Below are 113,850 nucleotides of genomic sequence, written 5' to 3' on the forward strand. Positions count from 1 at the left end.
CTCAGTCCGCCAGCGACGCTGGGCGAGAGCCAGGGCCGGAAGCCGTAATGACGCGTCCAGCCGGCATCGGCCTCGAAATAGGGGCGAAGGTCCGGCATGCCGTATTTCAGCATGGCGAGCCGGTCGACACCCATACCGAAGGCGAAGCCCTGATACTCGTCCGGATCGATGCCGCAATTGCGCAGCACATTGGGATGAACCATGCCGGAGCCGAGGATTTCCATCCAGCTGTCGCCTTCCCCGATCTCGATCGACTCCCCGACCTTGCGGTACTTCACGTCCATTTCTGCGGACGGCTCTGTGAAGGGGAAGAAGTGCGGGCGGAAGCGCGCCTCGACATTGGCGACCTCGAAGAACTCCTTCACGAAGTCGATGAGGCAGCCCTTGAGGTGGCCCATATGGATGTTCTTGTCGATGACGAGGCCTTCGACCTGGTGGAACATCGGCGTGTGGGTCGCGTCCCAGTCATTGCGGTAGACACGGCCGGGCACGATGATCCGGATCGGCGGCTTCTGGGCCTCCATCACGCGCACCTGCACCGGGCTGGTATGGGTGCGCAGCACTTTCGGCGCCGCGCCCTGTTGCGGGTGGAAGAAGAAGGTGTCGTGGGTTTCGCGCGCTGGGTGGCCTTCGGGGAAGTTCAGCGCGGTGAAATTGTGCCAGTCATCCTCGATGTCCGGCCCCTCAGCGACCGTGAAGCCCATGTCGCCGAAGATCGCCGCCATCTCCTCGAAGACCTGCATCACCGGGTGCAGCCGGCCTTCCGGCACAGCACGCGGCGGCAGCGTCATGTCGATACGCTCGGTCTGCAGGCGCTTCTCGAGCTCTGCTTCTTCGAGTTCGGCCTTGCGCGCCTCGACGGCTTCCTGGACGCGGTTGCGCAGGCCGTTGAGCTTCGGCCCCATGGTCTGGCGTTCTTCCGGGCTCATCCCGCCCAGCGTCTTCATCAGACAGGAGACACGGCCCTTCTTGCCGAGTTCCGCGACACGCACGGCATCGAGCGCGGCCAGATCCCCGGCCTGCTCGATGGCGCCAAGCGCCTCTTTCTCGATTGTTTCGATCTCAGACATGTAAAAAGCCCCGTAAGGTCAGGCCAAACGGGGCTCTTCCGCCCCGCCTTGGCGGTCGGAATAGCGGAGAAAGACGAAAAGCGAAACGCTTAAGCTGCGAGCGCGCCCTTGGCCTTCTCCACCAGGGCGCCAAAAGCTTCAGGTTCGCGCACGGCGAGGTCAGCCATCACCTTGCGGTCGACTTCGATGCCGGCCTTGGCCAGGCCATTGATGAAGCGCGAATAGGTCAGGTCCTCATCATGCGCGCGCACAGCGGCATTGATGCGCTGGATCCAGAGCGAGCGGAAGGTCCGTTTCTTCTGCTTGCGGCCGATATAGGCATACTGGCCAGCCTTCCAGACAGCAGCGTGAGCTGTGCGGAAGGTATTCTTGCGGCGGCCATAATAACCTTTGGCGGCCTTGGTGATCTTCTTGTGGCGGGCGTGTGCCGGCACTTTATTGCGTGAACGGGGCATCTGGGCCTCCTGCTAGTTCAATTCGGTTCGAGTTCGTTGTGTGCCGCAGCCTTACAGGCCGTAAGGCAGATACTTCTTGACGCGATATTCATCAGCCTTGGCCACCGGCTTGGTGCCGCGGTTCTGGCGGATGTATTTCGCATTGTGGCTGATCAGGCGGTGGCGCTTGCCGGCGACACCGTGCTTGAGCTTGCCCGTAGCCGTGAACTTGAACCGCTTCGCAGCGGCCTTCTTGGTCTTCATCTTCGGCATTTCGATCTCCTGTCGGGGCCTCGGGGACCCGCTGTCTGGTCGTTCATGAGCCTGCAGGCATGCCGTTTTCGGCCCGCATTGCTCGGAAAGATGGCGCTTATGACGGAAAGGGGCGGTGGAATCAAGAGCGTGAAGTGAGTCCGGACGCGCTGGTTCTGCCTGTCACTGCGGCACCGGCGTATGCCTCTTCAACATGCCGGCGAATACTGGTTTAATCCAGCTTGCTATTCGGGAGGTCTCACCATGCGTTCCTACTGGCGTCCCGTGCTGCTTGCCGGTCTTGTTGCTGTAGCGTGCAGCGAGCCACTGACAAGGACAGAGCAACTCGCCGAGGCCTGCTTCATGGACCAGATGGGCACGCGGGAGATGTGCAGCTGCATGGCCAGCGCCGCGAGCGAACGCCTCGACCCGGACGTGTTCGACATGTTCGTGACCATGGGCACCCACGCCCCGGACGACGACAGCGAAGAGACGCGCAAGGCTCGCGAAACGGCGGCCAATATGACACCTGAGCAGCAGCAACAGATGCGCAGCTTCATGAACGCCGCCGTCGATTTATGCGGCTTACGGATGTGAGGGACGCCGAGCGCTAGCGCGGCGCCATCACCATGGTCATCTGGCGGCCTTCGAGTTTCGGCTCGAGTTCGACCTTGGCGACCTCGTCGAACTCTTCCTTGACCTTCTGGAGCAGTTCCATGCCGAGATGCTGGTGAGCCATTTCGCGGCCGCGGAAGCGCAGCGTGACCTTCACCTTGTCACCTTCCTCGAAGAAACGCGTCATCGAACGGGTCTTCACCTCATAATCATGGGTGTCGATGTTCGGCCGCATCTTGATTTCCTTGAGCTCGGCCGACTTCTGCTTCTTCTTGGCAGCGGCTTTCTTCTTCTGCTCTTCGTAGCGGAGCTTGCCATAGTCGATGATCTTGCAGACCGGGGTTTCCTGGTTTGGAGAGACTTCGACAAGGTCAAGACCGGCTTCAGACGCCGCATCGAGCGCCGCCATGAGCGGCATAACGCCTTGTTTTTCACCGTGCTCGTCGATGAGCAGCACCTTGTCTGCCCGGATATCCCTGTTGGTGCGCGGTCCCGTGTCTCGTTTGGACGGCGGGGCCGCATGAGGTCTACGTGCTATGGCTCTTCTCCTTTTTCAGCCAAAAAACGATGCGCCAATATGCCGATTTATGGCGCAATTTTCAAGATTGTCCGCCCAGAGCGGTTTCCGGAATGACGCTCAGCATCTGCACCGCCTGCCAGACGTCGCGGACACTGAGCTGGTCCAGCGTGTCGGCCTTGCAAACAATGATGTTCGCGCCGCGCGGACATGCCTTTTCCGGATCGCTCTCACTCGTGGCAAAAAGCGCAACGCCCGGACAGCCGGAAAGTGCCGCCATATGCATGGGTCCGGTGTCGTTGCCAACAGCAAAGAGTGCTTTTTCTGCCAGGGCGACGATCTGGAAGAGGTCGGTTCGGGTCACGATGTTGCGGGCACGCGGCTCAATCCGGTTGATCTCGACGGCCAGCTCGGACTCCGCCTTCGAGCCGATAATGACCGGCGTAATCCCGGCATCGGCGACGTGCTTGGCCAGCCCGCCATACCGTTCCACCGGCCATCGCTTCGCCTCCCTGTGCGCCGACGCGCCCGGAATGAACAGGGCAAATGGCTCGTTGATCGAAAAATAGGCTGGCGTGAGAGACGGCTTCTCTCCATGGAAGCGGCGTACGAAGGACATATCCGGCATGGGCGGCCAGCCGCCCTTCACCTTGCCCGGACCGATCCCTGCGACTTTCAGCTGGTCGGCCAGCCGGTCAATGGAATGCATGTCGGAGCGCTTCGGATTGTCATGGAAAAAGGCCGAATCTTCCGCATGCCCAGACCAGAGCGGCGGGGTCGAGAATGGCAGGTTCAGCGCCTTGAAGTAATTTGCCGTGCGTCCTGAGGTCTGCAGGTCGTAAATGATATCGTACTTGGCGTTCTTGATACGCTTCAGCAATTCGCGGGTCGCCTTCACGCCCTTGGGCCGGCCGTCTGTCTCGATATGCTGGAAATAACCGGTCGCCTTGGCAAGGCCTTCATAGGGCGGCGTGGTCAGCAGTGTCATGACCGCTTTCGGGTGATGCTCGCGGATAGCGCGCATGGCTCCGAGCGCCAGGACGAAATCACCCAGCGCGCTCAGCTTTATAACGAGCACCCGCTTTGCGGTCTCGCCGGGGTTCTTTGCCAGCGCCAAACCTTACCTGTCCTCGTGCGTCTCCAGGAGCCGCTTATAAACCTCGAGCGTGGCGGCTTGAAGCCCCCGTTTGGAAAAGCGTTCCTCGACATGCTGGCGACCGGCGACGCCCATGCCCGCCCGGCCCTCCGGTCCGATCTGTACAACAGCCCGGATCGAGGCCGCGAGATCGGCCGCACTGCCCGGTTCCGCACGGGAGCCTGTCGTGCCTTCGATGACGATTTCCTTCTGGCCGCCATGGTCAGCAACGATAACAGGTTTGCCCATGGCCGACGCCTCTGCCGCCACACGGCCAAAGGCTTCCGGCCGGGTCGACGGGGCCAGCACGATATCAGAAGCCGCATAGGCCGCCGCCATATCCTCGCAATGCCCGACAATCCGCACACTGCCACCCAGACCGGCATTGATGATCCGGTCTTCAAGCTCGGCGACATAGGCATGGCGCCCCTGCGCATCACCCGCGAGAATGAGCAGCAACTTCGCGCGCTCCGCGCCGGAAAGACCGGCGAGCGCGTCGATGGCGACTTTCTGGCCTTTCCATTCGGTCAGCCGCCCCGGCAGCAGAAGTACGAGGCGTTTTTCGTCCGGCCCGATCTCCCAAGCCTTGCGCACCGCGTCCAGCCGCTCCCGGCTGATAAGGTCAGCATCGAAGACGTCGAAATCGACACCGCGTGGAATGGTCACCATCTTGTCGCGGTCGATCCCGTGAACGCTTTTGACATGCGCTGCGGTCCATTCGGAATTGGCGATGACAAGATCGCCCCGCGCCATGATGGAATTATATTTCCGCTTCAGGCCGGACACGCCGGAATAGGCGCCATGATAGGTCGTCACGAAAGGAATGCCGGTCCGCTGGGCCGCCCAGTAGGCACTCCAGGCCGGTGCCCGCGATCGGGCGTGGATCAGGTCGACGGACTTGGTCTTGATCAGACGGGCAAGCTTGCCGGCATTGCCGCGCACGGTGATGGGATTCTTTGTGCTGACCGGCAGGTGGACGTGCAGGCCGCCCAGCTTCTCGAGGTCGGCAACAAGACGCCCGCCCTCGCTCACCACGATCGGCCAGCCGCCTGCTTCGAGAATCGCCTCGGCCATTTCCAGTGTCGTGCGCTCGGCACCGCCGGCGGAGAGATCCGGAATGACCTGGAGGATGGTCTTGCCACGCAACTGGGGCAGTTCGATCGCACTCATGCGCGCTTTCTCTAGGTATTTCAACGCTACAGCCACTGGCTACTCCAGCTTCAAACGGCCCCCCTAGCCACGAAGAGGCAGTACCCTTATCCGCCTCCAGATCAAAGCCGCTAGCTTGACTAAACCTGTAAGCCGTTAGAGGCCATGGTATCATGACAACACTCTTTCTTGATTGCGCAAATGGCAGGCGCCTCGCCTATCGTAAGTCTGACGGGCAATCCGGGCTGACCTTCGTCTGGCTGTCCGGCTTCAAGTCCGACATGACGGGGACAAAAGTCATGGAGCTGGAATCCTGGGCCGAGAGTCAGGGTCACGGCTTTCTGGCGTTCGATTATTCCGGACATGGCGAATCAACTGGCGCCTTCGAGGAGGGCACGATCAGTGACTGGCGCGAGGATGCGCTGCAAGCGATTGAGCATTGCACGCGCGGGCCGCTTGTCCTTGTCGGCTCCAGCATGGGCGGCTGGATGGCCCTGCTGGCGGCCCTTGCCCTGAAAGACCGCGTCGAAGGTCTCGTCCTGATCGCCCCTGCCCCGGATTTCACCGACAAGCTGATGTGGCCGGAATTCGACGAGGAAGCGCGCGCCGAGATCATGGAGAAGGGCGTCTTCATGCGCCCGTCGGACTATGGCGACCCCTACGCCATCACGCGCACCCTGATAGAGGATGGCCGCGCCTGGAACCTGCTCGACAAGCCGATCACCTTTGATGGTCCCGTGCGCATCCTGCAGGGCCGGCTCGACCCTGACGTGCCATGGGAGCACGCCTTCCGCCTGGTCGAGGCGATGACCTCTGACGATCTTGTCTTCCAGCTGGTCAAGGATGGCGACCACCGGCTGTCGCGCCCGCAGGATATCGATCGGCTCAAGGCCACCTGTGAGAAAATCGCAGCGACCGTGCGACCCGGACAATAATTGAATTCCCGCTGTCAGCCGCGCATACTTGCCGCATGAGGCCTTCCCGGCGCACTTATTCCAGTGATGCGACAAGCTTCATAGAGAGCAACCGGCGCCGGATGCATGCCTTCTGGAAGGCGCCCGCCGTGTTCACGCTCCTGATGACAGCCGCAGCATGGATCTCATGGCTGCTCGGGTCGGGAACAGTCAGCGCGCTGCGCTTCGGCACTGTGCAGCTCTACATTCCGGTCGGTCCTGAGCGTCCGCTGATCCTGGCAGATGTTGTGGCCATGCCGGTTGGTTTCCTGCTGCACGCGCTGTTCATGGCCATGCCGGTCTTCATGGGGTGCCTGGCCTTCCTCTTCCCGATCCGGCTTGCAGACGGAAATACCTTCATATCGAGGCCGATTTTCTGGCGGATCTATGTCAGCACGCTGGGCGCGATTGCAGGGCTCTGCACATTCGTCTTCTACGCGAGGTCGGGCGAGCCGGTACAGCTTGTCCCGACCCTGGAAAACGCCCCAATGGTAGCGGTCATCGCCGTGCTTTTCGCAGCGGTTCACCTGCTGGCCGGACACATCGGCGCACGATGGCTGATCTGGTCATCGGGCCTGTTCGATGCCCGGCGGATCAAGGATTTCTAAGGCGCTAGTTCGGGCGCTGCTGGTCTTCGCCGGTCATGCCGTCCCAGAACTTCTTCACCCGGCCGAGGAAGCCTTCGCTCTCCGGATTGCAGTCAGCGCCTGAGCACTCACAGAACTCACGCAGCAGTTCCTTCTGGCGGTGCGAGAGGTTGCGCGGGGTTTCGACAATCATCTCGACATAAAGATCACCGGACTGGTTCGAGCCGCGAAGGCTCGGCATGCCCTTGCCGCGCAGACGCAGCTTGCGACCCGTCTGGGCACCTTCCGGAACAGTGACGCGCGCGCGCCCGCCATCGATTGTCGGAATTTCGATCTCGCCACCAAGCGCAGCGGTCACCATCGGCACAGGCGCCGGGCAGTAAAGGTTCGGCCCGTCGCGCTCGAAGATGTCGTGCTCGGCGACGTCGACAAAGATGTAGAGGTCGCCCTTCGGTCCGCCGCGCTGGCCGGGCTCACCCTCGCCGGATAGCCGGATGCGCATGCCGCTCTCGACGCCAGCCGGAATCTTGACCTGTAGCGTCCGGTCCTCGCGGACCTGGCCTGCGCCATGGCACGTCTTGCAAGGATTGGTGATGACCTTGCCGCGGCCGGAACAGCGCGCACAGGTGCGCTCCATCGTGAAAAAGCCCTGCGTGGCGCGGACACGGCCTGCGCCCGAACAGGTCGGACAGGTTTCGGGGCTTGTGCCCGGCTCTGCACCGGTTCCGTCACATGCACCGCACTCGACGGCAGCCGGCAGCGAAATCTCGGTATCCTTGCCGGTAAAGGCTTCCTCGAGGCTGATCTCCAGATCGTAGCGGAGGTCGTTGCCGCGCGCGGGACCATTGCGGCGGCGTCCGCCAGCAAAGCCGCCAGCGCCACCAAAGACCTGGCTGAAGATGTTCTCGAAAATGTCGCCGGGATCCATATTGCCGAACGGATTGCCGCCGGCACCGCCACCGCCATTCTCGAAGGCCGCATGACCGAAACGGTCATAGGCCGCCTTCTTCTCGGGATCGGAAAGGACCGCATAGGCCTCCCCGACTTCCTTGAACTTGGCCTCGGCTTCCTCGTCTCCGGGATTCTGGTCCGGATGGTATTTCAGCGCGAGCTTGCGATAGGCGCTCTTGAGGGCTTTCGCATCAGCATCCTGTGCGACGCCCAGAATCTCGTAATAGTCCCGTTTGCTCATGGCAGTGGTTTGGTTTCCGCTGTTTGGCAGGTTAGCTGGAAAATTGGGGAGCGCCGCCCCCGGTTGCAAGGGCGGCGCTACAGGCAGGGCTGGGGTTTATCCGGCTTTCGCGGCAGGCTTTTCACCAAGGATCATGCCAGCTACTTCCTTCGGCACGATGAGCCAGGTTTCCTGAAGCGTCTGCTCCCAGTTCTCAAGCAGCTTCTGGGCCCGCTTCGACCCGGTCCGCTCGGCATGCATCTCCAGCATCAGGTGGAACCGGCCAATATGCTCCTCGTGCATGTCGGCAAGCGTGTACCAGTCGATGGAGTCCGGGTTGGCGACGCGCTCGAAACGCTTGTCAGGATCCCAGATCCAGGCCACACCGCCGGTCATGCCGGCACCGAAATTGTCACCCACCGGGCCAAGGATCGCGACACGTCCGCCGGTCATGTACTCGCAGCCATTCGCGCCGCAGCCCTCAACGACGGCTTCCGCCCCCGAATTGCGAACGCCGAAGCGAACGCCAGCCTGCCCGGCCGCGTAGAGCCGGCCGGAGGTTGCGCCATAAAGGCAGGTATTGCCGATGATCGTGTTCTCGGAGGCTTCCAGTTGCGCATCCCGGCGCGGGCGCAGCTGGATCGTGGCCCCGGAAAGCCCCTTGCCGACATAGTCATTGGCGTCGCCAAAGACATCCAGCAGCAGGCCCTGCACCGCGAACGCCCCGAGCGACTGGCCCGCACTGCCCGCCAGGCGAACCCGCAGGCGGCCTTCCGGCAGGGCCTTCTCGCCGAACTTGCGTACGATGGACGAACTGCAACGCGCGCCTATGGACCGCTGCACATTCTGCACGTCATATTCGAGCTGCATCTTCTCGCCTCGCGTGAAGAAGGGCTCGCCGTCGCGCAGGATCTGCGCATCCAGCGTGTCCACAACTTCGGTGCGGTGGGTCGGGCGATAGACGACAGGTTTCATCGTCTCGACACGCACCAGAAGCGGGTTGAGATCGAGGTCATCGAGGTGGGAGGCCCCGCGGCTGACCTGGCTCAACAGGTCGGTCCGGCCAACCGCCTCGTCGAGCGAGGAAAGGCCGAGACTTGCCAGGATGTGGCGTACATCTTCGGCCAGGAAGGACATGAGGTTCACGACCTTCTCCGGGGAGCCGGTAAACTTCTTGCGAAGCGCTTCGTCCTGCACACACACGCCGACCGGGCAGGTGTTCGAATGGCACTGGCGCACCATGATGCAGCCCATCGCCACCAGCGAGGCGGTGCCGATGCCATACTCTTCCGCCCCCAGCATCGCCGCAATGACGATGTCGCGGCCGGTGCGCAGGCCGCCATCGGTACGAAGCGTGACCTTGTCGCGAAGATTGTTGAGCGACAGCACCTGATGGGCTTCGGCCAGGCCCATTTCCCAGGGCAGGCCGGCATACTTGATCGAGGTCTGCGGCGATGCCCCCGTCCCGCCGACACCGCCAGCAATCAGGATCACATCGGCCTTGGCCTTCGCCACACCGGCGGCAACCGTGCCGACGCCGGACTGCGCAACAAGCTTCACGCAGACACGCACATCCGGATTGATCTGCTTGAGATCGTAGATGAGCTGGGCGAGATCCTCGATGGAGTAGATATCATGGTGCGGCGGCGGCGAGATCAGCGTTACGCCGGGCGTCGCATGCCGGTTCTTCGCAATCATCTCAGTGACCTTGAAGCCAGGCAGCTGGCCGCCCTCACCGGGCTTTGCGCCCTGGGCGATCTTGATCTCCACCTCGCGGCACTCATTCAGGTATTCCGCCGTCACACCGAAGCGCCCGGAGGCGACCTGCTTGACCGCGGAGTTCATGTTGTCGCCATTCGGCAGCGGACGGTAGCGCTCGCGGATCTCGCCCCCCTCACCGGAGACAGACTTCGCGCCGATGCGGTTCATGGCGACATTCAGCGTACCATGCGCTTCCGGGCTCAGCGCGCCGAGTGACATGCCGGGCGTCACGAAGCGCTTGCGGATTTCATTGACCGACTGGACCTGTTCGAGCGGGATCGCCGTCTGCTTGTGGGTCTTGAAGTCGATCAGGTCACGCAACTGGATCGGGTGCCGGTTCGACAGCGCGTCGACATATTTCTCATAGAGCGCATAGTCACCGCGATCACACGCGGCCTGCAGCATGTGGATCAGGTTGCCGTCGAGCGCATGCGGCTCACCTGAGGCGCGCAGCTTGTAGAAGCCGCCCACCGGCAGCGAGATGACATCTTCGTCGAACGCTTTCTCATGACGCTCAACTGCATTGTCCTCGAGACCGGCAAGGCCGATGCCCGAAATGCGGCTGGTCATGCCAGGGAAATAGTCGGCCACCAGAGCGCGGGAGAGGCCAAGCGCCTCGAAATTGTAGCCGCCGCGATAGGACGAGATGACCGAGATGCCCATCTTCGACATGATCTTGAGCAGGCCCGCCTCGATCGCCTTCTTGTAGTTCTGCACATAATGGCTCACCGGCTCCTCGCCGAGCAGGCCACGGGCGTGACGGTCGGCGATGGCTTCCTGTGCGAGATAGGCGTTCACGCAGGTCGCGCCGCAGCCAACGAGCACGGCGAAATAGTGCGTATCCATACACTCCGCCGAGCGCACGGTGAGCGAGCAGAAGGTCCGGAGGCCCTGGCTCACCAGGTGCGAGTGGACGGCGCCGGTCGCGAGGATCATCGGGATGGCGACATTGTCGATCCCCTGATGCTCGTCGGTGAGAACGATGTGTTCCCGGCCAGCCCGTACCGCTTCCTCGGCTTCGGCCTGAATGCGCGCCAGTGCTTTTTTCAATGCTGACCCGTCACCCAGGACGTCTTCGAGCTTGAAGGTGCAGTCGACATGTTCGACGCCTTCACCGAGCGTCTCCATCAGCCGGTGATACATGCCGGTGGAGAGGAACGGGCTCTCGAGGACGAAGACGTTCTGCTGGGTCTCGTCGGTGGTCAGGATGTTGCCGAGGTTCTTGAACCGCGTCTTGAGCGACATCACCCGGTCTTCGCGCAGCGGATCGACCGGCGGGTTGGTCACCTGCGAGAAATTCTGCCGGAAGAAGTGCGAGAGGGGACGAGGCTCGCTCGACAGGACGGCCAGCGGGCTGTCATCGCCCATCGAGCCGATCGCCTCCTTGCCCGTCTCGGCCATGGGCGCGAGGATGAGTTCGGATGTCTCCAGCGTGAAGCCCGCCACCATCTGGCGGCGCGTCAGGCCTTCCTTGTCGTAAAGGCGCGGCTCTTCGCCCTGGATGATCTCAGCCTCCAGGTCCTTCACATTCTTCAGCCACTTGTCATACGGATGTTCGGCGGCAAGCTCGTCGATGATCTCGTCATGCTCGTAGAAGCGGCCCTCTTCGAGATTGGCCGCAATCATGCCGCCGGCGCGCACATGACCGCGGCGGACGACCTCATGGCCCGACAGCGGGCACATGCCTGTTTCGGAACCGACCGCCAGGATACCGTCCGAGGTCAGCGCATAGCGCAGCGGACGCAGGCCATTGCGGTCCAGCCCGGCAATTGCCCAGCGTCCGTCATAGGCACAGACGGCCGCCGGCCCGTCCCAGGGCTCCATGACCGAGTTACAGTAGGCATAAAGCGCCGCGTGATTGTCCGGTATGATCGAGGCACGCTTCGACCAGGCTTCAGGGATCAGCAGTGCCTTGGTCATTGGCGCCGTCCGCCCGGCCTTGCAGAGGATTTCGAAGACAGCGTCGAGCGCACCGGAATCCGACAGGCCCTTCGGCACGACCGGCTTCACGTCCTCGACATCATCCCCAAAGGCGCCCGAGACCATCTTGATCTCGTGGCTCTTCATCCAGTTGAGGTTGCCGCGCAGGGTGTTGATCTCGCCATTATGGGCGAGCATGCGGAAAGGCTGCGCCAGCTCCCAGCGCGGGAAGGTGTTGGTCGAATAGCGCTGGTGATAGATCGCGATCGGCGAAACGAAACGATCATCCTTCAGGTCAAGGAAGAAATTGTCGATGTCCTGGGCGAGGAACATGCCCTTGTAGATCAGCGATTTGTGGCTGAGCGAGCAGATATAAAAGCCCGGAATACCGGCTTCGCGGGCCTTGCGCTCGATCCGGCGGCGGCAGAGATAGAGCGCGCGCTCCAGGTCGTCAGGCGAACGTCCGCGGCTGTCACGGAACATGACCTGCTCGATTTCGGGCCGGGTATCGGCGGCCTTCTGACCGATGACACTGATGTCCACCGGGGGCTGGCGCCAGCCATAGATATAAAAGCCGAAGTGCAGGATTTCAGTCTCGACGATGGCACGGGCGGCTTCCTGCGAGCCCAGGTCGGTGCGCGGCAGGAAGATCTGGCCGACACAGATCGGGTCGTCGGTCGGGTTGTGACCGGTGCGTTCGGCCTGCTCGCGGAAGAAGTCCTGCGGCACCTCGATACGGATGCCCGCCCCGTCGCCGGTCTTGCCGTCGGCATCGACAGCGCCGCGGTGCCAGACATTCTTCAGGGCCTTGATACCCATCTCGACGATTTCGCGCTTCGGCTTGCCATCGAGCGAGGCCACGAGACCGACGCCGCAAGCATCCTTCTCATGCTCGGGATCATAGGCATGCGCCTCGATCAGCTTCTGGCGCTCGATGAGATATTTTTCGATCGTATCGGTCATGTCTTCGGGTCCCTTGAGGGAAAATCGTTCTTGTTCTGGCGCAGGCCGGCTTATTCCGCAGCGACGGGTTCGCGCTTGGCCTTGCGCTCTCGCACCTCGGCCTTCATGCGCTTGTGCATCTCCTCGGCGGCGTCGCGGCCATCCTTGATCGCCCAGACGACGAGCGAGGCTCCGCGTACGATATCGCCGGCGGCAAAGACGTTCGGGATGCTGGTTTCCATTGTGGCGAAATCGACGCGGATGGCGCCCCAGCGGTTCACCTTGAGCGCCGGATCACCAAACAGCTCCGGCAGGTCTTCCGGATCGAAGCCGAGCGCCTTGATGACCATGTCGGCCTTGATGTCGAAGGTTGCGCCCGTCTTTTCCGGCGACTGACGACCGGACGGGTCCGGCGCGCCGAGCTTCATGCGGGCGGCGCGAACGGCCTTCAGCTTGCCGGCCTTGGTATCGAGGATCGCTTCCGGTGCGGCGAGCCATTCGAACACGACGCCCTCCTCCTCGGCATTGGCGACTTCGCGCTGGGAGCCCGGCATGTTGGCCCGGTCACGGCGATAGAGGCAGGTCACCGACTTGGCACCCTCGCGCACAGCGGTCCGCACGCAATCCATGGCCGTGTCGCCGCCACCGATCACGACGACGCGCTTGCCTTCGGCATTGTGGGTGCCGTCGTCAAAGGTCGGCACTTCGTCACCCAGCCCACGGCGGTTTGAGGTTGTCAGGAAATCCAGCGCCGGCAGCACGCCCTTCGTGCCAGATCCCGGCACCATCAGGTCGCGCGCCTTGTAGACGCCTGTCGCGATCAACAGCGTGTCATGCTTGTCGCGCAGCTCGGTGAAGGTCACGTCCTCGCCGATATCGGTGTTGAACTCGAATCTGATACCGGAATCTTCCAGCCGCTTGATGCGGCGCTCGACCACGACTTTCTCGAGCTTGAAGCCCGGAATACCGTACATGAGCAGGCCGCCGCCGCGGTCATAACGGTCATAGACGGTCACCTGGTAGCCCTTGCGGCGCAGCTGCTCGGCAGCGGCAAGACCGCCCGGCCCCGCGCCAATCACGCCAGCCGACTGATCGCGCTCGCGCGGGGGTTTGACCGGCGTGACCCAGCCCTGCTCCCACGCATAATCGGTAATGTGGCGTTCGATCGCACCGATCGTCACCGTGCCGTGGCCGGATTGCTCGACCGTACAGATACCCTCGCAGAGGCGGTCCTGCGGGCAGATCCGGCCGCAAATCTCCGGCATGTTATTGGTCGCCTGCGAGACCTGATAAGCCTCTTCCATCCGGTCCTCGGCGACGAGTTTCAGCCAGTCGGGGATGTTGTTGGAAAGCGGGCAGCCTTGCTGGCAGAATGGCACGCCACACTGCGAGCAGCGCCCGGCCTGATCCTCGGCGACTTGCTGGGCATAGTCGCTGTAAATTTCATCGAAATCCTGCGTCCGCGCCTTCGCCTCGCGCTTTTCGGGCATGGCGCGGTCAATTTCTGTAAACTTCAGCATGCGGCTGGCCATGGGGACGGTCCTTGGGTCTGCAATTTTATGCCTTATTAGCCGCAGATCAGGAAAGCGCAAGGCAGAATGCGCCCCGAAATATCAAAATGATATGTATATGCGGATATTTTGGCTTATATAGCGCAAAAAGCGTTAACGTGCAAATTTAACGCATATCATATTGATATATACAAGCAGGCGTGCGTTCCCCGGCGAACCATGCCAGACAGGCGCCATCGGCAATCTAGCGTATACAGGCGAAATGTCACTTTTTCAGCTTTTGATCATCGCTGCGATCCAGGGCGTCACCGAGTGGCTGCCGATCTCATCATCCGCTCATGTGCTTCTGCTGTCGGACTCCTTCGGTGCCGGCGGGCGCGACGAACTGCTCATCAATGCCGTGTCCAATCTCGGCACGCTGGCAGCCATGCTGGTCTATTTCCGCAAGGATGTGGCGAGCGCCTTTCTGGGCGGGTTCGAGCTGGTGGCCGCCCCTGTGACGAAGAAACGCCTGTCGCCCGGGGCGAGGCTTGCCGCCTGCGTCCTCATCGCCACGCCGATCGCCCTCGTCGCCGCCCTCCTCTATGAAGGCGTCCTGCCGGAAAGCATGCAGGACGCCCTCCGCAGCGTGCCGACCGTGGCCGGGGCGACCATCGTCTTTGGCCTGCTCCTCTGGTGGGCAGACGTGAAGGGCCCGCGTACGCGCAGGGAAGAGGACATGACCTTTACCCATGCCCTGCTGATCGGCGCGACGCAGGCCATTGCCGCCATCATTCCGGGCACGAGCCGCTCCGGTATCACCATGACGGCCGCGCGCGCTTTCGGCTATGACCGCACCGAGGCGGCCCGCTTTTCCATGCTGATCGGCGCCCCCATCCTTGCGGCGGCCGGCCTGTACGGCGCCTATGGGCTCTTCACCGCAGACCCGGACGCCGGTGCGCTTCTCACCTTTCAGGACGGGATGATTGTCGCTGGCGTCGCCTTCATCACCGGTCTCGCTTCCATCTGGGGCCTGATGGCCCTTCTCAACCGGATGAGCTTCCTGCCCTTCGTGATCTACAGGCTCATCCTGGGTATCGCCCTGTTTGCAATGCTGCCTTACCTTTCCGCGAGTTAAGGATTGCGGCCACCGGAAAACGGAACTGCCTCCCGTCAGACCCGTTTGAGCCTCGTTCCAGAATGGAAAGGATCAAGGCTCATGAAACGTATTCTTCTGGCATCCGCTGCCCTCGCCCTGCCATTTGGCATGACCGCCTGCAGCTCTGCCGGCCTGACCGAAAGCGAATCCGCGGCAGTCCAGCAAACCGCCCAGCAAAGCGAAGCGATGAAGGAAGAGATCAGCGAACTGAACCGTCTGACCAGAATCTATATCGACGCTGCGGCGCTTTATAAGCAGGCGGCCGACATCCCCGACGAGAAGAACGGGCTCAAGCCGGTTCTGCTCGACCTCGCCAAGAAGCGGAACGCCCAGCGCGACCTGCTCCAGGCGCGCGTGATCACCCTTGGCGGCAATCCAGCCGAGCATGGCCAGGCCCTGGGAACAATGCACCGCTCCTTCACGGCAATGCGGACAATTGTCGACAAGGACACCGAGGTCGCGGTGGAGGAAGTCCTGCGTGGCGAACGCTACCTCCTTGAGGAGATCAACAAGGCGATGGACGCCGCCGTCACACCGGATACGCGCTCCATGCTGGCGCAGCTTCGTACCGATGCCGATGCACAGATTGCGCGGCTGGAAGCGCTGAAATGATCGCGCTGACCTGATCGCAAAAGTCACGAAAGCCCGCCTCTTCTCAAGGGGCGGGCTTTTTCAATAGTCGGGAAGGCTTGTGACAATAGACGACGCGCGCAGCCGGCCGTTCCGCCATCTCCGCACGTCGCCCTTTCCGCTTATGCGTCCCATCGCCTGCGGAAAGCCTGTTTCATGACATTGTTGTCATGAAATGTAGCAGGAAGCGGCTCGCAATGTGGTGATTTGCGGGCACGTCAAAAGCTGTGCGAAACCAGCCTGAACATACTGGAACATGAAGTGTCCGGACACGAAATCTCTGGTGTCGGGACCAGCTTTTGGTTTCTATCAGGCGGGTAAGCGGGTCTTTTGGAAAGGACCGCGACACAAGCCGGATAGAGCATGAAGAAGTCATATCACGAAAAGAAGTCAGACACGCTGGAAGTCCGCCTGCCGCATTCCAAGAAGGAAGCCTTCAAGGCCGCTTGCGAGGAAGAAGGCATAACGGTCAGCCATGCGGTCCGAACCTTCATCGATGCCTATTTGCGCCAGTCGCGGGAAATGAAGCTGAAACGCATCGCAAAGGAGCTTTCCATGACCCTTGTCCGCAACCCTCTGAAGATCACCGGCGGGCTCGCCGCCGCGACGGCCGCCCTCGGGACGGCGTTGGTCCTGGCCCTGCCAAGCGCAGCCGATGACAGCAATGTCCAGCCGATCAAGCCACCGGTTCCGCAGTATCCGATCGAACTCGCCCAACAGGGCATCAGCTCCAAATGCAAGGCAACCTTTGATGTCTCGAAAGAAGGTTTTGTCGAGACCGGTATTGAGGTCGAGTGCGCGCATCCGGGCTTCGTCGAGGCAACGCGGACCGCTATCGAGACATTACGCTTCGAACCGAAAATGGAGGACGGCCAACCCGTCCGGCGGACCGGCGTCGTCTATCCGATTGAATACCTCGTCACGCCGGACACGGAAAATGTGTCCGGGCCCGAGCCTTCATAATAGGGGTATCAGCGGGGCGGGCGCCGGGGCCTTTAGGCTCAGGCCTCGCCCTTCTGGTGGAACTCGCCATAGGCGCGGAAGGGCCAGAGATAGGACGGTACGATCGACTCCACGCTCTCGATGTCATCGACACCGAGATCCTTAAGCGTCAGCGCATCGTCGGCCACGACATTGTCGGTCTTCAGCATCTCGACCTGATCGCCGGTGATCGGCGGGTCACCGAGGAAACCCCATGACAGTGGCGGGACCCGCCACAACGCGCCAAAGGTCAGCCCCAGCGGTTTTGCGACGAAGAACGGCAAGGGCATCGCATAGCGCTTCTTGTCGATCGTCTCGCTGATGTAGTCATAAAGCTCGCGGAACTCATAAACGCGCGGGCCGCCGAGCTCGAACGTCTTGCCTTCAACGTCATCACGATTGACCGCATGGGCGATCGCATCGGCGACATCGCCAGCATAAACCGGCTGCAGCTTCGTCTTGCCGCCGCCAATCGCGGGCAGGAAGGGAAAGATGTTCGCCATCGGGCTGGAGGCCATGGCAGCGAACTTGTTGAAGAACTCGTCTTCCGGCCCGAACACGATAGACGGACGAAGGATGACCGCTTCGGGGAACGCCTTGCGCACGCCTTCTTCAGCCTCGGCCTTTGTGCGCGCATAGTCGGAGCCGGAGTCCTCGTCTGCGCCAATCGCTGAAATCTGGACGAGGCGCTTCACCCCGGCCTTCTTTGCGGCTTCCGCGACATTGATCGCGCCTTCGCGCTGGGAGGCTTCGAAGCTTTGCGGGCCCTTCTCGAACAGGATGCCGACCAGGTTCACAACCGCATCAGCGCCTTCCACAGCGCGCTCCACCGACATGCGGTTGCGGATATTGGCCTGGGCGAGATCAACCCATCCGGGCGGGCCTGCCAGTTTCACGTCACCCGAAACATGGGGCTTGCGTACCGCAACACGCACACGCCAGCCATCGCGAACCAGCGCGCGGGCCGCATAGCGTCCGATAAAACCGGAGCCGCCGAAAACAGTAACCAGACCTTTGGACATGAAGTCTCTACCTCGCTTGCAGGAGCCAAGCATGAATCATCTCGGCGCCTTTCATCACGCCTTTGCCGGCTTGTCCATGCGGCGAATGGCAAAACCCGGCCGGCCCGCGCAGCCCGGTTACCGAGAGGGCCAGGCAGCCCAAATCCAATGCAAGCGAGTAATTGCGTATTCACGCAAAGACGGTAAGTCGTTTGGCCATGAACAATATCACGCTGCACAAGGGCGACCTGCCCGCCGGGGTCGATCTCGGAAACGAAATCGCCGTCGATACCGAAGCCATGGGCCTCAATCCGTTCCGCGATGCGCTCTGCGTGGTGCAGCTGTCCTCCGGTGACGGCACCGCCCATGTCGTGCAGCTCGGCCGGGATTTCGACTGTCCGAACCTGAAGACGGTGCTGGCTGATGACAGCCGGCTGAAGATCTTCCACTTCGCCCGCTTCGATATCGCGATGATGAAGCACTGGCTCGGCATTGAATGTGCGCCCGTCTGGTGCACCAAGATCGCCTCGAAGCTGTGCCGCACCTATACCGACCGCCACGGCCTGAAGGATGTCTCGCGCGAAATCGCCGGGGTCGACATGTCAAAGGCGCAGCAATCCTCCGACTGGGGCGCCGAAACGCTGAGCGATGCACAGCTCCAGTATTGCGCGAGCGATGTCTTGCACCTGCACAAGATCAAGGCGGGTCTCGAAGCCATGCTCGAACGTGAAGGCCGGCTTGACCTTGCCCAGGCCTGCTTCGACTTCCTGCCCGTGCGCGCCCGTCTCGACCTTGAGGGCTGGCCTGACACAGACATCTTCGCCCATAGCTGAGACAGCCAGATTCCTGCCGCATTTGGTCACGGAAAGATCATGCGGATCGCGCTATCATTATTGGGCTATCATCCCTAAATTCATATTATGGATGTTTCCGCAGAAACCGAAAAGGCCCTGAGCTTGTGGGAGCCACGCCGCCAGATGACTCTGGAGCAGGCGCGCCATCGCTCATCCATGGTCTCCTTTCTGCGCCTTGCCTTTACAGCCGGCGCGGCGATTTCTGCCGGCATCATGATTGGTCACCTGACCGCGAACGCGGTCTCTGCCTCACCGAGTTCAATTGAGCGTCTGACCGGCGACCAGGTCGTCACCATGGTCAATCCACGCTTTACCGGCCGTGACGTGGCCGGCCGCGCCTTCGTGATCACCGCCGACACCGCGCAGCGGCGCATGGGGGGCGGAGAGAAGATCGACCTGAAAAATCCCGAGCTGATCAGCGAGGACGGCACACGCGTAGCCGCACCGGCCGGCCTGTATAATCAGGACGACCAGACCCTCGACCTCTATGAGGATGTCGAGGTGGAGAGCGCCAAGGGCTATACGTTCCGTTCGACCTCGGCAAAAATGTTTATCCAGGAAGGCCGGGTCGAAGGCATCGACCCCCTGAGCGGGTCAGGCCCCCTTGGCGATGTCCGCTCCGACACGTATGAGATTGTTGATGAAGGTGACCGCGTGCTGCTTAGTGGGCGCGTGGAGATGACCATCGTACCCGGCGAACAGGCCGAAGATGACGCCGGCGCCGACGAAGACACCGGCAATGAGGAGCGTGGTGGTGAAGAATAGAGTTTGGATGGCCGCAGCCGCCATCAGTATGGTCGCCAGCGCGACCGCGACAGCCCAGGTCTCCGGTGAAGGCGGCCCCATCCGGGTGAATGCCGACCGAAGCGAAGTGATCGAACGCCAGCGCCAGGTGGTGCTCATCGACAATGTCGACATCATGCAGGGCGAAGCCCGTCTTCGTGCTAACCGCGTGACCATCAATTATTCCGGCACAGGCCAGACCCAGACTAGCGGCCTGGGGGGCTTTGGCGACATTTCCAGCATGGAAGCCGTCGGCGAGGTCTACTACGTGACGCCTGATATCAAGGCGACCGGCGACCGCGGCGTCTACAATGCCAATACCGATACGATTACGCTGACCGGCAATGTCGTGCTGATCCGCGGCGAGGATGTCGCAACCGGCGAAAAGCTCGTCATGGAGCTTGAGGCCGGCCGTACCATCCTTGATGGCGGCAGTGGCCAGGTCCAGATGAACATCAATCCGAACCGGGACCAGAGCGGCCCTTCGGCGGGCAATGAGTCAAATTAAGCGTGCCAGCCTAAGCGGATTTTAAGTCTATTGCCCTAGGAACGCGTCTGGGCAGCGCAAACCGCGCGGAGCGGGAGGACCACAGGTATGACGGACACGGCCAATGGCCTTGTAGCAACCGGACTGGCCAAGTCATTTGGCAAGCGTCAGGTTGTGAAAGACGTCTCCCTGTCTCTCCAGCGCGGTGAGGTTGTTGGACTGCTGGGCCCGAACGGGGCCGGCAAGACGACATGCTTCTACATGATCATGGGGCTCATCGGGGCCGATGCCGGGACCATCACGATTGATGGCGCCGACGTCACCGCCCTTCCCATGTACCAGCGTGCCCGACTGGGTGTCGGTTATCTTCCGCAGGAGGCCTCGATTTTTCGGGGCATGAGCGTGGAGGAGAACATCCTGGCCGTGGTCGAACTTGTCGAAAAGGACAAGACGGCGCGGCAGGCTGAAGTCGATGCCCTTCTGGACGAGTTGCACATCACGCACCTGCGCAAGCAGTCTGCAACCTCTCTGTCCGGTGGTGAACGCCGCCGTGTCGAGATTGCCCGTGCGCTCGCCTCCAGACCGAGTTTTATGCTTCTGGACGAACCGTTTACCGGTATCGACCCCCTCGCCGTGTCGGATATTTCCGATCTGGTTGGTTATCTGAAAAAGCGCGGACTAGGCGTGCTGATCACGGATCACCAGGTGCGAGAGACACTCCAGATCGTTGATCGGGCATCCATCATCTATGATGGCGGCGTCCTCTTTGAGGGTGTGCCGGACGATGTCCTGACCAACGAGGATGTGCGCAGGGTCTATCTCGGCGAGCGGTTTGCTGCGTAGAGTCTGATGGCCATTTCACAACGTCTCGATATGCGCCAGGGAACGTCCCTGGTGATGACCCCACAGTTGCAGCAGGCGATCAAGCTGCTGCAGCTCTCAAACGCCGAGCTGGCCGAGTTCATCGAGGCCGAGATCGAACGCAATCCACTGCTGGAACGCGCCGAGGCCGGTGAACGGGACGAGTATTCGCCCGAAGCGGTCGAGGCCCCCGCAAAACGCGAAGAGCTGACGCTCGATGACAATTCCGCGCTCAATGAGGCGCGCGATGATATGGATGCATCTCGCGACGACCTCTATGAGAGCGGCACCAATTCCGATACCGGCCAGACGGCTGACCAGATGTCCGGCCCGTCGGCCAAGACCGACTGGTCCCAGGCCGGCTCCGGCGGCAGCTTCTCCGGCGAGGATTATGACTTCGAAGGCAGTGTTTCGAGCGAGAAATCGCTGCATGAACACCTTCACGACCAGCTGGCCATGTCCGGCCTTTCGCAAGCCGACCAGATGATCGGTGCCCGCCTTGTCGATGAAACGGATGATGCCGGTTACTGCAAGGTGGATCTCGACGAGCTCGCCGGGACGCTCGGCGCCGACCCCGCGAATGTCGAGGCCGTGCTTTCCGTCTGCCAGGGCTTCGAACCGACAGGCGTCATGGCGCGGGACGTCCAGGAATGCCTAGCCCTGCAGCTCAGGGACCAGAACCGCTTCGATCCGGCCATGGAAGCGCTGATCGCAAATCTCGACCTCGTCGCCAAGCACGATATCAAGGGGCTTTGCGACGTCTGCGGCGTCGACAAGGAAGACGTTCGCGACATGATCATGGAGCTTCGCCAGCTCACGCCGCGCCCCGGTTCAGCCTTTTCTGGCGGGACAACAATCGCGGTGGTGCCCGATGTCTTCGTGCGCGAGATGCCAAACGGCATGTTTGCCGTCGAGCTCAATTCCGACACGCTGCCCAAGGTGCTGATGGACAAGGCCTACTATGCCGAAGTCTCGACCCTGCCGATGCGCGAGAAGGAAAAGGAATTCATCACCGACTGCGCGCAGAACGCCTCCTGGCTGATCAAGTCGCTCGACCAGCGCGCGCGTACCATTCTCAAAGTGTCGAGTGAGATCGTGCGCCAGCAGGACGCCTTCTTCGCGCACGGCGTGGCGCATCTTCGTCCGCTTAACCTCAAGCAGGTGGCAGACGCGATCCAGATGCACGAGTCCACCGTCAGCCGCGTCACGTCCAACAAGTACATGGGCACGCCGCGCGGCCTGTTCGAGCTGAAATACTTCTTCTCGGCTGCCATTCCGGGCACGGCCGGCGGCGATGCGCATTCGGCCGAAGCTGTGCGCTATCGCATCAAACAGCTGGTCGATGACGAAGGGCAGAACGTGCTGTCTGACGATCAGATTGTGGAAATTCTGACCGAGTTTGGTATAGAAATCGCACGGCGCACCGTTGCCAAGTACCGCGAAAGCCTGAACATTCCTTCGAGTGTACAACGCCGCAGGCGCCTGAAAGCCAGTGCCTGAGGCCTGCTCAGGGGTTGTTGACTCAACCCCACAGCATTTTAAGGAGGCCGCGGTCTCGATTTCCCCATTCGGGGCGTTATAGTAGGACCTCGTTATCGGAGAGTTCCGTGCAGATACAGATTGCAGGACGGAAGATGGACCTTGGCGATGCCCTTCGGGAACGCATCGAGACAGGTCTGGAAGCTGCCGTCACAAAGTACTTCGACCGGGAGTTTGACGGGCATGTCACCGTCAGCCCGAATGGCCACGAAACAGAAATCGACTGCAACGTTCATTTGCCATCCGGCATTATCCTGCAGTCGACAGGCAAGGCGGATGACCCGTACGCCGCGCTCGATGATGCGCTGGCCAAGATGGAAAAACGCGTGCGCCGCTACAAGCGCCGCCTCAAGGACCATCACAAGAATGGCCGCGATCCTTTCCCGAGCGAACCGGCATCCTCCTTCGTTCTCAAATCCGCTCCGGAAGACGAAGAGCCCGAAGTACCGGGTGAAGATGGTGAAGCGCCTGTTATTGTAGCAGAATCTGCTTCTCAAATTCGCACTATGACCGTTTCTGAAGCTGTGCTCCAGCTTGAGCTTGCCGATGCTCCGGCCCTCATGTTTCGCAATGCAAAACACAAGGGGCTGAATATGGTATATCGGCGCGCAGACGGAAACATTGGCTGGGTCGACCCGGCTACAGACAGCAAATCCTCCTGACGAAATTCCTGGCAGGCCCATGGCGACTGATCTCTCAAGCCTTCTAGGCGAAGGTGTCATCCTCGATCCTGTTTCGGCAGAGAACCGCAAGCAGGCGCTCACCACGCTCGCGGGTGCGCTTGCAGAGCGTACCAAGCTCGATGCGCGCGACATCTTCGATGCCGTCATGGAGCGCGAGCGTCTGGGCTCGACCGGCGTCGGCGAAGGCGTTGCCATCCCGCATGCCCGTATCGAAAAACTGCCGCATCCGATCGGCGGGTTCGTGCGCCTGCGCGAGGGCGTCGACTTCGATGCCGTCGATGACCGCCCCTGCGACCTCATCTTCATGCTGATCGCGCCTGTCGGCTCCGGCGCTGACCATTTGCGGGCCCTCGCCCAGGTCAGCCGCACCTTGCGCCAGCCAGCCCTGCGCGAAGCGCTTCGCAAGGCCGAGACGGCGAAAGACATGCAAGCCATTCTCTGCCCGGAAGCCGCCAACGCGTCTGCCGCCTGAGGCCCCCTCTCTTCCTGAAAAGACACCGGGTTGTGACTCGCCTTCACGCGCGGGCACCCTATCCTTGCAAAAAATAGCAAGGGAGGACCTCCTATGTCCAGGACTTTGACAAGCCTCGCCGCTCTGGCACTGGCGACAACACCCGTGGCGTTTGCACATGGCAACGGCACGCATACCGCCCAGGCCGCCCAACCGGCCGAGGTAACGACCAGCGACCTCGGCAGCGGCATCTACATGCTGACAGGCCGGGGCGGCAATCTCGGCGTCCTGACCGGACCGGACGGAACATTCGTGATCGACAGCCAGTATGCCGAAATGGCGCCCGGCCTGCTCAATGCGATCAGCGAAGTTGCGGGCGATGCGGACTTACGCTTCCTGCTCAACACGCACTGGCACGGCGATCATGTCGGCGGGAATGCGCCCATGGCCGGCTCCGGCGCGACCATCGTTGCGCATGACGAGGTCCGCACCCGTCTGACCACGGATCAGGAGCTGAGCCTGCTCGGCCGCGACCGGTCAACGCCTGCCGCCGAGGAGGAAGCCTGGCCCGTCATTTCATACGCAACCGAGATGAGCCTTTACCTCAATGGCCAGACCATTCGCGTCCACCACCTGCCCGATGCGCACACGGACGGGGACTCGGCTATCTATTTCGAGGAAGCGAATGTGCTGCATACCGGCGACGTCATGTTCAATGGCAGCTTTCCTTTCGTCGACATCTCAAGCGGCGGCAGCTTCCAGGGCTATGTCGATGCGCTCCAGACGCTCTACGATCTGACGGACGAGGAAACCCGCATCATCCCCGGTCACGGCCCCGAGGCCACACGCGAGGACATCAAGGCGCTGCGTGACATGCTGGTCGATACGATGGCAGCGGTTCAGACAGAGATCGATGCCGGCAAGTCGCTGGAAGAAACGCTCGAAGCCCGCCCGCTTGAGCCATGGGTCGAGGACTGGGCCAGTGGCTTCATGACGGAAGAGATTTTCACCTCTCTGGTCTATACCGACCTCACGTCAGAGAGCTAACGCGGCCGCAGGCCGCCGCCTGTCGCGTTCCCGGTCTGCGCCGTCTCGCTGACCGGCGTGGCGACGGCGTCTGTGCTCATGGCAGGGCTTACAGCGGCGTGCCGGTCGAGAAAGGCCCGTACATCCGAGGCACTCTCATCGGCCACTTCTTCCTGCGGGATATGGCCTGCATCGGGATAGGTAATCGCGACAGCGTTCGGCAACGCGGCTTCGAAGCGCGCAGCATCACCGACAGGAATAAGATTGTCCTGCTTCCCCCAGAGGATGAGCGTCGGCACACGGATGTCAGCGAGGCGCTGTTTGCTTGCTTTCACACGTGAGTTGCTGCCTGCCATCAGGCGCAGCATAGCGTCACGGTGGCCGGGGGCGCGGGACATGGCGGTATAACGCTCGACCATGTCCTGGCTCACCAGATCCGGATTGGCGAAGGAGTCCCGCAAACCACCCTCGATCAGGCCCGACAGGTCGAGATCCTTCATCAGGATCCGCGCGAGGGGGATACGCAGCAGGCGGAAGACCAGTGGATCGTCGCCCTGATTGGCATCTGGCCAGCCTGATGCATCTACCAGGATCAGGCTTACGAGCTGGTCAGGGTGGGCCAGCGCATACTGCCAGGCAACATTGCCCCCCATTGATGAGCCAGCGAGCGAGAACTGATCGACCTTCAGCTTGCGGGTCACCGCCTCGACCGTGTCGACATAGTAATCGATCGAGACGGGATGGTCGTCGGAGACCCGCGAAAGGCCATGTCCGGGCAGATCCAGGGTGATGACGCGATAGGAATTTTCCAGCGTCTTGCGCCAGGGCTGCCAGGTATGCAGCGAGGCGGCGAAGCCGTGGACCAGCACAACGACCGGGGCGTCACGCGGGCCGGTATCGGTATAGTGAAGCTTGATATCTCCACTGACCGTCAGGAATTGGGACTCCGGAAGCGTATAGCTGCTTTCGAGCGTTTCATAGGGAATGTCGGGACGTTTGAGAGCAAACCAGCCAGCTGCCAGCACAGCGACCAGAGTGAGAATTATCGCAGCGAATTTGCGAAGCATCTGCCCTCACCGATCAACCTCAACATCGTCGTAAAACCGTCAAAAGACGGCCGTGTCAAAGGAAAGATTCAGGTCGAACAGACAGGACAGTCCGTGTCCTGACGAAGTTTGACGGCGCGCGAAACGCCGCTCAGCCCGTCAACTATGAGAACCTGGCCCGTCAGCGGCCGGCCTGCACCTGTTACAAGCTTTACGGTTTCGAGCGCCATGTGGCTCGCGATTATGCCCGTCACCGGACCGACCACGCCGACATCCTCACAGGCTTCGGCATCGGGTGGTGTTTGCGGAACGAAACACTGGTAGCACGGCAAACCAGCCTCGACACCGGAGGCAAAAACCGAAACCTGACCCGACCATCTCGTCGCCGCACCGGAGACGAGCGGGCGGCCACTCGCATGAGCGACACGGTTGAGCGCGAAGCGGGTTTCGAAATTGTCGGTTCCGTCGATCAGGATACGGCCCCAAAGCGCCTCATCCTCCGACCAGCGCCGGCGCCGGCGGACGACCTCGCAATCCGGTGCGGCAGCCTTGAGGCGGTCGGCGAGCTGGTCGACTTTTGCCCTGCCGGTATCGGCCTCGGTAAACTGGACCTGGCGCTGGAGGTTCGACCGGTCGACACTGTCGTCATCCCAGAGCTCGATCCGTCCGACACCCGCCGCGGCAAGATACATCGCACACGGACCGCCAAGCGCCCCGGCCCCGACAATCGAAACAGAGGCAGATACCAGCCGCTGAACGCCCGGCCCGCCGATCTCTTTCAGCAGGATATGGCGGGAATGGCGGTGAAGCTGTTCAGGGGTCAGGGCCATGGTCTCGCTTAGCAGGGCGGATGCGGTTAAGGCTACAGGCAATGAGCGACTCGGTTCCTTCCAACGTGCCTGACACAATCTATTCCGCGCCCGCCGAATGGGTGGCCAACGGCGCGGGCGCGCAGGGCAACCTGTTCCTGACCGGACGCGCCGGAACCGGCAAGACGACCATGCTTCGCCGCTTCCTCGCCGAGGCCGGCGAGAACACGGTGGTTCTTGCCCCGACCGGCGTCGCGGCAATGAATGCCGGCGGACAGACCATTCACTCCTTCTTCAAGCTGCCGCCGCGCCTGATCGAACCGCCAGACATCAAACGGCTGCGCGGGGTGCGCCTGATCAAGGCGATCGACACGATGATCATCGACGAGATTTCGATGGTCCGCTCAGACATGCTCGACGCCATCGACAAGAGCCTGCGGCTCAATCGGGGGTCGAAGCGGCCATTCGGTGGTGTACGGATGATCCTCTCGGGCGATCTCCACCAGCTGCCGCCCGTGGCGCGCGGCAATGAGGCGGAAATCCTGAACGAGCGCTATGGCGGGCATTACTTCTTCAACGCGCCCGGCTTCAAGGAAGCCGAGTTCGCCCTGCTTGCGCTGAAACATGTCTTCCGTCAGGCCGAGCCGCGCTTCCTCGCCCTGCTCGGCGCGATGCGTCAGGGCCGCCTGACCCCGCCGGACGAACGGCTGCTGCAGACCCTGGTCTCACAGCGCACCGCCGTCGAGGCGAGCGCAACGCATGTCGTGCTGACGCCGAACAACGCCAATGCCTTCCGCATCAACCAGGCCCGCCTCGAAGAACTTCCGGGCAAACCGCACACGCTCGAGGCCCGCGTTCAGGGCGACTTTGATGAGAAATCCTACCCCACCGAAGCCGACCTCGAACTGAAGGAAGGCGCGCGGGTGATGCTGATCAAGAATGATCCGGAAGGTCGCTGGGTGAACGGGTCGCTCGCCACCGTGGACGGCTTCAAGGGCGACAATGTCATGGTCGAACTGGACGGCCATCTCTACGAGATCGAGCCGGCGGCCTGGGAAAAATACAAATACGAGCTCGACCAGGAAACCAAGAAGGTGTCACGCGAAGTGGTCGGCACGTTCAAACAGGTGCCGTTGCGGCTCGCCTATGCGGTGACGATCCATAAGGCGCAGGGCCTGACGCTGGACAAGGTGTTCATCGACTTTGACCGGGGGATGTTCGCACACGGACAGGCCTATGTGGCCTTTTCGCGCGCACGCTCACTGGAAGGGCTGGAAATCTCGCGCGCCTTGCGGCCGCGTGACATGGTGATCGACCGCAGTGCCTTCGCCTTCGGCAAGCTGGAAACGATAGAGGATACCGACGCCTATCTGCTGGCGCGCTTCGCCAAGGACGAAAACATGCTGCTCTAGGCGCTCAAGCCTCAAGCCAGACGGCGGATCTCGTCGCGTAGCCGCTCGTCCTTGTCGGTCGCGATGGCCTCAAGCACACGCACGCGTTCACCCAAGCGCTCGACCTCGCCGCGCATGCGGTCCAGTTCGGCCTCGGTTTCCCGATCAGTTTCCCGATCGCCCCGCGCCTTGATCCAGTTGTTGACCACTCCGGCGCCGACAGCAATCAGCACGATGAAGACGACCATTGTGAACGGGCTATTGATCTCGAACATTGGACCCTCAAATTATTATCGTAATTCGATAATACGTTATCGCCGCGTGAATTACAAGGAATTTCGGGACTAGCGCCCCGTTGAGCCGAAACCGCCTTCGCCACGCATCGTTTCCGGCAGGCTGTCAACGGTTTCCCAGGCGATCCGCGTGACCGGCGCGAGCACCATCTGTCCGATCCGTTCACCGCGCGCGATGGTGAAGGCGTCGCTGCCGTGATTGATCAGGATGACCTTGAGTTCGCCGCGATAGTCGCTGTCGATCGTGCCCGGCGTGTTGAGACAGGTGATGCCGTGCTTGGCCGCGAGGCCCGAGCGCGGACGCATCTGGATTTCATAGCCATCCGGAATAGCGACGCTGAGGCCGGTCGGCACCATCGTCCGCTCGCCCGGCTTCAGGGTCACAGGCTCCGTCTCTGGAACGGCCGCGCGCACGTCCATGCCGGCAGCCCCTTCCGTCTCATAGGCAGGCAGCGGGAGCCCATCGAAATGGGCGAGGGTTTTCACGGCAACGGCAACGTCTGTCATGGGACGTCAATGCGCGGGAGTCGGCGCGGTCTGTCAACTCGGCATAGCCGGTCTGACGCCTATATGGCCTGGCTCTCCACAGCGATTTGCGGCCGAGGCGTCATGCCCAGATCCGCCTTCGCGGCACCCTCGCCTATGGTGGCAGGTTTCGCGGCAGGCTCTGCGGCGGCTTCGGCGCGCTGGCTGCCAATGGCCGACAGGCCGAGCAGGATGGCGGCGATGGCTACAAAGTATCCAATGATGAGTCGCATCGGCTTCAGTCCGGTCTTGTGTGAGGCTGGAAGTTTGATCCCGACTTCCAAACAAAGTGTTCAAGCCAACAAACAAGATCGATGGGGCGAAGTTCCGGCGAGGATATGTCATCCGCCGGACCTGACTGTGATTTGCCGCTTACTCGGCGGCCATCTGATCGCGCCCCGGATCACCCAGCTTGTCGGCGATCCGTTCCGCCAGCTGGCGGGCGACAGACAGCTTGTCCATACGCGGCCAGTGCTCGATCGTCTCCTTGGTGACGAGCGCGACTTCATTATGTGCGCCGCCCATAACATCGCCGGAGACGTCATTCGCAACGATCCAGTCACAGCCCTTGCGCTTCATCTTGGCGCGCGCCAGCGATTCCACATCATGGGTTTCAGCGGCAAAGCCGATGACGAGCCCCGGACGGTTTTTCCGCTTTTTCGAGAGCGTGGCGAGAATGTCCGGGTTTTCCGACAGCGTCAGGGACGGCAGGGTCTGGCCCTCATCCTTGAGCTTGAGTTTCTTGGCGGAGGAGATGGCCGGGCGCCAGTCGGCCACGGCGGCGACGGAGATGAACACATCGGCCGGCAGCGCGGCTTCGCAGGCCTTGAGCATGTCGCGCGCAGTCTCGACGGGAACGAAGTCCACGCCACGCGGCGGTGCCAGCGCGACAGGCCCGGACACCAGCGTCACGCGGGCGCCCAGCGCAGCAAGCGCCCCGGCAATCGCATAACCCTGTTTCCCGGAAGAATGGTTGGAGAGAAAGCGGACCGGGTCGAGCGGTTCGCGCGTCGGACCGGCCGTGACGAGCACATGGTGGCCTTCCAGGGGCCGTGGGCCTGTCAGCCGGTCGAGCTGGTTTTCGATCGCGTTGGCAATGGCGAGCACTTCGGGCAGACGTCCGGGGCCGAATTCACCGCAGGCCATGGCGCCTTCATCGGGGTCCATGACGGTGACGCCGTCACCACGAAGGGTGGCGACATTGCGTTTCGTGGCGGCGTGCTCCCACATCCGGACATTCATGGCCGGCACCATCAGGACCGGCTTGTCGGTCGCCATCAGCGTGGTCGAGGCGAGGTCATTGGCATGCCCATTGGCCGCCTTGGCCATGAGGTCAGCCGTTGCCGGGCAGACCACGACAAGGTCTGCCGAGCGCGAAAGCTGGATGTGGCCCATCTCGGCTTCGTCATCGAGGCTGAACAGGTCGGTAAAACATTTCTCGCCCGACAGGGCAGAGACAGAAAGCGGCGTCACGAATTCCGCGCCGGCTTTCGTCAGGATGCACCGGCTGCCAATTCCACGGCGCGCGAGCTCGCGGATCAGTTCCAGCGACTTGTAGGCGGCAATGCCACCGCCGATGATCAGGAGGATGCGTTTGCTGCTCATACGACCCTAAATAGGCTTCTTGCGCCTTCTCTTACACAGAAAGTGTTTAGAAATCGACGACACGACCCCGTGAACCGCAGCTAAAAGAGCGAACCGGGCGTAGCGACTTGCAGTCGCCACGCCCGGCTCTTCGCAGGACCCCCAGTCCCCTGGCGCCCATTACCGACGCCGGGAGCCTACGATGACGTGTGGCTGTCTGCCTGTCCGGATCTCATGAAAGTCCATGAGGGCCGGGAGACCCGATCGGTAGACAGCAATATCAACAGCCTGCTTCTCGCAAGACGCATGCCGGGACGCGGCACCATAACCGGCGCGGCTGCCACAGGCGCGGCGCGCGGCTGTTTGAATTCTACGGTGGAGGTCGTCGAGACGCGCACCATAAACCGGCTGAAGGTCACTGTAGCAGACCGCATAGTGCGTCCCACCCTTGCCCCCATCAGCAATCCGCTCGACGGGCCGCGCGCAACGTCCTTTCTGGACACGGCTCACGAGGACACGCTCTGCGGCCTGACCCCGTCCGCCCGCAAGCTCTGAGGCAGTCATCGCTGACCCGCAGCCCGCAAAGATCGTAACACCCTGGCTGGACATGGACTGGGCACACGGACGGGCCGGCCCGGCGCGCCCATCACGAAAGACGCGGACGCCGCTGACATTCATCGCTGCCGGTTGAGCGGCGCGCTGTATCTTGCTTCCAGCCGCCCGGACGACCCTTGGTGCGGCACCCCCTGTCCCACCCAGAAGCGGATCAGACCTAGACGACCTGTCCCGTTCCGAAACATGGGTCTGCGAGCGTGTATAACTGTCGACATGGCTATAGCCATACGCCCCCGCACGCAGAGGGCGTGGCTGGTCCGTCCCCTCAGCCAGCGCAGGTGCGACCATCGCCGGAAGGGCGAAAAGGGTCAGCACGACAGCGAACAATCTCATGAGCGGGGACTCCGGAACGCGGGTCGCGTCCTATGGTTAGCAGACGGTTAAGCTAACAGGCCTTTGCCAATCCGTGGAGTCGTTTCTTGTCTCAGGCGAACTGAACAGCGGTCAGCCCTGCAATCGCTGCAAGGACAACGGTCAGGCCGAACCATGCCCACCAGGGCGGCTGATTCCGGGGAGGTTTCGGAGTGTCATGATAGCCGGGCTCCAGACTTGCCTCGAACCGGTCCATCACTTCCGGCAGCCGTTTCAGCCGGTCGGCGACCTCAAGGATGTTCTTCGCCGCAAGCTTCGCGGCTCCCGCAGGACCGAAATTTTCCGCGATCCAGGTTTTGACGATGGGCTCGGAGGCTTTCCAGATATCGTGTTTGGGATCGATGGTGCGCGCGACGCCCTCGACCTGAACCATGGTCTTTTGCAGGAGGACCAGTTCGGGACGGAGGTGCATGCCGAAGGTCCGCGTATAGTCCAGCAGCTGCAACAGGATGCGTCCCATATAGACATCCTCGGCCGGCTTGCCGTGGATCGGTTCCCCAACGGAGCGCAGCGCTTGCGCGAATTCGCCCACTGACTGGGTTGCCGGCACATAGCCCGCCTCGAAATGCACTTCGGCGATGCGCTGGTAATCCCGGCGGATAAAGCCCCAGAGGATTTCCGCCAGGAAGCGACGCTGCTCCATGCCGATCCGCCCGATCAGGCCGAAATCGACCAGGGCAACGCGGTTGTCCGGCGTGATGAGGATGTTCCCCTCATGCATGTCAGCGTGGAAGACGCCATGACCGATGGCGTGGGTCAGGAAGCCGCGCGTAATGGACGTCGCCAGTTCTACCCGATCGAGGCCGGGCTGTTCGAGCGCCTTCGGGTCCGTGAGCGGAATGCCGTCGATCCAGTCGGTCGTCAGCACACGCTGGGCGGTGCGGTCCCAGTCCACGGACGGGACGACGAACCATTCATCCTTGTCCGACATGGATTTGATCTGGTCGCCCCCACCAGCTTCCAGGCGCAGGTCGAGCTCCTTCATCATCGCATCGGCGACGGTGTTGGTGAAGGCGACCGGTTCGAGACGGCGGCTTTCGACCATGGCGCGCTCAATGGTGCGCGCGGCGCGTTTCATGGCGCGCAACTCCTGTGAGATCAGGCGCTCCACGCCCGGGCGCAGGATCTTGACGGCCTTCATGCCCTCAGGCGTTTCGAGCTTGTGCACCTGCGCGACCGATGCCGCAGCAACCGGCTCGCCAAGGCCGGTAAAAAGCCTATCGGCTTCAGCCTTGCCAAACTCGGTTTCCAGCGTCTTGCGGGCGTCCTCCATCGGGAAAGGCGGCAGCTTGTCTTTCAGGCGGGAAAGGTCGGTGGCCACTTCGGTGCCGAAGACGTCCGGCCGTGTGGCGAGGAACTGACCCAGCTTGATATAGGCAGGCCCCAGCTTCTCGAGCGCGGTGGCCAGGCGTTCCCCAGGACGGCCTTTCGCCCGGCCGCCAAACAGCCGAAGCGTTCGCCCGGCAAGGCGCGCAGGCACCGGCAGGCGTGTCTGATACTCGCCGGGCAGGATCACATCATGACGCACAAGCGCCGTGCCAGCCCGCATCAGGCGCCCATAATCAGCCATCGCCTTCAGCACCAGCAGTCTCCCGTCATCCCCGCAACTCCGTTCATGCTGCCCATCCGAAATGAAGGGCAGCAATCCCGCCAGAGAAATTGGTGATGGAAACGCTGGAGAAACCGGCGCTCTCGACCTCTTCCCGGAACGCTTCCTGTTCCGGGAATTTTCTTATCGACTCAACGAGATACTGATAGCTCTCGCGGTCTGAAGCGACGAGTTCGCCCATCCGCGGAATGACGTTGAAACTGTAGGTATCATAGAGCTTCTGCAGCATCGGCACGGTCATGTGGCTGAATTCGAGAACGGCGAGCCGCCCACCGGGTCGCAGCACACGGCGAAACTCGGAAAGCGCGGCGTTACGGTCGGCCACGTTGCGGATGCCGAAAGCGATCGTGACCGCGTCGAACGACCGGTCCTCGAAAGGAAGTGCCTGGGCGTCGCCACAGACCCATCCGATCCGGCCCTCATAGGCCGCCATGTCGGCGCGCGCGCGCCCGGCATCGAGCATGGCATCGTTGATATCGCAGACAACAGCGCTGGCCTGGCCGGGCTTGCCCCGGCGGCGCGCAGCCTTGTCGGCGCGGTCGATGAAGGCTTTTGCAAGGTCCCCCGTGCCGCCAGCGACATCGATCAGCCGCTCGCCGGGCTGCGGATTGAGCTTGGCAATCGTGTCATGCTTCCAGAGGCGGTGGACACCCGCCGACATGAGGTCATTCATCACGTCATAGCGGCTCGCGACCGAGCGGAACACGCCCTTGACACGGCTCACCTTTTCCTCTGGCGAAACCTCTTCGAAGCCGAAGCTGACCGTCTTTGCTGTATCTGTCTCATTTGTCATGCGCGGGGACCATAGTGGCATGAATTTCTAAACGCTATATGCGGTGACCATGCCTGAATTGCCTGAAGTCGAGACAGTTCGCCGCGGCCTTGCGCCGGTGATGGAGGGACGCACCATCGTGTCGGTCGTCCTGAACCGGCCGGACCTGCGCTTTCCCCTGCCGTCACGCTTTGCCGAACGGGTCGGCGGTACGCGGATCACCCGCCTGTCACGGCGGGCGAAATTCCTTGTCGCGGAGCTCTCCTCAGGCGACGCGCTGATCATGCACCTCGGCATGTCCGGACGGTTCACGATCACGGATGGCACCCGGCCCGGCGATTTTCATCACGAGATCCCGCCTGATCCGAAGCACGATCATATCATCTTCCATATCGAGGGTGGGCAGGTCGTCACCTATAATGATCCGCGCCGTTTCGGTTTCATGGAGCTCTGGCCGCTGCAGCAGATGGAGCAGTATCCGCGCCTGGCGGGCTACGGCCCCGAACCGCTGTCGAATGAATTCTCGCATGCCTGGCTGAACGAGGCCCTGAAGGACAAGAAGGCGCCGATAAAGGCCGCCCTGCTCGACCAGCGCATGATTGCGGGCCTCGGCAACATCTATGTCTGCGAGGCGCTCTACCGCGCCGGGATCAGCCCGCGACGGCGCGCGTCAACGGTGCCCGGCCAGCGGGCAGCGAAGCTGGCTGTTTCCATCAATGACGTAATCCGGGAAGCGATCGCGGCCGGCGGCTCATCCATCTCCGACTTCAAGGCCGCGACCGGCGAACTCGGCTACTTCCAGCACACCTTCTCCGTCTATGACCGCGAGGGTGAGCCCTGCCGCAAATGCGGCGCCCCGATCAGACGCATCGTCCAGTCGGGGCGCTCGAGCTTCTATTGCGGCGCCTGTCAGCGCTAGGCGTCAGCCATTGCCCCAGAGGCGTTGCCACCAGGGTTTCTTCTCTTTCGGCTCCAGGTCGATATTGATCGAGGCTTCCGAGTAGCCGCCAGCGGCCATCTTGTCCTTGATCTCGTCCTCGTCCCAGCCCGTCAGCTTTGCGAGGTTCTCCGCTTCCTGGTCCCAGCGATCGACAAGATCGTCGGCATAGTCGCGCGCTGCCTCACACTCGTTGAAGTCGCCCCGCCACGGATGACGCAGGACATAGCGGCCCTGATAGTTGTCGCGATCACCGGTGACCTGGAAGGTCAGGTCCTGCGGGAAGGTCTTGCCGTCATAGCGAAGATGCAGGCGCGTCACGAAGACATCGACCGGCTGCGGGCCGGGGCGGAAGCCCGGGCGGGGCTCCGGTTGCTGGCCATCCTCATCAAGCCACATAACCCCCAGCTCGCGCAGCTGTGAGCGCGACAGCGGCTCGGCGGCGCACGGGTCACACCAGCTCATGTCCCAGGCATATTCCATGAAGACAGCCTTGCCGTTTTCCTTCTCGACCTGGTGGGCAAACATGTCCTTGTAGAACTCGCCAAACTCATCCTTCACAAAGATCGGCACATCCATGTCGGAGGGGAGTTTGACCGTCTTGTAATTGGTCGTCTCGACGCGGCCCTTGCGGGTCATCGCGAAGACGAACAGCTCCTGCTTTCCTTCCGCATTCACAGTGCCGAGACGGATCGGCAGCATGAAATCCTCATCTTCGTAGGCGACCTGGATCGGCCGCAGGAATCCGGCGCCGTCATGGCGTTCGAGGTTCACCTTTGCGACGAAGAATTTCATGCCCTGCTTCAGGTAAGAGCCGACCACCTCCTCGGCCCCATCCGGAATGCGATAGCCATTCTGGTTGAGCCAGCTGATCAGGCCATCCGACTCCTCCGCCGACAGGATGAGGATGTCATATTCACCGACCTCGTATTCGGCTTCGATGGTAACACCCAGGTCCTCGGCCTCTTCCATCGCCATGTCATCGATGGCGCCCCCCGCCTCCGGCGCCGCCATGGCGACGGCGTCGCGATACCGGTAAACGTCACACGGATTTTCGTCGTGATACTCGACAAGGCGCGGCGCGGTGTATTCGTCGAGATGCTCGATCAGGCCGGGATCGGCGACATTGATCTGCTCTCGCTCCGGCACATCCACAACCGGGATGACCATCGCAAATTCCGACGGCTCGCCGCGATAGTCAGACGCCATCGTGATGACGGTCCGCTCATCGTCGCGGACCAGCGCCACCTTGGACGCGTCATTGAAAAGATCGGTATCGGCCTTGGCGACGAAGAAGCCGCAAAAGGCCTGCGCCGGGGCGCTAAGGCTGAGCGAGGCCAGCCCCAGCGCTGCGCCTCCCAGGATATGTCTGAGTTTCATGTGTGCGTCCCTCCTTGGACTTTGAGTGCGTGCCCCACTGGAACCGGCTTGCGGGAATGAGCCGGTCGAGAACAGGTGTCAGGATCGAAAGCGCAGCCAGCGCCATCAGTGGCGCGGCGCGAACATTCGGCCCGATGATGAACCACGCCGTCAGGCTGGCGACACTGGCCGCGAAGATCAGCCGGCCGGCGCGCGAATCCGGTGTCGAGCGCGGGTCGGTGATCATGAAGAAGGTGAAGACCAGCAGCGTGCCGGAGGACAGCTGGTGCATGGGGATCGCCATTGGATCACCGAGCCAGAGGGCACGGCCAAACAGGATCGCGGCAAATGTCCCGATGAAGCCGAGCGCAATGTCGAGCCGCTTCGCACTGGACAGCACCAGCGCCGCGAGCGCCAACGCCCAGCCGGCAATCAGCGGGGCCTGTCCCCACTGTCCCGGCGAGACCCAGACATCGCGTCCGAAGACGAGGCACATCACAACGATGCCGATACAGGCCGGATTGAAGATGTGCTTGCCCTTGTAGCGCACGGCGAATTTCAGGCCGATGGCGATGATGCCCGCGGCAAACCACATCCATGGGTCGACCGCCCGCATCAGGATCGAAAGAGAGAGCGAGGTGATCGCCGCCGACTTCCACTCAAACCGGGTGCGTACGATCAGGCTGCCGAGCGCCTGCGCTGTCATTGCACCGCTGAAGGCTGAAATGAGGTGCATCGGCCGGGCGCCGAAATCAGTCGTGTAAACCGAGATCAGAAACAGCCCTGACAGGGCCAGGATCTGCCAGTGGCGGGCGTCGCGATTGACCGCGCGTACGCCCTCGAATGTTGCGTCCCTCACATTCATGCACGTCAGACAATACACCAAAAGCGGGGAAAATGCGGCGCCGATTTGAAAATCGATACGGGCAGCCTAAGCGGCGCCTCGGGGGTTGGAGGTCTCTTGCGATTGGGCTAGGCGAATGTCCCACACCGAATTCGCCCGAGGCCCGCCCATGTCCGCCAGTTTTCTTCCGCAGGAAGACGCCGTTCGCAGCGTCGCTATCGAGGTCTTCGAAACCGAGATGGCCGGCATGCGTGATCTCGTCACCAGCCTGAGCGAGCCGGGCGCACCGCTATCGAAGGCGATGCGTGAGAGTGTGAACCTGTGCGGCAATGTTCGTGGCCGGGTGATCGTGACCGGCATGGGCAAGTCCGGCCATGTCGCGCGCAAGATCGCAGCGACACTGGCGTCCACCGGCACCAAGGCGAGTTATGTCCACCCGGCAGAAGCCAGCCATGGTGACCTCGGCATGATCTCTTCGGATGATGTCGTGCTGGCTCTGTCCAACTCCGGCGAGACTGCGGAGCTTGGTGACATTCTAGGCTATGCGGGGCGCTTCGGTATCCCGCTGATCGCGATGACCGCCAATGCGGAGTCCACGCTCGCGCGGGCTGGCGACGTGCAGCTGATCATCCCGAGATCTGCCGAAGCCTGCCTTGTCACACAGGCGCCGACCACATCCACAACGCTCATGATGGCGCTTGGGGATGCCCTCGCCGTGGCAATCCTGCGGGCACGCGGCTTCACCGCCGACGACTTCCACACGTTCCACCCCGGCGGCAAGCTCGGCGCCTCGCTGAAGCGGGTGACGGACCTGATGCACCATACCGACATGCCGCTGTGCGGCCCGGAGGCCTCGGTCGAAGACGCAGTCAGCATCATCACGACGTCAGGCTTTGGTTGTGTCGGTGTGGTCGAGGAGGATGGCCGTCTTACCGGCATGGTCACCGATGGGGACCTTCGCCGTCACTTCAACGAACCGCTGGACGAGAAATCCGTCACCAGCGTCATGACGGAAAACCCGCGCACGGTGCCGCATGATGCGCTGGCGGCTGAAGCGCTCTCGATGATGAGTTCGCATCGCATTACCGCGCTCTTCATTGTCGATGATGCCGGCAAGCCGCTCGGCCTGCTGCACGTCCATGACTGTCTGGATAGCGGTGTTATCTAGGCGGAAGCCTCAGCGAGCTTCTTTACCGACTGGGCATCTGCCATGGGACAGTTGATCCGGTGCCCACCGGCCTCGACCACAATCATATCCTCGAGCCCCTCTACGGAAATCGGCGCCCCTTCTGACCGGATATAGCAATTGCGGCACCCGACCGCGGTCACCGGCCCCATGAGAACATTGCCCTGGGCATCCTTACTGGAAATTTCCCACAACGCCCGGAAATCGCCTACATCGCTCCAGCCCATATCGACGGGGACGGCCATGACCGGCTTGAACTGTTCCATAATGGCATAGTCGACGGAAATGCCCGGGCACGCCGCGAAGGCGGCGGCTTCAAGGCGGATTTCATCGCCTTCGCCCGTGGCCCCTGCAATCGCTTTTTCCACGCCTGACAGCACCTCGGGCGCATGGGTGCGAAACGCGTCGACCATGGTCCCCGCGCGAAACAGGAATATCCCTGCATTCCAGAGATAATGGCCCGCTTTCAGATAGGCGTTGGCGGTGTCGAGGTTCGGCTTTTCGACGAACTGGCGCGCCGGGAGGATGGGCGCATCGCCCGGTTCGGCGTCGATATAACCATAGCCTGTCGCTGGATGATCCGGCTCAATGCCGAATGTCACGATACTGCCGTCCCGGGCAGCCTGCAGGCCTGTCGCGATTGCGTCGACAAAGCGCTCGGGGTGGCGGATGGCGTGATCGGCCGGCATGATGAGCAGAAGGTCGTCAGGATCTGCGATCAGGCTCGCAGCGGCGACAGCCGGCGCAGAATTGCGCCCCAGCGGCTCAAGGATCAGGCGCGCATTTGGAACTTCCGCCCGGATCAGGTCACGGTGGCGTTCATTGCCGACCACAGTGCAATCGGCAAATGCCAGCCTGTCATCGACCGCCTGCACCCGAGCCGCCGTTTCACCGAGCATGGAGGACTGACCTTCCAGGGTCAGGAACTGTTTCGGACGCTCAGCCGTCGAGAGCGGCCACAGGCGCGAGCCGACCCCACCGCACAGGATTACCGGCGTGACTGTCACAGGTTGAACCATCTTTTCCCCTTATCACTGAGCGCGATGCAATGCCCAGTGACAGCCAAGAAAAAAACATACCAGAATGCGAGTTTTCTATCCGAGCGCCCGTTCGTAGATGCGCTCATAGTCTTCCTGGCTCGCCGGTTTGGCATTGCCGCGGTGCGCCAGATCAGCCAGCGCATATTCGACAACACCCGGTCCATCGGACGCTTCAAGGCCGATTTCCTTCAGCGTGTGCGGGATGCCGATACTCTCGTTCAGTTTCGAGATCGCATCGGCCAGGTCGGCGCCTTCCTTCAGACCCATGGCAAACCGCAGGCGTTCATACTTCCGCTCGGCAGCACCTTCATTGAAGCGCAGCAGGTGGGGCAGGAAGATCGCATTCAGGGTGCCGTGGTGAAGCTTCTTCTCGTGCAGGCGGCCCGCCGCGTGCGACAGGGCGTGAACACTGCCGAGGCCCTTCACGAAGGCAAGCGCACCTTCATAGGACGCCATCATCATGTGCCAGCGCGCTTCCGGGTCGGAGCCGTCCTCGACAGCACGCTTCAGCCAGCCATCGCCGACCGCCCGTGTCAGGCCGTCATAGCCGATCCCTTCGGCAGGCGGATTGGAAACGGGGACGAGAACGGCCTCGATGCAGTGGGTGACCGCATCCATGCCGGTCGCCGCCGTCATCATCTTCGGCAGGCCGAATGTCAGGTCCGGATCACAGATGGCGACCGGGGGAATAAGGTTCGGCGAAGCGAAGGTTTCCTTGCGGCCATTATTCATCGTGGTGATCATGCCGAGGGACACTTCAGAGCCGGTGCCCGCCGTGGTCGGGATAGCGATCAGCGGCGGCAGTTTCTTGATATGCTTCGACCCACCTGACATGGCCGCATATTTCTCGAGCGGGCCTTCATGGCTTGCGAGCAGGCCGACCGCCTTGGACAGGTCCATGCTGGAGCCGCCGCCAAGCGCGATGATGCCATCGGCGCCTGCGCTCTTGTAAAGATCCGTGACCTTGATCGCCTGGTCTTCGGTCGGGTTGGCAACCGTCTCTGCAAAGACGCCGGCAGGCTCAGCACCGAGGGCTTCGAGGATCGTCTCGAGGATGCCGGCGCTCTTGATCCCCGGATCGGTGATAATGAAGGGTTTCGACACGCCCTGGCCGCGCAGCACGCCTGGCAGCTTCTGGATCGCACCATGGTCGAAGATGCAGGTGTTCATGAAGGTCATTACAGGCATGACGGTCTCGCTCTTTTGTCAGGCTAATCAACTAGCACTGGTAGGATGTTGAGGGCGGTGTGCGCAAGCCGGGCCCACGCGTCAATATGACCTTGAGCTTGGGAGCGCTATCCGTTTGTGTGGCCTCCGCTCCAATACGTCATCGCATATGAGGCAATTCATCATGGCATCTTCCCTCAGGATCGGCCTTCTCGGCGCAGCGCGAATTACGCCCAAGGCGGTGTGTGAGCCTGCCCATGTGGTTGGTCGCTGCTCACTGCGGGGCGTCGCCGCCCGCGACAAGCAACGCGCGAGCCTGTTTGCCGAGGAGCATGGCATTGAGGAGGTCTTCGACAGTTATGAAAGCCTGATCGAGAGCGACGAGATCGACCTCATCTACAACCCACTGCCCATCAACCGGCATGCCGAGTGGACCATCCGCGCACTTGAAGCCGGCAAGCATGTGCTCTGCGAAAAGCCCTTCGCGATGAATGTGGAAGAGGCAAAGGCGATGCTCGCCGCCGCCCGAAAAAGCGGCAAGCGTGTGATCGAAGCTTTCCACTATCGCTATCACCCGGCTTTTGCCGCGTGCATGGACTGGGTCGGCTCTGGCCGGATTGGGGAGGTCAGGCGTGTCGATGCAGACTTCTCAGTCCAGATTCGTGACAGCGATGACGAAATCCGCCAGCTCCCCGATACCGGGGGCGGGGCAATGATGGATCTTGGCTGCTATCCGCTAAGCTGGGCGCTGAACCTGTTCGGAGACAATCTGGAATTTGTCGACTCCAGGGCCGAACTGACCGCTCGCGGTGTCGATGAAAGCATGCAGTCCCGTCTCCAGCATGACAGCGGCGCGTTCGTTCACCTGACGACCAGCATGGCACAGGGCACTGCTTTCAAGGCCGAGATGACGATTGCCGGCTCTGACGGGCTGATCCATTTCATCAATCCCCTTGCGCCTCATCTGGGCGCAAGCCTGAGCCTCATCACGGCCGATGGCGAGGAGACAGACCAGTGGGGGCCAATCAGCCCGATTTCCACTTACACCTGGCAGCTCGCCGCCCTTGTCGAGGCCCTCGAAACAGGGGCCGCGCTGCCGACCGAAGGCGAGATCATCCTGCCTCAGCAAAAGATGCTCGACGACATCTATGAAGATGCCGGGCTTCGCGGCCTTCGCTACCGCTGACTGGTGCTGCCTGTTGACTTGGCCCGGTCCGTCGGGCCCGATACCGGCTGGAAATTCTTCAACGACAACAGGACATGCCCGTGAGCGACCCCATCCTTTCCGTCAGAGACCTGAAGATCGATTTCGACACGCCTGACGGGACAGTGAACGCCGTAAAGGGGACGAGCTTTGACGTGGCACCGGGCGAATGCCTCGGCATTGTGGGGGAATCCGGGTCGGGCAAAAGTCAGTCGGCGCTCGCCGCCATGGGGCTGATCGCCGATAACGGGACGGTCTCCGGCTCGATCCAGTTTGCAGGCCAGGAGATGGTCGGCGCCAAGGCCTCTACGCTTCGCAAGGTGCGCGGGGCACAGATGTCGATGATCTTCCAGGACCCGCTCACCTCGCTGACCCCGCACATGACGGTCGGGGCGCAGATGCGCGAAGTGCTGGCCCTGCACCGCGACCTGAAAGGCGAAGCCGCCACGAAGAAATGCGTCGACTGGCTGGAACAGGTGCGCATTCCGGAAGCCCGCCGCCGGCTCGACCAGTTCCCGCATGAGCTTTCCGGCGGCATGCGCCAGCGTGTCATGGTCGCCATTGCCATGCTGTGCGACCCGAAACTGCTGCTTGCCGATGAGCCGACAACCGCACTCGATGTCACCGTCCAGGCGCAGGTGCTGGACCTGATGTACGACCTCCAGAAGGACACCAATACCGGCATCGTCCTGATCACGCATGATATGGGTGTGGTCGCACGCATGTGTGACCGCGTGGTCGTGATGAAGGATGGCGAGATCGTCGAGACCGGCACCAGCGACTCGATCTTCTACGAGCCGAAGCACGAATACACGCAGATGCTGCTCAACGCCGTGCCGCGCATCGACCAGCCCAACCGCGAAGGCCGTCCGATGCTCGGCCCCCCGCCGGAAGCCTCGGTCGAGCCCCTGATCCGGGCGGAAGACGTGAAGGTGCAGTTCCCGGTCAATGTCGGCGGCGGCCTGTTCGGCAGGACGAAAATGCTGCGCGCCGTCGATGGCGTGTCCTTTGACCTGCGCCCGGGTGAAACGCTCGGCGTTGTCGGCGAGTCCGGCTGCGGCAAGTCCACGCTCGCCCGCGCCGTTCTGAAACTGGTGCCGCAGTCAGCCGGCAGTGTCTCCTATATGGGCCGCGACATCACCCATGCCGACCGCAAGGAAATGAACGGCCTGCGTGATGACCTCCAGATCGTTTTCCAGGACCCGCTCGCCTCGCTCGATCCGCGCATGACCATTGGCCAATCGATTGCCGAGCCGCTGACCGTGCACAAGCCGGAGATCGGAAAAGCCGAGCGCGAGAAGATGGTGCGCGACTTCCTGCCCCGTGTCGGCCTCTCCCCGGGCCTCGTCAACCGCTACCCGCACGAGCTGTCGGGCGGCCAGAACCAGCGCGTCGGTATCGCGCGTGCGATGATCCTGCGGCCCAAACTCCTCATCTGCGACGAGGCGGTCTCCGCACTCGACGTCTCGGTACAGGCGCAGGTCGTCGACTTGCTGATCGACCTCCAGAAGGAGTTCGGCCTCGCCATGATCTTCATCAGCCATGACCTTTCGGTGGTGCGCGAGATCAGCCACCGCGTGATGGTTCTCTATCTCGGCAAGGTCGTCGAAGTGGCCGACCGGACCGCGATCTATGAAGATGCGCGCCATCCCTACACCAAGGCGCTCATTTCCGCTGTGCCGACGCCGGACCCGGAGTTCGAGCGCGGCAAGGAACGCATCAAGCTGCGCGGCGACCTGCCCTCTCCGCTCGACCGCCGCTCACCGCTGCGCTTCATGAAATCTGTGATCGTGGATGACCCGGATGCCGAGCAATACAATCCGCAGCTGATCGAGGTCGCCCCTGGCCATCTCGTCGCCGAGCATGACCCGTATGAGAGCGTCGAAGGGCTTTACGCGAAGAAGACCGAGGCGGCTTAACCGTTCACCGTCTCGTGGATCGTCTTCAGCGTCCTCAGCAGCGGCTCGGCCGACTCCAGCGGCAGGCAGCTTGGACCATCGCAAAGCGCCTTGTCCGGGTCGGGGTGGAATTCGAGGAAGACGCCGTCGGCCCCGGCCGCAATCGCTGACTTCGCGATGATGGCCACGCCTTCGCGCCGCCCGCCGGTCGAACCGCCGGCTGTGCGCGGATCGGCGCCGGGCAGCTGGACGGCATGGGTCGCATCGATGGTCACCGGTACGCCGAGATCCTTCATCGCCTGAATGCCCAGCATGTCGACGACGAGATTGTTGTAACCGAAGCTCGCGCCACGTTCGCAGAGAATGGTCGGGTTCTTCGGGCCGGTCACTTCACCGACCTTGGAGATGATGTTCTTGCAGTCCCACGGCGCGAGGAACTGCGCCTTCTTCACATGCAGCCAGCCATCGCGCGCCTTCACGGCTTTCGCGCCAGCGACAACGAGATCGGTCTGGCGGCAGAGGAAGGCCGGAACCTGGATGATCTCCGCCACTTCAGCGACCGGCTCGGCCTGATCTTCGGTGTGGTAGTCGGTGATCACCGGGACATCGAATGCGGCCTTCACCTCGGAGAGGATCTTCAGCCCCTCTTCCAGCCCCGGTCCGCGGTAGGAGGTGATCGAGGAGCGGTTCGCCTTGTCGAAACTCGCCTTGAAGACATAGGGCAGGCCCAGCCGCTCGCAGACGCCCTTCAGGTGCTCGCCGATACGCATGGCGAGGTCACGGTTTTCCAGCACATTCATGCCGGCCATGACGGTCATCGGATGGCCGTCACCAATGGAAATATTGTGCGAAGCAAGCGTGAGACTCGACATGGGTGAAATCCTGTTTCCTGTGGGCTCGCGAATAGACAAGAGCGCGCTCAGCAGCAAGGGCACAAGCGCCGCTTGCTCTCAGCTGCGCGCCTCAATAGGGTGCGCCGCGACCAGCCTGGGACCCTGCCTCATGAGTGAAAGCCTGCCAATCAACCTCGACGATGTCCGTGATGCCGCGCGCATCATTGAAGGTCAGGTCGAACGTACCCCGATGCGCAAGTCCAAAACGCTGTCGGAGATTACGGGCGCGGAGATCTGGATCAAGTTCGAGAACCAGCAGTTCACCGCCGCCTTCAAGGAACGTGGCGCGCTGAACAAGCTCTCGCGCCTGACGGATGAGGAGAAGGCGGTTGGCGTCATCGCGGCTTCGGCTGGAAACCACTCGCAGGGCGTAGCCTATCATGGCCGCCGCCTCGGCATCCCGGTTACCATCTGCATGCCCGTCACGACACCGTTCAACAAGGTCGAGCATACGCGCGCCTTCGGCGCCCGCGTGCTGCTGGAAGGCAATACATTCGACGAGGCGAAAGCCTATGCCGAAACCGTGCGCCAGCGCGAAGGACTGACCTTCATCCATCCCTTCGACGATCCGCACATCATGGCCGGACAGGGCACCGCTGCGCTTGAAATGTTCGAGGACGGCCCGGAGCTCGACGTCCTGGTCGTGCCGATTGGTGGCGGCGGGCTGATCTCCGGCTGCGCCACGGTCGCCAAGGCGCTGAAGCCGGACATCCGTGTCGTCGGCGTGCAGGCCGCGATGTATCCGAGCATGTTCGCCGCCATCCAGGGCCGCGAGGCCAAGACTGGCGGGGCCTCCATCGCCGAAGGCATTTCGGTGAAACAGCCAGGCGAGCTGACGCAGAAGGTCGTCCGTGCGCTGGTCGACGAGATCGTGCTGGTCGAGGAAGAGCACCTCGAACGCGCCATCACCCTGTTTGCCGATGTCGAAAAGACGATTGCGGAAGGCGCCGGGGCTGCCGGACTTGCGGCCCTGCTCGCGCACCCGTCGAAGTTTGCCGGCAAACGTGTCGGGCTGGTGCTCTGTGGCGGCAATATCGATACCCGCCTGCTCGCCTCGGTGCTGACCCGCGCGCTGGTGCGCGAGAAGCGCCTGTCGAACATCCGTATCATCGGCGATGACCGCCCGGGCCTGCTGGCGCTGGTCTCAAAGATCATCGGCGACAACGGCGCCAACATCATGGAAGTCGCGCACAATCGCATCGCGCTCGACGTACCTGCCAAGGGCGCAGAGTTCGACATCCTTATGGAAACGCGCGACGCCCAGCACACGCAGGAAATCATCGACGCGCTGGCCCAGGCGGGCTATCCGCCGAGACGCAACTGATCATCCCCAGGACGAGGATATTCTCCCATGTTCAGAACGATCGCCTTCTCCGCCCTCGCCATCGGCCTTGCCGCCTGTAGCGGTGGGACATCTTCGACGGATTTCGACAGCTTCTTCCCCTGGGACCCGGACCGCGCGGACGTGCAGGAAACCGATAGCGGCCTGCAATATGTCGTCGTCGAGGAAGGGCCGGAGGACGGCACGTCGCCGAAAATCGATTCCACCGTTCAGGTCATGTATGAAGGCCGGCTGACCGACGGCACGACCTTTGACGGCACGTTCGAGGACGGTCAGCCAGCCATCTTCGGTGTCGGCCAGGTCATCCCCGGCTGGACGCAGGGCCTGCAACTGATGTCTGAAGGCGACGAATATGTCTTCTACATCCCCTCCGAGCTCGGCTACGGCCAGAATCCGCGCCCCGGCGGCAAGATCAAGCCCGGCGACGACCTGATCTTCCGCGTACAGCTGCAGGAGGTTTTCGAACCGAAGCCGGCTGACGAGGAAGCCTGGAACACCTACGTGCCGTGGGACTCCTCCAAGGAAGACGTCCAGAAAACCGATTCCGGGCTCGAATATGTCGTTCTGGAAAGCGGCGACGGCACCGGCAACAGCCCGACGCCGAGCGATACGGTCGTGGTCTTCTATGAAGGCCGCATGGCCGAGACAGGCGAGGTCTTCGACAGCGCCTTTCAGCGCGGCCAGCCGCTGATGATTCAGCCAGCCCAGGTGATCCCGGGCTGGAAGGAAGCGCTTTCCATGATGAAACCCGGCGACCGCTGGCTGGTCCACATTCCGTCCGAGCTCGGTTATGGCGAGCGCGGACACCCGGCCGGCATTCCGCCAAACGCCGACCTCAATTTCGAGGTCGAGCTGGTCGACGTCCTGAAGACGAAGTAGGTCCGCGCGCCGCCCTCAAGGGGAAGCCGACATGTCCCAATCGACATCCGAGAGGCCGCCGGGGTCTGAGCCGGACAAGCCGCTTATTGTCGACCTGGACGGCACGCTGATCCGCAATGAGCTGCCGCCCGAACTCTTCGTCCTGATCGCCCGGTGGAAGCCCTGGCTGCTGCCCTTGGCCGTGTTCAGGATGCTGCGCTCACGCCCGCAAACGAAAGCCTGGATGGTCTCGAAGATCGGCCATCATATCGACCCGGAGCACCTGCCCTATGACCCGGATGTGCTGGCGTTGATCGAAGACCATTGCGCTAATGGCGGCAAGGCCGAACTGGTCTCCGGCTCTGATCATGTTCTCGTGGAACGCATCGCCAGCCATATCGGGACATTCGTTTCCGCACAGGGGAGCTACGGAACAACCAATCTCGTCTCCGCGCAGAAGGCGTCTTACCTTACCGAGCGCCATCCCGAAGGGTTCCACTATGTCGGCAATTCCGGGCAGGATATCAAAGTCTGGCGCGCGGCTGCGGCCGGTTACGGAATACGCGCGCCGTCCGCGGCCTATGACCTGACGCATGAGGATGGAGCGGCCATCGTCGAGATGACGGTGCACAAGAGCCGGTCGCTGGCGCCCCTGGTCGAACAGCTGCGCCTGCATCACTGGGCGGCGAACCTGCTTGTTTTTGCGGTGCCCATTTTCCTTGCGCCGCAGCTTGGCACTGCCGACTGGCTGCTGCTGCTCCAGGCTTTCCTATGCTTCTGCATGATGGCGAGCGGCACCTATCTTCTGGACGATCTGTTCGCCATTCCGGACAACCGCGCCGATCCTGCAAGACGTCACCGGCCACTCGCCTCGGGCCGGCTGAGCGTGACCAGGGCGGCAGGCATAATGGGCCTCTTCATGATCGGCTCCATCCTCTGGGCGACACAGCTTGGCCTGGCCTTCATGCTGGTGCTGTTGGCCTATCTAATCACGTCCATCGCCTATTCCCTCCACCTGAAACGCATCGCCGGCTTCAATATCGTTATTCCGGCTGTCAGCTTGTGCCTACGCGTGATCGCTGGTGCGGCGGTCGTCGGAGCCCTGCCTGCAGTCTGAGACACAACGGAGTCGCTCAGTCAGAGCGCGCGATCTTCTCGAGATAGGTCCCGTAATTGGATGACTTCAGCGCCTTGGCCTGCCTGAGCAGCTGCTCCCGCGAAATATATCCCAGCCGGTAGCCGATTTCCTCAAGGCAGGCGATTTTCATGCCCTGGCGCTCTTCGATGGAGGCGATGAACTGGGCGGCCTCCAGCAAGGAGTCATGTGTGCCCGCATCAAGCCATGCAAAGCCCCGGCCCATCAGATTGGCCTCGAGTTGTCCCTCTTCGAGATACATCCTGTTGATGTCGGTGATTTCAAGCTCGCCGCGCGCAGACGGGGTTAGCTGACGCGCCTTTTCCGGGGCTGTGGAGTCGTAGAAATAAAGCCCGGTCACGGCAAAATCGGATTTCGGCTTGCTGGGCTTTTCCTCAATCGAGAGGACACAATTGGCTGCATCCAGCTCTACCACACCATACTGGCGCGGATCAGCAACCTGGTAGCAGAATATCTGCCCGCCGCTTGTGAACCTTGACGCTTCGGCCAGGATTTCCGGAAGTCCGTGGCCGTAAAATATGTTGTCACCAAGAACCAGGGCGCAGGGACCACCATCGAGGAATTCCTCCCCGATAATCAGCGCTTCGGCGATACCGCGCGGCTTTTCCTGCTCGGCATAGCTGATGGACACCCCAAATTCCGAACCGTCACCAAGGAGCTTCTCGAAGGCTTTCCGGTCATCGGGCTTCGTCAGGATCAGGAACTCGCGGATCCCCGCCAGCATCAGAACACTGATCGGATAATAGATCAGCGGCTTGTCATATATCGGCATCAGCTGCTTGGAGACACTGCGCGTGAGGGGATACAGGCGCGATCCATTTCCACCTGCCAGTACGATACCTTTCATTGGCCGCCTCGCTGCATCAGGCCGAGCCGTCCGCCGGCGCGTCCCTCGGAGGCCAGCCTGCTCAACCAGTCTTCCTGACCGAGATACCAGGTCACCGTGCGCGCCAGCCCCTGTTTGAGGTCGGAGGCGGGCGCCCACCCCAGCTCCCGGCTGATCTTCGAATGATCGATCGCATAGCGACGGTCATGACCAGGACGATCTGCCACCATCTCTATCAGGCGGCGGCCCTCGCCAGGGTCGCGCCCAAGGTTTTCATCGACCAGGTCGCAAACCGTGCGGGCAAGATCTAGATTTGTCATGGTGGCATCCCCGCCAATACAGTACGTCTCACCGGGTTGCCCGCCCTGCGCCACCTTCAGCAGGGCGTCGGCATGATCCTCCACGAACAGCCAGTCACGAACCTGCTGCCCGTCGCCATAAACAGGAATGCTCTCCCGGCGCAGGGCTTTCATGATGATGGTCGGGATGAACTTTTCCGGGAATTGCCACGGGCCATAATTGTTCGAGCAGTTCGTAATGATCGCGGGGAAATCATAGGTGTGCTGCCATGCCCGCACCAGCATGTCGGCAGAAGCTTTTGACGCCGAGTAGGGCGAATTCGGCTGGTAGGGCGAACTCTCCTTGAAAGCGCCTTCCGCAATCGACCCGAAAACCTCGTCCGTCGATATCTGGATGAACCGGAAATCGGGTCCAGTCATCGCCTCACGCTGCGCAGAGCGGCAGATATCAAGCAGCGCGTGAACGCCATTGATATTGGTCTGCACGAAGGCCAGGGAGTCGTCGATGGACCGGTCGACATGCGTCTCCGCCGCAAGGTTGAAGAGCCGGTCTGGCCGGAAGTCGGCGACGGCGCGTTTCATGGCATCCCGGTCGCAGATATCGGCCTTCAGAAAGCTGTAACTGGAAGAGCCATCGACATCGGCAAGGCTGTCCCGATTGGCCGCATAGGTCAGCTTGTCGACGTTCAGGACCGAGTGGCCCTGCGCGATGGCGCGGCGAATGAGCGCTGACCCGATGAAGCCGGCACCGCCGGTGATGAGAAGTCTCATTGCTCTACCCTACCGTGAGCCTGCCCCGAGGACCGGCCCAGCGTTACGCTCGCAGTTCAGCGCCTGACCGTTCCAGCACAGACACAGTGGCCTAGCCTTTTGCAACACCTCCGGGCAAGGGAATTTATGCGCAGGAGAGAGGCCCGACCTGCGATGAAAGGGACGCACCCGCCCTCCCGGTCAGAGGCAAGATTGACGAGGTGCTCCGCTCAGGTCATCAAGCCGCATGACAATCCTGAATGTCGAAACCTTCGCGATCCCCGGCCCGGCCCTGATAACGGTTGCGGCCCATGGAGACGACCGGGGATGGTTCAGCGAAAGCTGGAACGCCCAAGACTGGCGCGATGCGGGACTTCCTCATATCGACTGGGTGCAGGACAACAAGGCGTTCTCGGCCGCTCCCGGGACAACGAGAGGGCTGCACTTCCAGACCCCACCGCATGCGCAGGCCAAGCTGGTGGACGTCCTGCGCGGAGAAATCTTCGATGCCATCGTGGATTTGCGCGCCGGCTCGCCGACCTTCGGGCGGGCGATAACCGTGCGGCTTTCGGCCCAGGCCCATTCCCTGCTGTATGTTCCGGTCGGCTTCGCGCATGGCTATCAGACCCTCAGCACCAACACCCTCGTCGCCTACAAGGTGTCCGATCACTACGCCCCGGAATGCGAGGGCGGCCTCCTGTGGTGCGACGTCTCCCTCGGCATCGAATGGCCCCGGCCCGATGATGTCGTAATGTCTGGCCGTGACTTCACCTGGCCCGGCCTCGCCGAGCTGGATACACCCTTCGCATACCAGGCATGAGCGGGGCCGGCAGCATACTCGTTACCGGCGGCAGTGGCCGGCTCGGACAAGCCCTGGCCCGCCAGGGCTGCACGGCGCTCAGCCGTGCCCGTATGGATATCACCCAGCCTGAACAGCTTGCCGCCGTATTCGATGATTTTCGCCCGGCCGCGGTCATTAATGCGGCGGCCTATACCGCCGTCGATGCCGCCGAGGAGAACGAGGCCGCTGCGCGCGCGATCAACGCCGATGGCGCCGGTCATATTGCGGCTTGTTGCGCGGCAGCCGGCATTCCGCTCATCCACATTTCCACCGACATGGTCTTCTCGACAGGCGATCCTGACCACCCCCTGGACGAGGCCGCCAGGCCGTCCCCCAACTCGGTTTATGGCGCCACCAAGCTTGAAGGGGAGCTTGCCGTTCAGGCGGCAGGGGGCCGCCATGTGATTGCACGGGTGAGCTGGCTGTTCGATAGGACAGGGACGAGCTTCATCAGCAAGATGCTTGAGATTGCGGCAGACAGGCCTGTGCTCAAGGTCGTCACTGATGAGACAGGCCGTCCGACCGATACCGATGCCCTCGCGGCGCACCTGGTCCAGCTTGCCCGACACCTGATCGAGGCGATCGAAACCCCGTCCCTGCTCCATCTTGGGCCAGGCCCGGCCGCAAGCCGCTTCGACTGGGCCAGGCGGGTATTCGAGACCTCTGCTCGCGCTGGCGGTCCCCGCCCAGAGCTGGAGCCCGTAACGGGCGAGACCTTCCAGACAGCCGCCGAAAGGCCAAGGGGGGTCGTGCTGGACGTCCGTCGCGGAGATGCCCTGCTCGGCCCTCTTCCAGACTGGCAGGCCTCAAGCGACGAAGCTGTACGCGCCCACCTCGCTGGTCCTCCCTCTGCGCCCAAAGGGAGCCGGTAGCGCCGCATTGCCCCGAGGCCGGCGCGTCCCAACTCTTTTTCATTGCAGTGCCCCCTCATTATCTTCCAGAAGGAACACATGTCAGCGGAAATTCTCGAAACGATCGATACGGGCGCCATTCTTGGTGAGGGCGTCGTCTGGAATGCTCAGACACAGACCGTCTGGTGGACAGACATACAGGCCCGCCGGCTTTACGCCCTGACATGGCCCGGGCTTGCGCTGACCATGTATGAGACGCCCGAACGCCTTTGTTCGTTCGGGTTCATCGAGGGCGATGACGACCGGATCGTGGCTGCGTTCGAGACCGGATTTGCACTGTTCTCGCCGCACACGGGTGACGTGTCCTGGCTCGACAAGCCCGCGCAGCTGACCCGCGGCCGGCGCCTTAATGACGGGCGCATCGGACCGGATGGCCGCTTCTGGGCCGGATCGATGATTGAAAAGCCCGATGCTGGATTGTCGACAGATGATACGGGTTTCTATTGCCTCGATACCGACGGCAAGGCGCGCCTGGAGCAGCCAGGTCTCGAAATCTCGAACGGCCTCTGCTGGAGCCCGGACGGAACGCGCGTCTACTTCTCAGACTCACCTGCCGGTGAAATCTACACAGCGGCCTATAATGGCCAGGATGGCCGGTTCGGCCCACGCAAACCGTTTGCGACCGTAAAGGGTGGCGGCCCCGACGGCGCCATCACCGACACGGACGGCCATGTCTGGAGCGCGATCTGGGGCGGCAACCGGCTGACCCGATTTTCGCCGGAGGGCGATATCAGCCTCGATCTCGAGCTGCCTGTCCCGCAGCCCACCTGTCCGGTGTTTGGAGGCGAGGACCTCGACCTGATCTTCGTGACCACGGCGACCGAAGGGTTGAGCGACGACACGCTTGAAGCATCCCCGGTCTCGGGCCGCCTGATTATTCTTGAGGCGCCAGAGGGGGTCACCGGGTTGCCGGGTTATCGTTACAGAATGGACCGCTAGACCCGCAGGTCGGCGCTCTCATAGTTCTCGAGGAACCATTCATAGGTCGACTTCAGGCCGTCGCTCAGGCTGATTTTTGGACGCCAGCCCATCTCCGCCAGCTTGTCGCCACTCATCAGCTTGCGCGGCGTGCCATCCGGCTTCGTGGTGTCCCGGGTGACGTCGCCATCAAGGCCAACAGCCTGCATGACCAGTTCGGCGAGTTCGGCGATCGTCACATCCGTGCCTGACCCGACATTGACGTGCTGGTTGCCGCAATAGTTCTTCAGCAGGAAGACGAGCGCGTCGGCGCAGTCATCGACATGAAGGAACTCCCGTCGCGGCTCGCCTGATCCCCAGATCTCGATCCCTGACCGCCCGGCCATCTTGGCATCGTGCGCCTTGCGCATGAGCGCCGGAATGACGTGGGAATTCTCAAGGTGAAAATTATCCCCCGGTCCGTACAGATTTGTCGGCATGGCGGAAATATAATCGACCCCATACTGCCGACGATACGCTTCGCAAAGCTTCAGCCCGGCGATCTTGGCGATGGCATACCACTCATTCGTCGGCTCAAGCGGCCCCGTGAGCAGCGCATCCTCCGGAATGGGCTGCGGGGCCATCTTCGGATAGATGCAGGATGAGCCGAGGAAGAGGAGCTTCTCGACATCTGCGCGGAAGGCGGCCTCGATGACATTGGTCTCGATGACGAGATTTTCATACAGGAAATCGGCTGGATAGGTGTCATTGGCGACAATCCCGCCCACCTTGGCAGCGGCCAGCACCACTGCATCGGGCTCGCGGTCTGCCATCCATGCGCGCACGCCAGACTGGTCGAGCAGATTAAGCTCCTGCCGGGACGCCGTCAGGATTTCGCAATCTTCGCGCTCAAGACGGCGGACGACGCCCGCTCCGACCATGCCGCGGTGACCGGCAACGAAGACGCGCTTGCCCTTTGGGTCGAATTCAGTAGTTGTGCTCGTCTCAGCCATCAGGCCGTCCAGTCCTTTCGCCAGTCTTCCCGGCTAACCGTCTTGAGGTCGGCAGCAACCATTTCCTTTACAAGGTCCGGAAAGGCTGTGCTGTGTTTCCAGCCGAGCTTCTCGTGCGCCTTCGAGGGATCACCGATGAGAAGATCGACTTCTGTCGGGCGGAAATAGCGCGGATCAATCCGGACGAGCGCCTCACCGGTCTCGGCATCCTTGCCGACCTCATCGACGCCTTCGCCTTCCCATTCGATGGTCTTGCCGGTTTCGGCAAAGGCAAGCTCGACAAATTCCCGCACCGAATGGGTCTCGCCGGTCGCGAGAACCCAGTCATCGGCGGTGTCGTGCTGGACGATGCGCCACATGCCTTCGACATAGTCGCGCGCATGACCCCAGTCACGCTTGGCATCCAGGTTACCGAGATAGAGGGTTTGCTGCAGGCCGAACTGGATCGCGGCCACGGCGCGGGTGATCTTACGCGTCACGAAGGTTTCACCGCGGGTCGGCCCCTCATGGTTGAAGAGAATGCCGTTGGAGGCGTGTATACCGTAGGCCTCGCGGTAGTTCACCGTAATCCAGTAGGCATATAGCTTCGCGGCCGCATAGGGAGACCGCGGATAGAAAGGCGTCTTTTCCGACTGGGGAACTTCCTGGACCTTGCCATAGAGCTCCGAGGTAGAAGCCTGGTAGAAGCGGACCTTCTCCTCAAGGCCAAGTATACGGATCGCCTCAAGGATACGCAGTGCACCGACCGCATCGGCGTTGGCGGTATATTCCGGGGTTTCGAAACTGACCTGCACATGGCTCTGGGCGGCCAGATTATAGATCTCGTCCGGCTGGGTCTCCTGCACCAGACGAATGAGATTCGTCGAATCCGTGAGATCGCCATAATGCATGAAGAACTTCGTATTGTGCTCATGCGGATCAGCGTAGAGAGGATCGACACGCTGGGTATTGAAAGACGAAGAGCGGCGCTTCACGCCGTGAACTTCATAGCCCTTTTCAAGCAGGAGTTTCGCCAGATACGCGCCGTCCTGACCGGTGACGCCGGTGATCAGAGCTTTTTTCGACATGCTTGCTTTTGCCTTTCTTGGTCATTGACGCCTCGCGGGCGACACACTGCCCGTCAATAAATCCCATCCATTACATGGCAACCGGCATAAGCATATTGATTGCGTCGGACCAGTTCTCTAAGCGTCAAGGGAGCAAGGGAGAATACAAACGAATGCCCCATCACATGGGAAATCACCCGGATCGGCCTCCGGGAGGAAGAGTATGCATTTTTTTGTCTCCGAGCCCTATTATAGAGCACATGGTCACCTCTAAGGAATTTTTCCGGCACCCAATCACCTGCTCACGTCAATCAGAAATATTGTTTTGAGTTGAAGCAAGCTGTGGGGAAGCAGTTTTTTTGGCCTGTAAAATCGATAACGTGAGAGTGTTCCGATGAGAGTTGTTCTTTATCCAGCCCTGTCGAAAGCTAAGGACTTCAACGATCAGTACTTTCGCGCTCTCTGGTATTTAGCTCCGTTTGCGGATCAAATCAGCTCGATTGATATGCCGACAACCCAGGCTCGCAAACCCGGCAAGCCTCCCAACTATCTCGATAGTTCTCTCAAAAGCCTCGAAGGCACTCTTACCGTCAACACCCCCGTAGCAAAGACGGCCGAAGACCTTGAGGCACTGGTTGAGGCGAGTGACCTGATCATCGCCTGGTCCGTGGATAGCAAGAAGCCGTTTGCTCGCATTCCCGGGTCGAAGGGCAAGAAAATTGCCTGGACCGACCAGAATAACTTTCAGTATGGGGCCTCGCTCTATCTGAAAATCGCTGAAAATTTTCCAGAGTTCATGGACGAGAGCCTGAAGCGCTCACGCCGGATATTCCGGGACATCCATTCGCGCTGCGCAAACCAGAAAGGATACTTGTTCGGCACCGGACCTAATCTCAGTCAGGCGAATAATTTCGATTTTTCGGACGGCACGCCGATCGCCTGTAACAGCATGGTCCGCAATCACCAGCTGATGGACCGCCTCACCCCCCCGCTCATCGTCGTGGGGGATCCCATTTTCCATGCAGGTCCCTCAAGCTATGCCGCCGCGTTTCGTAACGATCTGATCCGAGCACTGGACAAATATGACAGTCATCTCGTTGTGCCGATGCGTGACTATCATATCTACCGCACGCACCTGCCCGAACGTTTTGCTAACAAGATCTGTGCGATTCCCTTCGCCGATGGCGACACGCCAAACCTGAACCTGGTTTCAGAGTTTCAGGTAACGACTACGGCGAATATCCTGACGCTTTTTCTGCTGCCGCTGGCCGCCACACTATTCGAAGAGATAAGCATTGCCGGCTGCGACGGACGCCCTGTTGATCAGAACACATATTTCTGGGGCCACGACAAGGCTTCACAGATCAATGAAGAGATGAGCCGGATCCAGCTTGCGCATCCTGCTTTCTTCAATGTCGATTACGACGACTATTATTCCACTCACTGCAAGACGCTCGAAACATGGCTCTCCGCCATGGAAGAGCGCGGGAAAGCAATCAAGAACATGACAAGCTCCTATATTCCTGCCCTGAGCAAACGAGGACCGGATGCGGCCGAAGACCAAAAGCAAAAATCCCGTGGCCGCAAGAAGCCTCTGATCTCAATTGTCATGCCCGTTCATAACGGCGAGAAGCACCTGGAAAGTGCGATCAAATCAGTCCGTACGCAGGATATTGATGACTGGGAACTGTTGGTCATCAACGATGGATCTACCGATTCCAGCGTTGATATCGTTAAGCGCCTCGCCGAGGAAGATTCAAGAATCAAGTTAACGACGGTGGAACAGGGGGGCGTCTCACGCGCACGTAACAAGGGGCTCGAACTTGCCGAGGGCAGCTACATCGGCTTTGTGGACGCCGATGACCTGCTGGACCCGCGATCCCTCAAAGCGCGGCTCGATGTTCTCCAGTCCGGCACTGGCACGCAAATGGTTCACGGCTGGGTGGATGTTGTCGGCAACGACGGCAAGAGCATGAACCTTGGGGTCGGAACAAAATCCGACATCTGCTTCTTCGACGCCTGGCGCAATCCTGCACATCTCAATACCGTTACGGGAGAAGCCAAGCTTCTCAAGCAGTTTCGATTCAATGAAAAGGTTGCGCATGGAGAAGACTGGCTCTTCCTTGGGCAAATTTTGCGCTCCGGCGTGACTTCAAGATTTGTTCCGGATGGCGGCGCTCGCTGGCGCTTCTGGGGTAGTTCCTCAACCTCGAAGGATCTCTCCTCTCACTTTGAAAGCCTGCAAACTGTTATCGACTGGCTGACAACACCGATAAACGACGATGCAATTCCACGGCAGTACAGAAACGGCCTGATTGGCAAGACATCACAGGACCTTGAGGCTGCAGCCAAACGTTCTGTGTTCATTTCCAAACTGCTTGAAGGCGACACCGATTTCTGCCGTAGCGTCATCGAAGATGTTGCTCTCTCCACGAAAAATGAAGAATTCGGCCGCATCAAATGGCTTCGGACTATCGAGTTTGCGGCAGCACGGAAGTTTTCGACCCCTCCTTCTAAATTGAAGGCCACCGGCAGGGACCTTCGCGACAGAATTCTCGATGCATCGAAAAGCCTTGATCTGCGCCGGCAGATTCCCCAGCTCGGAGCTGTCCTGTCCGAGGTTTTCGGTGAGCAGCTGCCGCAGACCTCAACAGTGGATGTTCCGGCCGCTGACGAGGCTACCCTGAAGGACATCCGCGACGCGGAAATCAAGAAGCTTCCGAAATATCTGAGAATGGGCATCTTCCTGCCAACTGACAGGGTTTCGCTGGAGGAACAGATCCGCGGAATTCATAAGATAGCCAACATCTACGACTCGGGCGAAATTGATACTCACCGAAGCCTGTTGAAAGACTTGCGTAACGGCCGCAAACGCAAACGCTGTTTCATTATCGGTAATGGCCCCAGCCTTAAGAAGACTGACCTCAGCCCCCTGAAGAACGAGGACACATTCGTCACCAATGGCTTCTTCCTGAAGATGCCGGAGCTCGACTGGACCCCCACATATTATGTGGTTGAGGATCACCTTGTGGCCGAAGACCGCAAAAAGGAAATCAACAACCTCCACGGGCCGACAAAGCTGTTTCCCGCCTATCTTCGGTACTGCCTCAATCCCGATAAAGACACGATCTTCTTCAATCACCGTCCCCGTGTCAGTTTTCCTGACGGTTTCGACTTCTCGTTTGATGCCGATGACCATACCTTCGCTGGCGGTACCGTAACGTTCACCTGCATGGAGCTGGCTGCCTTTCTCGGCTATGAGGAGATTTACCTCATCGGGGTCGATGCAAGCTACGCCATTCCTAAGGATGCAACCGCTTCCGGTCCGGGGCGTGTAAAAGAACTCGACATGAAGTCGGACGATCCCAACCACTTCCATCCGGACTATTTCGGCAAAGGCAAGCGTTGGCACGAACCCAATGTCGATGTCATGCTGAAAGCCTATGAAGAAGCGAGGGCACGCTGCGACGAGCGCGGCCAGATCATCGTCAATGCAACAATCGGAGGGAAGCTCGAAGTCTTTCCGCGAACGGATTATGAGAGCCTGTTCGATCCCGGATTTAACCTACCGAAGACCCTCGTTATTGATCTGACACGAATAGGGGATCCAAGTGCGACGGGCGCATTGAAGGCAGAGTTGCTTGGTGACTGTCCCAAGAACAGGATTCTTCAGCTACACGGTGGGCCGTTCAATACCATAGGCGTGTATCCGGGCAATCAGAAACCAGCGCTTAATAATCCTCTGGTGTATGGCTATTCCGAGCTAGAACAGGTGGTCCGCGCATTTGCGCCAGATGTCATCCTGTACCGACCGACTCCCAATACACCAGCCCTGCACGATGCAGCGAAGCACATCCTTAACATGACAGGGCTCCCGCTCGTGACATGGATCATGGACGATTGGCCCACTGCGTATCTCGAAGACGATCTGGCAAAAGGCAGGCAACTGCTTTCCGATTTCCAGAAGCTGGCGCGCGATTCTGCGTATTGCCTGTCTATTTCTGATTACATGTCGGAAGCTTTTGAGGAGCGCTACGGCGTTCCTTTCATCCCGGTTGCCAACGGCGTGAGGCCCGAAGACTGGGAGCCCGCGACCAAGAAGGCACCGGAAGATCCGGTTATTGTGAGATATGCTGGTTCGCTCGCGGAGAACATGACGCTGTCGACGCTGCTGATGATTGCAGAAGCTATCGAGGGCATGGTTCGCGAAGGTAAGAAAATCAGCTTCGAGATTAAAACGCGGCAAGTTTGGTATAACCGGGTGGAACCACTGTTTCGCCACCTGAAGCATACAGACTTCATCGTAGGTGATTTGCCGATCGAGGATTATCGCAACTGGCTAAGTGGTGCTGACATTACGGTCATTGGCTATAATTTCGACGACAAATCAAAGCGTTACATCCAATATTCACTTGCAAACAAGCTTCCGGAGTGCCTCGCATCTGGAGCAACCTTGCTGGCTGTCGGCCCTGACGATGTCGCCACAATCAAAAAAGTCCGGGAAACCGGGGTGGGGGTTGTCGTCGATCAAAACGATCCAAATGCGATCACGAAGACAATCGACGAACTTGCAGCTTCGCCTGAGCGTCGATACGCATTGGCAACGAAAGCTCAAGAATTAGCTTTTACCTCATTCAACCTGAATTCGACGCGGAAGAAACTCGTGAATGTACTCCTGAAATCGAAGAAGCTGTCCGAAGCCGCCAAGCTGACATATCCGCGCTCGGCCGGCGCACATGTCGATGAAACCGAGGTGGTTTCACGCATGCTGTCCGACCGGAAGGGCCCCGGCCACGTCATGATCGATGTCGGTGCGCACTTTGGCACGTCCGCACGCTATTTCGCGAGTCTCGGCTGGACCGTTCACTGCTTTGAACCTGATCCCGAAAACCGGAAAAAACTGGTCGAACGCGTTGGCAAGATGGACAATGTTTCCATCGACACACGCGGCGTGAGCGACAAGAAGGAAACAGGTGTTTCGTTCTTCACCTCTCCAGAGAGCACCGGCATTAGCGGACTTTCCGCATTTCGTGACACGCACCAGGAGAGTGCCAAGGTCGATTTGACCACAACGGCCGAAATCATCCGTGAACGCAATTTGAAACACATCGACTTCCTGAAGATTGATGTCGAGGGCTTCGACTTCTCGGTGCTGAAGGGTGTGCCGTGGAATACTCTGAAACCCGACGTGGTCGAGTGTGAATTCGAGGATGCCAAGACTGTTCCCCTCGGCCACACATGGAAGGATATCGCCAATTATCTTCGTGCACGCGGTTACCATGTCTATGTGAGCGAGTGGCACCCGATTATCCGGTACGGAATTCCGCATGACTGGAGCCGGGTCTACAAGTATCCGGGACCAAGCATGGATAGCAGTGCATGGGGCAATTTCCTAGCTTTCCGGGAAGACCCCGGATATGACGCCGTCTCCAATGCGTTCAACGCCCTGCTGAAATTTAGGCAAAAAAGCAAACCTGAAATGCTGAAAAAAACTCCCAACAAGCCTGCTCTGCCTGTGGTCAAGGCCCCAGCCCCCTCCTCTACAGCTCCACAACCAAGTGGTATGCTTCAGCGTCGCTTGGCTGGTATTCGCCGTTTTGCAGGGGTCGCCGCCACGCATTTCTGGGCGCGCAAATCATGGACGCTTCCACTCGCGGGTGTCGTCATGCTCGCTTTCCTTCTTACTTTCCTGCCACCGTTTGCTGCAGCAGGCTCGGTGTGGCGCTTGACGCTTCTGTTCGGACTCATCTCGATCGGCCTGCTTTACGTCACCTTCAGGACTTTTTCCGCTCTTACCGCCCTACGCCAGGAACTTCAGGCCCTGCAGACCCAGTCCCAGAATCCTGCTGCGCTTAAACTCCAGCAACACCGTATAGACAGTCTCGGACGGTCGGTTTCCAAGATTGAGCCTCTTGTGGGAGATATCGCGGATATCAAGTCGCGTATCGGGCGGTTAAACGCTACCAGCGGCCATGCAGACAGTCTGACCCGCCGACTGGGTGAGGAGTTCTCGGACTACGCGAAATCTACCGAGCACGCCCTCGAAAGCATTCAGGTGCAACTGAAGGCCACTGATGAACGTGCGTCCCAGGTGGGCAAGTTGAAAACCTTGATCGACCAGAAGGGCGAATTCATTTCGCAACTTCAAACACGGGTGAATGCCGTGGAGGCGGCCGACTATACGGCCCAAATTTCGGAATTGAGAAATGCCCATGCCGAGCTGGAGGATTCCAAGGCCAAGCTGAGCGCCGCGCTTGATGAGCTCAGGATGTCTTATGACAAACTGGATTCCATGCTGGACGATTTCAGTACTAAAACCAGCGAGAAACTCGGCCAGCTCTCTGACAGGGGCGATCAGACGCGAGAAAAGCTCGATCAGCTCAGTCAGTGGGAAGATGAGGCCGAAAAGACGCTGGCCGGACTGACGGAAGGGGCCCAGCAAACCGGAACAAAACTGGCTAACCTGATTGAGACTGACAAAGAGACCCGGGAAACGATTGCAAGCCTGAGCAAATGGAAACAGTTCAACAACGCTGCCTGGTTCCAGCACTTCAATCGCGAACTAGGTCCCGATCACATCCAGATATTCGAGAAGGATTGGCCGAAACGGCTTTCCATACCGATCTCGAAAGCCAGTCTCGGCTACATGGCTGCCAAGGCCTGTGACGTGGAAAAGCAGCTGGACGGACGGCTTGCCACCTCGATCGAAGACATCCTCCTGCGGACCCTGGTCGCGCGCTCGATAAAAGGCAAATCCGCAAAAATCCTCGAAATCGGGACATTGTTTGGTACGGGTGCTGCCATCATGTTTGATGCCATGGTCAATCACTTTGACCATGTTCACTTCACACTGCTGGATCCGCTGGAAGGCTATTACAATGCCAGTCAGGCTGACATCTTGACCGGGCAACCCGTAGACGAGCGGACACTCCGCCGCAACCTCCAGCGCGTTGGAATGACCGACGACAACTTTAACCTGATCAAGACACTGAGCACGCAACCGGAAGCACTCGAGGAAGCTGCCAAGGAGCAGTATGATCTGCTCGTGATCGACGGTGATCACTCCTATGCCGGTGTGAAAACCGACTTCGAGAACTATGCGCATCTCGTGAAGCTGGGCGGCTACATCATCTTCGACGACTATAACTCCAAGGACTGGCCAGACGTTCAGGAATATGTCGACAATGAACTCGCCGACAGCGCCTTCATTTCGCGCGTGGGCGCAAGCTGGCGGACCTGCGTTTACCGTGTTGTGAAGGCACCTGCCACGACAACGCGCCGCCGCAAATCGACCACGCCTGCCCGGAAAGCTGCGGAGAAGTCGAGCACAAAAGCCGCGGCAGGCAGCCAAGGCTGAGCCGGCACCTAGCCGCTAATTGAAGATCGGCTCAACGGCCTGGCGGATTGCCAGGCCGTTCGCTTTTTCGGCTATCCGAAGCGGCGTCAGATCGAAGTCGGTCTTGCCCGACGCGATCAAGCCAGCAAAGTGGCTGTAAAGCCGCTCATACTCAAGCTGGTGACCCGATCTCTCAGGACCGCCATTCAGTGAAAGCACCGCCCCTCCCTGCGAGAGAGCGAGTGTAGTGCCAACCTCATCTTCAAGATCCAGTGTCCACGTTTCTTCCTGCTCCCCCCGAAAATCGAACGAAACGTCTATGCTCGCCGTCCCCGTGTGGAGCATCATGTCGACGGCAATCGGAGTCCGTGAATTCTCAGGCACCTGATAAGTCGCCCTTTGGACCTCGTAGCTTCCCGGCAGCAGGCGGCTGAGAATGGACAGCGCATTGATCCCTGGGTCGAAGACACCAAATCCGCCGTCCTCCCATAGCCAGGCTTGGCCCGGATGCCATTTCCTCACATCCTCATGCCAGACGATACGTCCGGAGACGATATCGCGCTGATGCGCCCAGGCTGCGGCCTCATCGACCATCGGCGCAAAGCGCGAATGCCAGCTGGCGTAAGCCACGCATCCGGCCTGGCGCGCAGCCTCTTCAATGCGCAACGCCGTCGCAACATCGGTCGCAGGCGGTTTTTCGAGCATAACCGCACAGCCTGCTTCAAACGCCATTTCTGCGACCTCCGTCCTCACCGAAGGGGGCGTACAGATTGTAACGGCATCGATGTGACCGCCAGCGTTCAGTGCCTCCTTCAGGCTGGCATGAACTGGTACGCCAAACTCCGGCTGGGGCCGGGTCGAGACAAGATAGGCCAACTCGAACTGATCAGACGCCCTGATCACGGGAATATGCTGGTCGCGCGCGATCTTGCCCACGCCCACTAGCGCAACCTTCAATGGCGCTTGCATCAGGCTGAAACCTTCGCGGAGAAAATTACGGTCAACGCGCGCAAGCCAACCTCACCCGCCGTTTGCAACATCATGCAGAGGTTCGTTCAGCCCTTGCTGCCTGCTGATCAACTTCCATCTGTGCGGAACAGTAACGGCGCCCCAGGTCGGGTGCGAAGGAGGCGTGATCACGACGTCCGGATTGGGTTCCCTGTAAACATGCTCTGGCCCATCGAGAATGGTCATCATTGATTTCAGTACTCCCGGGTTCATCACCCCCCCATCAACCTCCAGCAGAAGCTCGACCATTTCGCCCTTTTTCACGGTAAAGGCATCCGAGGTTATCTGTGTAGACAGTCCGGTAAGATATTGGGCGCTCGTGTTCCAGACAGGTATCCCGACAATTAAGGAACGCACGTCGATCAGACTGCGGAACGCAACACGCAGTCTCAGAGGCGATTCAAAGCCAATACGTTCCACCGGCTCCCCTTTTTCGTTCACCCATTGATGAACGACATCCTCCACCGCAGTATCGTTTGTGAATGTCGGCCCCATGACAGAGGCCAGCCTATCAGCGGGATCGCTCGTAGGCACGCTGGAATCCAGCGTTTCATAAACTTCGATCGCCTTGTCCGGCAGGCCCGTGAAGTGAACCTTTCCCTTGTGCATGACGATCACCTGGTCGCAAAAATTCCGGATGTCCCCCATTGAATGCGAGACAAAGACAAATGCGCTTCGGCTTCGCATTTCCCTGATCTTCGCGAGGCATTTCTGCCGAAAGCGGAAGTCACCGACTGCCAGCACTTCATCAATCAACAGCACGTCCGGCGATACGATCGCCATGATCGCGAAAGCGAGCCGCATCTGCATACCGGAGGAGTAAGTCGCCAGCGGCGCATCCAGAGCGTGCTCGAGCTCGGAAAACGCGATGATCTCATCAAGATGCCGCCTGGTTTCCGCCCGGCTGAAACCAAGCGCAGCAGCCCGGAGAAAGATGTTCTCAAGCCCCGAAGCCGACGTCTGGAATCCTGCGCTCAGATCGATCATTGAGGCCGAAGATCCGCGCACCCGTATTTCGCCCGCATCCGGCAGGATCTGACCGGCAAGCATGCGAAGAAGCGTCGTCTTGCCTGACCCGTTGAGACCAATGATCCCAATCGCCTCACCTCGCCTCAACTCGAATGAAACGTCATTGACAGCCCAGAATTCTGTCGCCCGCAGATTATCCTTTTTAGGAGCCGACATGTTGAAGAAAGCACGCCTCGCCGCCTGGCTCAGACGGCGGCGGATGGCCGAGCGCCGGCGTGCGTAGAGCTTGCCAACCGCTTTTGCCTCCAGGACGATATCAGGCCGGGTGTCTGGCGTCTTGTCGCTCATACAACACCCCGGATGCGGTGTTCCATGACATAGAAAAACCGGATCCCGATCAGGCACAGAAGAACACTAACACCGGACCAGGCAAAGAGAGCTGCAGGAAATGGATACTCACCCCGAAAAAGCCCATCTCGGGCTGCGTTAAGGAACACGCAGAACGGGTTGGCGACCTCCAGTACCGACAGAGGGCCCATCGCCGCTACAGGAAAGATGACCCCGCTGAGGAACAGCCCGTACTGAAGGATGATCGTCACCAGGCGCTGGGTGTCTGTGTAAACGATGTTTACGATCGAAAGCAGCAGGCCGAGCGATATGCAGAAAACCAGCGACGCGGCAATGCTCAGCATCAGCCAGCCGATGTGAATGTTCGGCCAGGCCCGATAGCCGATGACAAGTGCGATGATCACGCAGAAACGTACGAGCGTATCGAATGTGAGCTGGGCAAAGGAAGATGCGATTGCGGCCGAGAGAGGAAGCGACGTTTTCATGGCGCTCGCCGCCTTGGTCTGAACGACAGAAATCGGCCGGGTTATGAGTCCTGTAAACAGGTACCAGAGCATCACGTTGAAACCAATGAAGACCGCCGGAGGCAGGCCCTCATAGGAAGGAAATACACGTATGCTGACCAGGAAGAAATAGACCGTGATCGGCACGAGGGGCAGAACGATGTTCCAGAAGACCCCCAAGACAGTTCCCCGATAGGAGCTTTTAAAGTCGTTCGCGAAGAGCGTGGTGATGTGCGACCGGAATTGATACAGCTCCGATGCAAGCTCCCGGATCGCCTTGAACGGACCGGTATGGAACCGGGTTTCTGGGACGTATACACGTTGGACCGGCGCAGTCTTGCTGTCTGTGTTTGCCGATGTGTCTGCCATAAAAGAATCCGGTCTACCAACGCGCTACATCACTGACGTATCTTAACAGTTAGCTGCCGAACCAGCACGGAAGTGTCAACGCAGGTTCTTCATTGTCTCGGGCCAGCTTTGCAATTGACCTTTGTAATTTCAGACCACACACAATCCCGATGCTATTCAGGTCAAGATCCTCCGCCAGCAACAGGTCCGCAAGGGCGGCAAGCGCCCGCCCCCTTGCCCTGCTCGGAAACGGCCCAAGCATGCGCGACTTCGATTTCGCGCGGCTTTCAGGCATTGATTCAGTCGGCATGAACGCAGCCTACCGGTATTGGAAACGCATAGACTGGCGGCCGACGCATTATGTCTGCCTCGATGATGCGCTGATCGACACTCATCACGCCGCCATCGCAGACCTCATCAAGGAAAGCCGCATCGAAAGCTTTTTCCTGTCCGGCAGGATACTCGAATACGATCGGGAACTCGCAAGACACGAAAAACTACGTTTCCTCGACGAATTCGTGCCTCATTGGCATTCCATTCGCGGCAAGGCCTATGGTCTGGACTTCCACGACGAGGCGGCCTTCCGTACGAGCGAACCCAACCTGCTGACCACGGGCGCCTACGCAGCCCGCTATGCAGTCCTGCTCGGGTATGAGACGATTGGCTTGTTCGGAATAGACCTGCGCTATGCGGCCATTGACGAGGCCACGCCGCTCGAAGGCGCCCGCCTCAGGATGAGCCGGACGCCCAAGACGAATCCCAATTATTTTTTTGACGACTATCAGCAGGAAGGCGACCTGTTCCACGTCCCGAATCCGGAGGCTCACGAGCGCGACCTGCACCTGGAAGCCTTCCGCGCACTGAGAGATGACTTTGCGGACCAGTCGATGCCGGCACGCATCTTCAATACCAATGCCAAGTCCCGTCTGTCTGCAGAATGCATATTTCCTTACTGTCCCGCCCAACAGTTTCTGAATGAGCCGGCCATCACGTCCGTTATCATTCCTGTTACCGAAGCCGAGATTGACCAGCTCATGACCAACCTGGACATCTGGTCCCAACCCTCCGGGGCGCCTTGGCTCGGGCCGGCGCCGAAATCGCCTCCAGCCCTGGTATTCGTATTCAACAATCAGCGCGCCGCAGATAACGAAAACAGGATTCGGGAAAAGCTGGAGTCGCATCCTCACCTGCGTGCCGGGTTTGGCAGTCTGCGCTTCATCAATCTCGCTCTCGCGGGAGACGCTGACCTCTATGAGCGCTCCAACCAGGCAATACCGGGCGCCCAGGGTCTGCGCGCCGGACCCAACAATCTGTTTTTCGGCGCCATGGAGGCGGTTGCTGATCTTTCTGGTCACTCAATCTACCTGGAAACCGATTGTGTTCCGATCCGCGCTGACTGGCTTGGCGCAGCCAACAGGCTTCTCGAAAGTCCTGCAAAGCCGTGGATTTCCGGATCGATCTATCTCGGTCACGAAGCGCTGGGTTCCACAGAGACGCGCCATATCAACGGCAATGCTGTCTACGCCTCAGGCGATCCTGATTTTCAGGAGTTCATGAACCGGGTCTGGAAGCCTCATATGGCCGCGATGCTTGGGGAACGCCCCGAACTGCCCTTCGATTGCGCCGTTGAAGACCTGTTCCAGCGCGCCCGGTCTCAACTGGGAGAGGCCGATCCGGCATGGCAGAGTGTCCGCTGGATCGCACACCGCATGCAGTACAGCCTGTTCATTGCCAATCTTGCCGGGGAGGCCGTTGCGGGAAGTGATCTCGCCGCACGGATACAACAGCTGGTCGAGAGCACTCCGGAGACGCATTTCATTCATTCGAGACAGCTTGCAGACATCTTCGCTGGCCTGGAAAAGGAAGGCATCCCCCCCCGGCTTTCGAATGCACTCTTGCGCCTGCGCGGCGAGAAAGATGCTGATGGTACGCCGGCCCAGTCCCGGAGCAGGATAGACGCCAGCCAGGCGGGAGCAGGCGGCATGGTGCGGCGCCTGAAGCAGGGCCTGGGCAGGATTGGCCTTCAAAGACGCCGCTAGTTGCCCGCCCCCGCCTGAATCCCGTCACACAGCCACCGCTGTACGAATACGCCTGATTGCAGTTGAAGGGGCATAACCACTTCGGTAAGACTTCGCTGGGGCACGAACAACCCGGTAGAGGCAATTGCGATGGACCGAACAAAAGTCAGCGTCGTATTCAGAGCCCTCAATGAGGGAAAATGGTTCGATCAGGCGCTGGAAGCTTGCCGCAATCAGGACGTTGACGACGATGTGTCCATCGAACTCGTGCTCGTCGATTCCGGCTCGACGGACCGGACGATCGAGATCGCCAAACGCCATGACTGCAAAATCTACCACATCGCGAAATCCGAGTTCACGTTCGGCCGCTCTCTCAATATGGGCTGCGACGGCGCGTCGGGCGATATTCTCGTCTTCATTTCCGCCCACTGCATCCCGGTTGACCAGACCTGGCTCAGCCGGCTGATCAGCCCGCTGCGTGAGGGCAAATGCGACTATGTCTATGGCCGCCAGGTCGGGCATGCGAAAGCCACGCGCTTTTCCGAGGCCCAGGTCTTCAACCACTATTACGGCTCGGAAGACCAGCTCGAACAGGGCGGCTTCTTCTGTAACAATGCCAACTCCGCCATCCTGCGCAGCGCCTGGGAAAAGCATCGCTTCGATGAGGCCGTGACCGGGCTTGAAGACATGGTGCTGGCAAAGGCGATCGTGAATGATGGCGGCAAGGTCGGCTATGTCGCCGATGCCGGCGTGGTCCACATCCACGAGGAATCCCTCCGGCAGACCTACAAGCGCTACTATCGCGAAGCGCTGGTCATGCGCGACATCATGCCGGAAATCCACTTCAACCTGTTCGACCTGACGACCTGCCTCGTCTCAGGCATCACACACGACCTTCTGGAAGCGGCGCGCGAGAAGCGGTTCACCCGCGAATTCTCCGGCATCTTCGGCTACCGCTTCATGCAGTACTGGGGCACCTATCGCGGCCACAACGAACACCGCCAGCTGTCGCGCGCCCAGAAGGAAAGCTACTACTATCCACGCGTGAAGCTGAAGAAAGACAATCCCGGCGCCAAGCTCGTCGATCCTTCGGCGAAAAGCGAGCTTGAAGCGGGCACCGGCCGCTGATATCCGGCAGGCCCAATTTCAGGAATCCTATCAATGATCGACGGTAAACGACTGACGGCGCTCCTGCCGATGAAGGCGCATAGTGCGCGCGTAAAATCGAAGAATTTCAGGCAGATCGCTGGCAAGCCCCTCTTCCGCTGGATCCTCGATACAATGCTGGAAGTCGAGGAGATCGACCAGGTCGTCATCAACACTGACGCGCGTGAGATCCTTGCCACTGAAGGACTGAAGGATGGCGATGCCGGCGGACGCATCCTGATCCGCGACCGCAAGCCGGAACTCTGCGGGGACTTCGTGTCCATGAACCTCGTCCTCGGTGACGATGTCGCGAACGTCGAGTCGGACTATTTCCTGATGACGCATACGACCAATCCGCTGCTGCAGGCCGCAACGATCCGGGAGATGCTGACCCGTTATATGAGCGCGCTTCAGGCCGGCGAGGCGGATTCCCTCTTTACCGTCAACGAGATGCACACGCGCTTCTACACACCCGAAGGCGCACCCATAAATCATGATCCCGACAATCTTATCCGGACCCAGGACCTGCCGGCCTATATGGAAGAGAACTCGGTGAGCTATCTCTTCACGCCGGAAAGCTTTGCCGCGACCGGCGCGCGGATCGGCAAGACGCCGCTCCTCTTCCCGACACCGAAACTGCAGTCCGTTGACATCGACGAGCAGGCCGACTGGTTCATCGCCGAGTCGCTCCTGATGCGGGTTGCCGCCGGTGAAACCCTGCCAGGAGACGCCTGATGACCAAGCCAAGAGTCCTCGTCACCTGTCCGCCCATGCTCGGCCTGTTCGACGAGTTCCGCGAAGACTTCGAAGCCGCCGGCCTTGAAGGTGTGCCCGCAAAGACGACACAGATCCTCAGCGAGGACGAACTGATCCAGCAGCTCCCCGAATACGATGCCTGGATCATTGGCGACGACCCGGCCAGCCGCCGCGTGCTCGATGGCGCCAAGGGCGGCAAGCTACGCGCGGCCGTCAAATGGGGCGTCGGCGTCGACAATGTCGACTTCGCCGCTTTCCAGGATCATGACATCCCGGTCGAGAATACGCCCGGTGTCTTCGGCGGCGAGGTGGCCGATGTCGCGCTGACCTACACACTCGGCCTTGCGCGCGAGACCTATCGCATCGACCGCGAGATACGCCTCAACAATGGCTGGCCGAAACCGAGCGGCATTTCCATGACCGGACGCACGGTTGCCCTCGTCGGGTTCGGCGATATCGGGCGCCAGACGGCGAAGCGCCTTCTCGCCTGCGGCAGCAAGGTCATCGCCTATGACCCCTACTTCAAACCCGCCGACGGCATCGAGGTCGAGTCCGCCGACTGGCCGAGCCGGCTCGATGAAGCCGATTTCCTCGTCTTCACCTGCCCGCTTACCCCCGACACGCGCGGCATGTTCAACGAAGACCTCCTGTCAAAACTGAAGCCCGGCGTACGCGTCGTGAATGTTGCGCGCGGGCCTGTCATCGAGGAGGCCGCCCTCCTCAAGGGGCTTCGCGACGGGACCGTTTATTCGGCGGCCCTTGATGTGTTCGAGGTCGAGCCGCTGGCACCCGACAATCCCCTGCGCGAATTCGACCAGTGCATTTTTGGCTCCCACAACGGCTCGAATTCTGCCGATGCCGTGCGCCGGGTGAGCCGGATTGCCATCGGAAAGATCGCAGGATTTCTCGCGCCCCGTTAGGGAGAAGGAGAGGACGGAATAGTTCCGTCCGCCTGCGGCGACACACAGCCTAGGCTTTCCGTCCCTTTCAGACGGAGCGCCCCATGGACCAGTCGCCGCGACTAGCCTTTCCCTATCTGCAGCCCAACCAGGCCCAGAAACACGTCACCCTGAACGAGGCCCTGAGACGGCTCGACACGCTGACCGGTCTCGCCGTGGCGTCCAGGCAAGTTTCCCAGGAGCCCGCAGCGCCTGTCGACGGCGATGCCTACATCCTCCCCTCGGGCGCAGCGGGCGATGCCTGGAGCGTGTTTGCGGAAGGCAGTATCGCAGCCTTCCAGGATGGTTTCTGGAACGAAATCGCCCCACCGGAGGGCCTGACAGCCTGGGTCGGGGACGAAACCGACCTCTATGTCTTCACAGAGGGGGCGTGGCTGGCAGCACGCCCCCGCACCACAGACCGGCTCGGTTTCAACACCGAGGCAGGCGCGCCCAATCTCCTCGCTGTCAAAAGCGATGCGATCCTGTTCAGCCATGACGATGTCACGCCGGGCAACGGGGATATCCGGCTGACCCTCAACCGGGACGGAACAGGGAGCGTGGCGTCGGTCGTCTTCCAGACCGGCTATTCCGGCAGTGCCGAAGTGGGCCTGTTGGGGTCGGGCGATCTTGCCTTCCGCACCAGTCCCGATGGCAGCAGCTTCACGACAGGTTTTGAAGTCCGCCCGTCGGACGGGAAGGTCAGTTTCCCGGCCGGCTTTGCCGACCCACTTGGCGCGCTCGCTGCGCTCGGTCTGCGTCAGCCGGTCGGCACCATCGCTGATGATGCCGTCGCGACGCTGGACTTCGGAGGGGCTGTGTATGGTGCAGCGATCCTCGCCATACCGAATGCGACGAGTTCAGCGCCTGCCGCCTTTTTCTTTGCCCGGCTTGCGCCGAGCCCGAGTATCGAGACGCTGTTCTCCGCTGGGGCCGACTTCACCGTGGGAACCGAGACACTGACCGGCGCGAGTGGAGAGGATGGCAAGGTCAACTTTTCAGTTTCCAGCGATGGCGTGCTGACGATCGAGAACCGCCGGGGCTTCCCCATCGGCTACACGCTCTATGCCTTCCAGCGCTAAAGCCATTCAGCCTTCAGGAAGACGGGCGCCTCACCGGCGTCATGCCGAAGATTGATGTCGCAAAGCTCGGCCGGTCCAAGCGGCCGGTCGAAACGAAGCTCAACCGTCGCCCCCTTAGACGACACGGAAACCTCCCGCCCAAGTGCGCTGGCCTTGAGCGAAGGCGCAGGGCGGAGGAAGGACAGGCGCAAGCCGGACTTCGCCTCGCTCGCATAGTGCGCAAGCTTGAGGTCGGCCTCTGGCGAAAACGCGCCGTCAGCGCGGAGACCGAAAACACTCGGTCCCGACCGGCGTAGCCGCCGCACAAGAGCCCGGCGAAGCGAAGGCGGCCACAATTTGTCGGCCGCGGCATGCACCATGAAGGCTCGGAAGGTCGCCTTCTGTGCGGCCTCCGGCGCGTGCTCGGCGATGACAGCATTCAGTTCGGACCGCCGCCGCTTGTTGATGGAGGCCGTCTTGGTGTCATCGGCCCAGATCACCATGGACAGGGCATCGTCGAGGAAACCGAAACGCGTGCCGGACTTGTACATGCGGATCCACAGGTCCCAGTCCATCACATAGTGAAGGTCGCGGTTGAGCCCGCCGGCACGCTCATAGGCGGCACGCGAGAAAAAGCAGGAGGGCTGGGAAATAATGCCCGCCTGCAGCAGGCGCTCGCCCGGCGGTTCGACATTGAAATGGTAGCCGGTCATCGCACCGTCGCCATCAAGGATGACGCTGTGGCCATAGACCGCTTCCAGCCCGGGATTCGCCCCAAGATGCGCCTGTACCTTTTCCAGCGCGCCGGGCATGAGCATGTCATCGGCATTCAGCCAGCCGAGCCAGTCACCCTCGACATTCGCCCAGCCTTCCAGGATTGCGTCGGATTGCCCCCCATCCGGGCCGTGCCGGCGATAGGCGAGCCTGTCGTCATACTGGTCGGCCAGCGCTTTCACGCGCGGATCACCCGAAGCATCCAGAAATGCGATGCGCAGATCGGCCTTCTGGCAGGCGAGACTCTCAAGCGCCCAGGGCAGGAAATCATGCCAGGCCCCGACAGGAACACTTATGGCCAGTTTCATGTCGGACCCTCCGCGCGCAGCTTGCAGTCGCCGCAGCGCGGCCTCAGTTTTGTCTATGGGCTTGGGCGGGTGAATTCCAGTGTGGACTTCATCGCCTATCGACTGGACGGGAGGATCGGAGTAACTGGATTTGAAGTTGAGTTCAGAGACCGCGCTTGAAAACCCCTGCCCCCTTCGATGCCAGCATCATCATCGTCAACTATAATGGCGGTGATCTCATCCAGGCCGCGCTCGACCATCTCAAGCGCCAGCGCGTGTCCCCAACGGAAGTCCTGATCGTCGACAACAACTCCACGGACGGCTCTGCCGACCGGCTCGATCTCGATGGCCTCCCCCGGGCGCGGCTGCTGCGTATGGACGACAATCTCGGTTTTGCGAAAGCCAATAATGTGGCGGCGAAACAGGCTGTTGGCGAGTGGATCATCCTTCTCAATCCCGACACTGAACCCCAGGCCGACTGGTTGGAAAAGCTTGCTGATGCCGCCCGCCGCCATCCCGGTGTAACCTCCTTCGCCAGCGCCCAGATCGATGCCGGCGACACCAGCGTGCTCGACGGGACCGGGGACTGCTACTCGGTCTTCGGCTTTCCCTGGCGCGGCGGCTTCGGCGCCTCGAAAACCGACCTGCCGGAAGAAGGCGAATGCTTCTCGCCGTGCGGCGCAACCGCCATGATCCGCCGCGAGACCTTCCTTGATGCCGGGGGCTTCGACGAGAGCTTCTTCTGCTATTGCGAGGATGTCGATCTCGGCTACCGCCTCCGCCTCATGGGCGAGCGCTGCATCTTCGTACCAGACGCCATCGTGCGCCACCACGGCAGTGCCATTACGGGCCGGATGAGTGACTTCACTGTAAGGCTCGGCACCCGAAACCGGCTGACGACCTATCTGAAGAACACCCCGCCCCTGGCGCTGGTCCTCTCCATGCCGGGGCATGTGCTGCTGACGCTGTATCTCTATATTTCAGCGATTGGCCGCCCCCGTGCACAGTCCATCCGCCGGGGTCTCGGCGAGGCCTTTGGGCGGCTTGGCGACACGATGCGCAGCCGCAAGGCTGTCCAGAAGCAGCGCAAGCTGTCGAGCGTCGAGATTACCAAGGCGATGAGCTGGAGCCCATTCACCCTCCACCGCCGCAAACCGCACGTCTGGCCTGCCACCGAGGACCGCGAACTGGCCGGCTCAGCCGGCCCCTCCATCTCCCGGTCCTGACGGCCCGGCTCAACCGCCCAGCAAGCCGGCCGCGTCGAGACGCTCGATCACAAGATCGGCAGCAGCTTCAGGGTCAAGCCTGTCGGTTTCCAGATGGATTTCCGGCGCCTGTGGCGGCTCGTACGGGCTGTCGATGCCGGTGAAATTCTTGATCTCGCCAGCGCGGGCCTTCTTGTAGAGGCCCTTCACATCGCGGCTCTCGGCGGCTTCCAGCGACGCGTCGACAAAGACTTCCCAGAACTCCCCCTCCTCGACCATCTGACGCACGATCCGGCGCTCGGCACGGAAGGGCGAAATGAAGGAGACGAGTACGATAAGCCCGGCATCCACCATCAGCTTCGACACCTCGCCCACCCGGCGGATGTTCTCCACCCGGTCGGCATCGGTAAAGCCGAGATCATTATTGAGCCCGTGCCGCACATTGTCGCCATCCAGCGTGTAGGTATGCTTGCCCATCGCGGCGAGCCGCTTCTCGACAATGTTGGCGACCGTCGACTTGCCTGCGCCCGACAGCCCGGTGAACCACAGGATCACTGGCTTCTGGCCCTTCATAGAGGCCCGGAGCTCTTTCGACACATCCATCGCCTGACGATGAATGTTCGAGGCCCGGCGCAGGGCGAAGTTGATCAGGCCGAGACCGACCGTCTCGTTCGTCATCCGGTCGATCACGATGAACCCGCCCATGCGGCGATTGTCCTCATACGGATCGAAGGCGACCTCGCGATCGAGCGCGATGTTGACGACACCGATCTCATTCAGCTTCAGCGTCTTGCCGGCTTCATGCGCCCGCGTGTTCACGTCGATGCGGTACTTCTCTTCCGTGACCTGCATCTGGCACTCGCGCGCGCCCATCTTTATCACATAGGACCGTCCCGGCAGCATGGCGCTATCGGACATCCAGAGCATCGTCGCCTGGAACTGGTCTGAGACTTCTGCGGGCTGTTTGTCCGCACACAGAACATCGCCTCGCGACACATCGATCTCGTCTTCCAGCGTCAACGTGACCGACTGGCCCTCGACGCCCTCATCGAGATCGCCGCCCATGGCCACGACCCGCGAAACCTTGCTCGACTTGCCGGAGGGCAGCGCCCGCACCGCGTCACCGGCCTTCACGGATCCGGAGACGATCTGACCGGCAAAGCCTCGGAAATCGAGGTTCGGGCGGTTCACCCACTGCACGGGCATACGGAAGGCCTTGCCGGCATCGTCTGAGGCGATCTCGACCGTGTCGAGATACTCCATCAGCGGCGGGCCGTCATACCAGGGCGTGCGGTCGCTATTGCTGACGACATTGTCACCCGCCAGCGCGGAAACCGGGATCGCCTGAATGCTCTCGAAGCCAAAGTCGGCGGCAAAGTCGCGATACTCCGCGAGGATCCTGTCATAGGTCGCCTGATCATAATCGACGAGATCCATCTTGTTGATGCAGAGCACGACATGCCTGATGCCCAGCAGCGAGACGATGAAGCTATGGCGGCGCGTCTGGGTCAGCACGCCCTTGCGCGCATCGATCATCACAATGGCGAGGTCGGCCGTCGATGCGCCGGTCGCCATATTGCGGGTATATTGTTCATGGCCGGGCGTATCGGCGACAATGAATTTGCGCCGGTCGGTCGAGAAGAACCGATAGGCCACATCGATCGTGATGCCCTGTTCGCGCTCAGCGGCCAGCCCGTCGACCAGCAGCGCGAAATCGATTTCCTCGCCCTGCGTGCCGAACTTCTTCGATTCGTTCTTCAGTGAGGCGAGCTGGTCGTCGAAGATCATCTTCGACTCATAAAGAAGCCGACCGATCAGCGTGGACTTGCCGTCATCGACCGAGCCGCAGGTGATGAAACGCAGGAGCGACTTCTTCAGCTGGCTGTCGAGATAGGTCTCGATATCGGCGAATTGGGGGGCTGCATATCCGTCCATCAGAAATAGCCCTCCTGCTTCTTCATCTCCATCGAGGCGGGCGCATCCTTGTCGATGGCGCGGCCTTCGCGCTCGGACGTCGTGGTCCGCAGCATCTCCTCGATGATCTCGGTGATGGTTGAGGCAGACGACTCCACCGCCCCGGTCAGCGGATAGCAACCGAGTGTGCGGAAACGGACCTGCTTCATCATCGGCTCTTCACCGGGCTCCAGCGGCAGACGGTCATCATCGACCAGGACCAGAATGCCGTCGCGCTCGACCACCGGGCGTTCGGCTGCAAAATAGAGCGGCACGATGTCGATATTCTCCTGGTAGATGTACTGCCAGATGTCGAGCTCGGTCCAGTTGGAGATCGGGAAGACGCGCACGCTTTCGCCCGGCTTGATGCGGGTATTGTAGAGCGACCAGAGTTCCGGGCGCTGGTTCTTCGGATCCCAGCGGTGCTGGGCCGACCGGAAAGAGAAAATCCGTTCCTTGGCGCGCGACTTCTCCTCGTCGCGGCGCGCGCCACCAATGGCGGCATCGAACTTGTACTTGTCGAGCGCCTGCTTCAGCCCTTGTGTCTTCATCACATCGGTGTGCAGCGAGGAGCCATGCGTGAACGGGCCGATGCCCTGCTCGACGCCTTCCTGGTTGATATGAACCAGAAGATCGGTCTGCGGATCATCCTTCAGGGCATCGCGGAAGGCGATCATCTCCCGGAACTTCCAGGTCGTGTCGACATGCAGCAGCGGAAACGGGATGGGGCCCGGATAGAAAGCCTTGCGCGCCAGATGCAGGAGGACGGAGCTGTCCTTGCCGATCGAGTACATCATGACCGGGTTCTGCATGGAGGCGGCCACCTCACGCAGAATGTGAATGCTCTCGGCCTCAAGCCGGTCGAGATGGGTCAGTGTTTTCATAATCGGTCCAGGTCGGTTCGGTCGCGAAGGGGCCTAGGTAGCAAGTGCCCCGTGCCGTAACAACTTAGAGACGGTCAACTCAGACGCCGTGTTTTTCTTAACTCAGGCGCAGATACCCTCTCCGGCCCGCAGCTTCCTTACAGGCTTGACGCTCGCAGGGACAGCGCGCAGACCCGCAGGCAATGCATGGAGGCGGCGCCTTGAAAACACTCATCGTCATTCCCGCCCGGATTGGATCGACACGCTTTCCGGCCAAACCCCTGCACGAGATTGCCGGGCACTCGCTCGTGTCACGGGTCGCAGACGTTGCTACCCGCGTCGCCGCGGCCCGCACCGACACGCAGTTTGTTATCGCCACAGACGACGCGAAGATCATGGACCATGCCCGCGAGATCGGCGCCCCGGCGATGATGACGGACCCTGACCTGCCATCCGGTACCGACCGGGCGCTGGCCGCAGCAAAAGCGCAGGACAGCGCGCCTGACTTCATCCTCAATCTGCAGGGGGACGCCCCCTTTACCCCGCCCGCCTATCTCGACGCCCTTATTGATGCGGCCGGGGAAAGCACCGCCGATGTCGTGACCCCCGTTGTTCAGCTTGACTGGGCCGCGCTCGACACGATCCGCGATCAGAAGACCCGCGAACCGTTCAGCGGCACGAGCTGCATCCGGCGCGCTGACGGCATGGCGCTGTGGTTCTCGAAACAGATCATCCCGGCCATCCGCAAGGAAGAGAAACTGCGCGCTGAAAGCGCGCTCTCCCCGGTCTGGCGGCATATCGGGCTCTATGGTTTCCGCATGGTCGCGCTTGAGCGCTTCGCCAGCCTGCCGGTCGGCCATTACGAGGCGCTGGAAGGCCTTGAACAGCTGCGCTTCCTTGAGAATGGCATGAGCATCCTGACCGTGGCCGTCGAGCCGGGCGCCAATGCCATGTGGGGCATCGATACGCCGGAAGACGCCGCCTTCGCCGAGAAACTCATTGCCGAACAGGGCGATCCGATGGAGGCGCCGCGCTGATGGCTCGTGATCTTTATATCGTCCGCCACGGTAACACCTTCGACAAGGGCGATACCGTCACCCGTGTGGGCGCGCGCACCGACCTGCCGCTGTCCAGCTCAGGCAAGGAACAGGCAAACGCGCTGGCCACGCATTTCCGCGAAACGGTCGCCTTTTCTCAGGCCATTGCCGGGCCGCTGAAGCGCACGCGCCAGACCGCTGACGCGATCCTCGCGGCACAGGAGGAGCCGCCCGAACTGGAGATCGGCAATTTCCTGCGCGAGATCGATTACGGCCCGGACGAGAACCAGCCGGAAGACGCTGTCATTGCGCGCATCGGCCAGCCCGCGCTCGACGCCTGGGAGCGCGACGCCGTTCCGCCGCCCGGCTGGCGTTTCGATCCCGCAGCCATTGAAGGGCAATGGTCGAGCCTGTTCACGAAACTCGACAAGGCCGACGACACTGGCCCCGTCCTTATCGTGACAAGCAATGGCATCGCCCGGTTCGCCCTTCTCTGCGCCCTCGGCACGCGTCAGCACGAGGCTCATGACCTCAAGCTCAAGACCGGCGCCTACGGTATCCTCCAGCTCGAAGACGGCGAGGTGACGCTGAAGGACTGGAACCTGCGGCCCTGAACTCAGGCTTGCAGTTGCCGCCTTCGCCGTGAACAGCTAGGCGATGTGATCCGATTAGAGTTCCGCTTCGAGCCCCCTGATGACCTCGCTCCGTTTTGCCATCCTTGGAAAAAGCCAGCTCGCTGCCCAGCGCTGCCAGGCGATCGCCCGGCATGCGGGCTCGCAGATCGCGCGGACATGGTCGACAGATCAGGCCGCAGCCTTTGACGAGGCTGGCTGGCAGGCCGCGCTTGATCCGCAACAGGTCGATGCCGTCATTCTTGCGCTGCCGCCCAGCCTTGCGGCGGACGCGTCCATCCGGGCCCTGAAGGCCGGGATACATGTGCTGAGCGAACTGCCCGGCGGCCTGACGGTGGAAGACATCATCAACCTGCGCCAGGCCGAGCGCGAGAGCGAGGCGGTGCTGAAATTCGGCTGCTCGCTTCGCTATCATGAAAGCGTGCGCGCGGCCGCCGACCTCGTCCATGCAAATCCCTATGGCGACCTGCTGACCGCCCGCGCCGTCTATGGCCATGCCGGCTACCCGGGCGCCGACGCTCGCGAGAACGGCATCCTGCTCGGCCACGGCATCCATATGCTGGACCTGCTGCATCTCTTCTGCGGGCCCTTCGAAAGCGTGAAGGCGATGCAACCGGACGGCCCGGACAGTGGCGCCAACCTCTTCGCCATCCTGAAAGCCGGCAGCGGCACGCTCGCCCAGCTGCATGCGTCGGCGACCTCCTGGCGCCAGACCTTCCGACTCGAGCTCGGCTATGAGGACGGTTATGTCTGGCTCGACGGGCACCTGCCGGGGCTGGAACAGTACGGTCCGGAAATGCTGATCCACGCCACGCTCTCGCGCGGGCCGGACGGCACACCCCTGCCCAATCCGCATGAAACCGTGTCAGAGTTCACGCGCATCCATTTCGCCGATGAGGAACTTGGCGAGTTTGTCGATGCCATGGCCGGACACGCCCCGCTGCGTCACGGAACCAGTCACCAGGCGTTCGATGCGATGAATATCGCCCAGCGGATTTGCGCCGCAACCGAAACATGGGCATAAGCGCGCCCGTCCGGACGCTGAGATTCCAAGGAGACATGATGAGCCTGACTACCGACCAGCTAGCCCGTATCGCGCTCGACGCCGGAAAACTCATCATGGAAATCTACTCCACCGACTTCGATGTCGAGCGCAAGGACGACTCCTCGCCGGTCACCGAGGCCGATGCGAAGGCTGAACTCCTCATCCTCGACGGCCTCAAAGCCGCCGATCCCGAGCTTGATGTCATCGCCGAGGAATCGGTGTCCGCCGGCCACATCCCGGAGCATGGCAGCCGTTTCGCGCTGGTCGACCCGCTCGACGGCACGAAGGAATTCGTCAACCGGAACGGTCAGTTCACCGTCAATATCGGCATTATCGAGCACGGCAAGCCGGTCAAGGGCGTGGTCTATGCCCCGGCGCTCAACCGCCTCTTTGTGGCGGAAGGCCCTGACAAGGCGTGGCAGGCAGAGGTAAAGCCCGGCGAACCGGTGCCCGCCTCGGACGCCCGCCTGCCGCTGCATATCCGCCCCTGCCCCGAGGAAGGACTGACGGCCATTGCGTCGAAATCCCACCGCTCGCCGGAGACCAATGCCTTCCTCGACAAGTTCAAGGTCGGCGAGATCATCTCGGCGGGGTCATCGCTGAAATTCTGCCTGCTGGGCGCTGGCGAGGCCGATCTCTACCCGCGCATGGGGCGCACCATGGAATGGGACACCGCCGCCGGACAGGCCGTCGCCGAAGCCGCAGGCGCGCGCGTCCTGACAGAGGACGGCGAACCGCTGCGTTATGGCAAGCGCGAGCGCGGCTACGACAATCCGCACTTCATCGTCTATGGCGACGTGACGCCCGCCTAGTCGGCCATCGCGGCTTTTCGGGCGATTTCCTTCTTGTGCCAGTTATAGGCTGTCGCGATCACGCTATCGACGTCGGACTGGACCGGCTTCCAGCCAAGGACACGCTCCGCCTTTTCGGCTGAGGCGACCAGCGCCGGCGGATCGCCCGGGCGGCGCGGACCGATCGAACGCGGCACAGGCTTCCCGGTGACGTGCTCCACGGCCTGGACGATTTCCATCACCGTCGTGCCCGTCCCTGTGCCAAGATTGAACGCATCGGACACGCCGCCATCATCGAGATAGTCGAGCGCCTTCAGGTGCGCGTCGGCAAGGTCCATGACATGGATATAGTCGCGGATGCAGGTGCCATCGCGTGTTTCGAAATCGTCGCCGAAGACGGTCAGCTTGAAGGTGTCATTCAGCACGCCTTCGATGCACAGCGGGATGAGGTGGGTCTCCGGCTCGTGGCGCTCGCCGATCTCGCCATCCGGCGACGCGCCGGCAGCGTTAAAGTAGCGCAGCTTCACCGAGCGGATACCGTGGGCGACCTCGTAATCGTCCAGCACCTTCTCCACGAAGAGCTTCGACATGCCGTACGGGTTGATCGGGTTCTGCGGGAGATCCTCCGTCATCGGCATTTTTTCCGGCACGCCATAGGTGGCGCAGGTCGAGGAGAAGATGATCTTGTCGGTGCCGGCTTTCGCCATCGCATCGAGCAGGCGCACCGTGCCCATCGTATTGTTCTCGTAATAGAGGCCGGGCTTCTCCACCGACTCGCCGACATAGGCGAAGGCAGCAAAGTGCGCGACGGCATCGGGCTTGTGCTTTGCGAAGGCGGCATCGAGGTCGGCCGTGTTCAGCAGGTCGCCCTCGAACACCTCGCCGAACTGAGCGAAATCGCGCCAGCCGCGGGAGAAATTATCGAAGACGACGACGTTCCAGCCGGCATCCTTGAACGCTTTGCAGCAATGGCTGCCGACATAGCCGGCGCCGCCTGTAACGAGGACTGTTCTGGTCAAGGCTCGGTAATCTCCTGATCCTGATTTGAAACACGCCAGCCTGGCGGCGGCGTTCTCCCCGTCTCATGCAATAATGGTTCCGGCTCACAATGCCTAGATGCGGCAACATGCCGGGACGCCGGAAAGCATGAAAAAAGGGCGGCACCGAAGCGCCGCCCTTTCCTGTCAGATGTCAAAGTCGATCAGCTACCGCCACCAAAGGTTTTGGTTACGGAGACCTTGAATGTCCGACCAAACGGATTGTGAGTGTACGGATCATAGCTTACATCGAAGTAGGCGAGTGGCGGATCCTCATCGAAGGCATTGACCACCGACAGGCCGACATCGAGGCCGTAGTCAGACTGCCAAGTGTAGAACAGGTCCAGCGTGGTCATGCTGTCGATTTCAGACGGCCCGCCAACAAAAGCACCTGCCTGGTTCGGTGCGCCCCGTTCATCGTCATAGGAGTCGACGTGGCGAACGACACCCCGGAAATTGTGATTTCCGAGCGCGTAGTTGGCCGAGATGTTGGCCTTCCACTGCGGTAGCGAGCGCGAGAAGTTCGACCGGTTGAACTGGCCGACACGATCACCGCCCGGAATGATCGCATCCTCGATCGCGAAGTCGGCTACATCATATTCAATAATGTATGTAGCCTCTGCTCCCAACGAAAATTCGCTGGCACCGAGATCCCAGACTTGTTCGGCCCGAAGGTCGATACCGGAGGTCTGAATGTCCGGTCCGTTGGTTACGTTTGTGCTTATGCGGGCGATCTCGCCTGGCTGGTTCACACCATCATTGTTGTTATCGGTGAATGTAATCCGAGAAAGAATGCCCGCTTCCGTATCACCAGCCGCGAGCGCCGCTAGTGCGGCGTTCACGATGCTGGCCTGATCTTCAACAATGATCGGATCGGTAAAATCGAAATTGTAGTAATCGACCGATGCCGAAAAGCCGCTGTCGTTTTCATACAGGGCCCCGATGTTGAAGCTGAATGCACTTTCGGGGTTGAGGTCCGGCTTACCAAACTGATCCACCGCCTTGAACGCGGAAGCCGGAGCGACGAATTGCAGGGTCGTCACCTGACCCGACAACTGATTGAGCGTCGGGCCCTTGAACGAGGTCTGGGCCGACCCGCGCAGCGCGAAATTGTCGTTCACATCCCACTTCATAGCGACCTTCGGGTCGAAGGTCGAGCCAACTTCCCCGCCGTAATCTTCATAGCGAGTTGCGACCTGAACATTCACATCGTCGAAAAGCGGAATCTGAAGTTCGCCGAAGATGGCATAGATCGTCTGATTTTCGTCGAACGCGTTGGTGCCCGCAAGGAAGGAAAACGGCCCTGTACCGCCCGGCCCAGGATTCTGGGCGAGATCGGTTACTTCATTCGGATCAACTTCATAACCCTCACGACGAACCTGAACGCCGAGCGCGTAACCGACCGAGCCACCACCGGCCTGGACGTTGCTCTGCCCGCTGAGGCCAGCATCAAAGACCAGCAGGTCTGAGGTAACGACCGAACCAACACCATCGGTCATCCATTCCGCAAGAGCCTGCGAATTCTCGAGGCCCGCAACATAGTTCGGGTTCGCTTCGCCAGTGACAGCATTTTGCTGGATGGCGTTGGAGAATGGGTTGTAATATTCGCATTCGCCCTGCCCGGGCACAGCCCCGGCCGGGACGGCGCCGGTATTCGCGTCACCGCAGACACCAAAGCCCTGCAGGGCGATGGTCAGACCGTTGATATAGGTATCATTGGTAATTCGCTCACCTTCCGTACGGTGCCACGTGAGTGCTGTATTCCACTGCACATCATTCGAGAACTCACCGTTTAGCTCCCCCGCCAAGCGGTAGCTGTCATAGGTCCGGAAGCCTTCCTGCGCGCCACCCGTAGCAGGGAAACCGCCCCAACCAAAGGACCGGCCGATATAAAGCGCACCGAAGCCTGCTCCCATGAGAGCCGCAGCATCAGGATTATCCGCGAGGTACTGCTGATATCCCGGATGACTTGCCGCCAGGAACTGGTTTGTCAGAACCTGCGGAGGATAGGATGGCGATGTTTTCCACTCGGGAACATCCGTGTGTGCATAGAGACCCTCAAGGTGGAAATCGATATCATTTCCGAAGGTCGTATTGTACTCGGAGAAGATCTGGTAGCGTTCTTCCTCTTCAACCAGATTATCGAACTGAGTGAACTGGAAGCGGCAGGTGCCGACAACGATGCCTCCGGCATCGGTACAACCGGAATCGTTAACCTGGCCGATCGGTCCTGAGCCACTAGGCAAGTCAGGTCTCGCACCGATGATAACAAAATAGCCCGGATTGGAGAGCGAAGACCAGCCACCGACCGGGTTCTCTTCATATGGACGAATCGCCCAGTCTTTCTCGATCAGGCCGACTTCGCTGCGAAACTGGTAACCAGCGCTGGTTACCCAGTTCCAGTTGTCGCCCTGCAGGCCGTAAGCCGCCGATACGTCATATTCGCCATCGGTGCCCTCGAACGTCTCGTATTGAGCCGAAACTTCAAAGCCTTCCAGGTCATCACGTGTGATGAAGTTCACAACGCCAGCAATGGCATCAGAGCCATAAACAGCCGCTGCACCGTCCTTCAGAACTTCGATACGTCCGATCGCGGCAGATGGCAGCGTGTTGGTATCGACAAAAAGCTGCGCCTGCTCACCAATCGCATAAGGCGCGAAGACTTGGCGCTTGCCGTTGAGCAGAACCAGCGTCCGGCCCGGACCAAGGCCCCGCAGGTTGATGTTCGACGTGCCTTCCAGGCCGTTTGACGAGAACTGGTTGGTCTGGCCGTCTACACCGGTCGAAACGCCGAGATTGCGGATCAGCTCCGTGATCGACGGATCACCTTCCAGCTTGAGGTCACCAGCGGTCAGGACGTCGACCGGCAGGGCCGCGTCTTCCGGCGTACCGGCAATCGCGGAGCCCGTGACAGTCACTTTCTGCTGTCGCAGCTCTCCATCGTCTTCATTGTCTTGTGCATAAGCAGGGCCGGCAGCCGCGATAGCGATACCGGACGCGCCAAAGGCGAGTCCCTTAACGAACTTCATTGTATTCCTCCCGAGATATTTCTCATATCTGGCCAGCTTTGTTTTTGCTGGCTCGCAACCAAGCTGACTTAGTTCCATCTGGAATCAAAGATTTTTTTATGCTGCGCCGCATCAATATCCGGGGCGCGACGGCAAAGATGACGTGCCGTTGGGTCAACAGGGCGCTTTACTCGGGGGCAGGGCCTGCCGGTCTGCAGGGTCATCCGCAGCAAAAAAATAGCTCACTACATTGAAGATGTCGGGATTACCTGCCACCAGATGGAAGTGTAATGACACAGCCGCCCCCAATTCTTTCCCTCGCTGATGCCTTCGCAGACGCAGCAGAGCCCGCAAATTTTCCGGAGACCGTGTTGCGTTTTCGCAACAGTCGCTGGGCAAGCCATGTCGGACTGGACCAACTTTCCCGCGAAGAATGGATCGAGCACTTCGCCCGTTTCACGCCGCTGCCCGCAAACCTGCCGCAGCCATTGGCCATGCGCTATCACGGCCACCAGTTCGGCGTTTACAATCCCGAGCTCGGCGATGGCCGCGGCTTCCTGTTTGCGCAGCTGCAGGACGAGGACGGCCGCTGGCTCGACCTCGGCACCAAGGGCTCCGGCCAGACGAAATACTCCCGCCAGGGCGATGGCCGGCTGACGCTGAAAGGCGGCGTGCGCGAGGTGCTGGCCGCGCAATATCTGGAAGCGCATGGCGTGAAGACATCGAAACCCTTCAGCCTGATCGAGACCGGCGAGCAGCTCACCCGCGGCGACGAGCCCTCCCCGACACGCTCGGCCGTGCTCGTGCGCCTCAGCCACAGCCATATCCGTTTCGGCACCTTCCAGCGCGCCGCCTATAATGAAGACCGCGAGGCCCTTGCCCGGCTCGTGCGCCATTGCGCCGAGGTCTATTATCCCGACGTCGCCGACGAGGACATCACCGTGATGGCCCCGGCACTGCTTGAAAAGGTGACGCGCGAGACCGCCCGCATGATCGCGGGATGGATGACGATCGGCTTCGTCCATGGCGTCATGAACACGGACAATTTCAACATCACCGGCGAAAGCTTCGATTATGGCCCGTGGCGCTTCCTGCCCTATTCGGACCCGAACTTCACCGCCGCCTATTTCGACCAGCAGGGCCTCTACCGCTTTGGCCGCCAGCCGACCCAGGGCCTCTGGGCCCTGCAACAGCTTGCCGGCACCCTCACCCTGATCGCCGATGCCGAGCCGCTGACCGATGCGCTCAAGACCTTCGAGGCCGCCTACCAGCGCGCCTTTGCCCGGCATACGCTCGCCCTGTTCGGGCTCAAGGACGGGACCTCCCTGCAGGACGATCTCGTCTTCCTGCAGACGCTCTACGGCTGGATGACGGAAACCGCGGCCGCCTGGCCGCAAGTCTTTTTCGACTGGTTCGGCGGCCGGCTTTCAAAACCGCGCGCGGAGAAAAGCCCGCTCGCCTCACGTTATGAAGAAGAGAAGTTCGCCGCCGTGCGCGACGGGCTCTACGCCCGTGAGCCGGAGCGGCCCGACCGCCTCAACCACCCCTATTTCCAGCGCGAACGCCCTGTCTCCCTCTTATATGACGAGGTCGAGGCCCTGTGGGATCCGATCGCGGAAAAGGATGACTGGTCGGCCTTCGAAACGAAGCTGGACGACATCGAAGCTGCCCGCACCGCGCTCGACCTTGGCGATTCCGCTGTCTGAGGCATAATGTTCCGCTGCGACACATTTTATCGCTGCGCTGCAGCAAAATATGTGGCAAACGCGCCGAACGATCTAGTTTGAGTGCGCGTAAGACGCCCGGAGGGAATGAGTATGGATACAATGGTGAGCGAAAAACCCGCCCCCATCATGGACGACCTGATCGAGGCGATGAAGGATGCCGTGGTCAGCCTTGAAGCCTATGGCGAGGACGCCAAGGCCGCGATGAAGGAAAAGCTCGCCCCCGAAGGCAAGCCGGACCGCAAGCTGCTCGACGTCCACCAGCATTCCGCTCACGGCCTCTCCTGGGCCATCACCTATGTCGAGACGCTGCGCGAAGTCATGCATTGGGCCGAGCGCCTCGAAGCCGAAGGCAAGTTCGGCGAGATCGAGCAACTCCTCTCCCAGATCCTGTTCTCGGAATATTGCGCCCAGCTGATCGGCGGCATCCCGATGAACCAGGGCGAGATCATCCGTCCGGCCGACATGGGCGTCACCAAACAGGGCATGGCGCGCCTCTTCGAACCGGCCGTCCAGCGTTTCCTCACCGAAGGCAAGACGACCGAGGCCATGGCGGCCGCAGCCAAGCACCTGCCGGACGCGCTCGGCCGCGCAACAGTCGAAGAGACCGGGCTGGACGAAACCCTCACCATGATCCGCGACCAGTTCCGCCGCTTTGCCAGCGACCGGATCGTACCGCATGCGCATGAGTGGCACCTCGAAAACGCCTACATCCCGATGCCGGTCGTGGAAGAAATGGCCGAGCTTGGCGTCTTCGGCCTGACCATTCCGGAAGAGTTTGGCGGCCTCGGCCTCGGCAAGACGTCCATGTGCGTCGTCTCCGAGGAGCTGTCGCGCGGTTATATCGGCACCGGCTCACTCGGCACGCGCTCGGAGATTGCGGCCGAACTGATCCTGATCGGCGGCACCGATGAGCAGAAAGAAAAGTACCTGCCGGCCATCGCGTCCGGTGAGATCCTGCCAACGGCCGTCTTCACCGAACCGAACACCGGCTCCGACCTCGGCAGCCTCAAGACCCGCGCGGTCAAGGACGGCGACACCTACAAGATCACCGGCAACAAGACCTGGATCACCCACCCGGTCCGGGCCGACATGATGACCGTGCTCGCGCGCACCGATCCGGCGACGAACAATTTCTCCGGCCTGTCCATGTTCCTCGCTGAAAAGCCGCGCGGGACCGACGAAACGCCCTTCCCGGCCGATGGCATGACCGGCGGCGAGATCGAGGTGCTCGGCTATCGCGGCATGAAGGAATACGAGATCGGCTTCGACGAGTTCGAGGTCCCGGCCAAGAACCTGCTCGGCGAGACCGAGGGACAGGGCTTCCGCCACCTGATGGCGACTTTCGAGAGCGCCCGCATCCAGACGGCAGCGCGCGCTATCGGTGTGGGCCAGAACGCCTTCGAGCTCGGCCTGCGCTATGCGCTCGACCGCCAGCAATTCGGCCGCGCCATTTTCGAGTTTCCGCGCGTCGCCAACAAGCTCGTCATGATGGCCGCCGAACTCGTCGGCGTGCGCCAGCTGACCTATTACTCCGCCCGTCAGAAGGATGACGGCAAGCGCTGTGACCTCGAGGCCGGCATGGCCAAGCTGCTCGGCGCCCGCGCGGCCTGGGCCGCCGCTGACAATGCCGTGCAGATCCATGGCGGCAATGGTTTCGCGCTAGAATACCCGGTCAGCCGCGTCCTGCAGGATGCCCGCATCCTCAACATCTTCGAAGGCGCCGGCGAAATCCAGGCCATGGTCATCGCACGCAGGCTGGTGGAGAAGGGGAATTAGGAGTGCTGTTCAGCGCGAGCTTCCGCTCCAGTGACTGACAGCAGAACGCTGCTCTGTTTCTCCTCCAAGGGCATCGCTTATTAGGCGGCAAAGCCATGGTGACGGCGGTGCCATTCGAGGAAGGAGTTGTGAGGCTGATGCGCTTGTCGAGGTGGACGCAGTAGGCGTCCGCTGGGGTTAAGGATACGCTCGATGCTGTCCTTATCGTTCACCTTGGATGAAATCAGAATTTCGTCATTGTCAGCAATGCTGACGAGGCCTCTATCAAACATCCAATGAACTGTGCCGGACAGTGCGAGACCATTATTCACGACATCTCGTCCATCATACTCGATAGGGATAATGTGCGCTGCTTCCACCTCAGCTCTTCCTCCGCCATTGGTGAAATCCCATCCAGTGATCGCACACTTCTTATCGTACGCGCGAAGGACGGCTAGCCTGAAGCGGCGATCTCTGACGCGCTTGTTAGTGAGAGAAGCAATAGTTTGACGATCATGGTCGAATAAAAAGTGCGTGGCTTCGTCCGCAAACCCCGGTGCGAAGTCTTCCGTAGCTTCTTCGAAGCGCGGCAGCTCTGTCGCTTCGAATTGAGTAGCATAGGCGATAATCTTGTCAAAAGTTGCGTCGGATATGTGTCGCACCGCCTGAAGTGCAACGCCGGTGTTCGTTCCACCATCTTTTCCCGCAAGCGCAGGCTCAAGGAAATCGCCATTCATTATACGTGGCACGCCAACAGCAAAATCCTGAACCGTGGGGCGCTCTAGACTGACATAATAATGGTCTGTCTTTTGAGGATCAGGCGTGATTGCAACTAATCGGGCCGTTCCGCGATACGTACCGCGTTCACTTACGTCGACGCCGGAGTCTTTGACGGGCGTGAAGAAAACCACCCAATCCCCAAGGCTTTCCTGAACTCGACGAAGATAGCGCTTCGGAAAATGATAATATCTTCCCGGTTGATCATCGTAATCGGACGAGGTGCCTTGGACGAAAACGGCTTTGACCATGCTGGGTTTCCCACAATGCTCTTTGCGCGGACTACTGGCAGAGCCCCAGCTGGGATTAAACCAACTAAGAGTTGTAATATGCCTATCTCTTAGCCGCTACAATTTCGGTAAATCCATCCCACCCCCTCAAACCTTATGGTCCAATGCAGGCATGCTGACCCGTGAGTGGATCATTGCTGTCCTGAAGACCCTGCCTGTCTGGGCATGGCCGATCTTCTTTTGGGATGTGCTGGGCATCCTCCCCTGGTGCTCGACGAAGCCATATCCAGAGGGCACGCTGGTAACCCTTGGCGTCACCTGGTGGGGCCGGATCCAGATTACCGCCGTTTACAAGCCGGACCAGCCTGATCCCTGCGACTGGACGCGGCATGCTCCGCGTGAGCCCTGGACCGCGCTCGATCCTGACGTCATCGCCGCTGCGTTTGAGGCGTTCCGGCAGTTGGGCTGGAAGTGGGCTGTTTCTGGAACGTTTTCGGACTGTGGCCGGACCCTTCCCGGACCGGCTTTTCTGGACTCCGGCTAGCCGGTTTCTCATGCCGAATTTATCTCACCTGCCGCAGTCCGCCGGACTCAGCGGCCGCTGGTGCTGCAGGCGATGGAGACGGAGGCTGTATCGCCCGCCCGCCTTGCGCTATGGAGCCCCGCATGGACGAGAGCGACTGGAATTTCACCGAGCAACAGGCCGAGACGGTCTGGACCTGCGAGCAGCTGCGCGACACGCAGGGCGTCAAGCCGCATTCCGATATCGTGCTGGACCTGTTCTTCGTGCCCATCCAGGGCGAAGAGGCCCGGCGCGAGGCCTTCGAGAAGGCGCTGATAAGCTTTGGCTACGAGCTTGGCGAGGCTGACGATCCGGACCAGGTCGCCGCTTCCATCGGGCCGATCCCGTTTACCCCGCAGGATATCTGGCTGCATGAGGAGCGCACCACCAAGATGGCGCTGGCCCGCGGTTACAAACCCGATGGCTGGGGCTTTGCCGAGCCGGAATGAGTTTCACGGTCCGGCCTTGACTTCAGCCCGCCGGAGTCCGATGCCAAGGCCATGAGCGGAATGGCCGACGACATTGCCCACATCATCCAGCTGGCGGTGGCGCCGGTCTTCCTGATTGCGGGCATCGGCCATCTCCTCGTCGTCCTGACCAACCGGCTCGGCCGCGTCGTCGACCGCACACGGGCGCTGGAAGTCGAACTTTCCATCGAGCAACCGATGGAGACCCATCCGCGCTGGGCCAAGGAACTTGTCCTGCTCGACCGGCGCATGGCCTGGATCAACCGTGCCATCACGCTCTCGACGCTGGCCATGCTGATGGTCTGCCTTGTCATTGTGGCGCTTTTTACCGGGCAGTTGCTCTCTTTCGACCTTTCGGCCTTTGTCTCGGTCCTGTTTATCCTGGCCATGGGCGTCCTGGTTGCCGCGCTCGGCAACTTTCTCTGGGAAATCCATGTCGCCGCCGAGATGCTGAGGGTCCGCACCGACCTGCTCGAGCGCATGCAGGTCAAGCGCAAGACGCTGTTCTGAGAAGAGAAAAAGCGGCGCAGATTGCTCCGCGCTGACGCGCAAGCTGTGGTGGACAAGGAGTATGACCAGACGGCCTGTAAGCCGGGTTCTGTTCCCCCATTGCTGGGATCGGCAACCATTCCTCTGGGAGCTCCCTCGCGGGAGCCCTCACGCGACACACCCGGGGCGCAGGCTGGAAACGGCCCATGCGCGCCCCCTACTCGGTCTTGCTCCGGGCGGGGTTTACCATGCCAGGGACGTTACCGCCCCCGCGGTGGGCTCTTACCCCACCCTTTCACCCTTACCAGCCGCAAGCGGCTGGCGGTCTGCTCTCTGTGGCACTTTCCCTCGGCTCTCGCCGGGCGGGCGTTACCCGCCGCCCTGTTTCCATGGAGCCCGGACTTTCCTCCAGCGACAGGCAAGCCTGCCACCAGCGGCTGCCCGGCCGTCTGGTCAGGTCGGGGATATAATGGCGAAAGGACTGAAACGCCAGTCTGGAGACGCAAGACATGGCCGCACGAAACATCGCCCCCTGATAGGTCACCGATGCATTGCCCATGGAACCGCCGTCCCAAGACATTCGTTTCGGGCGAATGAAGTCTATCTTTCTTGCTATGGCCGCTCCGCTCGCCCTGCTCATCGCTGCCTGCTCGCCGGACGATCCAGCCCCGATACGGGACACCCTCACCGCATCTCCAGAAAATCAGGAAAAGCCAGCCAGTGCTCCATCGGACACAGATGCCGGAGAGGGCTCCGATATCACTCTCCTGCCAATCACTGGTGCCAGGATTCCAGAGATCCAGGGTGAACTCGGATGCGCCTTCACCACTAAGGCGGGTGAAACCTTGCTTGTTGCAAAAGCCGATGTCGGCGACGAGGCAAGACCAACCGCTGCCATCAACAATAGTGGCCAGGGCGCCACGCTGGCGAGCACGCAGACAGGCGGGTTCGGAACACTGGAGAAAAGCGGCGCACGTTTCGACGGGCGCGGTATGACCATAACAGTCGATACAATGGAACGGGTTGACGACGATATGACCGAAACCGTTACCCATAAGGCGCGCCTGCTGGTCCAGCATACCGATGGCAGGCAGCAGACATATGATGGCGACTGGTCCTGCGGGCCATGAGGCGTATTGCTATTCCTGCGCCCGGATGAGCGGCATCGCCCGCGTGCGGAGCAGTGCCACAAGCTCATCCTGCATGAACTTGTAATCGTCCGGAATGCTGAGCACGCAAACACGTTTGTGCGAAACGGCCTGGCGGAAATCGGCGCGCAAGCGATTGGCGTGCTTGTCTTCCATGCAGACGATCAGGTCTGCCCAGCGGATATCATCCATTGTGACTTGCCAGTCGGCATCGCGCGCGGTTCCCGCCGAGCGAGCCTCCACGCCGGCGACCGCATTGAAGACGGCCTCAGCGGTCGGGCTGCGCAGGCGGTTGCGCGAACAAACGAACAGAACCCGCAGCGGCGCGGCATCGGCCATCAACTTCTCCCATTCGCGGTTCGGCCAGATCTTGCCGATCTGGCGGGCGCGGTGAAGCTTGTTCTTGCGCCAGTAGAGCTTTTTCCAATCCTTCTCGATGCCAAGGCGTCGGAAAGATTGGGCGCGGTGGTCGGTGCGACCATCGAGTTTGCACGCAAGGGCACGCCGCTCGGCGCGCGAGGTCGGGTGAGACATGAGGTCCTCGTTGTCATTGCCTGTCGGTCAGCAGCCGCAGCAATACGAGGGCGATGTCGAAGCGGGCAGATAGGCCAGCCGCCTCGCAAAGGCAAGGTTTCTGAAAGCTGGATGCGCGAATTTCTGGTCTTGGGTGGCAGACTGATCCATGTTGGAGAGGCAACCGCTCAAGCGGGAGAGATGATTGGAACGCTGGCTCGAAAAGCTGCCGCTACCGACCGTGATCAAGGTCTGGGTCCTGCTGCCGCTTTGGCATGCGATCATGCGACTGTCGAAACCGGAAGTGCGCATCGTCTCCGGCGGGATCAGCTTCTACGCGCTATTCTCCATATTCCCACTCATCTATCTCACCCTGACCTTGCTTTTCTCGCTTCTGCCGCACGACCTTTCGGAGAGCCTGTCGGACACAATTGACCAGGTGCTGATCTCCGCTGTGGCGCCGCTCAAGCAGGCCGACCTTACAACCATTCGCGACGCAACGCCCCAGGGTCTGACTGTACGTGCCGTACTTGCCGTCCTTATTGTGTTCTATACGGCAAGTTCCGGTGCCAAGGCCGCGATCACCGGCATCCGGATGGTGGCGGGCAGTGAGAAGCGCAGCAATATCATCCGCTTCCAGGGTGTGTCGCTTCTGATGACAACGCTTCTGATCTGCCTTGTCTGGCTGCTCGGTGCCCTGCAGCTGCTCATGTCCTTCATAACCGAGCGGGAGGGGTTCATCGCATTTGAGCTCGCCGAACAGATCTCCAATCTCGCCTCACGGCTCTGGGTCGGCAAGTTTGTTGCGTGCTTCGCCTTTTTCTACCTGATCATTTCATTGTCGCTCTATGGCCGGATCAGTTCAGGGCGAGCGATGACGGCTGGTGCGGCAGCTGGGGCGCTCTCATGGTCTGCAGTGACCTGGGCCTATCACCTCTATCTCAAGGTCTCGGTCCTCGACACGTTTTACGGCGCACTGGCCTCCGTCATCCTCGGTTTCATCTGGCTGCTCGTCTCGGTGTCATCGCTCCTGCTGGGGGCAGCTCTATCGGTTGAGTGGTCAAGCCGGATCGCGGCAACAAAAGCCGATGTCGAGAGGGCCGAACAGAAGACGGCAGAAGGCGATCAGCCGGCCGAGTAAGTATCCGCCACAGCAAAAGCGATCGAGCGTGTGTCCGGATCAGCAATGCCGTCCACTCGAGCGGGGCGCCAACGTCGCTGGAACGCGGTTATTGCAGCTGGCAAATCACGCGTTTCATAACCGATGGTCGCAAGTGCGGTCTCGACCGTGCCCTGTTCGCCAGACATGGCAAGCGGCCAAAGGCCAACCCCTGACTGCGCCAGCCTGGCCCAGGGAAAATGCTCTCCCGGATCCTGTTTTCGGGCCGGAGCAATATCACTATGACCAACGATCCGCGTCTGCGGGATATTCCAGCGTTCGATGATTTCGTGACTCAGCTCTATGACAGAGTCGATCTGAGCGTTCGGGTAAGGCGGCAGGCGGCCATCCTCAAGACGCCAGTCATGACCACCATTTACGATCTCGATGCCGATCGAGCGTGAATTGAGATCCTCATCGCCCTGCCATTTCGAAACGCCCGCATGCCAGGCACGCTTCTCCTCCTCAACGAGCTGGACGATCTCTCCGCCTTCGCGGACCATGTAATGAGCAGACACCGAGGCCGCCGGGTCGCACATGCGCTCCAGGGCAGCATCGCCGGTTTGCATGCCCGTATAATGCAGGACGAGCATGTCCACGGGGTAGCGGCGGTCATCGAAATTCGGACTGGGCTGGCGGGTGACGGAGCTCATTTGGAGGCGGAAATCCTTTCCGTGATGGACGCTTCCGGCATGGCTTTATTCCCCCTCACGGCAATGACGAAGACACCGCCCAGAGAAATCGCCGCACCGAGCACGAGCCGAGCCGTAAGCGGCTCGTTTAGCAAGACGATGGATAGCACCACACCCCAGATCGGCGTCATGAGGGTGAGGGGCGACAGAAGTGAAATGTCGTACTTCTTTATGAGTGTATAGAACGCGCCGTGTCCGAACACGCTGACACCGAGAACGGCGAAGGCAGTGGCCAGCCACACCATCCAGCCGCCCTCAACGTATGAAGAAACCTGCCCCTGCTCGACCAGCAGGGAGAAAAGAATGAGCGGCGAAAAGCTGAACAGGCCGAGCCAGGCCTGGAGCTGTAGCGCGCTGATGGGCGCCATGCGTTTCATGAGAATGCCACCGGCCGATCCGACGAAGGCAGATGCAATAACGTAGAGCAGGCCGAAACTGACTGAAAAACTCTCAGGGTCAAAGGCGATGAGCACGACCCCGGCGAAGGCGAGCATGATGCCAAGGCCCCGGCGCCAGCCAACCGTCTCTCCAAGAAAGGCCATACTCATGAGCGTGGAAAAGGGCACGCCCAGCTGGCCGACAACGGAGACCGCGCTCGCCTCTGCATTCGCAAGCCCCATGAAGAGCAGCGCAAAGTGTACCCCGCCCATGCACATGGAGATCATGAAAAGCATGCCCATCTGCTTTGGAAGCGGGAACAGGAAGGGCAAGAGGACAAGCGCAATGCCGGCGAACCTGATCCCGGCAAAGAAGATCGGCGGGACACCCGCATCGGCCACAACCCATCGGGTGACGACCAGGTTCAAACCCCAGACGAAGCAGACGGCGAAAAGAAGGGCGAAGTCCCTGAACCCCATGGCGCACGGTCCTAGCAGTAAACTGACGCAGGCGTCATTGAAGAAATTCTATAAAACGCCTCAGCTGGGCCGGGACTGTTCGTACGGGCTGTCGAGCGAGAAGGTCGGGATACGCGCAGTGATTTCCTCACCACCATCACTGATCATTGTGTAGTTGCCGCCCATCATACCGGAAGGGGCTGCCAGTGGAGCGCCGGAGGAATAACGAAAAGAGGCGCCTGACTCGATCACTGGCTGCTGACCGACAACACCTTCACCATCGACGATCTGACGTCGCCCCTGGCTGTCGACAATTTCCCAGTGCCGCATGATGAGCGTCCAGGTCCGTTCCGAGGTATTCTCGATATCCACGGTGTATTGCCAGACATACTGGCCGGAGGCGGGGCGCGATTCGTCATGCAGAAAGCGTGGCTGGACGCGTATTTTCACGCCCTGCGTATCAGCTTCGTATACGGGTGGCGGCGGTCGTCCAGCCATGCCCTTTGTCTCTCCCCTGCCGGATCAGATGGCATCAAGAGCCGCGAGGATGTCCGCTTCGAGATCGCCGGCATCTTCCAGGCCCACAGAGATGCGAATCCAGCTTTCATCAAGCCCCATGGAGGCCCGCTCTTCTTCATTCAACGCACGATGGGTTGTCGATGCCGGATGGCAAGCGAGCGACTTCGTGTCACCTAAATTGTTTGAAATGTCCACAAGCTTCATGGCGTTCAGCGCGCGGAAGGCCTCCGGCCGGGCACCCTTCACCGAAAAGGCGATCAGTGTGCCGCCTTCTGACATCTGTTTCGCATGAATAGCACGGTGTGGATGGTCTTCCCGGCCGGGATAGCGAACGGCCTTCACCTTGGGATGACCCGCAATCGCATCCGCTATCCGCGCTGCATTGCGACTGGCCTGGCGTACGCGCAGGTCCAGCGTCTCAAGCCCCTTGAGCACAACCCAGGCATTGAAAGGCGACGGTGCAGGGCCAGTATGACGAATCCAGGGGTCAACATGCTCTTCAATCCAGTCAGACGGCCCGCAGATGGCCCCGGCAAGAACACGGCCCTGTCCGTCCATATGCTTGGTGGCGGAGTAGACGGAAATGTCCGCGCCAAGGTCGAGCGGCCTCTGGAGGATAGGTGTGGCGAAGACATTGTCGACGACAAGCTTCGCACCCGCCTCGTGGGCGAGCTTCGCGACAGCCTCGATATCGACGGCTTCCAGAAGAGGGTTTGAAGGCGATTCGATAAGAACGAGCTTTGTGGGCTTGGAAAGTGCCTTCTTCCAGTCGTCGAGATCTGAGCCTTGCACCAACTCAGTCTCCACGCCGTAGCGCGGCAGGATGGTCTGGCAGATCACCCGGCAGGAACCAAAAAGCGCACTCGCAGCAACAACCCTGTCCCCTTGGCTGACAGGAGCGATCATTGTCGTGGAGATCGCGCCCATACCTGAGGCCGTCACCCGGCAGGTCTCGGAACCTTCGAGCAGGGCGAGCCGGTTCTCCAGCATCCGCACAGTCGGATTGGCATAACGTGAATAGACATAGCCCTCCTCCTCACCGGCCATGCGCCGGGCCGCCTGCTCGGCACTGTCATAAGCGTAGCCGGACGTCAGAAAGAGGGCTTCGGAGGTCTCGCCGAACTGCGAACGCATGGTGCCGCCGCGAACGAGCTTCGTTGCCGGCTTCCAGTCATCTCCATCGCGCGTCGACATGGCGATCAGTCCTTCCAATCAAGAGCGCTCCGTCCTAAGCCTCTTTTCTGAAAGGGATCAAGGGATGGCTGAAGCAATACCGGGCGTCTTGCCGGATACCGAACTTGCCGCGCTATTCAAAACAGGCGCCATCCGTTCGACCGAACCGCTGGATGCAGACCAGATCCAGCCGGCGAGCCTTGATCTGCGCCTCGGCCCCGACGCTTTCCGCATTCGCGCCTCATTCCTGCCCGGGCCCAGCCGTTCGGTCGCCGATGTCCTTCAGGAGCCCGGCATCGAGCTGCACCGGATTGACCTGACTAGCCAGGGAGCCGTGCTGGAAACGGGCTGCGTTTATCTGGTTCCGCTTATGGAGTCGCTCCGGCTACCTCCAGGCATTTCCGGCCGGGCCAATCCGAAATCATCGACAGGCCGGATCGATGTCTTCACACGCCTGGTCACCAATCGCGGAAAGACGTTCGACGACATCCCGACCGGCTATTCCGGTCCGCTCTGGCTTGAGATCAGTCCACGGACCTTCTCCATCCTGGCCCGACCGGGAGACCGGCTTGCCCAGCTGCGCCTGCGCCGCGGTAAGCCTCAGAATGCCAGCGACAAGACCGTCTCCATCGACATGGAACGTGGTGAAGGGGAACCTGTCGGCTGGCGGGCCAAGCGCCACGCCCCGCTGATCGACCTACGCGCCACTGGCCGTCATGAAGTGGCAGACTTCTGGGAGCCGCTTTATCCACACAAGGGCCGACTTGTTCTCAATCCGGATGATTTTTACATTCTCGCCTCGCGCGAGACGGTTAAAGTCGCTTCCGGCAAGGCCGCCGAGATGGCGCCCATCGCGCCGGAGCTGGGTGAGTTCCGGGCCCACTATGCAGGCTTCTTCGATCCGGGGTTTGGCACAAACAAGGGCGGCTCCCGCGCGGTTCTGGAAGTTCGGTCACGCGATGTGCCCTTCATCCTCGAACACGGCCAGCCCGTAGCAAAACTTGTTTATGAAGACATGGCTGCAAAGCCGGGGTCGCTCTATGGCGGGAAGACGAGCAATTATCAGGGGCAGGGCCTGAAGCTGTCGAAGCATTTCATGGGCCCCACGGACTGAGACTGGACACTCGCGGCCAATCGCGTTCATCCTTGCGCCTGTTTAAACCTGAACAGGGGACACATGATGAAACACACTCTTTTCCTTTCCGCTGGTCTGTTGATCCTTGCGGCCTGCAACGGTGCAGGCGACGAGGGCAGCGAAAGCGCGGATACCCTTCGCGCTGACTGTCTCACCATTGCGAATGATGAGGAAGGCCAGGAGGAAATCGCCGATATTGGTACCGACGCAGAAGGCTTTTGCGACTGTGCGGAGAGCATGATCGCTGCGATGCCGCCAGAAGACCAGGAAAAGGCAAAAGCCACGATGAACAAGGTTGCCACCGGCATGACGGAAACCGGCGAGAGCACGGAAGATGTTGTCGGCAAGATGATGGGCGATGCCATGTCTCGGCCTGAGGATACCGATGCTCAGGCCACCTCTGAAGGTATTCGCCTTGTTGGACAGATGATCGACGATATCGGCGACGGTTTCGAAGACACCGGGTCCTGCCCGGCGGCGTGAGCCTGAACGGGCGATATGTTTGACTTCCCCATGGTGAGGCGCGTTTCCTCTGGCTGACACGATCGGCTTGAAGCTGGCAGCAGGAGGAAACGCCAATGACCCATGATCTCGTCATCCGCAATGGCTTCGTCGCCGACGGCACCGGGGAGCCCGGGCGCGAGGCGGATGTAGCCATTGATGCTGGCCGCATTACCGCTGTCGGAACGATATCCGGCAAGGGCAAGACCGAGATAGATGCGAAGGGCCAGCTGGTTACGCCGGGCTTTGTTGATGTCCATACCCACTATGATGGGCAAGCGACCTGGGGCGATGCGCTCACGCCATCCTCGATCCACGGTGTCACTACGGCTGTCATGGGCAACTGTGGCGTCGGCTTTGCGCCGTGCAGGCGCGAGGACCACGATCGCCTCATACGGCTGATGGAAGGCGTGGAAGACATTCCCTTCCCCGTCCTGTCCACCGGCCTTCCGTGGAACTGGGAAAGCTTCCCGGAGTATCTCGACAGCCTGTCCGACAAACACTTCGACATCGACTTCGCGGCCCAGCTTCCCCACGCCGCTCTGCGTGTCTTCGTCATGGGAGAGCGCGGCGCAAACCGGGAAGAGGCCTCGCCCGACGATATCGCGCAGATGGCGCAGCTGGCGAAACAGGCTGTCGAAGCGGGTGCGCTTGGTTTTTCCACTTCCCGCACGCTCAATCACCGCACCTCCGACGGACAACCGACCCCCACCCTGACAGCCTCCGAGGAGGAGCTGACCGGCATCGCCATGGCCCTGAAGGAAGCCGGCAAGGGGGTGCTCCAGTTCGTTTCCGATTTTGACGATCCGAAAAAGGAAGCTGCCATGCTGCGCCGGATCGTCGAAGCGTCGGGGCGCCCGCTTTCGGTTTCTTTGGCCCAGTCCGATCTTGCCCCGGACGGCTGGCGGGTCCTGCTCGGGTCGATTGAACAGGCGGTAGAGGACGGTCTGCCGATGCGGGCGCAAGTCTGCGGACGTCCGGTCGGCGTGCTACTTGGGCTGGAGCTGACCATGAACCCATTCACCGCCCATCCGGTCTATCAGGAAATCAAGGACAAACCGCTTGCTGAAAAGGTCGCTGCGCTACGCGACCCGGACTTCCGCGCCCGGCTACTTGCGAGTGAACCTGATCCGGGCAATCCTTTTGTCAAAAGCCTGCTGCGTAATTTCGGCAAGCTTTTCACCCTCGACGCCGTCCCGGACTATGAACCGGAAGCCGACCGCACCGTCGAAGCTATTGCCAAGGCACGCGGGCAGACGCCGGAAGACGTCGCCCTCGACAAGATGCTCGAAGATGAGGGTCACGGACTTCTCTACCTGCCCTTCCTCAATTACGCGCAAGGCTCTCTCGAGCCCTCCTATGAAATGCTGAAAAGTACAGCGACCATCCCCGGCCTGTCGGATGGCGGGGCGCATGTCGGCATGATCTGCGACGGCTCCTTCCCGACAAGCATGCTCACCCACTGGACGCGCGACCGTACGCGTGGGGAACGCTTTCCGGTGGAGTGGATCGTCAAACGCCAGACCGCCGACACGGCCCACTGGATGGGCTTACAGGACCGCGGCCTGATTGTGCCCGGCTACCGGGCCGATCTGAACGTCATCGATTACGACAATCTCACCCTGCACCGGCCTGAAATCCTGAGGGACCTGCCAGCCGGCGGGCGCCGCCTGATGCAGCGCGCCAGCGGCTATACGGCCACGATCGTTGCCGGCCAGGTCATCTATCGCGATGGTGGTCCGACTGGCGCAAAACCGGGCAAACTCGTGCGCGGCGCGCAACACGCTCCACAAATAGTGGGCGTAGCCGCCGAATAGGCGAAATTTCAAAGATTGGGATAAGAAGGCGGCAACAGTCTCTCGCCAACGCTCGCCTGTCAGGAGAACTGTGAGGGGAGCTCCGGATGACAGGTCAGACACTGCAAGCCATGAGCATGGCCGCTATCGTGATTGCTGCAATCGTCCTCGCACGCGCCGCTTACGTGATGGCGCTCTACAAGACGTGGACACTCCATGAGCTGTTCGGCTTCGATGACGGCGGATGGGAAACCGAGAGCATGAAGCAGAACCGCCGGGACTTCTGGCGGAACTCCTAAGCCTCTTTCACGGCCTGTTCCTCGACATCGTCGAAACGGTCTGCACCGGCGAGCTGCGGGAAGAGACGCGTCCAGGCCAGCGCCGTGACGATTGCCGCACAGCCGCCAAAGACAACCGCGCCGACCGGCCCGATCAGTCGAGCGGCCACGCCACTTTCAAACTCGCCCAGTTCATTTGATGCCGAGATAAAAATAAAGGACACAGAGGAGACCCGTCCCTTCATTTCGTCCGGTGTCGCCAGCTGGATCAACGAGGCGCGAACATAGACAGAGATCTGGTCCGCCGCCCCTGTCACAGCGAGCGCGAGAAAGGAAAGCCAGAAAGCCGTGGAAAGACCGAAGACGAGCGTCGCTGCGCCGTAGATACCGACTGCCCACATCATCCAGGGGCCCACTTTCGTTGCAAGCGGACGTGTCGCCAGGATGAAGGCGACGATGACCGCCCCCACAGCAACGGATGCCTGTAGAAGGCCAAGGCCAACCGATCCGACATACAGGATGTCGCGGGCAAAGACAGGCAAGAGCGCCTTTGCGCCGCCGAAGAAGACCACGACGAGGTCCAGCGAGATGGCCCCCAGCACAATCTTGTTCCGCCGAATGTAGACGAGCCCTTCGAACACCATCGACCAGCCGCGCGCATTGGCGAGCTTTTCATGCCGAGGGGCTTTCAGGGTGGCAAGCATGGCAACCGCGAATGCCGACAGCATGATGGCCGAAATGTAGACCGCTTCCGCGCCGCCGGCAGCGTAGAGAAGACCGCCAATTGCGGGGCCGACAATGGTCGCCGTCTGGAAACCAAGTGAGTTCCAGGCAATCGCGGTCGGCAGTTCATCGCGCGGTACGAGCTTGGGGAAAAGGGCATTGGCGGCCGCTGGCGTGAAGGCGTTCGTCATGCCCAGCGTAACCGCGACTCCGAAAATGATCGGCAATGCATAGCTTGCCGGCAGAAAAACCGAGGCCAGCAAGGCAAAGGATACGAGTATCCTGACGGTGATGGCCACAACCAGGATCAATTTGCGGTTCAACCTGTCGGCGGCCTGCCCTCCGATAAGAGACAAGAGCAGGACAGGCACAAACTGCGCGAGGCCCACAAGACCAAGCAGGAAGGCCGACTCCTCGACACTCCATCCAAGACCGCCAGCACCCGCCGAATCCCGCGCGAGATTGTAGACTTGCCAGCCAATCGCCACAGCTTCCATCTGGCGGGCCGCCGCAATCGATACGCGCATGGACCAGAAATGTAGGTAGGGCCGGTGCCGGAAGACATGGAGGGAAGGTGCAAGCGCCATGGAGCGCTTCTCCTAGCGCGCTGCGGCCAGCACGCAATGGGAAATTAGACATCGAATCCGTCCGACAGTTTCGGACCGGCAAGTCAGACCAATGACAAGGTCACTTGACATGACAAGTTTACTTGTCTAATTGTCAAGGAAGCACGACATCATAAGGATGAAAAATGGCTCAACAATTCGGCTTCAATGCAGCGCGCAAACGCTATCACCGCATCTTCTGGCCCGCGATGATCGCCTATGTGGTTATTGTCCTCGGAGGCGCCTGGATCATCGACAAGCAGGAATCGCCAACCTGGCTCACGGCGACAGTTGCCGTGCTAACTGCCCTGCCGGTCTGCCTGGCGCTTTGGGCGATTGTTCGCTGGATGAGCGAGACCGACGAATATACCCGTATCAAGCATCTCAAGGGCTTCGCCCGGGGCGCAGCCATAACCATTTCCGGGGTGTTCGTGATCGGCTTCCTGCAGCTCTTCGAAGTTATCGAAAATTTCGAGGTGTTCTGGATCGGCCCGGCCTTCTTCCTGTCTTACGGGCTGGCGACATGTGCGCCGGGTTGGTTCGGCAAGACGGTTTGATGGGGCGGTTCATGGAGAACATCATCCGCACCCTTCGCGCAGAGTATGGCTGGAGCCAGGCAGCGCTTGCCGAGAAACTCGACGTCTCGCGCCAGTCGGTGAATGCGATCGAGACAGGAAAGTACGATCCATCCCTGCCGCTCGCTTTCGCGATTGCGCGCCTCTTCGGCAAGTCTATCGAAGACGTCTTCCAGGATCCGGCCGCCACTGAGGTGAAGGCGGCGGAGTAGCTCAGGCCGAGCAGCTGCCGCCGCCGAGCACGCAAAAGCTCGCACACCAGGCATGGTTCAGCTGGACGGGATCGCGCGTCGCTTCGGCCAGCGTCTCGCCCAGTTCGAATTCCGTGTCATAGGCCAGCAGCGTACAGGCAGTCACCGTCGCCTTGCCGGCGCCCTTGCGCTTCACGACCATGCGTTGGCTCGCACACATCATGTCGGCCGGGTCGACATTGAGGATGCCCCAGCAGGCGGTGGTGATCTCGGGCGGATCGTCGCCCTCGATCATTTCCGGGAAAAGGACGAGCTGTCTGGTGTCTGCCGGATCAATGGCGAGGCCAAGCCGCGCAATCATCGCGCCATAGCCCGCGCGGGCTTCGGCCTCATTCTCGCTCAGCGCCTGGCGCCCGGCGATGGCGACATCGAAGCCATGCTCGGCAAGCCAGCCAAGCCCTTTCATCGCGGTCGCATAGGCCCCGGTGCCGCGCTCTGCGTCATGGGTCGGCGCGTCATGCGCATCCATGGAGACACGAAGCGTCATGCGGTCGCCGAAGCGGGGCTTGAGATCGAGCAAGCCCTGCTGGATCCGTGGACGCATCATCGGGCGCATCGCATTGGTGAGCAGCAACAGGCTGTGCCCGCGCGAGAGCACCGCCTCCATGATCTTGAAAATATCCGGGCACATGAACGGCTCGCCACCCGTAATGCCGATCTCTTTCGAGCCCTCGCCCAAGGCGTCGATCTCGTCGAGATACGGCTCGACATCGGAGATGCTCAAATAGACGAGATCGTCATTGGATGGTGAGCTTTTGATATAGCAATTGCGGCACTCGATGTTGCAGAGCGTGCCGGTGTTCAGCCACAGCGTCTTCAGCCCACGCCAGTCGACGCTGCCGCGCGTCTCGCCCTTGGCGGTGACGAAGGGGTCGCGAAATTTCTGTTCGAACAATGTGGTATGCGCCATGACCCGCGAGACTAGGTCCGCGTCCGGTCATGACAAGCCACTGCCTTCATGCGGTGACGCAGATGTGATTCCGCTTGACCGCAGGCGCGCCCGGCGCGATGGAATTCAGGACCGGTGCGGGTGTAGCTCAATGGTAGAGCAGAAGCTTCCCAAGCTTAAGACGAGGGTTCGATTCCCTTCACCCGCTCCAGCACTCCAGTTCCGGCAAGAAGTTTGCTTGCAAGATGATCAAACCGCCATTGCTGGCAATTGATTGTCCCTATCTGACCACGGGAGTGCGTCATCGAACTGATAGAAATCAGGTTGCAGGAAGAAAACGGTGTCTACTGTGAGACAGGAGACTACCAGCTTTCCAATGGCCGAAAACATAGCGTCCGCTTTGCCATGCCGGCCGACTGCTCCCGCCCGCCTTATCAGGACCATTTCGCTTTGTTCGGCGCAGTTGCCGCTTTCGTGCTTGACGAAGATTACCACCAGACCGCGCCAGCCGATGCCGAGCTGATCGACCGGCTGCAGGAAGTCTTCGCTATCTGGCGCAGCTGGTATCCATACAAGCGCATACCCAAGCTCGATCTGCCGCGGCGCAATCGACAGGATGAAGCGCAACTTTCAGCCACCAAGGGGCGAAAGGCTTGCCTGTTTACTGGTGGCGTAGACTCGCTCTTTACGCTCCTGCAGCGACGCGATTGCATAGATTCCATCCTGAGCGTCATCCACGAAGACAATCCCCCGAGACCTTTCGCGGAAGACCGGAACGCGCTCGTCTCAGTTGATGCGTTCGCTGCGCGAATGGATCTTTCCCACTTCACCGTGCGGACAAACATGATGACGGCAATCCCGGAATATCACGACGCCTGGGCGCACCTGTCCCATGGCGCGGCCTATGCGGCGACGGCGCATTTCCTCTCAGGAGAACTGGACCACGCCACCATTTCCTCTTCCCTGACATGGTCGCAACTGATGCCTTGGGGATCCCATCCAGATACCGACTGGAGGTTCGGCACGAGCCTGCTCTCCATTGACCATTTCGGCACAGATACGAGCCGTATCGACAAGACCGCAGCGATTGCGAAAGTTCCGGAATTTCTCGAAGTGCTGAACGTCTGCAGCCGTGGACGCTACGCGCTTGGCGAGCATATCAATTGCTCCCACTGCCAGAAATGCCTGCGCACCATGCTCGCCCTGGATCTCGCAGGGGTCGACAGGAAAAAAGCAACCGCTTTCAACTGGTCCGGCTATTCACCGGCAAACGTATCGAAAATCTACCTCCGCACTGAAAACGAATACATGCTGTTTGAGGAGATCCGGGATCGGGCCGTCTCACTTGGCCGCACGGATATTGTCGAACCGGTGACCCGGCTGATCCGGCGTTCGCGCAAGTTCGTGAAACTCACCCAGGCTGAAATGGCCGTGCGCAAACGCTTGCCGTCTGTCGCACGCAGACGGGCCAGCGCGCTCGCCCTCCGCAATGGTGTCTACAAACTGCTCGGACTGCGCACCCGATTGAACACCTGAGCGGCTTCATCCGGCTTGGCAGCCTGCAATTCCATGATCTGGTCGTGAAGCTTGTATCGCCCAACATTCAGCATCCAGTTGGTCGAAAAAGCCAGGAGCACGATGCCAGCAAAGGCTGCGGCCAGTTTCCACCCCCGGGTCCACGACGCGGCAAATCCGGCAAATATCCCCACTGTAGAGGCGAGGGCATCGCTTTCACTTGCGATCCGTGAACGCAGGAACACTCCCTGGAGAATCTCGAGCGCGATGGCTGCAGCGAACAGCAGCAGCACGCAGACCACTGGTCGGGACAGAAAGGTTCCTGACCGACGGAATGCAAGCGCCAGGAGCGAGAAGGCAAGCACATGTTCGGTCTTGTCGCCCAGAGGGTGGCCGAGGCCTGGTATCAGGCCAAGGCCGAGTATACCGGCGGCAAGCGCAGCAAGGGCGGCGAGCTTCCTGTAGGCAGGAATTCTGGTGAGGCGAGCAGCAACGCTCTTTGTATCGGATGCTTCGGGTCTGGACATGCAGGTGTCAATCACTGGGAGAGGTTTGCCTGCCTGGCAAGCCCGTTTGACACCCTCCTTCTCCGAGCTGAAAGCCGCAGCCTAGTCCTTAGGCAGCCAGCTCAGGTCCAGCTGTTCATAACGGTCAATGTAGCCGGAATGGGCCGAGAGTTTTTCATTGTCGATAATCTGTATGAAAGAGCCATGCCGCTTCAGGGCACCATCTTGCTCCAGGCGCGAAAAGGTGCGGCTGACATGGACGCTTGTCATGCCAACAACATCGCCAATGTCTGACTGAGTGAGCGGGCAATGAAAGCGATCGTGCAGCAAGCCGTTCATCAGCTTCAGACGGCCGAATGTCTGCTGCGCAAACAGCGCGAGTTTGGCAACCGCACTGTTGCGGCGGAAAACAGAGGCGCGGTCTTCCTGCTCGGCGCTCTCTAGCATTGCAATCGAGAGAAGCATGGCCGACAGGCGCGGTGAACGCTCAAACAAGGTAATCAGGCTTTGGCGCGGGAACGGGCAGACAAGCGCCTCGGAGCGTGCGATCGCGCGATAGGGAGTCGTTGCGTAGGGAATCTGCGAGGCCCCGACAATATCGCCCGGATGGTGCACCCTCACAATCGAGCGTTGCCCGCGTGTGCTGTACGATTCCGAGACAAGCCAGCCTTTCTTCAGAACGAAAAGGTCGCCTGTCGGCGAGCCCGACGCGAACAGCTCGTCGCCGGAGGCCAGCTCGTATCGCTCCTCTTCAAGCGCGGCTAACAGGGCGGCTTGAGTTTGGTTGATGGGTGCAAGGGCTCGGAGCTTTTCAGCCAGACAGCTCTCAATGTCCTCACACGGTTCAATTGTTTCAGGTCCTGATTCGCTCATCTTTCCGGTGTGGTGTGCTAAAATTCCACGAATTCAAAGCATTGGCCCTCACGCCAAGCTACGGCGAAAAGACGATTAACTCATCTTGAAGTTCCGATTTTTTACCGCAGACCCAAAAAAAAGCCGGTGCGGATGAATCCACCCGGCACCGGCTTCTGCGAAACAAGCAGGTCTGACCAGATCAGGCCGCCACGCGAGTCTGCGGGGATATCCGCCTCAAAGGCGCTTCCACTCTGCGGTGGGCAATGTGCTCCGGCCGGGGCTTGGCCGCGCCATAGGGCGCTTTCAGCCTGTTGGACCAGGCATTGAAGACAAAGAATGCGTTCATCCGCTCAAATGGCGTGATATTGCCATTGGAAGCATGCAGCGTGTTGCAGTCGAAAACGACAACCGAACCGGCTTTCGGCGCCGGGGCCACAATGCCGCCCTTATCGACCATGGACTCGATCGAGCTCTTGTCCGGAATGCCGGTCTCCTGACGCTTGAGCGAGGCCTTGTAATTATCCTCCGGCGTTTCACCGACACAGGAAATGAACTGTTTGTGGCTCCCCGGCACGAACATGACGGGGCCGGCCTGCGGATGGTTGTCGGTCAGCATCACAGACATCGACAATGCCCGCATGCGCGGCATCCCATCCTCGGCGTGCCAGGTCTCGAAGTCGGAGTGCCAGTAGAACTCCTTGCCCTTGAAGGCAGGCTTATAGTTCAGGCGCGACTGGTGGATGTAAATCTCATCATCAAGGATGAAGCGTGCCAGATCCGCCAGGCGTGGATCGCGCGAGACAAGATCGAAGTCGTCACTTTGGCGGTGTGGCGAAAAGACAGAGCGTACAGCACCGCTGTTCGGCTCCGCCACGACGGTCTCTTCGGCCAGACTTTGCGGATAATCACGCATTTCATTCGCCGTGAACCGCATGCGCTCGATCTCGTCGTCGGAGAATACATCATCCAGGACGATGAACCCGTCACGGTCGAAGGCTTTGATCATGTCACCTGCCACGGGAGCGTTTTCCCATGTCTTTGAATGGATCACGGGATCTTGTCGCGCAATAAGTTGAGGCTTGGTGCCCAGTCGGGTGTGATAGAGATCCTCTCGTGTTTGCTGCATCTTCTGTTGCATCACTAAAAGCGTTCCTCGTTTTCTCTTGGCCGGACGTTCTGCCCGGTAACGGTTTCAACTCGGGAGGGGCCTCGGGGGTCTGCCCATCGCGGCCCACTTACGCAGCAACGCACCCGTGAGTTGCATCCGCCCCTCGAAACCACACGCACTCATGATCATGATTAAGATACCGGCCACAGAACGGGTCTCACTTATAAACCTGAATCAAGATTCGCGTTACAACAGCAGGTGAAGCAGGCACGCCCGACCTATCTGAGAGGCCATTCGAAAAAGGAAAATACTCGCAAGCCCTTCATCCCCGTCTGGAAAATCCAAACAACAGCTACATGGATTTTTTACTCATTTAGACTAGCCAGAAAAGCTAGATTTAACGGACCCCAGGTAGAATACGTGGCCCAATACATCGACGACGAGCGGGAAGCGGCACGCCTGCATTGCCTCCGCCGGATGCGCATTCTCGATACAGCTGCCGAGAAGTCCTTTGACTCCATTACCGATTCCGTCTCCCGTCATTTCAATGTGCCGATCGCCCTGATTTCTCTGGTCGATGAAAAGCGGCAGTGGTTCAAATCCCGTGTCGGGCTCGATGTCTGCGAGACCGAACGCGAACACTCCTTTTGCGCGCACGCGATTGAGCTTCCCGATGTGATGATCGTGGAGGATGCGAGACTGGACCCACGCTTCGCCGACAATCCGCTGGTTACAGGGGCACCCCATATCCGCTTCTATGCGGGCGCCGTCATCAAGGTGCCGCCCTATGACATTCCAATCGGCACGCTTTGCATCATCGACAACAAGCCGCGCACCATGTCGCACAAGGAACAGCTTGAGCTACTGAGAATGTGCCGGCTGGTGACGCGTCAGTTCGACATCGTCACGCGGCAGAACATGGATACCGTCTCAGAAGGGCGTGCCATGGGAGGAAGCGCTTGAACCGGCTTTTTTATCGTCTGAAAGACATCTTCGATGCCTTGCCCTACCCCGTCTTCGCCAAAGACAACAAGCATCGCTGGATCTACGGAAACCAGGCCTTTTCTGATCTGCTCGGACGAGACGACTTTATCGGGCTGGATGACAGCGCAATTTTCTCGCCGGAACAGGTTGAAGTCTTCTGGGCAGAGGATGAACGCGTGCTGATGGGACTGGAAAGTCTCAATGAAGAACAGATCGGGGAGGACATGTTCGCGCTGACGAAGAAGGTCCCCCTGACATTCCCGGACGGATCGGCTGGCCTTGTCGGGATCATTATCGATGCCATCAAAATGCCGGAAGGCGCGACTGGAGAAGATTTCGAGCCCTCCCTGCTCGACTATGCCAATTCACGAGCCGACATGCTGCAAAAGCGGCTCAATGAGGCGGTGGCGGAGAAGGAGAAAGCCGTTTATCTGGCCCAGACGGATCTTGCGACCGGCCTGCTCAACCGGGTCGGCTTCGATGCCCACCTGCAGAAGCAGATCAGATATGCCGAAGAGACCGGTGAACGATTCGGCATGGCCCTGATCGACATCGATCACTTCAAGCGGGTCAATGACCAGTTTGGTCACGCCGCTGGCGACATTGTCGTCAATGTCATCGCGAAACGCCTGGCGAAGGTTCCTGGCGTGGTAGGGCTGGCGCGCATGGCCGGTGACGAGTTTGCTCTCATATCGAGCCCGGTAAACGTAGATACCGAGACGCTGCGCACTCGGATCGACAAGGTCTGCAAATATGTATTCCGGCCGGTATCGGTGGGTGACAATCAGATCGCACTGTCAGGCTCTGCTGGTGTCTGCTTCTACCCGGACCATGGCGACTCTGCGGCATCTCTCATGAACTGCGCCGATCATGCCCTGCTTGCCGCCAAACACGGAGGGCGGAACCAGGCGCGCATTTTCGACGAGGGAATCCAGCAACAATGGCGCCGACGCCGCCAGATCGAGGACAAGCTTCCAATTGCCCTGGAAGAGCGGCACATCGTGCCCCACTATCAACCCATTCTCTCAAGCACCCAGCGGGCACCGCTGGGTGTGGAAGTGCTGGCACGCTGGAATGATGCCGAGCTTGGCCATATCGGTCCGGACGAGTTTATTCCGATTGCAAGCGAGCTCGGCCTGCTGAGCCGGCTGGACCGTATTGTTCTGGATCAGGCCATAAAAGACTCACGTCCCTGGATAGAGCGCGGTGACATCGACTTCATTTCAGTCAATGTCTCGCCAATCGACATCGTCTCGCGCGGCTACGCCACTGACCTGCTGAAACGCCTGCGCGCAAATGCATTCGAGCCCTCCAACCTCCACCTGGAGATTCTCGAATCTGCGATCGTCGAGGATGTCGACTCAGCGCGGCGCAATCTTGAGCGTCTGCGTGAAGACGGCATCCAGATCGCCCTGGACGACTATGGCACAGGCTTCTCCAATCTTCGCGCCCTGCTAGACATGCCGCTGGACAAGCTCAAGATCGACAAGTCGCTCGTGGCCGGTATCGATTATGATGACAAGGTGCTGGACCTGGTGATCTCCATCGTCCAGTTCGGCCGCTCGCTCGAACTCGACCTGGTCGCCGAAGGCGTTGAGACAGCGGCCCAGTCCGCCTTCATCGAGGGCGCTGGCTGTCCGCAGATGCAAGGGTATTTCTTCGCACGGGCCATGCCTGCTCATGACGCTGGTGTATGGCTCACGGCACAAAGGACAACGTCCCCCGAGCTGCAGCAATCGCGCTTTGCAGACGACGCAGCGTAAGTCTTCCGAAGACAAGACTATCCTGAAGCACCCGTCCCTCGCACCAGCGGGACGAAAGCCACGCCACCCTTGCTCTGGGTTTCCCATCGGGTCTCTGCGATCCGGGTCAGGCATTTGAGTTCCTGCCTGTTGCCCTGACCTGGAACCGGGATGACAAGGCGCCCGCCAATGCTCAGCTGATCGCACAACGGTTCGGGCACAGGCCCAGCCGCCGCAACAATAATTGCATCAAACGGTGCTGCTTCCGGCCAGCCCAATGTGCCATCGCCGGTCCGGCAGGCGACCTGCTCATATCCCTGGGCCTCAAGGACAGCCTCGGCCCGCCTGGCAAGAATGTCATGTCGTTCTATCGCGAAAACCCTGGCCCCCATCTCAGCCAGGATCGCGGCCGAGTAGCCTGATCCCAAACCTACGTCGAGCACCCGGTCGCCCGGATCGATACCGGCAAGTTCAGCCATCAACGCCACAATATAAGGCTGCGACATAGTCTGACCTTCGCCAATCGGCAGCGGACCATCGGCATAGGCGTTATCGCGATGGCCTTCCGGCACGAACGCTTCGCGTGCGACCTTACTCATAGCCTCCAGCACACGCATGTCCGTGATGCCGCGCGCCTTCAGCTGGTCTTCGACCATTCGCTGACGCAGGCTCTCGAACTCTCTGGACATGGACGCTTCGCTCCCGACCCCGACTATGCCGCAAGTGCGGAAACAGGCATAGACACGATCAGAGGAACGTCTTCAAAGTCTCGATAAACAAGTCGAAGCGGTCATGGTGGAGCCAGTGGCCCGCCTCGGGAAACAGCTCGACCTTCGCATTCTGGAAATGCTTGACCCGTCCGTCCTCAGCCGGGTTCGACGCCCAGCTTTTCTCACCATAGAGCAGGAGTGTCGGACAGGTGATGGATTCCCACAATTCCTCGACCTGCTCCTGGGTGATGTCGACCGATTCCCAGACGCGGAGATAATTGTCGAACTTCCAGCTATAAGTGCCGTCCTCGTTTCGCGCGATGCCGTTTATGGTCAGATGGCGGGCCTGTTCCTCCGAGAGGAAGCTGTTCTCTTCCTTCATCCGGGCATAGGCCTCTTCAAGCGTATTGTATCGCTTCGGCTGACGGCCTGAAAGCGCCCGCTTGGCGTCGATCATCTCCCGGAACCGCTGTTGCCAGGGTGTCTTGCGACGTTCGGCGAGGCGGTCGGGGCTCGGGCCAAGCCCTTCAATCGCAACAATCTTGCGGACGTTTTCAGGGTAGAGGCCGGTATAACGAAGCGCGATATTGCCGCCGAGCGAATGAGCCACGATCGTTACCGGTGCAAGCTTCAGCTGGTGAACAAGCTGCGCCAGGTCGTAGATGTAGGCCTGCATGTTGTAATTGCCTTCCGGCGACCAGGCGCTGTCACCATGGCCACGAAGGTCTGGCGCGATGATGTGCCAATCATGGCGCAGCTCTTCAGCCACCCAGTCCCATGAGCGGCAATGATCGCGCCCTCCGTGCAGAAGGATCAACGGCGGCGCCGCGTCATTGCCCCAGTCGGCGTAGTGGAGCTTCAGGCGTTGCGAGAAATAGGTGTGTGAGGTGGGGCCGAGTAATGTCATGCGCTCTCTTTAGTGCGGTGGGCGAAAGGAGGCGAGCCCCTGCCCAAAGGTCAGGTTTCGCGATAGCTCTCATAGAAAGCGATCGCCGCAGCGTTCGAGACGTTGAGACTCTCCATGCCGGGCGCCATCGGGATGCGGGCGAGCGTTGCACACGCCTTCGCGACCGCCGGCCTCAGGCCGGAGCCTTCCGCGCCCATCACAAACGCAACCCGTCCAGCGCCGCAGACAGCGTCGGCAACTGTTTCGGTCCCTTCTCCCGCCAGACCAACCGTATGGTAGCCGGCCTCGGCAAGATGGCCGAGGGCGCGCGCGATGTTGACCACGCGTATTTCCGGAACCGTCTCGATGGCGCCGGCCGCAGCCTTGGCGGCAACACCTGTGACCGGCGGGGTATGACGCGTCTGCAGGATCAGTCCGCCCACACCAAAAGCAGCGGCTGAGCGAAAAATGGCACCCAGATTGTGTGGATCGGTAACCTGATCGAGAACACAGAGTCGCAGCGGTGCTTCAGGCCCGGCAATGACATCCTCTAGCGCTGCGGGCTCCAGCGGGGCTGTTTTGACAGCCAGTCCCTGATGCACGGCGCCGGGCGGAAGCAGTTTGTCGAGCGCCTTCGAATCCATGATCTCAAAATGTGAAAAGCCGGTCCGGCGCGCAGCGTTCTCAGTCGCCACGCAGCGCACGATCTGCCGGTTTTCATTAGCAATCGCCGCTTCGACAGCATGCTGGCCCCACAGCCAGACCGGGGCATCCGGGTCAGCTGCAGGCGCTGCTGCAAATCGGCGTTTCTCATGGTTGCGTGGAATAGGCTTCATCCCTATAAAGCGCGCTTCGGAAGCGCCGGTCACTGCTATTGCAGTCATTTGGCGTCATGGTCCGGCGGCGTCAATTCCATGTCGCAGGACAACCCTCTGGAGGGGTGGCCGAGTGGTTAAAGGCAGCAGACTGTAAATCTGCCCGCATAGCGTACACAGGTTCGAATCCTGTCCCCTCCACCATTTTCCCTTCACACTATCGACAAAAGCCCGCTTGCTGATGGTCGCCGCCTAGCCGTTTTGTGTGCTGGGCGAAGACGCAGCGTTCCTGTTTGGGCACAGAAAGGCTGCAACCAGGTCTGGGCTGCGCGCAGTTTGACTCCTCTGCGTCAGGGCCTACGCTTACGCCCATATGCTTTTTCGCATTCCATACCTGCCCGGACATAAGTGCGGGCGAGGACCAGTTGTGCTTTGCGCCGGGCATTCATCGCGATGCCCTAGCGCAAGATTGAATCCTGCTGGGCCTGATTAATCCGCTGTTCCATAACGTTTTAACGTGACCCATGGAGGTCCAATGACTGATTACAATCCCGATAAAGGCTATATCGCCCTGCTAGGCTGGAGCCTGAGTGCCATCGACGCGATGGAGAAATTTGACCGGCACTATCTCATCGTCGCACCAAGCTGGGCAAAGGAATATGCAGAAGCGCACGATATTCCATTTCTTGCCTGGGATTTTGAACGTCTGAACGAGAAGTCTTTTGAAATTGCGCAGACGCTGAAGGAAATGGGCATCGACGTGGCTGTGCCGCTGTTCGAGGAAACCGTTGAATGGGCCGGCGCGATCAATAGCGTGCTGCTCGATAATCCGCGCCTGCTGGGCCAGTCCATGCTGCTCCGGGACAAATCACTGATGAAGCGCAGGGCCCAGCTTGGCGGCATCCGCGTCGGCATCTTCGAGGAAGCCCATGACCGCGCCGATGTCGTACGCTTTCTGCGCCGGGTGAACCAGACGCTGCTGAAGCTCGACGGCGACACGAACGACCCGATTCATTTCAAGGCGTTTGACCTGGCGGGCTGCATGGGCCACCGGGTCATCCGCACAGCCGATGATGTCGATTCCATCCCGGATGAGGATTTCCCGGCGCTGATGGAAAGCCATCTGGACGGGTGGGAGTTCGCGGCCGAAGCATGGATCCATGACGGCAAGATCCGTTTTCTGAATATCTCCGAATATGTGCGGCTCGGCTACTCGGTCTTTGTGCCGGCAAGCCCCGAACTCGAAGCCTTGCGCGACAAGGTCGAGGAAGAGATAAAGAAGCTCATCAAGGCCTTCGACATCAAGTTCGGCTTCATTCACCCGGAATACTTCATCGCGAACGATGATGTCATGTATTTCGGCGAAGTCGCCTACCGCCCGCCCGGCTTCAAGGTTTTCGAACTGCTTGAGCGCGTCTACGGCTTCAATGCCTATCAGGGCATGGTCATGATGTTCGACCCGAAAACGACGGAAGAGGAAATCGAAGCGTTCTTCCCGACCCCGGTGAAGGATGCCGATGGCCATGCGGGCTGTTTCGGCGTCTACCCGCGCAACCGCGTCGTCTCGAAGCTTTCCATCCCGGAAGAAACCGAGAATCACCCCTATTTCGAATGGCACGAACTGTCGGAGCCGATGGAGAGCAAGGTTGCCAAGCGGTCAGCCTTCGGCAACCATTGGGGGCTGGTCTATTTCCACGGCGAGGACGCAGAGACGCTGCGTGACCTTCTAAAGGCCCAGGAAAAGCTGGACTTTTACGTCTAGCGGTTCTGGTCCGTAGTCAGGCAGGCTTCTCTCCGTTAGCCTTGATCGACAGTTAAAGAATCGAAGGGGCTTCCTACGGTGAGTGAGGCAAACCCAACTCAGCCAGAGAGTGGCGCCGATCCCGTGCTGCTGAAACGCCTCGATGCCGCTATCGGGCGGCTTCGCAATACGAGCGACAAGCTCAAGATGAGGCAGCAGCAACCGGCAATTGAACAGGCAGAGCGCTTGCTCACGTCACCGGGCGGAGTGCACGCCTGTCTGGCACGCATCGTCTCCATGGATGAGGCAGGGATCTTCGTCGGTACGGACTGGAATCATCCCGCTCGTCTCAAGCCCGTCCTCGTCCGGCATACACTGGAGTCAGGCGATGCCACGGCGCTCGTGCTGGAAACGCTCAGCGAACTGCGCTTTCTTGCGATCGCTGGCGGGCAGTATGCTCATGCCGAGGTGTCTTCCGAGGAAGCGCACCACTTCCTCGCACAGGTCCTCGGCCTTAACCTGGAGCGTCTCTTTGGCTCCCAGACGGAAGTCGCACGCTTTCAGGATCCGGCCTGGACGGAAGCACTCGCCCAGCTTTTCCGCTGCCTGGCCGAAGAGATTGGGTATGGCAGGATATTCGACGCTGTCATCAGCGAGATATGGCGGATTCTGGCGCAACGGCCGATCCAGACCGACCGGCTGAAAGCGATGGTGGCACAGCTGTCGCTTTGGTCCCGAGAAAGCTCAAACGAACAGTCTCCATCTGGCTGGGGCGCCGATCGGCTCGTCAGCGCCCTGTTTGGTCCGACCAATGAATGCCGCGAAGACCCCGGTGCCGACGCCTATGAGGCGAAGCTTTCAACACTCGACGAGAAGGCCTTGGCACAGGAAGCCGCGGGTATGGCCCGTGCAATGCACGATACCGGCCTGGTCTCCGCATATCACGCTGTGCTCCTTCGTCATCTCGTGGCATTCAGGACAGATCTCGTTCCGGACTGTCTCGGCCTTTCATCGACAGGTCGCGAGAACTACAACTCCTTTGCCGAGCTCACGCACGCGCTTGTCGACAAAGCCATTCATGTGGAAACCGCCCAATCGATCTATGGTCTTTCGCTGCTGCTCGAGCGGGGCATCTTGCACCTTCCGCCGACGGCCCCGGCCTTATGGCGTCAGATACAACTGAAGCTGTCG

Annotated in this window: 104 protein-coding genes, 2 tRNA genes and 1 other RNA gene (2 of these 107 only partly in view); 57 read left to right on the forward strand and 50 right to left on the reverse strand. The window is 60.6% G+C overall.

Going from position 1 to position 113,850, the window contains the following annotated elements; translation table 11 throughout:
- The 3 genes from pheS to rpmI all read right to left on the reverse strand — a co-directional run.
- Positions 1-1,070, reverse strand: the 5' portion of a protein-coding gene (pheS, locus tag Q1K29_RS01670) for a phenylalanine--tRNA ligase subunit alpha (protein WP_300390745.1). It extends 4 nt beyond the left edge of the window; the window shows 1,070 of its 1,074 coding nt (coding positions 1-1,070); its start codon is at positions 1,068-1,070; its stop codon lies off the left edge, out of view.
- 89 nt (positions 1,071-1,159) lie between these two features.
- The gene (rplT, locus tag Q1K29_RS01675) at positions 1,160-1,525 is read right to left on the reverse strand and encodes a 50S ribosomal protein L20 (protein ID WP_300390748.1); all 366 of its coding nucleotides are present in this window, start codon (positions 1,523-1,525) and stop codon (positions 1,160-1,162) included.
- Positions 1,526-1,576: 51 nt separating this feature from the next.
- The gene (gene rpmI, locus Q1K29_RS01680; RefSeq protein WP_290753228.1) at positions 1,577-1,777 is read right to left on the reverse strand and encodes a 50S ribosomal protein L35; all 201 of its coding nucleotides are present in this window, start codon (positions 1,775-1,777) and stop codon (positions 1,577-1,579) included.
- A gap of 243 nt (positions 1,778-2,020) precedes the next feature.
- Here rpmI and Q1K29_RS01685 point away from each other — a divergent pair, with 243 nt between their 5' ends.
- The gene (locus Q1K29_RS01685) at positions 2,021-2,353 is read left to right on the forward strand and encodes a hypothetical protein (RefSeq protein WP_300390751.1); all 333 of its coding nucleotides are present in this window, start codon (positions 2,021-2,023) and stop codon (positions 2,351-2,353) included.
- Between the two features lie 13 nt (positions 2,354-2,366).
- Here the strand turns inward: Q1K29_RS01685 and infC are convergent, their stop codons facing one another.
- From infC to Q1K29_RS01700, 3 genes are all read right to left on the reverse strand, one after another.
- Positions 2,367-2,909, reverse strand: a complete 543-nt coding sequence (gene infC, locus Q1K29_RS01690; RefSeq protein ID WP_300391922.1) for a translation initiation factor IF-3 — start codon at positions 2,907-2,909, stop codon at positions 2,367-2,369.
- A gap of 61 nt (positions 2,910-2,970) precedes the next feature.
- Positions 2,971-4,005: a glycosyltransferase family 9 protein gene (locus Q1K29_RS01695; RefSeq protein ID WP_300390754.1), complete on the reverse strand. Its 1,035-nt coding sequence runs from the start codon at positions 4,003-4,005 to the stop codon at positions 2,971-2,973.
- Positions 4,006-4,008: 3 nt separating this feature from the next.
- On the reverse strand, positions 4,009-5,193 hold the full coding sequence (locus Q1K29_RS01700) for a glycosyltransferase family 4 protein (RefSeq protein ID WP_300390757.1): 1,185 nt from the start codon (positions 5,191-5,193) through the stop codon (positions 4,009-4,011).
- Between the two features lie 152 nt (positions 5,194-5,345).
- Between Q1K29_RS01700 and Q1K29_RS01705 the strand changes: the two genes are divergently transcribed.
- On the forward strand, positions 5,346-6,107 hold the full coding sequence (locus Q1K29_RS01705) for an alpha/beta hydrolase (RefSeq protein WP_300390760.1): 762 nt from the start codon (positions 5,346-5,348) through the stop codon (positions 6,105-6,107).
- Between the two features lie 35 nt (positions 6,108-6,142).
- Entirely contained in the window at positions 6,143-6,733 is a 591-nt protein-coding gene (locus Q1K29_RS01710) for a hypothetical protein (protein ID WP_300390763.1), read from the forward strand.
- Positions 6,734-6,737: 4 nt separating this feature from the next.
- Here the strand turns inward: Q1K29_RS01710 and dnaJ are convergent, their stop codons facing one another.
- The 3 genes from dnaJ to Q1K29_RS01725 all read right to left on the reverse strand — a co-directional run bounded on the left by dnaJ (position 6,738) and on the right by Q1K29_RS01725 (position 14,038).
- Entirely contained in the window at positions 6,738-7,904 is a 1,167-nt protein-coding gene (dnaJ, locus tag Q1K29_RS01715; RefSeq protein WP_300390766.1) for a molecular chaperone DnaJ, read from the reverse strand.
- Between the two features lie 96 nt (positions 7,905-8,000).
- Positions 8,001-12,527 carry a glutamate synthase large subunit gene (gene gltB, locus Q1K29_RS01720; protein ID WP_300390769.1) on the reverse strand — a complete coding sequence of 1,509 codons (4,527 nt, stop codon included), beginning with the start codon at positions 12,525-12,527 and terminating at the stop codon, positions 8,001-8,003.
- A 50-nt stretch (positions 12,528-12,577) separates the two neighbouring features.
- The gene (locus Q1K29_RS01725; protein WP_300390771.1) at positions 12,578-14,038 is read right to left on the reverse strand and encodes an NAD(P)-dependent oxidoreductase; all 1,461 of its coding nucleotides are present in this window, start codon (positions 14,036-14,038) and stop codon (positions 12,578-12,580) included.
- Positions 14,039-14,279: 241 nt separating this feature from the next.
- Between Q1K29_RS01725 and Q1K29_RS01730 the strand changes: the two genes are divergently transcribed.
- The 3 genes from Q1K29_RS01730 (at position 14,280) to Q1K29_RS01740 (ending at position 16,748) form a co-directional block, all read left to right on the forward strand.
- Positions 14,280-15,134, forward strand: coding sequence for an undecaprenyl-diphosphate phosphatase (locus tag Q1K29_RS01730; protein ID WP_300390774.1), 855 nt, complete (start codon positions 14,280-14,282; stop codon positions 15,132-15,134).
- A gap of 81 nt (positions 15,135-15,215) precedes the next feature.
- Positions 15,216-15,767, forward strand: a complete 552-nt coding sequence (locus Q1K29_RS01735) for a PA2169 family four-helix-bundle protein (RefSeq protein WP_300390777.1) — start codon at positions 15,216-15,218, stop codon at positions 15,765-15,767.
- Between the two features lie 381 nt (positions 15,768-16,148).
- A complete protein-coding gene (locus Q1K29_RS01740) occupies positions 16,149-16,748 on the forward strand; it encodes an energy transducer TonB (RefSeq protein WP_300390780.1) in 600 nt (199 codons plus the stop codon).
- A 38-nt stretch (positions 16,749-16,786) separates the two neighbouring features.
- Here the strand turns inward: Q1K29_RS01740 and Q1K29_RS01745 are convergent, their stop codons facing one another.
- Positions 16,787-17,788 carry a complex I NDUFA9 subunit family protein gene (locus tag Q1K29_RS01745; RefSeq protein WP_300390783.1) on the reverse strand — a complete coding sequence of 334 codons (1,002 nt, stop codon included), beginning with the start codon at positions 17,786-17,788 and terminating at the stop codon, positions 16,787-16,789.
- Positions 17,789-17,985: 197 nt separating this feature from the next.
- Between Q1K29_RS01745 and Q1K29_RS01750 the strand changes: the two genes are divergently transcribed.
- From Q1K29_RS01750 to Q1K29_RS01785, 8 genes are all read left to right on the forward strand, one after another.
- On the forward strand, positions 17,986-18,600 hold the full coding sequence (locus Q1K29_RS01750) for a ribonuclease D (protein ID WP_300390786.1): 615 nt from the start codon (positions 17,986-17,988) through the stop codon (positions 18,598-18,600).
- A gap of 144 nt (positions 18,601-18,744) precedes the next feature.
- Complete coding sequence (gene lptC / locus Q1K29_RS01755; RefSeq protein WP_300390789.1) at positions 18,745-19,386, forward strand: LPS export ABC transporter periplasmic protein LptC; 642 nt, start codon at positions 18,745-18,747, stop codon at positions 19,384-19,386.
- Positions 19,376-19,912, forward strand: a complete 537-nt coding sequence (locus Q1K29_RS01760; protein WP_300390792.1) for an LptA/OstA family protein — start codon at positions 19,376-19,378, stop codon at positions 19,910-19,912. The genes lptC and Q1K29_RS01760 overlap by 11 nt, the downstream gene beginning before the upstream one ends.
- A gap of 87 nt (positions 19,913-19,999) precedes the next feature.
- Positions 20,000-20,734, forward strand: a complete 735-nt coding sequence (gene lptB / locus Q1K29_RS01765) for an LPS export ABC transporter ATP-binding protein (RefSeq protein WP_300390795.1) — start codon at positions 20,000-20,002, stop codon at positions 20,732-20,734.
- A 6-nt stretch (positions 20,735-20,740) separates the two neighbouring features.
- Positions 20,741-22,252, forward strand: coding sequence for an RNA polymerase factor sigma-54 (rpoN, locus tag Q1K29_RS01770; protein WP_300390798.1), 1,512 nt, complete (start codon positions 20,741-20,743; stop codon positions 22,250-22,252).
- Positions 22,253-22,359: 107 nt separating this feature from the next.
- On the forward strand, positions 22,360-22,953 hold the full coding sequence (gene raiA, locus Q1K29_RS01775) for a ribosome-associated translation inhibitor RaiA (protein WP_300390802.1): 594 nt from the start codon (positions 22,360-22,362) through the stop codon (positions 22,951-22,953).
- 19 nt (positions 22,954-22,972) lie between these two features.
- The gene (locus Q1K29_RS01780) at positions 22,973-23,446 is read left to right on the forward strand and encodes a PTS sugar transporter subunit IIA (protein WP_300390805.1); all 474 of its coding nucleotides are present in this window, start codon (positions 22,973-22,975) and stop codon (positions 23,444-23,446) included.
- Between the two features lie 93 nt (positions 23,447-23,539).
- Positions 23,540-24,472, forward strand: a complete 933-nt coding sequence (locus tag Q1K29_RS01785) for an MBL fold metallo-hydrolase (RefSeq protein WP_300390808.1) — start codon at positions 23,540-23,542, stop codon at positions 24,470-24,472.
- Here the strand turns inward: Q1K29_RS01785 and Q1K29_RS01790 are convergent.
- Positions 24,469-25,518 carry an alpha/beta fold hydrolase gene (locus Q1K29_RS01790; protein ID WP_300390811.1) on the reverse strand — a complete coding sequence of 350 codons (1,050 nt, stop codon included), beginning with the start codon at positions 25,516-25,518 and terminating at the stop codon, positions 24,469-24,471. The genes Q1K29_RS01785 and Q1K29_RS01790 overlap by 4 nt on opposite strands.
- A gap of 68 nt (positions 25,519-25,586) precedes the next feature.
- Complete coding sequence (locus Q1K29_RS01795) at positions 25,587-26,327, reverse strand: ThiF family adenylyltransferase (protein ID WP_300390814.1); 741 nt, start codon at positions 26,325-26,327, stop codon at positions 25,587-25,589.
- 41 nt (positions 26,328-26,368) lie between these two features.
- Between Q1K29_RS01795 and Q1K29_RS01800 the strand changes: the two genes are divergently transcribed.
- The gene (locus Q1K29_RS01800; protein ID WP_300390817.1) at positions 26,369-27,718 is read left to right on the forward strand and encodes an AAA family ATPase; all 1,350 of its coding nucleotides are present in this window, start codon (positions 26,369-26,371) and stop codon (positions 27,716-27,718) included.
- An 11-nt stretch (positions 27,719-27,729) separates the two neighbouring features.
- On the opposite strand, the gene Q1K29_RS01805 is transcribed toward Q1K29_RS01800, so the two are convergent.
- The 4 genes from Q1K29_RS01805 to coaBC all read right to left on the reverse strand — a co-directional run bounded on the left by Q1K29_RS01805 (position 27,730) and on the right by coaBC (position 30,120).
- Complete coding sequence (locus Q1K29_RS01805; protein ID WP_300390819.1) at positions 27,730-27,972, reverse strand: hypothetical protein; 243 nt, start codon at positions 27,970-27,972, stop codon at positions 27,730-27,732.
- 69 nt (positions 27,973-28,041) lie between these two features.
- Positions 28,042-28,497 carry a dUTP diphosphatase gene (dut, locus tag Q1K29_RS01810; RefSeq protein WP_300390822.1) on the reverse strand — a complete coding sequence of 152 codons (456 nt, stop codon included), beginning with the start codon at positions 28,495-28,497 and terminating at the stop codon, positions 28,042-28,044.
- Positions 28,498-28,556: 59 nt separating this feature from the next.
- A complete protein-coding gene (locus tag Q1K29_RS01815; RefSeq protein WP_300390825.1) occupies positions 28,557-28,748 on the reverse strand; it encodes a hypothetical protein in 192 nt (63 codons plus the stop codon).
- Between the two features lie 139 nt (positions 28,749-28,887).
- On the reverse strand, positions 28,888-30,120 hold the full coding sequence (coaBC, locus tag Q1K29_RS01820) for a bifunctional phosphopantothenoylcysteine decarboxylase/phosphopantothenate--cysteine ligase CoaBC (RefSeq protein WP_300390828.1): 1,233 nt from the start codon (positions 30,118-30,120) through the stop codon (positions 28,888-28,890).
- Positions 30,121-30,306: 186 nt separating this feature from the next.
- On the opposite strand from coaBC, the gene Q1K29_RS01825 reads away from it, so the two are divergent.
- Positions 30,307-30,654: a hypothetical protein gene (locus tag Q1K29_RS01825; protein ID WP_300390831.1), complete on the forward strand. Its 348-nt coding sequence runs from the start codon at positions 30,307-30,309 to the stop codon at positions 30,652-30,654.
- Between the two features lie 484 nt (positions 30,655-31,138).
- Here Q1K29_RS01825 and ubiB read toward each other — a convergent pair whose 3' ends face one another.
- Positions 31,139-32,668 (reverse strand): 2-polyprenylphenol 6-hydroxylase, encoded by a 1,530-nt coding sequence (gene ubiB / locus Q1K29_RS01830; protein WP_300390834.1) that lies wholly within the window; start codon positions 32,666-32,668, stop codon positions 31,139-31,141.
- A 31-nt stretch (positions 32,669-32,699) separates the two neighbouring features.
- Positions 32,700-33,488 (reverse strand): bifunctional demethylmenaquinone methyltransferase/2-methoxy-6-polyprenyl-1,4-benzoquinol methylase UbiE, encoded by a 789-nt coding sequence (ubiE, locus tag Q1K29_RS01835; RefSeq protein WP_300390837.1) that lies wholly within the window; start codon positions 33,486-33,488, stop codon positions 32,700-32,702.
- Positions 33,489-33,537: 49 nt separating this feature from the next.
- Here ubiE and mutM point away from each other — a divergent pair, with 49 nt between their 5' ends.
- On the forward strand, positions 33,538-34,386 hold the full coding sequence (gene mutM / locus Q1K29_RS01840) for a bifunctional DNA-formamidopyrimidine glycosylase/DNA-(apurinic or apyrimidinic site) lyase (RefSeq protein WP_300390840.1): 849 nt from the start codon (positions 33,538-33,540) through the stop codon (positions 34,384-34,386).
- Positions 34,387-34,389: 3 nt separating this feature from the next.
- Here the strand turns inward: mutM and Q1K29_RS01845 are convergent, their stop codons facing one another.
- The gene (locus tag Q1K29_RS01845) at positions 34,390-35,784 is read right to left on the reverse strand and encodes a DUF2330 domain-containing protein (protein ID WP_300390842.1); all 1,395 of its coding nucleotides are present in this window, start codon (positions 35,782-35,784) and stop codon (positions 34,390-34,392) included.
- Positions 35,726-36,622 (reverse strand): RnfABCDGE type electron transport complex subunit D, encoded by an 897-nt coding sequence (locus tag Q1K29_RS01850; protein ID WP_300390845.1) that lies wholly within the window; start codon positions 36,620-36,622, stop codon positions 35,726-35,728. The genes Q1K29_RS01845 and Q1K29_RS01850 overlap by 59 nt, the downstream gene beginning before the upstream one ends.
- Before the next feature lie 154 nt (positions 36,623-36,776).
- Between Q1K29_RS01850 and Q1K29_RS01855 the strand changes: the two genes are divergently transcribed.
- Positions 36,777-37,775 carry a KpsF/GutQ family sugar-phosphate isomerase gene (locus tag Q1K29_RS01855; protein WP_300390848.1) on the forward strand — a complete coding sequence of 333 codons (999 nt, stop codon included), beginning with the start codon at positions 36,777-36,779 and terminating at the stop codon, positions 37,773-37,775.
- Here Q1K29_RS01855 and Q1K29_RS01860 read toward each other — a convergent pair.
- Both Q1K29_RS01860 and Q1K29_RS01865 read right to left on the reverse strand, forming a co-directional pair.
- Positions 37,772-38,812 carry a mannose-1-phosphate guanylyltransferase gene (locus Q1K29_RS01860; protein ID WP_300390851.1) on the reverse strand — a complete coding sequence of 347 codons (1,041 nt, stop codon included), beginning with the start codon at positions 38,810-38,812 and terminating at the stop codon, positions 37,772-37,774. The genes Q1K29_RS01855 and Q1K29_RS01860 overlap by 4 nt on opposite strands.
- Positions 38,813-38,887: 75 nt before the next feature.
- The gene (locus tag Q1K29_RS01865) at positions 38,888-40,021 is read right to left on the reverse strand and encodes an iron-containing alcohol dehydrogenase (protein WP_300390854.1); all 1,134 of its coding nucleotides are present in this window, start codon (positions 40,019-40,021) and stop codon (positions 38,888-38,890) included.
- Positions 40,022-40,184: 163 nt separating this feature from the next.
- On the opposite strand from Q1K29_RS01865, the gene Q1K29_RS01870 reads away from it, so the two are divergent.
- A complete protein-coding gene (locus Q1K29_RS01870; protein WP_300390858.1) occupies positions 40,185-41,186 on the forward strand; it encodes a Gfo/Idh/MocA family oxidoreductase in 1,002 nt (333 codons plus the stop codon).
- A 74-nt stretch (positions 41,187-41,260) separates the two neighbouring features.
- Positions 41,261-43,123, forward strand: a complete 1,863-nt coding sequence (locus Q1K29_RS01875; RefSeq protein WP_300390861.1) for an ABC transporter ATP-binding protein — start codon at positions 41,261-41,263, stop codon at positions 43,121-43,123.
- Here Q1K29_RS01875 and kdsA read toward each other — a convergent pair.
- Complete coding sequence (gene kdsA, locus Q1K29_RS01880) at positions 43,120-43,974, reverse strand: 3-deoxy-8-phosphooctulonate synthase (RefSeq protein ID WP_300390863.1); 855 nt, start codon at positions 43,972-43,974, stop codon at positions 43,120-43,122. The two genes, Q1K29_RS01875 and kdsA, sit on opposite strands and share 4 nt — an antisense overlap.
- Positions 43,975-44,104: 130 nt before the next feature.
- On the opposite strand from kdsA, the gene Q1K29_RS01885 reads away from it, so the two are divergent.
- From Q1K29_RS01885 to Q1K29_RS01895, 3 genes are read left to right on the forward strand one after another with little or no spacing between them, the layout of a single operon-like run.
- Entirely contained in the window at positions 44,105-45,319 is a 1,215-nt protein-coding gene (locus tag Q1K29_RS01885; RefSeq protein ID WP_300390866.1) for a threonine ammonia-lyase, read from the forward strand.
- A 27-nt stretch (positions 45,320-45,346) separates the two neighbouring features.
- On the forward strand, positions 45,347-46,216 hold the full coding sequence (locus tag Q1K29_RS01890) for an FKBP-type peptidyl-prolyl cis-trans isomerase (protein ID WP_300390869.1): 870 nt from the start codon (positions 45,347-45,349) through the stop codon (positions 46,214-46,216).
- Between the two features lie 31 nt (positions 46,217-46,247).
- Positions 46,248-47,312 (forward strand): UbiA family prenyltransferase, encoded by a 1,065-nt coding sequence (locus Q1K29_RS01895; protein ID WP_300390872.1) that lies wholly within the window; start codon positions 46,248-46,250, stop codon positions 47,310-47,312.
- A 16-nt stretch (positions 47,313-47,328) separates the two neighbouring features.
- Here the strand turns inward: Q1K29_RS01895 and rfbA are convergent, their stop codons facing one another.
- Positions 47,329-48,198: a glucose-1-phosphate thymidylyltransferase RfbA gene (gene rfbA, locus Q1K29_RS01900; protein ID WP_300390875.1), complete on the reverse strand. Its 870-nt coding sequence runs from the start codon at positions 48,196-48,198 to the stop codon at positions 47,329-47,331.
- Positions 48,195-49,247, reverse strand: coding sequence for a dTDP-glucose 4,6-dehydratase (gene rfbB / locus Q1K29_RS01905; protein ID WP_300390878.1), 1,053 nt, complete (start codon positions 49,245-49,247; stop codon positions 48,195-48,197). Before rfbB ends, rfbA begins: the two co-directional genes overlap by 4 nt.
- Before the next feature lie 226 nt (positions 49,248-49,473).
- On the opposite strand from rfbB, the gene rfbC reads away from it, so the two are divergent.
- From rfbC to Q1K29_RS01920, 3 genes are all read left to right on the forward strand, one after another.
- Positions 49,474-50,046, forward strand: coding sequence for a dTDP-4-dehydrorhamnose 3,5-epimerase (rfbC, locus tag Q1K29_RS01910; RefSeq protein ID WP_300390881.1), 573 nt, complete (start codon positions 49,474-49,476; stop codon positions 50,044-50,046).
- Positions 50,043-50,939, forward strand: a complete 897-nt coding sequence (gene rfbD / locus Q1K29_RS01915; protein ID WP_300390884.1) for a dTDP-4-dehydrorhamnose reductase — start codon at positions 50,043-50,045, stop codon at positions 50,937-50,939. The genes rfbC and rfbD overlap by 4 nt, the downstream gene beginning before the upstream one ends.
- A gap of 78 nt (positions 50,940-51,017) precedes the next feature.
- Positions 51,018-51,917: an SMP-30/gluconolactonase/LRE family protein gene (locus tag Q1K29_RS01920; RefSeq protein WP_300390887.1), complete on the forward strand. Its 900-nt coding sequence runs from the start codon at positions 51,018-51,020 to the stop codon at positions 51,915-51,917.
- Here the strand turns inward: Q1K29_RS01920 and Q1K29_RS01925 are convergent.
- Positions 51,914-52,888, reverse strand: coding sequence for a GDP-L-fucose synthase (locus tag Q1K29_RS01925; RefSeq protein WP_300390890.1), 975 nt, complete (start codon positions 52,886-52,888; stop codon positions 51,914-51,916). The genes Q1K29_RS01920 and Q1K29_RS01925 overlap by 4 nt on opposite strands.
- Positions 52,888-53,955, reverse strand: coding sequence for a GDP-mannose 4,6-dehydratase (gmd, locus tag Q1K29_RS01930; RefSeq protein ID WP_300390893.1), 1,068 nt, complete (start codon positions 53,953-53,955; stop codon positions 52,888-52,890). The genes Q1K29_RS01925 and gmd overlap by 1 nt, the downstream gene beginning before the upstream one ends.
- A 373-nt stretch (positions 53,956-54,328) precedes the next feature.
- Between gmd and Q1K29_RS01935 the strand changes: the two genes are divergently transcribed.
- The gene (locus Q1K29_RS01935; RefSeq protein WP_300390896.1) at positions 54,329-61,291 is read left to right on the forward strand and encodes an FkbM family methyltransferase; all 6,963 of its coding nucleotides are present in this window, start codon (positions 54,329-54,331) and stop codon (positions 61,289-61,291) included.
- A 15-nt stretch (positions 61,292-61,306) separates the two neighbouring features.
- On the opposite strand, the gene Q1K29_RS01940 is transcribed toward Q1K29_RS01935, so the two are convergent.
- Genes Q1K29_RS01940 through Q1K29_RS01950 form a run of 3 tightly spaced genes read right to left on the reverse strand, consistent with a single transcriptional unit; the run spans position 61,307 to position 64,467 of the window.
- Positions 61,307-62,239 carry a Gfo/Idh/MocA family oxidoreductase gene (locus Q1K29_RS01940; RefSeq protein ID WP_300390899.1) on the reverse strand — a complete coding sequence of 311 codons (933 nt, stop codon included), beginning with the start codon at positions 62,237-62,239 and terminating at the stop codon, positions 61,307-61,309.
- Between the two features lie 51 nt (positions 62,240-62,290).
- Entirely contained in the window at positions 62,291-63,595 is a 1,305-nt protein-coding gene (locus Q1K29_RS01945; RefSeq protein ID WP_366524147.1) for an ABC transporter ATP-binding protein, read from the reverse strand.
- On the reverse strand, positions 63,592-64,467 hold the full coding sequence (locus tag Q1K29_RS01950) for an ABC transporter permease (RefSeq protein WP_300390902.1): 876 nt from the start codon (positions 64,465-64,467) through the stop codon (positions 63,592-63,594). The genes Q1K29_RS01945 and Q1K29_RS01950 overlap by 4 nt, the downstream gene beginning before the upstream one ends.
- A 239-nt stretch (positions 64,468-64,706) precedes the next feature.
- Between Q1K29_RS01950 and Q1K29_RS01955 the strand changes: the two genes are divergently transcribed.
- The 5 genes from Q1K29_RS01955 (at position 64,707) to Q1K29_RS01975 (ending at position 70,386) form a co-directional block, all read left to right on the forward strand.
- Positions 64,707-66,485: a hypothetical protein gene (locus Q1K29_RS01955; RefSeq protein ID WP_300390905.1), complete on the forward strand. Its 1,779-nt coding sequence runs from the start codon at positions 64,707-64,709 to the stop codon at positions 66,483-66,485.
- Positions 66,486-66,614: 129 nt separating this feature from the next.
- Positions 66,615-67,592 (forward strand): glycosyltransferase family A protein, encoded by a 978-nt coding sequence (locus Q1K29_RS01960; protein WP_300390908.1) that lies wholly within the window; start codon positions 66,615-66,617, stop codon positions 67,590-67,592.
- A 33-nt stretch (positions 67,593-67,625) separates the two neighbouring features.
- Positions 67,626-68,345 (forward strand): acylneuraminate cytidylyltransferase family protein, encoded by a 720-nt coding sequence (locus Q1K29_RS01965; protein WP_300390911.1) that lies wholly within the window; start codon positions 67,626-67,628, stop codon positions 68,343-68,345.
- The gene (locus Q1K29_RS01970; protein WP_300390913.1) at positions 68,345-69,286 is read left to right on the forward strand and encodes a phosphoglycerate dehydrogenase; all 942 of its coding nucleotides are present in this window, start codon (positions 68,345-68,347) and stop codon (positions 69,284-69,286) included. The genes Q1K29_RS01965 and Q1K29_RS01970 overlap by 1 nt, the downstream gene beginning before the upstream one ends.
- A gap of 83 nt (positions 69,287-69,369) precedes the next feature.
- Entirely contained in the window at positions 69,370-70,386 is a 1,017-nt protein-coding gene (locus Q1K29_RS01975) for a DUF2793 domain-containing protein (RefSeq protein ID WP_300390916.1), read from the forward strand.
- Here the strand turns inward: Q1K29_RS01975 and Q1K29_RS01980 are convergent.
- Positions 70,383-71,447 (reverse strand): glycosyltransferase, encoded by a 1,065-nt coding sequence (locus Q1K29_RS01980; protein WP_300390919.1) that lies wholly within the window; start codon positions 71,445-71,447, stop codon positions 70,383-70,385. The two genes, Q1K29_RS01975 and Q1K29_RS01980, sit on opposite strands and share 4 nt — an antisense overlap.
- A 155-nt stretch (positions 71,448-71,602) precedes the next feature.
- Between Q1K29_RS01980 and Q1K29_RS01985 the strand changes: the two genes are divergently transcribed.
- A complete protein-coding gene (locus tag Q1K29_RS01985; RefSeq protein WP_300390922.1) occupies positions 71,603-72,652 on the forward strand; it encodes a glycosyltransferase family 2 protein in 1,050 nt (349 codons plus the stop codon).
- Between the two features lie 9 nt (positions 72,653-72,661).
- On the opposite strand, the gene cysN is transcribed toward Q1K29_RS01985, so the two are convergent.
- Both cysN and cysD read right to left on the reverse strand, forming a co-directional pair.
- On the reverse strand, positions 72,662-74,566 hold the full coding sequence (gene cysN / locus Q1K29_RS01990; protein ID WP_300390925.1) for a sulfate adenylyltransferase subunit CysN: 1,905 nt from the start codon (positions 74,564-74,566) through the stop codon (positions 72,662-72,664).
- Positions 74,566-75,468 (reverse strand): sulfate adenylyltransferase subunit CysD, encoded by a 903-nt coding sequence (cysD, locus tag Q1K29_RS01995; RefSeq protein ID WP_300390928.1) that lies wholly within the window; start codon positions 75,466-75,468, stop codon positions 74,566-74,568. The genes cysN and cysD overlap by 1 nt, the downstream gene beginning before the upstream one ends.
- Positions 75,469-75,668: 200 nt before the next feature.
- On the opposite strand from cysD, the gene Q1K29_RS02000 reads away from it, so the two are divergent.
- From Q1K29_RS02000 to cysQ, 4 genes are all read left to right on the forward strand, one after another.
- Positions 75,669-76,484: a manno-octulosonate cytidylyltransferase gene (locus tag Q1K29_RS02000; RefSeq protein WP_300390931.1), complete on the forward strand. Its 816-nt coding sequence runs from the start codon at positions 75,669-75,671 to the stop codon at positions 76,482-76,484.
- Positions 76,484-77,098 (forward strand): histidine phosphatase family protein, encoded by a 615-nt coding sequence (locus Q1K29_RS02005; RefSeq protein WP_300390934.1) that lies wholly within the window; start codon positions 76,484-76,486, stop codon positions 77,096-77,098. Before Q1K29_RS02000 ends, Q1K29_RS02005 begins: the two co-directional genes overlap by 1 nt.
- Before the next feature lie 79 nt (positions 77,099-77,177).
- Positions 77,178-78,140, forward strand: coding sequence for a Gfo/Idh/MocA family oxidoreductase (locus Q1K29_RS02010; protein WP_300390936.1), 963 nt, complete (start codon positions 77,178-77,180; stop codon positions 78,138-78,140).
- 35 nt (positions 78,141-78,175) lie between these two features.
- Complete coding sequence (gene cysQ / locus Q1K29_RS02015; RefSeq protein ID WP_300390939.1) at positions 78,176-78,973, forward strand: 3'(2'),5'-bisphosphate nucleotidase CysQ; 798 nt, start codon at positions 78,176-78,178, stop codon at positions 78,971-78,973.
- Here the strand turns inward: cysQ and galE are convergent.
- Positions 78,970-79,971 carry a UDP-glucose 4-epimerase GalE gene (galE, locus tag Q1K29_RS02020; RefSeq protein WP_300390941.1) on the reverse strand — a complete coding sequence of 334 codons (1,002 nt, stop codon included), beginning with the start codon at positions 79,969-79,971 and terminating at the stop codon, positions 78,970-78,972. The two genes, cysQ and galE, sit on opposite strands and share 4 nt — an antisense overlap.
- A gap of 182 nt (positions 79,972-80,153) precedes the next feature.
- Positions 80,154-83,018, reverse strand: coding sequence for a TonB-dependent receptor (locus Q1K29_RS02025; RefSeq protein ID WP_300390945.1), 2,865 nt, complete (start codon positions 83,016-83,018; stop codon positions 80,154-80,156).
- Positions 83,019-83,287: 269 nt separating this feature from the next.
- Here Q1K29_RS02025 and Q1K29_RS02030 point away from each other — a divergent pair, with 269 nt between their 5' ends.
- Positions 83,288-84,703 (forward strand): protein adenylyltransferase SelO family protein, encoded by a 1,416-nt coding sequence (locus tag Q1K29_RS02030; RefSeq protein ID WP_300390948.1) that lies wholly within the window; start codon positions 83,288-83,290, stop codon positions 84,701-84,703.
- Between the two features lie 111 nt (positions 84,704-84,814).
- Positions 84,815-86,500, forward strand: a complete 1,686-nt coding sequence (locus Q1K29_RS02035; RefSeq protein ID WP_366524158.1) for an acyl-CoA dehydrogenase family protein — start codon at positions 84,815-84,817, stop codon at positions 86,498-86,500.
- A gap of 80 nt (positions 86,501-86,580) precedes the next feature.
- Here the strand turns inward: Q1K29_RS02035 and Q1K29_RS02040 are convergent, their stop codons facing one another.
- On the reverse strand, positions 86,581-87,507 hold the full coding sequence (locus tag Q1K29_RS02040) for an HNH endonuclease (protein WP_300390954.1): 927 nt from the start codon (positions 87,505-87,507) through the stop codon (positions 86,581-86,583).
- 151 nt (positions 87,508-87,658) lie between these two features.
- On the opposite strand from Q1K29_RS02040, the gene Q1K29_RS02045 reads away from it, so the two are divergent.
- From Q1K29_RS02045 to Q1K29_RS02055, 3 genes are all read left to right on the forward strand, one after another.
- Positions 87,659-88,030 carry a hypothetical protein gene (locus Q1K29_RS02045; protein ID WP_300390957.1) on the forward strand — a complete coding sequence of 124 codons (372 nt, stop codon included), beginning with the start codon at positions 87,659-87,661 and terminating at the stop codon, positions 88,028-88,030.
- Between the two features lie 122 nt (positions 88,031-88,152).
- Positions 88,153-88,497 carry a hypothetical protein gene (locus tag Q1K29_RS02050; protein ID WP_300390959.1) on the forward strand — a complete coding sequence of 115 codons (345 nt, stop codon included), beginning with the start codon at positions 88,153-88,155 and terminating at the stop codon, positions 88,495-88,497.
- A gap of 60 nt (positions 88,498-88,557) precedes the next feature.
- Positions 88,558-89,025, forward strand: coding sequence for a DUF2721 domain-containing protein (locus Q1K29_RS02055; RefSeq protein WP_300390962.1), 468 nt, complete (start codon positions 88,558-88,560; stop codon positions 89,023-89,025).
- Positions 89,026-89,086: 61 nt separating this feature from the next.
- Here the strand turns inward: Q1K29_RS02055 and rnpB are convergent.
- Positions 89,087-89,457, reverse strand: an RNA gene (gene rnpB / locus Q1K29_RS02060) — RNase P RNA component class A.
- 140 nt (positions 89,458-89,597) lie between these two features.
- Between rnpB and Q1K29_RS02065 the strand changes: the two genes are divergently transcribed.
- Positions 89,598-90,134, forward strand: coding sequence for a hypothetical protein (locus tag Q1K29_RS02065; protein WP_300390965.1), 537 nt, complete (start codon positions 89,598-89,600; stop codon positions 90,132-90,134).
- A 9-nt stretch (positions 90,135-90,143) separates the two neighbouring features.
- Here Q1K29_RS02065 and Q1K29_RS18460 read toward each other — a convergent pair whose 3' ends face one another.
- A complete protein-coding gene (locus tag Q1K29_RS18460; RefSeq protein ID WP_366524159.1) occupies positions 90,144-90,491 on the reverse strand; it encodes a phosphotyrosine protein phosphatase in 348 nt (115 codons plus the stop codon).
- Positions 90,492-90,870: 379 nt separating this feature from the next.
- Between Q1K29_RS18460 and Q1K29_RS02075 the strand changes: the two genes are divergently transcribed.
- Entirely contained in the window at positions 90,871-91,806 is a 936-nt protein-coding gene (locus tag Q1K29_RS02075; protein ID WP_300390971.1) for a YhjD/YihY/BrkB family envelope integrity protein, read from the forward strand.
- On the opposite strand, the gene Q1K29_RS02080 is transcribed toward Q1K29_RS02075, so the two are convergent.
- Genes Q1K29_RS02080 through metZ form a run of 4 tightly spaced genes read right to left on the reverse strand, consistent with a single transcriptional unit; the run spans position 91,791 to position 95,065 of the window.
- Positions 91,791-92,477, reverse strand: coding sequence for an N-acetylmuramoyl-L-alanine amidase (locus Q1K29_RS02080; RefSeq protein ID WP_300390974.1), 687 nt, complete (start codon positions 92,475-92,477; stop codon positions 91,791-91,793). The two genes, Q1K29_RS02075 and Q1K29_RS02080, sit on opposite strands and share 16 nt — an antisense overlap.
- The gene (locus tag Q1K29_RS02085; protein ID WP_300390977.1) at positions 92,474-93,373 is read right to left on the reverse strand and encodes a DMT family transporter; all 900 of its coding nucleotides are present in this window, start codon (positions 93,371-93,373) and stop codon (positions 92,474-92,476) included. Before Q1K29_RS02085 ends, Q1K29_RS02080 begins: the two co-directional genes overlap by 4 nt.
- Positions 93,374-93,433: 60 nt before the next feature.
- On the reverse strand, positions 93,434-93,850 hold the full coding sequence (gene apaG / locus Q1K29_RS02090; RefSeq protein WP_300390981.1) for a Co2+/Mg2+ efflux protein ApaG: 417 nt from the start codon (positions 93,848-93,850) through the stop codon (positions 93,434-93,436).
- A gap of 24 nt (positions 93,851-93,874) precedes the next feature.
- Complete coding sequence (gene metZ, locus Q1K29_RS02095; protein ID WP_366524161.1) at positions 93,875-95,065, reverse strand: O-succinylhomoserine sulfhydrylase; 1,191 nt, start codon at positions 95,063-95,065, stop codon at positions 93,875-93,877.
- A 64-nt stretch (positions 95,066-95,129) separates the two neighbouring features.
- On the opposite strand from metZ, the gene Q1K29_RS02100 reads away from it, so the two are divergent.
- From Q1K29_RS02100 to Q1K29_RS02115, 4 genes are all read left to right on the forward strand, one after another.
- The gene (locus Q1K29_RS02100; RefSeq protein ID WP_300390986.1) at positions 95,130-96,158 is read left to right on the forward strand and encodes a 2'-deoxycytidine 5'-triphosphate deaminase; all 1,029 of its coding nucleotides are present in this window, start codon (positions 95,130-95,132) and stop codon (positions 96,156-96,158) included.
- 66 nt (positions 96,159-96,224) lie between these two features.
- The gene (locus Q1K29_RS02105; RefSeq protein WP_300390989.1) at positions 96,225-96,662 is read left to right on the forward strand and encodes a hypothetical protein; all 438 of its coding nucleotides are present in this window, start codon (positions 96,225-96,227) and stop codon (positions 96,660-96,662) included.
- 95 nt (positions 96,663-96,757) lie between these two features.
- Complete coding sequence (locus Q1K29_RS02110; protein WP_300390992.1) at positions 96,758-98,497, forward strand: amidohydrolase family protein; 1,740 nt, start codon at positions 96,758-96,760, stop codon at positions 98,495-98,497.
- An 86-nt stretch (positions 98,498-98,583) separates the two neighbouring features.
- Positions 98,584-98,775 (forward strand): hypothetical protein, encoded by a 192-nt coding sequence (locus Q1K29_RS02115; RefSeq protein WP_300390995.1) that lies wholly within the window; start codon positions 98,584-98,586, stop codon positions 98,773-98,775.
- Here the strand turns inward: Q1K29_RS02115 and Q1K29_RS02120 are convergent.
- Positions 98,772-100,064, reverse strand: coding sequence for an MFS transporter (locus Q1K29_RS02120; RefSeq protein ID WP_300390998.1), 1,293 nt, complete (start codon positions 100,062-100,064; stop codon positions 98,772-98,774). The two genes, Q1K29_RS02115 and Q1K29_RS02120, sit on opposite strands and share 4 nt — an antisense overlap.
- 164 nt (positions 100,065-100,228) lie before the next feature.
- On the opposite strand from Q1K29_RS02120, the gene Q1K29_RS02125 reads away from it, so the two are divergent.
- A complete protein-coding gene (locus tag Q1K29_RS02125; RefSeq protein ID WP_300391000.1) occupies positions 100,229-100,639 on the forward strand; it encodes a hypothetical protein in 411 nt (136 codons plus the stop codon).
- A gap of 11 nt (positions 100,640-100,650) precedes the next feature.
- Positions 100,651-100,869, forward strand: coding sequence for a helix-turn-helix transcriptional regulator (locus Q1K29_RS02130; protein ID WP_300391924.1), 219 nt, complete (start codon positions 100,651-100,653; stop codon positions 100,867-100,869).
- Position 100,870: 1 nt separating this feature from the next.
- Here Q1K29_RS02130 and Q1K29_RS02135 read toward each other — a convergent pair whose 3' ends face one another.
- Complete coding sequence (locus Q1K29_RS02135; RefSeq protein WP_300391003.1) at positions 100,871-101,818, reverse strand: radical SAM protein; 948 nt, start codon at positions 101,816-101,818, stop codon at positions 100,871-100,873.
- A gap of 116 nt (positions 101,819-101,934) precedes the next feature.
- Between Q1K29_RS02135 and Q1K29_RS02140 the strand changes: the two genes are divergently transcribed.
- Together Q1K29_RS02140 and Q1K29_RS02145 are read left to right on the forward strand one after the other, a co-directional pair.
- Positions 101,935-102,008, forward strand: a tRNA-Gly gene (locus Q1K29_RS02140).
- Between the two features lie 113 nt (positions 102,009-102,121).
- Complete coding sequence (locus tag Q1K29_RS02145) at positions 102,122-103,333, forward strand: hypothetical protein (protein WP_300391006.1); 1,212 nt, start codon at positions 102,122-102,124, stop codon at positions 103,331-103,333.
- Here Q1K29_RS02145 and Q1K29_RS02150 read toward each other — a convergent pair.
- From Q1K29_RS02150 to thpD, 3 genes are all read right to left on the reverse strand, one after another.
- Entirely contained in the window at positions 103,294-103,839 is a 546-nt protein-coding gene (locus Q1K29_RS02150) for a hypothetical protein (protein ID WP_300391009.1), read from the reverse strand. The two genes, Q1K29_RS02145 and Q1K29_RS02150, sit on opposite strands and share 40 nt — an antisense overlap.
- 81 nt (positions 103,840-103,920) lie before the next feature.
- Positions 103,921-104,691 carry a Crp/Fnr family transcriptional regulator gene (locus tag Q1K29_RS02155; RefSeq protein WP_300391012.1) on the reverse strand — a complete coding sequence of 257 codons (771 nt, stop codon included), beginning with the start codon at positions 104,689-104,691 and terminating at the stop codon, positions 103,921-103,923.
- Between the two features lie 181 nt (positions 104,692-104,872).
- Positions 104,873-105,799 carry an ectoine hydroxylase gene (gene thpD / locus Q1K29_RS02160; RefSeq protein WP_300391925.1) on the reverse strand — a complete coding sequence of 309 codons (927 nt, stop codon included), beginning with the start codon at positions 105,797-105,799 and terminating at the stop codon, positions 104,873-104,875.
- Between the two features lie 402 nt (positions 105,800-106,201).
- Here thpD and Q1K29_RS02165 point away from each other — a divergent pair, with 402 nt between their 5' ends.
- Positions 106,202-106,744 (forward strand): GAF domain-containing protein, encoded by a 543-nt coding sequence (locus tag Q1K29_RS02165; protein WP_300391015.1) that lies wholly within the window; start codon positions 106,202-106,204, stop codon positions 106,742-106,744.
- On the forward strand, positions 106,741-108,528 hold the full coding sequence (locus Q1K29_RS02170) for an EAL domain-containing protein (RefSeq protein ID WP_300391018.1): 1,788 nt from the start codon (positions 106,741-106,743) through the stop codon (positions 108,526-108,528). The genes Q1K29_RS02165 and Q1K29_RS02170 overlap by 4 nt, the downstream gene beginning before the upstream one ends.
- 17 nt (positions 108,529-108,545) lie before the next feature.
- On the opposite strand, the gene Q1K29_RS02175 is transcribed toward Q1K29_RS02170, so the two are convergent.
- The 3 genes from Q1K29_RS02175 to Q1K29_RS02185 are packed head-to-tail and all read right to left on the reverse strand — an operon-like array spanning position 108,546 to position 110,987.
- Positions 108,546-109,196, reverse strand: a complete 651-nt coding sequence (locus Q1K29_RS02175) for a protein-L-isoaspartate(D-aspartate) O-methyltransferase (RefSeq protein ID WP_300391021.1) — start codon at positions 109,194-109,196, stop codon at positions 108,546-108,548.
- Positions 109,197-109,254: 58 nt separating this feature from the next.
- The gene (locus tag Q1K29_RS02180; protein WP_300391023.1) at positions 109,255-110,124 is read right to left on the reverse strand and encodes an alpha/beta hydrolase; all 870 of its coding nucleotides are present in this window, start codon (positions 110,122-110,124) and stop codon (positions 109,255-109,257) included.
- Positions 110,125-110,174: 50 nt separating this feature from the next.
- On the reverse strand, positions 110,175-110,987 hold the full coding sequence (locus tag Q1K29_RS02185; protein WP_300391026.1) for an RNA methyltransferase: 813 nt from the start codon (positions 110,985-110,987) through the stop codon (positions 110,175-110,177).
- A gap of 50 nt (positions 110,988-111,037) precedes the next feature.
- On the opposite strand from Q1K29_RS02185, the gene Q1K29_RS02190 reads away from it, so the two are divergent.
- The 3 genes from Q1K29_RS02190 to Q1K29_RS02200 form a co-directional block, all read left to right on the forward strand.
- A tRNA-Tyr gene (locus tag Q1K29_RS02190) sits at positions 111,038-111,122 on the forward strand.
- A 331-nt stretch (positions 111,123-111,453) separates the two neighbouring features.
- Positions 111,454-112,680, forward strand: coding sequence for a carboxylate--amine ligase (locus Q1K29_RS02195; protein ID WP_300391029.1), 1,227 nt, complete (start codon positions 111,454-111,456; stop codon positions 112,678-112,680).
- A gap of 78 nt (positions 112,681-112,758) precedes the next feature.
- Positions 112,759-113,850, forward strand: the 5' portion of a protein-coding gene (locus tag Q1K29_RS02200) for a hypothetical protein (protein WP_300391031.1). It continues 894 nt past the right edge of the window; only the first 1,092 of its 1,986 coding nucleotides appear in the window; its start codon is at positions 112,759-112,761; its stop codon lies beyond the right edge, outside the window.

It is taken from the genome of Henriciella sp., from assembly GCF_029937755.1.
In the GTDB taxonomy this organism is placed as follows: Bacteria; Pseudomonadota; Alphaproteobacteria; order Caulobacterales; family Hyphomonadaceae; genus Henriciella.

Bases quoted from the DNA above. Each gene is read 5' to 3' on its own strand.
- rplT (WP_300390748.1), bottom strand. From the start codon at position 1,525: ATGCCCCGTTCACGCAATAAAGTGCCGGCACACGCCCGCCACAAGAAG.
- rpmI (WP_290753228.1), bottom strand. From the start codon at position 1,777: ATGCCGAAGATGAAGACCAAGAAGGCCGCTGCGAAGCGGTTCAAGTTC.
- Q1K29_RS01685 (WP_300390751.1), top strand. From the start codon at position 2,021: ATGCGTTCCTACTGGCGTCCCGTGCTGCTTGCCGGTCTTGTTGCTGTA.
- Q1K29_RS01700 (WP_300390757.1), bottom strand. From the start codon at position 5,193: ATGAGTGCGATCGAACTGCCCCAGTTGCGTGGCAAGACCATCCTCCAG.
- Q1K29_RS01705 (WP_300390760.1), top strand. From the start codon at position 5,346: ATGACAACACTCTTTCTTGATTGCGCAAATGGCAGGCGCCTCGCCTAT.
- Q1K29_RS01710 (WP_300390763.1), top strand. From the start codon at position 6,143: ATGAGGCCTTCCCGGCGCACTTATTCCAGTGATGCGACAAGCTTCATA.
- dnaJ (WP_300390766.1), bottom strand. From the start codon at position 7,904: ATGAGCAAACGGGACTATTACGAGATTCTGGGCGTCGCACAGGATGCT.
- gltB (WP_300390769.1), bottom strand. From the start codon at position 12,527: ATGACCGATACGATCGAAAAATATCTCATCGAGCGCCAGAAGCTGATC.
- Q1K29_RS01725 (WP_300390771.1), bottom strand. From the start codon at position 14,038: ATGGCCAGCCGCATGCTGAAGTTTACAGAAATTGACCGCGCCATGCCC.
- Q1K29_RS01730 (WP_300390774.1), top strand. From the start codon at position 14,280: ATGTCACTTTTTCAGCTTTTGATCATCGCTGCGATCCAGGGCGTCACC.
- Q1K29_RS01735 (WP_300390777.1), top strand. From the start codon at position 15,216: ATGAAACGTATTCTTCTGGCATCCGCTGCCCTCGCCCTGCCATTTGGC.
- Q1K29_RS01740 (WP_300390780.1), top strand. From the start codon at position 16,149: ATGAAGAAGTCATATCACGAAAAGAAGTCAGACACGCTGGAAGTCCGC.
- Q1K29_RS01745 (WP_300390783.1), bottom strand. From the start codon at position 17,788: ATGTCCAAAGGTCTGGTTACTGTTTTCGGCGGCTCCGGTTTTATCGGA.
- Q1K29_RS01750 (WP_300390786.1), top strand. From the start codon at position 17,986: ATGAACAATATCACGCTGCACAAGGGCGACCTGCCCGCCGGGGTCGAT.
- lptC (WP_300390789.1), top strand. From the start codon at position 18,745: ATGACTCTGGAGCAGGCGCGCCATCGCTCATCCATGGTCTCCTTTCTG.
- lptB (WP_300390795.1), top strand. From the start codon at position 20,000: ATGACGGACACGGCCAATGGCCTTGTAGCAACCGGACTGGCCAAGTCA.
- rpoN (WP_300390798.1), top strand. From the start codon at position 20,741: ATGGCCATTTCACAACGTCTCGATATGCGCCAGGGAACGTCCCTGGTG.
- Q1K29_RS01780 (WP_300390805.1), top strand. From the start codon at position 22,973: ATGGCGACTGATCTCTCAAGCCTTCTAGGCGAAGGTGTCATCCTCGAT.
- Q1K29_RS01785 (WP_300390808.1), top strand. From the start codon at position 23,540: ATGTCCAGGACTTTGACAAGCCTCGCCGCTCTGGCACTGGCGACAACA.
- Q1K29_RS01790 (WP_300390811.1), bottom strand. From the start codon at position 25,518: ATGCTTCGCAAATTCGCTGCGATAATTCTCACTCTGGTCGCTGTGCTG.
- Q1K29_RS01795 (WP_300390814.1), bottom strand. From the start codon at position 26,327: ATGGCCCTGACCCCTGAACAGCTTCACCGCCATTCCCGCCATATCCTG.
- Q1K29_RS01800 (WP_300390817.1), top strand. From the start codon at position 26,369: ATGAGCGACTCGGTTCCTTCCAACGTGCCTGACACAATCTATTCCGCG.
- Q1K29_RS01805 (WP_300390819.1), bottom strand. From the start codon at position 27,972: ATGTTCGAGATCAATAGCCCGTTCACAATGGTCGTCTTCATCGTGCTG.
- dut (WP_300390822.1), bottom strand. From the start codon at position 28,497: ATGACAGACGTTGCCGTTGCCGTGAAAACCCTCGCCCATTTCGATGGG.
- Q1K29_RS01815 (WP_300390825.1), bottom strand. From the start codon at position 28,748: ATGCGACTCATCATTGGATACTTTGTAGCCATCGCCGCCATCCTGCTC.
- coaBC (WP_300390828.1), bottom strand. From the start codon at position 30,120: ATGAGCAGCAAACGCATCCTCCTGATCATCGGCGGTGGCATTGCCGCC.
- ubiE (WP_300390837.1), bottom strand. From the start codon at position 33,488: ATGACAAATGAGACAGATACAGCAAAGACGGTCAGCTTCGGCTTCGAA.
- mutM (WP_300390840.1), top strand. From the start codon at position 33,538: ATGCCTGAATTGCCTGAAGTCGAGACAGTTCGCCGCGGCCTTGCGCCG.
- Q1K29_RS01845 (WP_300390842.1), bottom strand. From the start codon at position 35,784: ATGAAACTCAGACATATCCTGGGAGGCGCAGCGCTGGGGCTGGCCTCG.
- Q1K29_RS01855 (WP_300390848.1), top strand. From the start codon at position 36,777: ATGTCCGCCAGTTTTCTTCCGCAGGAAGACGCCGTTCGCAGCGTCGCT.
- Q1K29_RS01860 (WP_300390851.1), bottom strand. From the start codon at position 38,812: ATGGTTCAACCTGTGACAGTCACGCCGGTAATCCTGTGCGGTGGGGTC.
- Q1K29_RS01865 (WP_300390854.1), bottom strand. From the start codon at position 40,021: ATGCCTGTAATGACCTTCATGAACACCTGCATCTTCGACCATGGTGCG.
- Q1K29_RS01870 (WP_300390858.1), top strand. From the start codon at position 40,185: ATGGCATCTTCCCTCAGGATCGGCCTTCTCGGCGCAGCGCGAATTACG.
- Q1K29_RS01875 (WP_300390861.1), top strand. From the start codon at position 41,261: ATGCCCGTGAGCGACCCCATCCTTTCCGTCAGAGACCTGAAGATCGAT.
- kdsA (WP_300390863.1), bottom strand. From the start codon at position 43,974: ATGTCGAGTCTCACGCTTGCTTCGCACAATATTTCCATTGGTGACGGC.
- Q1K29_RS01885 (WP_300390866.1), top strand. From the start codon at position 44,105: ATGAGTGAAAGCCTGCCAATCAACCTCGACGATGTCCGTGATGCCGCG.
- Q1K29_RS01890 (WP_300390869.1), top strand. From the start codon at position 45,347: ATGTTCAGAACGATCGCCTTCTCCGCCCTCGCCATCGGCCTTGCCGCC.
- Q1K29_RS01895 (WP_300390872.1), top strand. From the start codon at position 46,248: ATGTCCCAATCGACATCCGAGAGGCCGCCGGGGTCTGAGCCGGACAAG.
- rfbA (WP_300390875.1), bottom strand. From the start codon at position 48,198: ATGAAAGGTATCGTACTGGCAGGTGGAAATGGATCGCGCCTGTATCCC.
- rfbB (WP_300390878.1), bottom strand. From the start codon at position 49,247: ATGAGACTTCTCATCACCGGCGGTGCCGGCTTCATCGGGTCAGCGCTC.
- rfbC (WP_300390881.1), top strand. From the start codon at position 49,474: ATGACAATCCTGAATGTCGAAACCTTCGCGATCCCCGGCCCGGCCCTG.
- rfbD (WP_300390884.1), top strand. From the start codon at position 50,043: ATGAGCGGGGCCGGCAGCATACTCGTTACCGGCGGCAGTGGCCGGCTC.
- Q1K29_RS01920 (WP_300390887.1), top strand. From the start codon at position 51,018: ATGTCAGCGGAAATTCTCGAAACGATCGATACGGGCGCCATTCTTGGT.
- Q1K29_RS01925 (WP_300390890.1), bottom strand. From the start codon at position 52,888: ATGGCTGAGACGAGCACAACTACTGAATTCGACCCAAAGGGCAAGCGC.
- gmd (WP_300390893.1), bottom strand. From the start codon at position 53,955: ATGTCGAAAAAAGCTCTGATCACCGGCGTCACCGGTCAGGACGGCGCG.
- Q1K29_RS01935 (WP_300390896.1), top strand. From the start codon at position 54,329: ATGAGAGTTGTTCTTTATCCAGCCCTGTCGAAAGCTAAGGACTTCAAC.
- Q1K29_RS01940 (WP_300390899.1), bottom strand. From the start codon at position 62,239: ATGCAAGCGCCATTGAAGGTTGCGCTAGTGGGCGTGGGCAAGATCGCG.
- Q1K29_RS01945 (WP_366524147.1), bottom strand. From the start codon at position 63,595: ATGAGCGACAAGACGCCAGACACCCGGCCTGATATCGTCCTGGAGGCA.
- Q1K29_RS01950 (WP_300390902.1), bottom strand. From the start codon at position 64,467: ATGGCAGACACATCGGCAAACACAGACAGCAAGACTGCGCCGGTCCAA.
- Q1K29_RS01955 (WP_300390905.1), top strand. From the start codon at position 64,707: ATGCGCGACTTCGATTTCGCGCGGCTTTCAGGCATTGATTCAGTCGGC.
- Q1K29_RS01960 (WP_300390908.1), top strand. From the start codon at position 66,615: ATGGACCGAACAAAAGTCAGCGTCGTATTCAGAGCCCTCAATGAGGGA.
- Q1K29_RS01965 (WP_300390911.1), top strand. From the start codon at position 67,626: ATGATCGACGGTAAACGACTGACGGCGCTCCTGCCGATGAAGGCGCAT.
- Q1K29_RS01970 (WP_300390913.1), top strand. From the start codon at position 68,345: ATGACCAAGCCAAGAGTCCTCGTCACCTGTCCGCCCATGCTCGGCCTG.
- Q1K29_RS01975 (WP_300390916.1), top strand. From the start codon at position 69,370: ATGGACCAGTCGCCGCGACTAGCCTTTCCCTATCTGCAGCCCAACCAG.
- Q1K29_RS01980 (WP_300390919.1), bottom strand. From the start codon at position 71,447: ATGAAACTGGCCATAAGTGTTCCTGTCGGGGCCTGGCATGATTTCCTG.
- cysN (WP_300390925.1), bottom strand. From the start codon at position 74,566: ATGGACGGATATGCAGCCCCCCAATTCGCCGATATCGAGACCTATCTC.
- cysD (WP_300390928.1), bottom strand. From the start codon at position 75,468: ATGAAAACACTGACCCATCTCGACCGGCTTGAGGCCGAGAGCATTCAC.
- Q1K29_RS02005 (WP_300390934.1), top strand. From the start codon at position 76,484: ATGGCTCGTGATCTTTATATCGTCCGCCACGGTAACACCTTCGACAAG.
- Q1K29_RS02010 (WP_300390936.1), top strand. From the start codon at position 77,178: ATGACCTCGCTCCGTTTTGCCATCCTTGGAAAAAGCCAGCTCGCTGCC.
- cysQ (WP_300390939.1), top strand. From the start codon at position 78,176: ATGATGAGCCTGACTACCGACCAGCTAGCCCGTATCGCGCTCGACGCC.
- Q1K29_RS02025 (WP_300390945.1), bottom strand. From the start codon at position 83,018: ATGAAGTTCGTTAAGGGACTCGCCTTTGGCGCGTCCGGTATCGCTATC.
- Q1K29_RS02030 (WP_300390948.1), top strand. From the start codon at position 83,288: ATGACACAGCCGCCCCCAATTCTTTCCCTCGCTGATGCCTTCGCAGAC.
- Q1K29_RS02035 (WP_366524158.1), top strand. From the start codon at position 84,815: ATGGATACAATGGTGAGCGAAAAACCCGCCCCCATCATGGACGACCTG.
- Q1K29_RS02040 (WP_300390954.1), bottom strand. From the start codon at position 87,507: ATGGTCAAAGCCGTTTTCGTCCAAGGCACCTCGTCCGATTACGATGAT.
- Q1K29_RS02045 (WP_300390957.1), top strand. From the start codon at position 87,659: ATGCTGACCCGTGAGTGGATCATTGCTGTCCTGAAGACCCTGCCTGTC.
- Q1K29_RS02050 (WP_300390959.1), top strand. From the start codon at position 88,153: ATGGACGAGAGCGACTGGAATTTCACCGAGCAACAGGCCGAGACGGTC.
- Q1K29_RS02055 (WP_300390962.1), top strand. From the start codon at position 88,558: ATGGCCGACGACATTGCCCACATCATCCAGCTGGCGGTGGCGCCGGTC.
- Q1K29_RS02065 (WP_300390965.1), top strand. From the start codon at position 89,598: ATGAAGTCTATCTTTCTTGCTATGGCCGCTCCGCTCGCCCTGCTCATC.
- Q1K29_RS18460 (WP_366524159.1), bottom strand. From the start codon at position 90,491: ATGGCCGATGCCGCGCCGCTGCGGGTTCTGTTCGTTTGTTCGCGCAAC.
- Q1K29_RS02080 (WP_300390974.1), bottom strand. From the start codon at position 92,477: ATGAGCTCCGTCACCCGCCAGCCCAGTCCGAATTTCGATGACCGCCGC.
- Q1K29_RS02085 (WP_300390977.1), bottom strand. From the start codon at position 93,373: ATGGGGTTCAGGGACTTCGCCCTTCTTTTCGCCGTCTGCTTCGTCTGG.
- apaG (WP_300390981.1), bottom strand. From the start codon at position 93,850: ATGGCTGGACGACCGCCGCCACCCGTATACGAAGCTGATACGCAGGGC.
- metZ (WP_366524161.1), bottom strand. From the start codon at position 95,065: ATGTCGACGCGCGATGGAGATGACTGGAAGCCGGCAACGAAGCTCGTT.
- Q1K29_RS02100 (WP_300390986.1), top strand. From the start codon at position 95,130: ATGGCTGAAGCAATACCGGGCGTCTTGCCGGATACCGAACTTGCCGCG.
- Q1K29_RS02105 (WP_300390989.1), top strand. From the start codon at position 96,225: ATGAAACACACTCTTTTCCTTTCCGCTGGTCTGTTGATCCTTGCGGCC.
- Q1K29_RS02110 (WP_300390992.1), top strand. From the start codon at position 96,758: ATGACCCATGATCTCGTCATCCGCAATGGCTTCGTCGCCGACGGCACC.
- Q1K29_RS02115 (WP_300390995.1), top strand. From the start codon at position 98,584: ATGACAGGTCAGACACTGCAAGCCATGAGCATGGCCGCTATCGTGATT.
- Q1K29_RS02120 (WP_300390998.1), bottom strand. From the start codon at position 100,064: ATGGCGCTTGCACCTTCCCTCCATGTCTTCCGGCACCGGCCCTACCTA.
- Q1K29_RS02125 (WP_300391000.1), top strand. From the start codon at position 100,229: ATGGCTCAACAATTCGGCTTCAATGCAGCGCGCAAACGCTATCACCGC.
- Q1K29_RS02130 (WP_300391924.1), top strand. From the start codon at position 100,651: ATGGAGAACATCATCCGCACCCTTCGCGCAGAGTATGGCTGGAGCCAG.
- Q1K29_RS02135 (WP_300391003.1), bottom strand. From the start codon at position 101,818: ATGGCGCATACCACATTGTTCGAACAGAAATTTCGCGACCCCTTCGTC.
- Q1K29_RS02150 (WP_300391009.1), bottom strand. From the start codon at position 103,839: ATGTCCAGACCCGAAGCATCCGATACAAAGAGCGTTGCTGCTCGCCTC.
- Q1K29_RS02155 (WP_300391012.1), bottom strand. From the start codon at position 104,691: ATGAGCGAATCAGGACCTGAAACAATTGAACCGTGTGAGGACATTGAG.
- thpD (WP_300391925.1), bottom strand. From the start codon at position 105,799: ATGCAGCAAACACGAGAGGATCTCTATCACACCCGACTGGGCACCAAG.
- Q1K29_RS02175 (WP_300391021.1), bottom strand. From the start codon at position 109,196: ATGTCCAGAGAGTTCGAGAGCCTGCGTCAGCGAATGGTCGAAGACCAG.
- Q1K29_RS02180 (WP_300391023.1), bottom strand. From the start codon at position 110,124: ATGACATTACTCGGCCCCACCTCACACACCTATTTCTCGCAACGCCTG.
- Q1K29_RS02185 (WP_300391026.1), bottom strand. From the start codon at position 110,987: ATGACTGCAATAGCAGTGACCGGCGCTTCCGAAGCGCGCTTTATAGGG.
- Q1K29_RS02195 (WP_300391029.1), top strand. From the start codon at position 111,454: ATGACTGATTACAATCCCGATAAAGGCTATATCGCCCTGCTAGGCTGG.